Genomic DNA, 115343 nt, shown 5'->3' with positions numbered 1-115343 from the left:
CCCATGGTTACTCCACCTCCCGTGGCATTCCGCGCCTGCGCCGGGCGATCTCGCGCTGGTATCAGGACCGCTATCAGGTCGACATCGATCCGGAAAGCGAAGCCATCGTCACCATCGGTTCCAAGGAAGGCCTGGCGCATCTGATGCTGGCCACCCTGGATCATGGCGATACCGTGCTGGTGCCCAACCCCAGCTACCCGATTCATATCTACGGTGCAGTGATCGCCGGGGCCCAGGTGCGCTCGGTGCCGCTGGTGCCAGGGGTGGACTTCTTCATCGAGCTGGAGCGGGCGATCCGCGAGAGCATCCCCAAGCCGAAGATGATGATTCTGGGCTTCCCCTCCAACCCCACCGCGCAATGCGTGGAGCTGGACTTCTTCGAGCGTGTGGTGGCCCTGGCCAAGCAGTACAACGTACTGGTGATCCACGACCTGGCGTATGCCGACATCGTCTATGACGGCTGGAAAGCCCCATCGATCATGCAGGTACCAGGCGCCAAGGACATCGCCGTGGAGTTCTTCACGCTCTCCAAGAGCTACAACATGGCTGGCTGGCGAATCGGCTTCATGGTCGGCAACCCCGAGCTGGTCAACGCCCTGGGGCGGATCAAGAGCTACCACGACTACGGCACCTTCACACCGCTGCAGGTGGCGGCCATCGCCGCGCTCGAAGGGGACCAGCAGTGCGTGCGTGATATCGCCGAGCAGTATCGCCAGCGCCGCAACGTGCTGGTCAAGGGCCTGCACGAGCTGGGCTGGATGGTCGAGAACCCCAAGGCCTCGATGTACGTGTGGGCGAAGATCCCCGAGGCCTACGCCCAGCTTGGCTCTCTGGAGTTCGCCAAGAAGCTGCTGGCCGAAGCCAAGGTCTGCGTGTCACCGGGCATCGGTTTCGGTGATTACGGCGACGACCACGTGCGCTTCGCACTGATCGAGAATCAGGATCGTATCCGTCAGGCCGTACGTGGCATCAAGTCGATGTTCCGGGCCGATGGGCTGATCGAGGCGCCTGCCGCGAAAACGCCGCGCAAGGCCAGCGAAGCCAGCTGACAGCCATGGCGCGGCACCGCAAGGGTGCCGCGCCGCGTTATGATCGGCGCTCACCCCGCAGACGAGCGCGCCATGCAGGACCTCGGCAACTACCCCCACATTCGCCAGTCGGCCATCCGTTCGCTGTTCGAGATCTTCGAGCAATCCAGCGAAGGCACCATCATCGTCGACCGCGACGCCCGTATCGTCTGGATGAACGAGCGCTACGCACAGCGCTTCGGCCTGCATGGCGCCAGCGAAGCGATCGGCCGGCCCTGCGAAAGCGTGATTCCCGGCAGCCTGCTGCGCGATGTGGTGAAGAGCGGCCGGCCGATCCTGCTGGACATGATGGACACGCCACGGGAACCTCTGGTGGTGATGCGCCTGCCCATCCGTGACGATGCCGGCGAGGTAATCGGCGCCATCGGCTTCGCGCTGTTCGACGAGCTGCAATCGCTGTCACCGTTGCTGGCCCGCTACCAGGCGATGCAGCAGGAACTGGCCTCCACCCGCTCGCAACTCAAGTCCCGCCAGGCCAAGTACAGCTTCGCCCATTTCATCGGTACCAGCGCCCGCAGCCTGGAAGTCAAACGCCTGGCCAGGCGCAGCGCGACCAGCGATTCCGCGGTGTTGCTGCTGGGCGAGACCGGTACCGGCAAGGAACTGCTGGCTCACGCGATTCACAATGCTTCGCCGCGGGCCAGCAAACCCTTCGTCAGCCTGAATACGGCGGCGATTCCGGAAACCCTGCTCGAAGCGGAGTTCTTCGGCACGGCACCCGGCGCCTTCACCGGGGCCGACCGCAAGGGCCGGGCTGGCAAGCTGCAGATCGCCCACGGTGGCACGCTGTTTCTCGACGAAATCGGCGACATGCCGCTGCCGCTGCAGAGCAAGCTGCTGCGGGTGTTGCAGGAGAAGGAGTTCGAGCCTGTGGGTTCCAACGAGGTGCTGCGCAGCGATGTAAGGCTGATCGCCGCCACCTCCATCGACCTGGAGGCGGCGGTGCGCAAAGGCACCTTCCGCGCCGACCTGTACTACCGACTCAACGTGCTGACCATCGCCGTGCCGCCACTGCGCCAACGCCTGGAAGACCTGCCGGCGCTCTGCGAGGCGATCTTCGATGCGCTGCAGGGACGCCACGAGCTGCACCCCGAGGCCATGGCCCTGCTCGCTCGTCATGCGTGGCCCGGCAACGTCCGGGAACTGCACAACGTGCTGGAACGCGCCTGCCTGCTCAGCGATGAGACGCTGCTCGATCGTGCGGCGGTGGCAACGGCGATCGGTACGCTGCAGGCGTTGCCCGAAACGGCCGATGCGCCTGCGGATAACGGTCAGATCGAAGACTTCCATCAGGCCCGGGCGAACTTCGAGCGCGAGCTGATTCGCAAGGCGCTGGTCGCTACCGCGGGTGATGTACCGCAGGCTGCGCAGCGCCTGGGCCTGGGCCGCTCCACCCTGTACCGGAAAATGCTCGAACTGGGCCTTTCGTCCTGATTTCGGGACCAATCCCGGTTTTGGGACAACCGCAGGAAGCAGGCCAGAAAGGCGCAACGTCTGATTTTCATCCCGAAAATGGGACTGACAGCAGGCAGCGCACCTTAGCAAAAAATAAAGTATTTTAAATTCAACAGCTTATAAACCTGGCATAGAACTCGCTATGAGTCAGCCGCGGGCCCACCCGCCGCCGACAACAAAAACAAAAGCGCCCACAGCGCCTGTGCGAGTTACTCGAAGGCTACGGCAGCCTCTCGATTCGCCGTGCTGCAGGGTCAGGAGATAGACGATGAGTGTCATCATCGCCCTCGCTGCACTGGCTCTACTGATGCTGGCTGCCTACCGTGGCTACAGCGTCATCCTCTTCGCCCCCATCGCCGCGCTCGGTGCCGTGCTGCTCACCGACCCCAGCGCCGTGGCGCCCGCCTTCACCGGGGTGTTCATGGAGAAGATGGTTGGCTTCATCAAACTCTATTTTCCGGTATTCCTGCTCGGCGCCGTATTCGGCAAGCTGATCGAGCTGTCCGGGTTCTCGCGCTCCATCGTGGCGGCCGCCATCCGCCTGTTCGGCACCGGCCAGGCGATGCTGGTGATCGTACTGGTCTGTGCCCTGCTGACCTACGGTGGCGTGTCGTTGTTCGTGGTGGTGTTCGCGGTTTACCCCTTCGCGGCGGAGATGTTCCGCCAGAGCAACATTCCCAAGCGGCTGATTCCCGCCACCATCGCCCTAGGCGCATTCAGCTTCACCATGGACGCCCTGCCCGGCACCCCGCAGATCCAGAACATCATTCCCACCACCTTCTTCAATACCACCGCCTGGGCCGCACCCTGGCTGGGGCTGATCGGCAGCCTGTTCGTACTCGGTGTCGGCATGCTCTATCTGCGCCGTCAGTTGGGCAAGGCCTTGCGGGCTGGCGAGGGCTACGGCACAGAGCTGCGCAACGAGCCGGAAACCCCGGACGACATCAAGCTGCCCAGCCCATGGTTGGCCATCGCGCCGCTGATTCTGGTGGGCGTGGCCAACCTGCTGTTCACCCACTGGATTCCGGAGTTCTATGGCAAGACCCACAGCCTGCAACTGGCCGGCATGGCGGCTCCGCTGCAGACCGATGTCAGCAAGCTGACCGCCATCTGGGCGGTGCAGGCGGCGCTGCTACTGGGCATCGTGCTGGTGCTGGTCAGCGCCTTCGGGGTGATTCGCGAGAAGCTCGCCGAAGGCACCAAGAGCGCGGTGGGTGGCTCGCTGCTGGCGGCGATGAACACTGCCTCGGAGTATGGCTTCGGCGCGGTGATCGCATCGCTGCCGGGTTTCCTGATCCTCGCCAACGCGCTCAAGGGCATCCCTGATCCACTGGTCAACGAAGCGGTCACGGTGACCCTGCTGGCGGGCATCACCGGCTCGGCGTCAGGGGGCATGAGTATCGCCCTGGCGGCCATGTCCGACAGCTTCATCGCCGCCGCCAACGCCGCCAACATCCCGCTGGAAGTCATGCACCGCGTCGCCTCCATGGCCAGCGGCGGCATGGATACGCTGCCCCACAACGGCGCGGTGATCACCCTGCTGGCGGTCACCGGGCTGACCCACCGCGAAGCCTACAAGGACATTTTCGGCATAACGATCATCAAGACCCTGGCAGTGTTTTTCGTCATTGGCGTCTTCTACAGCACCGGCATCGTCTAATTTTCATGAGGCGCGCGGTGCTGACAAGGAACCGCGCGCATGAGGAGTTCGTATGAATCTGCAAGGCAAGACCGCACTGGTCACCGGCTCCACCAGCGGCATCGGTCTGGGCATCGCGCTGGTGCTGGCCGAAGCCGGTGCCGATCTGGTACTCAACGGTTTCGGCGACGCCCAGGCGGCCATCGATGCCGTGGCGGCGTTCGGCGGCAAGGTCGGCCACCACCCGGCGGATGTCTCGGATCCACAGCAGATCGAGGCGCTGATCGCCTACACCGAGCAGGAGTTCGGCGCCGTCGACATCCTGGTCAACAACGCTGGCATCCAGCACGTCTCGCCCGTGGAGACCTTCGCCCCGGAACGCTGGGACGCGATCATCGCGATCAATCTCTCCTCGGCCTTCCACACCACCCGCTTGACCCTGCCCGGTATGCGCAAACGCAACTGGGGTCGCATCATCAATATCGCGTCGGCCCACGGCCTGGCGGCCTCGCCCGGCAAGAGCGCTTACGTCGCGGCCAAGCACGGGCTGATCGGCCTGAGCAAATCCGTGGCCCTGGAAACCGCCACCACCGGCATCACCTGCAACGCCATCTGCCCTGGCTGGGTACTGACGCCCCTGGTGCAAGCACAGATCGATGCCCGCGCGGCAGAGAGCGGCGACAGCGAAGGCGAGCGGCGCAATCTGCTGGCCGAAAAGCAGCCGTCACTGGAGTTCGTGACGCCCAAGCAGCTCGGCGAGCTGGCACTGTTTCTATGCAGCGATGCAGCCGCCCAGGTACGCGGTGCGGCCTGGAACATGGATGGCGGCTGGCTGGCACAATAGATGGAAACCGGCAGGGCCGAACGCCCCTGCCCACGAATAAAAAAGTAGTGAGGTAACCCAATGCAGCAACCGCTCTGGACGCCCACGGCCAAACGCATCAGCGCCACACGCATGGACGCCTTCCGCCGCTTCGTCAACAGCCGCCACGGCCTCGCCCTGGCCGACTACACGGCGCTGCACGCCTGGAGCGTGAGCGAGCGCGAAGCGTTCTGGCAGGCCATCGTCGATGTCTTCGACATTCGCTTCAGCCAGCAACCGCAGGCAGTAGTCGAAGAAGGTCCGGCCATGCCCAGCGCTCACTGGTTCCCGGGCGCCACGCTGAACTTCGCCGAGCATCTGCTGCGCCGCCGCGACGAGCACCCGGCCATCGTCGCCATCGGCGAAGACGGCAGCCGAGAGCAACTCACCTACGCGCAACTCGCCGCCCATGTCGCTGGCTTGCAGCGCAGCTTGCAAGAAGCCGGCGTGGGCATTGGTGATCGGGTCGCGGCCTTTATGCCCAACACCTGGCAAACTCTGGTCGGCATGCTCGCCACCGCCAGCCTGGGCGCCACCTGGTCGAGCTGCTCGCCGGACTTCGGCACCCAGGGGGTGATCGACCGCTTCGGCCAGATCGAGCCCAAGGTACTGATCGCCTGCGCGGGTTATCGCTACGCCGGCAAGAACCTCGACCTGACCGACAAGCTCAACGAAATCCTTTCACAGCTCCCCAGCCTGCAGCAGTTGGTGATAGTGCCCTACGACAACCCGGACACCCAGCCGGGCGACTTCCAGACCCAGGCCAATGTCCAGCGCTGGGAGGACTGCTATCGCGCCGAGGGCGAACCGCAGTTCACCCCCGTGCCCTTCGAGCACCCGCTGTACATCCTCTACTCCAGCGGCACCACCGGGGTACCCAAGTGCATCGTCCATGGTGCCGGGGGCACTCTGCTGCAGCACGTCAAGGAGCTGGGTCTGCACAGCGACCTGACGGCGGACGACACGCTGTTCTACTACACCACCTGCGGCTGGATGATGTGGAACTGGCTGGTCTCCGGGCTGGCGCTGGGCGCCACGCTGGTGCTGTATGACGGCTCGCCGTTTCACCCGGATGCCAACCGCCTGATCGACCTGATCGATGCCGAGGACATCAGTATTTTCGGTACCAGCGCCAAGTTCATCGCGGCGCTGGAAAAAGCCGGCGCCAACCCGCGCGAAAGCCACCGCCTGCAGCGCCTGAAGGCAATACTCTCCACAGGCTCACCGCTGGCCCACGAGAGCTTCGATTACGTGTATCGCGACATCAAGGCCGATGTCTGCCTGTCATCCATCTCCGGCGGCACGGATATCGTCTCCTGCTTCGCCTTGGGCAATCCGGTTTCGCCGGTGTACCGCGGCGAGATCCAGTGCAAGGGGCTGGGCATGGACGTGCAGGTGTGGGATGACGCCGGCAAGGCGGTGATCGGCGAGAAAGGCGAGCTGGTCTGCGCCAAGCACTTCACCTCCATACCGGTGGGCTTCTGGAACGACGCCGACGGCGAGAAGTTTCGCAGCGCCTATTTCGAGACCTTCCCGGGCGTTTGGGCCCATGGCGATTACGCAGAGGAAACGCCCCATGGCGGCCTGATAATCCATGGCCGCTCGGACGCGGTGCTCAACCCTGGCGGCGTACGCATCGGTACCGCCGAGATCTATCGCCAGGTGGAGAAGATCGAGCAGGTACTGGAGTCCATCGCCATCGGCCAGCAATGGGACGGCGACGTGCGCGTGGTGCTGTTCGTGCGCCTGCGCGACGGCGTGACGCTCGACGATGCGCTGCAGAAACGGATCTGCCAGGTGATCCGCGCCAACACCACGCCGCGCCATGTACCCGCACGCATCGTCGCGGTGGCGGACATTCCGCGCACCATCAGCGGCAAGATCGTCGAACTGGCGGTACGCAACGTGGTGCACGGTCAGCCCGTGAAGAATACCGACGCCCTGGCCAACCCTCAGGCGCTGGAGCTCTACCGCAACCTGCCGCAACTGCAAGACTGAATGAGCCCGACTCCCGACCCTGAGGGTCGGGAGACTTCCCGACGACCGTCGTGGGCGCGCAGCGACCGAGTCGACCCGTGCAGTGCCGAACAATGGGTCGAACGCCGCGTGAACACCTGAAATGTTTCACGGATATCCACTCGGACAGCTTCTATACTCGCGACATACCGCCCAGGAATGTCCGTGTTGCGCCTGATCGCCTGCCTGCTGTCCTTGCTGCTGCCTTGCTCGCTAGCTGCCGAGCTGCGCGATATCCAGCTCTACATGCCGGACGCGCCACCATTGGCTCTGCAGGGCGACAACGGTAATGGCATCACCGGTGACATCGCCATCATGGCGCTGCAGCGCGCTGGCTATAACCCGCTGGTCGAGAATGCCCCATGGCTGCGCGCTCAAAAGCGCACGCAGGAATCGCGCGACGTGATGATCGTCCCCCTTTCGCGCACTCCCGAGCGGGAAGAACACTTCACCTGGGTGGCCAATATCCAGCCCCTGTATCGCGCCTTCTTCACCCTCGACAACCCGGTCGCCAGCCTCGAGGAAGCCCGCCAGCGTTACCGAATGATTGCCGTCGGCCTCGGCTCCGCGCAAGAGGAACTGCTCAGAAGCAACGGCTTCACCGACGACCAGCTCTATGTCCTCAAGCTCGGTGACAGGCCGATCCAGCTGGTCAGACGAGGACGGGTCGACGCCTGGTTCACCACCGTACTGGAAGGCCGCCACCAGTGGGACAGCGGCCCCGAGCTGGCGATGAGCGCGCCGCTGGCACCGCTGGACATGTACATCGCCTGCTCGCTGCAATGCGACCCGCAACTGGTCAGATCCGTCCATGATGCCTTGGAGAGCATGCGCAGCGACGGCATCCTGCAACGCATCACCGAGCGCTACGTGCCGAAGCGCTAGGGTGATCATCGATTGCCGCCTGGTGAATTTTCTGCTGGACTGCCCTGCCACCCTGCACGAGAACTCAGCATGACTTCCTACCAGGCGCTGTTCGCCATCGGCGAACGTTTCGATGCTTTCGTCAGCCACGGATTGCCCGCCGAGATCGCTGCCGTGCAACGCGCACAAGAGCAGCTCAATGGCGACGGTGCCCTGAGCGCTGACACCCGCCAGCGGCTGGAGGCCGTGGCAGGTCGCTATCACCTGCTGGCCGCTGGCGAGATGTGGTGCCCGGACTGCCAGCTCAACCTCACGGCCATGGACTACCTGCAGCGTTTGCAGCCCCGCGTGGCACTGGCGATCGTCTCCAAGGGCCGTGCCGAGCACGCGTTGAAGGAGCGCCTGAATCTGGAGCGCATGCCGATTCCGCTGGTGGTGGTCCTGGACGAAGGCTTCGAGCCGATCGGCCGCTTCGTCGAACAGCCGCAGGCGGTCATATCCGGCAGGGAAGCGAGCACCCCTGACTACCGCGCCGGGCGGCACCTGGAAAGCACGCTGGATGACCTGCTGACGATCATCGAAAGCCACGAGAAGCGCAGCTGCCGCTGAGCGGTCGGCAGGCGACTCATTCAGCACAGGCCAACGCAAGCACCAGGCTCAGATGCCGTGGCGGCCGGGATCCTCGGGCGGCGTATCCACCTCGATGTCTTCCAGCTTCAGTTCCAGCCCCCAGTCGGCAGGTTCGGCAGTTTTCGGCGGGCTTGCCTCAGCCGGTGGCGCGGCCTGAGCCAGCGGTACTGGAGCGGCCGGGGTCTCACGATAGAGCTTGAGCTTGAGGCGAACGTTGTTCGCCGAGTCGGCGTTCTTGACCGCCTCTTCTTCGTCGATGGCCCCTTCGTTCACCAGTTCGATCAACGCCTGATCGAAGGTCTGCATGCCGAGATTCCTGGATTTCTCCATGATTTCCTTGATCTCGGCAAACTCGTTGCGCTTGATCAGATCACGAATGGTCGGCGTGCCGAGCAGCACTTCGACGGCCGCCCGGCGCTTGCCGTCGGTGGTCTTGACCAGACGCTGGGAGACGAAGGCTTTGAGGTTGTTGCCCAGATCGTTGAGCAACTGCGGCCGACGATCTTCGGGGAAGAAATTGATGATCCGGTCCAGCGCCTGGTTGGCGTTGTTGGCATGCAGGGTGGAAATCGCCAGGTGCCCGGTGTCGGCGAATGCGAGCGCGTGCTCCATGGTTTCGCGGTCACGGATTTCGCCGATCAGAATCACGTCCGGCGCCTGGCGCAGGGTGTTCTTCAGCGCCGCATGGAAGCTGCGGGTATCCACACCGACCTCGCGCTGGTTGATGATCGACTTCTTGTGCCGGTGCACGTATTCCACCGGATCCTCGATGGTGATGATATGCCCGCCGCTGTTGCGATTGCGGTAATCGATCAGGGCCGCCAGCGAAGTCGACTTGCCCGAGCCGGTGCCACCGACGAACAGCACCAGGCCGCGCTTTTCCATTACGGTCTTGAGCAGCACCTCGGGCAGTTTCAGGTCCTCGAAGCGAGGGATGTCGAGCTTGATGTTGCGGGCGACGATGGACACTTCATTGCGCTGTTTGAAGATGTTGATGCGGAAGCGTCCGACGCCGTTGAGGGAGATCGCCAGGTTCATTTCCAGCTCGCGCTCGAACTCTTCCTTCTGCGCACCATCCATGATGGCATCGGCGATGTCGGCCACTGCCCCGGCCTTCAGCGGCTCGCCGCTCAATGCCTTGAGCACGCCATTGAACTTGGCGCATGGCGGCGCCCCGGTCGACAGATACAGATCGGACCCGTCCTGGCTGGAGAGGATTTTCAGCATTGCTTGGAGGTCCATGGGGCAGTATTCCTGTCGGCTAACTGGAGTCTTTTGACCTTAGGCCAAGATGGGTCGATGTACCGCTCAGGAGAAGCCGGAAAATCGACGTCACGCTGATGACGCGGCAAATACTGGCACAATACGCGCCCGGTAAAATGAGGAACCTGTCATGGCAAAGGCAATGGCCCGCCACATTCTGGTCAAGACCGAAGCGGAAGCTGCCGGCCTGAAAAAACGCATCGCAGCAGGCGAGGCATTCGATGTGCTGGCGCGCAAGCATTCCACCTGCCCATCGGGAAAGAAAGGCGGCGATCTGGGCGAAGTACGACCCGGTCAGATGGTGCGAGCCATCGATCAGGTGATCTTCAAGAAACCGCTGCGCGAAGTTCACGGCCCGATCAAGAGCCAGTTCGGCTATCACCTGGTACAGGTGTTCTACCGCGACTGACGTGCCTATCTATGTATAGGTGAAAACGGTCTAGAGGAAATCCATCGCGGCTGGGTGCCACCTGCCGGCCAAGCTGGCAGGATGCAGGGGCAACCACCCAAGAAAAGGAGATGGAAGGATGAGTTTTGGTCCCCTGGTCAGCAGCGAATGGCTCGCCCGCGAGGGCGATGCTGAAGACGTGGTGCTCTTCGATGCCAGCACCTACCTGCCCAATGAACCGAAGAACGGCCACGAGGAGTACCTCAAGGCGCATATACCCGGCGCGCGCTTCTTCGATATCGACGCCTTTTCCGACCCCGACACACCACTGCCCCATACCGTGCCATCCCAGGGCCGCTTCGCCCGCCTGATCGGCGCGCAGGGCGTAGACAACAGCAGTCGCGTGGTGGTTTACGATCAGAAAGGGCTGTTCTCCGCCGCCCGTGCCTGGTGGCTGTTTCGCTACTTCGGTCACGAGCGGGTCGCCGTGCTCGATGGCGGGCTGCCCAAATGGCTGGCCGAAGGCCGCCCCAGCGAAACAGGCGAACCGGCCACCGCCACTCAGCGAGTCTTCGAGACCAACGTGCATACTCGCAGGCTAAAGGGCCTGGGCGACGTACTCGAAGCCATCGATCATCAGGACACCCTGATTCTCGACGCTCGCGCTGCCAACCGTTTCGATGGCAGTACCGCAGAAGCCCGCCCGGGGGTTGCCTCTGGCCATATCCCGGGCAGCCACAACCTGCCCTACAGCCGGCTGTTGCGCAGTGACCACACCCTGCTGCCAGCCGACGCGCTGCGTGCACTGTTCGCCGAGGCCGGCGTCGATGGCAAAAAACCGGTGATCACCAGTTGCGGTAGCGGCGTAACGGCCGCGGTATTGCTGCTAGGTCTGGAAATTGCCGGCCTGCCGGAAGCCGCACTGTATGACGGCTCCTGGACAGAATGGGGCAGCCGCCAGGACACGCCCAAAGCGACTGGCGTGGTCTGAAGAAGCCTGGCGCGCGTGTATCCCCGAGGAAGATGCGCGCCAGCGCTGACCTGAACCCGTGCCGATCTGATCGTCTCCCATTCCCGTTTGAATGTGCTTGGCCAATGGAAGACATCGGCCATCACGCGCCGATTGATCGGCACGGCAGGGTTGAGGAACGTCACGCCCAAGAACATCAGGGCAGTACGTTGAAAAGGGTGGACTGCGCACATCCATGTGCAGATAACCCCCATCGAACATTCCCTCGAACAGTCCAGGCACTGACACGCCGGTGACTCAGTCCCGGCTAAACCACCAGACGCATCGCATTGCGTGCCTGGGGAAATCTTCTCCAAGGGACGAGCCCGACGCAAATGAACTAGTGTCAAATCGCGTGATAATTAATTTAAAAAAACCTCTTATGTAATTGATAAAAATGGATTTATCTACGATTTTTCGGTGATTCGAGAGCCTGTAAATCACCTGAGAACTGAAGAACATCCCCTTTGTTGCGATGCATTGGGCGGGCGACACTGTTGCAGGACAGACACTGCCGGCACGAAAAGCATCTAAAAGATGCGATATGTTGGAAAAATCGATTGAAAACCATTCTTTAGACACTGATCACGAGCCGCTTTCCCAACAGGACGTTCGGCCGCTCAGTCACCCGAAAAGAAGCATGATAAAACTAGAAAATACTTCATATAAAACACTCAAATATATGATTTATATAGATTTAAAATCGCAAACAAAAAAGCAAGATCAGCGGAAATAAATCAAAACAGCTATAACGATATCCATTCAAATTCTTTTGAAGAATAAGCCTTTGCTCGTATAACCCTGGTGAACAGGACGCGAAACGAGCACGCCATGCCCTGCACCATCCGATCTCTTCCTGCATCTGCGCTGTACGCCCAACAACTGTTGGCTCAGCAACAGTTGCACAACACTAGGTTGTGCAGAGAAACACCTGCCACTCTCACCAGCTGCCTCAAGGCTCCGCAATCCGTGGTCAATGCTGCTGGTACAGCTCTTGCTGTCTGCATGTGCCGCCCTCTTCACGGGGCCCTGTCACAGGACGCGTACATGATTGCTCGCCGCACCACCCCCAGGACCCAACGCAGGCCGTCAGCGGTCTCGCCCCACGCCTCCCGGCACCAGCACCGATGCCCGACCCGCCATGAGCAGGAGGCTGCCGGATGAATGTCTTCTGGTTTCTGCCGACCCATGGCGATGGTCACTTTCTCGGTACCAGTCAGGGCGCACGCCCGGTAAGCCTCAACTACCTCAAGCAGATCGCCCAGGCAGCCGACGGCCTGGGCTATTACGGCGTGCTGATTCCAACCGGTCGTTCCTGCGAAGACTCATGGGTGGTCGCCTCGGCCCTGGCACCCATGACGGAGCGCCTGCGCTATCTGGTCGCGATCCGCCCCGGGATCATTTCGCCCACTGTCTCGGCGCGCATGACCGCGACCCTCGATCGTCTATCGGGCGGGCGCCTGCTGATCAACGTCGTCACTGGCGGAGACCCGGATGAGAATCGCGGCGACGGCATTCACCTGAGCCATGCCGAGCGCTACGAAGTCACCGACGAATTCCTGCGTATCTGGCGTCGCGTGCTGCAAGGGGAAGCCGTGGATTTCGACGGCAAGCACCTCAAGGTCGATAACGCCAAAGCCCTCTATCCACCGCTGCAACGCCCTTACCCACCGCTGTACTTCGGCGGCTCGTCGGAGGCCGCCCACGAACTGGCCGCCGAGCAGCTCGACGTCTACCTGACATGGGGCGAACCACCGGCCGCGGTGGCCGAGAAAATCGCCGACGTGCGGGCCCGCGCCGCCAAGCATGGCCGCACCCTGAAATTCGGTATTCGCCTGCACGTGATCGTGCGGGAAACGGCGGAAGAAGCCTGGGCGGCTGCAGATCGCCTGATCGAACACATCTCGGACGAAACCATCGAGGCCGCGCAGAAGTCTTTCGCGCGTTTCGATTCCGAAGGCCAGCGGCGCATGGCCGCCTTGCATGGCGGGCGCCGCGACAGCCTGGAGATCGCCCCCAATCTCTGGGCGGGCGTCGGCCTGGTGCGTGGCGGCGCCGGCACTGCGCTGGTCGGTGATCCGCAGCAGGTGGCGGCTCGCATCAAGGAGTACGCCGATCTCGGCATCGACAGCTTCATTTTCTCGGGCTACCCCCACCTCGAGGAAGCCTACCGCTTCGCCGAGCTGGTCTTTCCCCTTCTACCAGAGCCCTATGCCAGCCTCGCCGGCCGTGGCATCACCAATCTCACTGGCCCATTCGGCGAAATGATCGCCAACGACGTGCTGCCCAGTACCCAGACCGCGAGGACCAACGCGTGAGCGCCCATCATAAAACTGCAGTTATCAGCCCACTGCAAACCGCGCGAAAGCTGGCGGCCGACTTTGCCGAAACCGCTGTCGAGCGCGACGAAGCCGGTGGTACGCCAAAAGCCGAACGCGACGCCATCCGCCAGAGCGGCCTGCTCGCGCTCAGCATCCCCACTCAGTTCGGCGGCCTGGGTGCCAGCTGGACCGAGACCCTGGGGGTGGTGCGTGAATTCGCCAAGGTCGACAGCTCCATCGCCCATGTCTTCGGCTTCCAGCACCTGATGCTGGCGACCGTGCGCCTGTTCTCCCGCCCGGAACAATGGCAACCCTGGTACGAGCAGACCGCGCGCAAGAACTGGTTCTGGGGCAACGCCCTGAACCCGCTGGACACCCGAACCATCGTCAAGAAGTTCGACGGCTGGCGCGAGTTCTCCGGCAAGAAGAGCTTCTGCTCGGGAGCCACCGACTCGGAAATGCTGATCGCTTCGGCCGTCGACGAGAGTGCCGGGGGCAAACTGCTGATCGCAGCTATCCCCAGTGGCCGTACCGGCATCACCCTGCATGACGACTGGAACAACATGGGCCAGCGGCAGACCGACAGCGGCAGCGCGACCTTCGAGCGGGTGCGCGTCGAAGAAGAGGAGCTGCTGCTCGATCCGGGCCCGCTGAGTACACCGTTCGCCTGTCTCCGGCCACTGATCGCGCAATTGCACTTCTCGCACATCTTTCTCGGCATCGCCGAAGGTGCTCTGGAGGACGCACGCCATTACACCCTCAAGGAGGGTCGCCCGTGGTTCAGATCCAAGGCTCAGCACACCAGCGAGGACCCGTACATCCTGCGCCACTACGGTGAATTCTGGGTTGGCCTGGAAGGCGTACGCCTGCTGGTCGAACGGGCCGCCGCGCAGCTCGACGAGGCCTGGAGCAAGGAGCATGCGCTGAGCGCCGAAGAACGCGCCCGACTGGCCATTTCCATATCCACTGCCAAGGTGGCGGCCAGCCGTACCGGCCTGGATATCTGCAACCGCCTGTTCGAAGTCACCGGCGCTCGCGCCACCCATGCCTCGCTGCGCCTCGATAGACACTGGCGCAACCTGCGCACGCAAACCCTGCACGACCCCGTGGACTACAAGATCCAGGAACTGGGCGACTGGGCTCTCAACCAGACACGCCCCACGCCAACCTTCTACTCATAGGGATAACCATGCAGCTGCTGACGCTTCCTCCCTCCCCCGCACTGGCTACCTCGATTCGGGCAACCGCTCAGGTTTTCGAAGACCCAAAATCGCAGGCGCTGCTCGCCCACTTGCAACAGGTCGCACCCAGCGAGGCAAGCGTCCTGATAATCGGCGAAACCGGTACCGGGAAGGAACTGGTCGCGCGGCACATCCACAACCTCAGCGGCCGGCGCAACGGGCCGTTCATGGCGGTCAACTGCGGCGCCTTCTCCGAGTCGCTGGTCGAGGCCGAATTGTTCGGCCACGAAAAGGGGGCCTTCACCGGCGCCCTGGCCGCCAAGGCCGGCTGGTTCGAGGAGGCCAACGGCGGCACCCTGTTCCTCGACGAGATCGGTGACTTGCCGATGCCCATCCAGGTGAAGCTGCTGCGCGTTCTGCAGGAGCGCGAGGTGGTACGCCTGGGCTCACGCAAAAGCATTCCAATCAACGTCAGGGTGCTGGCGGCCACCAACGTGCAGTTGGAAAAGGCCATCAACGCCGGGCATTTCCGCGAGGATCTGTACTACCGCCTGAATGTCGTCAGCCTGCAACTGCACCCGCTGCGCGAGCGCCCTGGTGACATCCTGCCGCTGACCCGGCACTTCATCACGGCCTACAGCAATCGCCTCGGCTATGGCGAGGTGCGTCTGACCCACGAGGCTCAAACCAAGCTGGTCAATTACAGCTGGCCCGGCAACATCCGTGAGCTGGAGAACGTCATCCACCATACGCTGCTGATCTGCCGCGCCGGGGTGATCGAGCACGACGACCTGCGCCTGTCGAACATGCGTATCGAGCGCCAGGACGGCGCACCACCGGTCGACGAGTCCGCCGATGCCCTGCTGCAGCGCGCGTTCCAGCGGCTGTTCGAGGAGCAGAGCGGCGCCCTGCACGAGAAGGTCGAAGACAGCCTGCTAAGGGCCGCCTACCGTTTCAGCCATTACAACCAGGTACACACCGCCAGCCTGCTTGGGCTGACGCGCAACGTCACCCGGGCCAGGCTGATCGCGATTGGCGAGCTGGTGGTCAACAAACGAAAACCTGCGCAAAGTTCGCAGGGCAACCGGGTCATCAACCTGTCGATCTGACGAACGATGACCATGCCGAGCATGCGATAGAAGAAGGCTGAATCGCCTTCCCCCACGATCGCGTAAAGGATGCATTTCATGAGCCTGGACATATTCTGGTTTCTTCCCACCTCCGGTGACACCCGCTATCTGGGCCACTCCGGGAGCGGCCGCCCCGCCACCAACGCCTACATGAGGCAGATCGCCGTGGCCGCCGATCAGCTTGGCTACGATGGCCTGCTGATCCCAACCGGCGCCAGCTGTCTCGATCCCTGGGTCACGGCGGCAAGTCTGGTGCCGGTGACCCAGCGCATCAAACTGCTGGTGGCGCTGCGTACCTCCTTGGGCAACCCCACCGCCTCGGCCCGCCAGGCGGCCAGCCTCGATCAGGCCAGCGGCGGTCGGCTGCTGCTCAACGTGGTGCCAGGCGGCGACGCCACCGAGCTGGAAGCGGACGGTGTGTTTCTCGATCATGACCAGCGCTACGAGGCTTCAGACGAGTTTCTCGGCATCTGGCGCCAACTGCTGCAAGGCGAGACCGTCGACTTCGACGGCAAGCATCTCAAGGTACGCGGTGCGCAGAACTTCTTCGCGCCGGTACAGACGCCCTACCCGCCCCTGTACTTCGGCGGCTCGTCACCGGCAGCCCACGACCTGGCAGCCAAGCATGTCGACGCCTACCTGACCTGGGGCGAGCCGCCAGCGGCAGTGGCCGAGAAGATTGCCGACGTGCGTGCCCGTGCAGCGGCCTACGGCCGCACCGTGCGCGTCGGCGTACGCCTGCACGTGATCGTGCGCGAGACCGACGCCGCGGCCTGGGCGGCCGCCGACGAGCTGATCAGCCATCTGGACGATGAAACCATCGCCGCCGCGCAGACCAACTACGCCAAGATGGATTCCGAAGGTCAGCGGCGCATGGCGGCCCTGCACGGCGGCCAGCGCGACAAGCTGGAGGTGGCGCCCAACCTGTGGGCTGGCGTTGGACTGGTACGCGGCGGTGCCGGCACTGCGCTGGTCGGCGACCCGCAAACGGTAGCGGCGCGTCTTCAGGAATATGCAGACCTCGGCGTCGACAGCTTCGTGCTCTCCGGCTACCCGCATCTGGAAGAGGCCTACCGCTTCGCCGAACTGGTGTTCCCACTGCTGCCAGGCAAGGGCAAGGTCACCGTCGAGGGTGCTTTCACCGGCGGCGCCTTCGACATTCGTGCTGGCCAAAAGAACGACAACGCAGCCTGATCCGCCCCACATTCGAATAGCCGTGGGCAGCCGCGGCGAGCCGCGGCCGTCGCGCCCACACGGCCCAAACCCGCACTCCGCTTGCCGGGGCGAGCATCAGGCCGCCCCACTGCTCACAGCTGAAAATGCCTCAGTTTGACGCTCAGGCCCGTAGCCAGTTCGGCAAGCGCACGGCTGGCACTGCCCGTTTGATCGGCGCGAACCGCGGACTGAGCAGAGAGGTCACGGATACGTACCAGGTTGCTGTCGACCTCCCGGGCGACTTGAGACTGCTCCTCGCATGCGCTGGCGATCACCGTATTGCGATCATCGATCACCGTTACGGAGCTGGCGATCAGGCTCAATGCATCCTTGGCTGACTGAGCCTGGCCCTTGGTTCGCTGAGCCTGTTCGCTGCTCACTTCCAGGGCCGATACGGTACTCCGAGTGCCCTGCTGAATGTGGCCGATCATGGTTTCGATTTCACGGGTCGACTCACTGGTACGGTGGGCCAGCGCGCGCACCTCATCGGCAACCACCGCAAAGCCGCGGCCAGCATCACCGGCACGGGCGGCCTCGATCGCGGCGTTCAGCGCCAGCAGGTTGGTTTGCTCGGAAACCGAGCGAATGACCTCCAGCACCTTGGTAATTTCCAGTGTTCGAGAAGCCAGAAGCTGAGCCTGCTCGGAGGCGCTGGAGACGTTTTCGGTCAGCTCGATGATGGACCGAACCGTCCGCTCGAGCTCCTCCTCACCGAGCTTCGCCGTACGGGACGAGGCCCTGGATTCCTCTGAAGTCGATACCGCATTGCGCGTGACCTCGTCGACCGCCTGACTCATTTCGGTCACGGCGGTCGCGGCCATCTCGATCTCGCTATTCTGGGTCACCAGGTCAGTGTTGTTGCTCAGCATCAACGCGCTCATTTCCTCGGTGGCCGAGGACAACTGGCTCGCCGCATCGCCGACATGCGTCAGTGTCGAGCGCAGATTGCCACGCATGCGCTCCATGGATTGCAACAGCAGGGCCGCTTCGTCGATGCCCGAGATGTCAGCGCATGTCGGCCGCAGGTCGCCTGCCGCCACGGTCTCGGATACCGCCAGCGCTTGCCCGATGGGTCCGGAAAGGCTCTTGGTCAGACGCCACGCCAGCACCACCGTTACCACCACTGCGATAAGCATCGTGATGAGGGTGATCAGCTTGGCCTTGTCGTACTCGGCAGTGGCATTGGCACTCGATGCCTCCTCGGACGCATCGTTGATCTGTTCGAGCTTGCCCAGCTCATCGACCATGGTTTTCGCAACACTGGCCATCTGCGTCCACGCCAGCTCTCGTCCTGCCTCGCCCTGCCCGGATCTGACCAGCTGATGCACCTGTTCTGCCTGGCCGCCATAGCCCTGGAAGATACGGTCTATGTTGTCGAGCAGCGCGCGCTCATCCGCAGAGGTTATCAAGGGCCGATAAGCTGCCATGGCCTCAGCGAACTCCGCCTTGCGCTGCTTCAGTTCTTCGTAGGCCTCGGTGAGTTGGGCGGCATCGCGCGTGGAGAGCATCTTCATGACATCGAAACGCGTATTGGCAAACGCAAGGGCTATGTCATCGCCAATGGCTATCCCCGGAAGGGCATCGTTTTCGATCTCCAGCCCTTCGCCCCTGATGCTCGCCAACTGCAGCAAGCTGAAACCGCCGAGCCCCAATACCAGCACGACCATGAGCGCGAAGCACAGGAGCGTTCGCTTGGCAATTTTCAACCGTCTCAACATCGCATGCACCCCATAGAGCTAGAAATAAAGCATCGCGTATGCCTTTCCATCTCTATCGGCAGCGGGGTGTAAAGATGAAGCATTTAGCCATTACGACGAACATCGCTGTCGCGTGGTCTGCCACCATTCAGATCGCATGAGCCAGGTGCAGCTCGGTCAGCGCCTCGGCTTTCAGCCGCGACAGCTCACCATTACGGCGGTCACGAGGACGTGGCAGGTTGACGATCAGCTCTTGCCGAATACCGCTGGGGCGATTGCCCATCACCAGTACCCGGTCACTGAGATACAGCGCCTCATCCACGTCGTGGGTCACCACCAGGAGGGCGATGGCATGGTGTTCGGCAAGCTCGAGCAGCAGATCCTGCAGTTTCATTCGGGTGAAGGCATCCACTGCACTGAAGGGTTCGTCGAGCAGCAATACCCGTGGCCGCGAATAGAGCCCGCGAGCCAGGGCGACGCGCTGCGCCATGCCGCCGGAGAGCGCTTTGGGCAGCGCGCTGGCGAAACCCTCCAGGCCCACTTCGGCGATCAGTTGTGCCACTCGCCCACGGTCGTAGTCGCGGTCGTCGGCAAAGCCGATGTTCTGCTCCACCGTGAGCCAGGGCATCAACCGCGGCTCCTGAAACACGAAAGAGACGGCGCCACCCTGCTCGCCGAGCAGCACGCGGCCGGTGTACTCACGCTCCAGGCCTGCGACGATGCGCAGCAAGGTGCTCTTGCCGCAGCCACTGGGGCCCAGCAGGCTGACGATCTCCCGCTCGCGCAGGGATAAAGCGACGTTCTGCAGCACGGTCACGCCAGCGAAGCTCTTGCGCTCCACACGGATATCCAGCAATGACGCAGCCATCTCAAACCTCCTTGCCCGTGAATGCGTCACGCCAACCCAGCAAACGCTGCTCCAGCTTGGCCAGCAGGCCGTCGCTGAGCTTGCCGAGCAAGGCCAGGACGATGATCGAGGCCAGGACGATGTCCGGCCGCGAGGTTTCCCGGCCATCGGTGAGCAGGTAACCGAGCCCCTTGGTGGCGGCGATCAGTTCGGCGGCGACCAGAAACATCCAGGCCAGGCTGAGCCCGCTGCGCAAGCCGGTCATCAGCCCGGGCAACGCAGCCGGCAGAAGAATGCGCGAGACCAGGCGACGCGAGCTGAAGCCATACATCTGGCCCACCTCGACCAGCTTGCGATCAATGTTGCGGATGGCCGCGACGCCGTTGACGTAAACCGGAAAGAACGCGCCGATGGCGATCAGAACGACCTTGGAGGTCTCGTCGATGCCCAGCCAGAGCAACAGCAGCGGTACCCAGGCCAGGCTGGGAATCGCCCGCAGCCCCGCGAAGGTGGGCTCCAGATAGGCTTCCGCCTCACGGCTCAGGCCCACCCAGGCGGCCACCAGCAGGGCCAGCCCGGCGCCGATGGCGAAACCGGCGAATACCCGCGCCAGGCTGGCGCCGATATGCCCCCACAGCGGCCCTTCGGCCAGCTCGTGCAGAGTCAGCACGATCTCGCTGGGGGCCGGCATCTGATAGGACGGAATCCAGCCGATGCGCACCACGATTTCCAGAAACACGATCAGCAGCAGCGGGATGACCAATCCCTTGGCGCGCCGACGCCAGGCACTGGCATCGAACCCCGGTTTCCATGGGGAACTGCGCAAAGCCGGCAGCGACTTGCTCTTGATTGTCATGAAAGACTCCGGTGTCGAAGCGAGATGAACGCAGCGCGGGCCACAGCTAACAGAGGCCCGCGCTGCAACCACGCCTATTTGGCGGCGATGGCCTGCTTGCCGAACGATGGCTCGATGAGTGCGTCCACCACGGCGTTCACGTCGGTACCACGGCGTACCAGTTGCTCTTCGAGCAGGATGGGTGCGGCAGCCTTGAGCGCTGCGATATGCTCAGGGCCGGGCTGGGCGTTGCTGAAGTCGGTGCGCTGCAATTGCAGCTTGGCCACTTCCAGCGGCAGCTTGGCTTCTTCGGAGAGAATCTTGGCGAGTTCCTCGGGGTTGGCGCGGGCCCATTCACGGGCCTTTTCATAGGCGGCCAGCACTTTGTCGATGGCCTGCGGATGCTCCTTGGCGAAGGTCTCGGTGACGCTCACCACGCCGTAGCTGTTGAAGTCGAGGTTGCTATAGAGAATGCGCGAGCCAGCCTGCAGCTGGCTGGCAGCGAGCAGCGGGTCGAGACCGGCCCAGGCATCGACGTCACCCTTTTCCAGGGCAGTGCGGCCGTCCGGGTGCTGCAGATGCACCAGCTCCACGTCGTTCTTGTCGAGGCCGACGGTGGCCAGGCTGCGCAAGGTGAACAGGAACGGATCGGTGCCTTTGGTGGCCGCGATCTTCTTGCCTTTCAAATCCTCCAGGGTCTTGATGGGCGAGTCCTTGCCGACCACCAGTGCGGTCCACTCCGGGCGGCTGGCGACGTAAACGGTCTTGATCGGGCTGCCATTGGCACGGCTCAGCACTGCGGCCAATCCTGCGGTGGAGCCGAAATCCACACCGCCGCTGTTCAGGTACTCGAGAGAGCGGTTGCTGCCCTGGCTGAACACCCAGCTCACCTTGGTATCGGGGCCTACGCTCTCCTCCAGCCAGCCAAAGCGCTTGAGCACCAGGCTGGTCGGTGAGTAGTAAGCGTAGTCGAGCTTCAGCTCCTTGGGCAGGTCTGCCGCCTGCAACGGCGCGGACAGCGTGAAAGCGGTAGCGGCTAAGGCCAGCAGCCGTACGAACGAATTGGCGACACGGGATTGGCGCATGGAATGCTCCTGACAGGGACAGAAGCGGAACGACAGCCGACGCCGCCGAGAAAGCGCCGCTCGGATCCTTTCCGCGATTGAGCAGGACATTGCAGCACTCGTGCCAGCGCCCAGGGCCCAATTTCCGGGGCTTTCAGCGCGCCCTTCTGCCACGCCACGGGCAATGTGTTAATTCGCTGTTGCTCAGCGAACAGTTGCGGCCGGAAACGCCCCCGTCACTCAGGGCCGACCGCTTCAGGCGAAGCGGCGGTGGCACCCGGCAACAGTCGAAATGCTGGACTAGAGTCAGGAGACGTCACGGAGGAAGCAACGCAATGGCCAACAAGAACGACCTGATAAGAGCGCTGAAGATCTACCGAGAAAGAACCGATGACGCCATCGCCGAGCGATACAGGCAGATCAGCCTGGTCAAGGAGCAGTTGAGCGAGCTGATCAGGATGATCAATGTCGATATTTCGGGAGTTGGCGGCCTCGATCTGATCCGCAGCGAAGAACCGCACGCCTTCGATGGCGCGATCGTCGAGCTCGAGTCGCTGAAGATCGTCCTGGCCGGCAACACCGTTGATATCAAACCCGCCATCGTCGACTCGTCTCTGCAGGTGACCGTCAGCAACCTGTCTCCCGAGCATCCATCGCTGATCCTTCGCAAGGAACATGGGCAATGGATCGTCTTTTTGTCGGCCGAGACCTTTCTGTCACAGTTCAGCAATGACTTTCTGCTGAACCATCTCGTTGACCTCGTGAATCGCTCCTAGGGTCGCCAGCACGGGCATCGCTGTCTCGGCATGCCCTCGCACACGCTGCCCGAACTGGTGATAGCGCCTGATCATGAACGTCTGGATAGCCACGCTCAGCGCCAGTCATCGTCCTGCGACAACCCACAGAGTGCCCGGGCAGCACCCCGTACGGCCCGTCAGAACCCCACCGCCTGGCCATCCCGGCGACCGTCGCTGGCAGCCACGTAGCCGTGGTTCGGGTCATCCGAAAGCCGCCAGATGAACTGCCCGGAACCGAAGTCCATGTAGGGGTCCTCCACGGACTTCAGCGTGTTGCCAAGGGCGTGTAGACCGCGCACGGCGTCGGCGTTCATGCTCGCTTCCAGGTCCACCGAGAAGTCCCGGTTGACCTTCCAGCGCGGTGCATCGCAGGCAGCTTGGGGTTGCTGGCCATAGTCGAGCATGCGCACCAGGGTCTGTACGTGGCCCTGGGGCTGCATGTCGCCGCCCATCACCCCGAAGCTCATCTGCGCCACGCCGTCGCAGGTCAGGAACGCCGGAATGATGGTGTGGAACGGTCGTTTGCCAGGTGCCACCACGTTGGCCGAGGCCGGGTCGCTGGAGAAACCGGCACCGCGGTTCTGCAGGCTGACGCCATAGCCCGGCACCACCACGCCCGAGCCGAAGCCCATGTAGTTGGACTGGATGAAGGACACCATCATGCCGTTCTCGTCGGCGACGCTGAGGTAGACGGTACCGCCCGACCTGGGCAGACCGAAACCGGGATTGCTCGCCTTGCCCGGATCGATGGCCTTGGCGCGTTGCGCGAGGTACGCGGGATCGAGCATCTGCTCTGGCGTGACCTCCATGCTGCGCGGGTCGGCCACGTAGCGATAGACGTCGGCGAAGGCCAGCTTCATGGCTTCGATCTGCAGGTGCTGCGAAGCAGCCGAGTCGACCGCCAGAGCCGCCAGGTCGAAATGCTCGAGAATGCCCAGAGCGATGAGGGCGGCGATGCCCTGCCCGTTGGGCGGTATCTCGTGCACGTCGTAACCGCGATAACGCTGGGAAATGGGAGTCACCCATTCCGGTCGATAGTCGCGCAGGTCCGCTGCGCTCAGGTTGCCACCGGTGGCGCGTGCATGGGCGATGATGGCCTCGCCGATCTCACCCTCGTAGAACGCCCGTGCGCCCTGCTCGCCCAGTAGCCGCAAGGTGCGCGCAGCGTCGGCGAAGACGAATTTCTCGCCGGTTCGCGGTGCCCGGCCGCCAGGCATGAAGGCCTCGGCGAAGCCGGGCTGATCACGCAGATCGGGCACCGCGGCCGCCCATTTGTGGGCAACGATCGGGGCGATGGTAATGCCCCGCTCGGCCACCTCGGCAGCCGGCGCCAGCACGTCGGCGAACGGCCGCTTGCCGAAGCGCTCGTGCAGCGCGGCCCAACCGGCCACCGCGCCAGGTACCGTTATCGAATCCCAGCCGCGCACCGGGCGCTTCGCGTGGCCCTTGCCATCCTCACCGTGGCGCTGGCGGAAATACTCGGGTGTCCAGGCGGCAGGTGCCGTGCCCGAGGCGTTCAGACCCTGCAGCGACTGGCCGTCCCAGACCAAGGCGAAGGCGTCGCTACCCAGGCCACAGGACACCGGCTCGACCACGGTGAGCATCGCCGCCGCGGCGATTGCCGCGTCCACCGCGTTGCCACCGGCGAGCAGCAGGCGCAGACCTGCCTGAGCCGCGAGGGGGTGGGAAGTCGACACCACGTTGCGGGCGAACAACGGAATGCGGATCGACGGATAAGGGTTGTGCCAGTCAAAGGACATCGGGTTCTCCATCAGTGTTTAGGGGATCGGACAGCGCCCGGCTCCCAGAAGATCACACGGCGTTGCAGCCAGCGCACGGTCTGCGCACCGCACAGACCGATCAGCGCCAGCAGGATGACACCGGCGAACATGGTCGACAGGCTCATGCTCACCGAGCTGGACGCGATCAGATAACCCAGGCCACGCTGGGCGGAAAGGAACTCGCCGACCACCGCACCGATCAACGCCAGCGACACGCCGATCTGCAAACCGGCGAACACCTCGCCCGCCGCCGCAGGAAACTTCACGTGGATCAGCAGGTAGAGCCGCGAGGCGGAAAACGAACGGCAGGCGTCGAGCAATTCGGGGTCGGTTCGCCGAATGCCGTTCACCGTATTGACGAACAGCGGGAAGAAGCAGACCAGCGCCACCAGCACGATCTTCGAGGCCATGCCGAAGCCGAACCAGACCAGAATGATCGGCCCCAGTGCGACCTTGGGTGTCGCCTGCAGGCCGATCAGCAAGGGATACACGAAGCGCTCGAAGGTTTCCGACTCGGCCAGCAAGGCGCCCAGGACGATCGCCAGCAGGCAGCCGATCACGTAACCGCTGAGGGTTTCACCCAGGGTGACGCCGATGTGCGGCCACAGGCTGCCATCGGCAAAACCGCCCGCCAGCGCCTGATAGACCGTCAGCGGCGCAGGCAGCAGATAGTCGGGAATTTCGAGCAGGCGCACGGACAGATCCCAGATCAGGATCAGCACCGCCAGGCTGGTCAGTGGATAGAGCACGGGAAGCAATCTACGCATGGGTGAAGTGCCTTCGCAGTTGTTGGCAGAGCGCGATGAACGCCGGGTCGGCCAGGGTTTCCAGGGTGCGCGGGCGCGGTAGCGTGATCGCCACCTCGTCGATGATGCGCCCGGGGCGCGGCGACATGACCAGCACCCGGTCCGCCAGAAACACCGCCTCCTGAATGCTGTGGGTGATGAACAGCACCGATTTGCGCTGCTGGCTCCAGATGTGTTGCAGCTCTAGGGTCAGTGCCTCCCGTGACAAGGCATCGAGGGCGGCGAACGGCTCGTCCATCAGCAGCAGTTGCGGATCGTGCAACAGCATGCGGGCGATCCCGACACGCTGCTGCATGCCCCCGGAGAGTTCGAACGGGTAGTCGTTGGCGAACGGGCCGAGGCCGACCAGCTCGAGCAGCGCCGTCGCCCGCTGGCGAGCCTCGTCGATGGGCAGGCCAAGCGTGCGTGCCGGTAGCAGCACGTTGTTCAGCACGGTTTTCCAGGGCAGCAGATTGGGTTTCTGGAACACCACGCCGGTATGCCGGCTAGGGCCTTCTATCGCCTGCCCGGCGACCACCACTCGCCCTTGGCTGGCGTCGAGCAAGCCTGCCGCCAGTTTGAGGACGGTGGACTTGCCACAGCCGGAGGGCCCGAGCACCGCGACGAACTCCCCGTCGGCGATGCTCATGCTCACGTCGGCCAGGGCCTGAATCTCTCCGCGACGGGTCTGGTAGGTCAGCCCCACCTCCTGCAGGGTCAAGGCCGCGCTCATGGCTGCGTCTCCCGTGCACGCAGCGCATCGGCCAGGAACTTCAGCACGGCCTGCCAGCTCTCGCGGTTGGCACGGGCATTGGCTGCCGGGGTGCCGCCACCACTGATCAGCACACCGGCGACCGGATGAACCTTGGCGATCTGCGTGGTGGGCACGCAGGGAAAGCCGATGGCGTGACCTGCCCCTTCATTGCGCGCATGGCTGACCGGCCAGGCATGCCCTGCCGCCTGCAGTTCGGCCTGAATACGCTCGCTGTAAGCGCTGGACGGCCAGAAACCATCGTCGGTCCCCGAGATGAGCAGGATCGGCCCATCGATGCGCTCAACGGCAATGCGTGCCGCCGCGACGCTGGCTGCATGGGCTTCCACTGCCACGAAGGCCGGTGCCTGGCGAATCGCCGCCCCGGGTTCGGGGGGCTGGTCGAAGGCCCGCCAGTCCGCCGCGGGGTTGTCCCTCCAGACATTGCGCAGCGGCTGGCCACGCCATGTCCATGCGTCGGCGTCACGTGGCTGCTCCGGACGCCCTGCCCGCAAGGTGCCGTGGATCACCGCGCTCGGCACGTAGCCGATCACCGCGGATACCAACTCGGGAAAGGTCGCCCCCAGCAGCAATGCCAGCTCACCGCCGCGAGACAAGCCGGCGACGGCGATGAAGCCATGCCGCGGCTGCAGCTCGCGCCGCGCCCAGAGCAGTGCCTGCTCGAAGTACTCCAGCGGCGTGTCGGAAATATGCTCGGGCCGCCCCGGCGCCTTGAAAAAGGCCAAAGCCAGTGCCGCATAGCCATGGGCGGCATACAGCGCCGCACGTTGCTCCGGCGTACCGCCCCCCGAACCATTGAGCACGATCACCAGCGGGTGTGGGCCATCGCCGGCGGGGCTGAACACGGTTGCGGAAAGCCCCTCATCGCGGATTTCACGGCGGCTCACCCCGGGGGCGAGAAAGCGCTGGGTGAGCGTGGCCGAGGCGCTACCGCCAGCGGCATTGCCTATCTGCAAGCGAATCGACAGGGGGTCCAGCCCCTCGCTGGCTTGCGGCCTGCGAGGCGGGCTCAGCTGGCGCAACGCCCACACCGGCGCCAGCGCCTCCAGCTCGCTCCAGTCGCCAGCAAGGGGCACTTGTGCATCGATATCCAGCACGCCGTCGGCAGCGACTTCGAAGCTGGCCTCGCTCTGCCACAGGCTGCCATCGGGATGTTCCAGGGTCGCCGTCAGATGCGCCACACCCGGGCTCAGCCCCAGCACCCGAACGCGCCGGGGCTGGTCGATCAGCCCATCGGCAATGTCGATTTCGAACGCGGGGGTCATTGCGCCGCCTCCGCACGCTTGCGCAGCGCGTCACGGTCGAAATCGTTGAAGGCGGGTACGAACTCGTTGGAGAACACCTGCTCCACCGGCACCTCGGCACTGGGAAACTCGCCCGCCTCGGCCATGGCCTGTACCGCAGCGCGAATCGCCTGCAGGTCATATTGCCCCGGTACGCGCGGGCTGCCATCCGGGAAATACAAGGTGCGCTGCAAACGGCGAGCGAGCAGCGTCTTGGCGTCTTCGAGGCCCTTGCCCTGGGCATCGGCAGGCTTGCTTTCAGGGTGCTGACGCCAGAATGCCTGGACGCAGAACGCCGGGTTCACCTCGCACACGAACTGTGCCTCGGTATAGGCGCGGCCGAAACGGCGGATCAGATCGGGGTTGTCCTTGAAGGTGTCCTGGTGAGCGATGAAGCCGTTGCCGGGGTTGTTCTGAAACACCTCGGGATACTGGATGCGCCGGGTTTGCGTGCCGGACAGTTCCAGCATGTCACCCCAACTGTTATTGAAGTTGAGCGCATCCACCTGACCGCTGCGCAGCGCCTGAAAACCCGCGCCGAGCGCGCCGACGGCGACGAATTCGACGTTCTTGCCAGGCTCCAGGCCGGCGACGCGCAGGGCTGCGCGGCTGTTCGGCAAGGTGCCCCAGGTCAAGGCACCGACCCCGATCTTCTTGCCCTCGAGATCGGCCAGGGTCTTGATCGGCGAATCGGCGAGTACCTGGTATTCCAGAGTCTGGCTGGGAACGCCGTTGTAAAAGTAGCGCAGCGGCAACGGGTTCTTGTTGAAGTGGCTGGAAAGCACCGGCTCGGCGACCGGGAAGCCGAATGTCACCCGTTTGCTGGCAACCTGTGGCAACAAGGCGCCAGCCCCCTGGAAGACCACGGTCTCGACGCTCAGCCCCTGTTCCGTGAACAGCCCCAGTTCCTGGGCTGCGGCATATGGCGCGCCGTCGTGAACGGCGGCGGGAATGGCAAGGGCGACGGTGACCTCGTCGAGGGCATGGGCGTGGCTGGCAACTGCCAGCGTGAGGGGCAGCAATGAGCGAATGGCGAAGCGCATGGAGGCAGATCCTGGGTTGTGTTGAAAGTCAGATGGGTTGGCGCTCCAACGCTCCGGTGGTCCGGCCACTGTTCTGGAGGTTTTGCCGAGCCTTGTCGAGCAAGGCCTTGCGGTCGATCTTGTGGGTGGAAGCAAGCGGCAAGGTGTCGACGAACCATACCCGGCGCGGGTGCTGATAGGCCGGCGCATGCTCCAGGGTGAAGGCCTTGATCTCGGCCTCGCTGACCTGGCTGCCTTGGCGCCGCACGACGAAAGCCATGGGTTTGAACCCTTTGATCTCGTCCTCGACTGGCACCACGCAGGCCTGCTGCACCGCGGGGTGACGTTCGAGCAGCTTTTCCACCTCGCCGGGATAGATGTTCTCGCCACCGCTGACGAACATGTCGTCACGACGGCCCACGAAGGTATGGAAACCATCGGCATCGCGGCGGAACACGTCGCCCGTCACGTAGAAGCCATCGGCCGTGAACGGCGCGGCCAGGTCAGGCCGGTTGTAGTAGCCGGACATCAGCCCGGGGCTCTTCAACTCGAGCACGCCCTCATCCGCCAGCAGCCCTGCCTCATCGCGCAGGCGCAGTTGCACGTCCGGGTGGGCGTGCCCCACCGATAGCGCCGGGCTGGCCAGCCCCTGTGGGTGGGCGCCGAAGACCACCGGACCACCTTCGGTGGTGCCATAGGCATTGATGATCCGTGCATTCGGCAGCAGGCGGTGGATCTGCTCGAGCAGGCTCGCACTCACCGGCGCCGAGCCCATGCGCACCACCCGCACGGATGACAGGTCGGCGCGCTCCAGCAGCGCCTGCTCGCGCAGCATCATGGCGATCATCGGCGGCACGGCGGTCAGCCAGGTACAGCGGTAACGCTGGATCGCCTCGATATAGGTGACGGCACTGAACTGCGGCAGCAGTATCGCGGTGGCACCGCTGGCCAGGACGAGAAGCGCCAGCGCCAGTGCATTCATGTGGTACAGCGGCGCCGCGATCAACGCACGCTCGTCGGCCAGCGGGGTGGCCTGCAAACGGGTGCGCACGATCCACAGGTGAGCGCGGTGGCTGAGCACCACGCCCTTGGGCTTGCCAGTGGAACCGGAGGTGTAAAGCATCATCGCCGGCTCGTCACCGAGCGCCTGGAAGGCTTGCAAAGGCCCCCGCTGAGCGAAAGCCGCCAGCTCATCCGCCTCCAGCGATACGCGCGGCATGTCGGGGGCTGCATCTCGATGAGGCGCGTCACAGAACAGCAGACGCGCGCCACTGTCGGCGATCACATAATCGATCAGCGCCCTGGGGAATCGGTGATTGACCGGCACGGCGACCAGCCCGGCGCGCATGATGCCGAGCACGGCCGCGATGCAAGCCACCGAGTTGAAGGTCAGCAAGGCAATGCGCTCCCCCTGGACGAAGCCCCGGGCCAGCAGCGCACAGGCAATGCCATTGGCCAGCTCGTCCAGTTCACGGTAGGTGCAGCGCGACTCGTTCAACTGGCTGTCGAGGCCGATGAACGCCAGCCGTTCACCCGGACTGTCGCGGCCGATCACACTGCCCAGATTGGCGATCTGCGCATTCATGCCAGGCACTCCAGCACGGTGGCGAAGCCCCGGATGACGATGGTGACCCGATCGGCCTCCTGCCGATGGGGCAAACCGAGACTCGTGGCGCGGCGCGCCAGGTCTGCCGGATCGCCACCACGCAGGCCGATGGAAACGAAGCGCTCGGCACGCTCGTGCTCTTGCCCTCCAGCCTGCACATCTCTGGTACGCCACGCCGCCCTATCGATGACCTCGACGCTGAATCGTCCGTCGAAACGCCCCAGGCGCTCGAACGCCTGACGTGTCTGCTCGGGTTGCTCGCTGACCACCGTCAGCCGCTCGATGCGGTGAATGCCATTGGCGTGGCCCAGCCACTCGGGCCGCCAAACCAGTTCCGGTGTTTGGTGATGGCAGAAGTACACCCGGCCAGCGGCGAACTGCCCAGGCACCAGCCGGACGGTACCGAAGCGAGCGTCAAGAGAGGCCCCATCGACCTCAACCGGCCTGGAGAAATGCTGCACCGGCTGGACCAGAAAGCCGGCCTGCACCAGCGCTGCATGGGTGGCACGGGGGTCGTCACTGGCCAGTACCAGGCCGTCGATACCAGGTGGGCTGTCGAGGATTTCCTGGCGCAGACGCTCGCCGCCGGCGGGCAGCCCGATCAGCTCCAGGTAGCCCTCGTCGAACATGATCAGGTTGTTGATCGAGCCGAGAGAGTGATGCCCGCGGGGCGTGAGCGTGAAGCCCAGGCCCGCGAAGATGGCTGCAGCCGCATCGAGATCGAAGCGCGTGTTGATGACCAGGTGGTCCAGTGCCGCACTCATGGGATCACACCTTCGGGGCGGGCGTGGAATAGACGCCGCGGCCGCTGGCAACCAGATGGCCTTCGCTATCGAAGACCTGCGCCTCGGCCACCGAGAACTGCTTGCCGAACTTGATCACCGTGCCCGTGGCGCGCAGATCGCCCTTGGCTGGCCGGTGGTAGTCGACACGCAGGTCGATGGTCGGCACGCCGTTCCCGGTTCTGGACACCAGCGCCCAGTCTGCGGTCAGATCGACCAGCGCCGCGAGTATGCCGCCGTGGGTGTAGCCACCCTCGACATTCACCACCCATTCTTCGCGCCATTTCGCGCTGAGCTCGATGCTGCCCTCGCCCACGGCCAGAACCTGCAGGCCCAGCCATTGGTGATAAGGGCCCTTGAGCAGTTTGGCCTGAATGTCGGCAGCGCTCGGAAGTGTCGTTTCGGTCATGAGATCAATCCTGTTGAGTTGTTTCGAAGGTGCTGCAATCGCCCGCAAACGGACGATTGCACGGTGCTGATCGATGCAAGCCGGTCAGGGCGTGACGACCACCTTGCCCAGCACTTCGCGATCACGGATCAGCGCCAGGCCTTCGGCGGCCTGTTCGAGGGGCAGTACGCGGTCGATGATCGGGTCGATCCGGCCTTCGGCGATCAGGTCGAGGAGCCCGACCAGGTTGTCTTCGTAGAAGCTGTTCGAGCCTTTGATGTTGAGTTCGAAGCTCCAGACGTAGCGCAGGTCTTCCTTGGGGTCGTGGCCGGCGGTAGCGCCGCACACCAGCAGCGTGCCGCCGCGCTTGATGCACTTGAGCGATGGCAGCCAGGTGTCGCCACCGGTGAAGTTGATCACCACGTCCACGCCGCCTTCGTAGTTGCGGCGCTGCGGCTTGCCGTACTGGCCGATGGCCCACTTGGAGAAGTCGGTATCGCGGTAGTTGATGACGTGGTCGGCACCCAGGGCGTTGAGGCGCTCGCCCTTCTCGTCGCTGCCCGCACAGGCGATCACCTCGGCGCCCAGCAGTTTGGCGAGAATCACGCAGGCGGTGCCCACACCACCGCTGGCACCGAGGATCAGCACGCGGTCCCCTGCCTTCACGGTGTTGTGGGTGATCAGCATGCGGTGGGCGGTGCCATAGGCCACCGGCAAGGCCGCCGCCTGTTCGAAACTCACGGCATCGGGCAGACGGATCAGCTGCCGCGCATCGACCAGGGCGTACTCGGCCATGCCGCCGTCGACCATCTCGCCCATCAGACCGACGTCGGGTTTCAGCGGGTTGATCAGCACGCGGTCACCGACCTTCCAGCCCTCGACACCTTCACCCAGCTCGCTGATGGTGCCGGCCAGATCCAGGCCGATGACTACCGGCAGCGGCACCTTGATGCCGGGCATGCCCTTCACCGTGAATACATCGTGGTAATTGAAGGACGATGCGCCAACGCGAATTACCACGTGTCCGCTGCCCACTGCCGGTATCGGCTTGTCGGTGACGACGCGCAACTGGTCGAGGTCGCCGTGTTCGTCGAGTACCAGGGCTTTCATGGTCTTGCTCACAGTCGTTGTCTCCGTGATTACTTGATGTGTTTGGCTTGGGTGTAGGGTTCGGTGGCGAACAGGTCGTCCTTGAGTTCGCCCTTGATCAGGCCGCCGTCGACGAACACCTGGTGCTGACGACGCAGGGTCTCGATGTCCGCCGGCTCGAAGGCGATGCGGTTCATGGCATCCCACTGGCCGACGTACACGCGGGCATCCTGCTCGGGCAGGTTGGCGCTCTTCTGCAGAATGCGGACGACTTCATCCGGGTGTGCCTTGCCCCAGGCGAGCGTATCGCGCAGGCCGGCGATGACCCGGGCGACGACCTCCGGCTTGTCGTCGACCAGCTTGGCGGCCACCGTGCCGACGCCGATGTACGGCACTGCCTCGGCGTGCGTGAGGGTCTTCCATTCCTCGGCGAAGCTGCCCAGGCGCTTGACCTTCAGCTCGTCTTCGAGCTGGGCGATGGTGACCGAACGCAGGGCCGCGCCATCCACCTGTTTCTGCGCCAGGAACTGCGCCAGACGCGACTCGTTACCGCCGACCAGGGAGAAGTCGTTGGTCTGGATGCCATGGTTGCCGGCCAGCACGGCGCCAGCGATCACCGCCACCGAAGAGCCGGCCGGCGACATGCCGATTTTCTTGCCCTTGAGCTCGGCCAGCGAGGTGATCGGCGAATCGGCCGGCACCACGAACTGCACATCGGCTGGCTGGGTCGCCGCGAAGATCCGGATCGGCACGCCTTCGGCCGCCGTCGAGAACACCCCGGCAAGCGGTGCGCCGAACGCCAGGTCGATGGAGCCGGCGGCCAGTGCGCGGATCGGCGCATTGACGTCGGGGAAGTGCACGAATTCGGCGTCGATGCCGCGTTCGGCGAGGAAATCCTTGGATTCGAGCACCGAGCCGTAGCCCAGGCTCACACCGCTGGTCCAGTAACCGATACGGACCTTGTCCGCCGAATGGGCAGCAAAAGGCAGCACCGCGGTCGCGGCCAGGGCAGCGACGGCAATCAACTTACGCATGGATTGATCCTTGATAGAGGGAGGAGCTAGGGGGTTTTCCAACGAAACAGCCGGCGTTCGAGGGGCTTGAGCACCCCCGCTTCGAGCGCCAACATCAGGGCGACCAGCAGCACGGTCCAGGCGAATACCTGGTCGCTCTGCACCAGGTCCGCGGCCTGGCGCAGGCGATAGCCGATGCCATCGGAAGCGCCGAGCGTCTCGGCCACCAGCGATACCCGCCAGCCGAAGCCGAACGCCAGGCGGGCACCGGAAAAGAAGTACGGCAGGATGCTCGGCAGCGAGATCTTCAGCAGGATCTGCAGCCGCGACAGGCGAAACGAGCGCGCCAGCTCCACGTATTGCCGCTCCACCGTCTTCGCGCCCTGCCAGACGTTGGTGAGGATCAGCGGCATGGCGGTCATGAACACCACGAACACCGTGGTGGCGTCGGAGATGCCGAACCAGATGATGGCGAAGATCGCCCAGATCGCCGACGACACGGTGTTGAACACCGACAGCACCGGCTCGAAGAAGCGCGCCAGTGCGGGGCTGCTGCCGAGCGCCAGGCCCAGCGGCGTGCCGACCAGCGTGGCCAGTGCGAAGCCGCTGAGCACCCGACCGAGGGTGGCGCTCAGGTCATGCAGGAAGGTGTCGCTCTGCAGCAGGTTGCCCAGTGCGGTGAGAACCTTTTCCGGCCCGGGCAGCACGAACGATGGCAGGCGACCTGCGGCGTACCACCAGAGCAGGCCGACCACGGCGATCAGCGCGAAGCGTTGCAGGGCGAGACTGGAAAAGCGCTTGGCGGTATCCATGTCAGACCTCCAGACGCAGGCGACGAACCTGTTCGTTGACGGCAGGCTCGGTGGGCACCCGTGGGCGCGGCAAGGCCATTGGATGGATGGCGCGAATGCGGCCTGGGCGCGGCTCCAGCACTACTACCCGATCAGCGAGCACCACCGCCTCTTCCACGTCATGGGTGACGAACAGCACCGTCATGCCGGTGAGCGCCTGCAGACGCAGCAGCTCGTCGTGCATCTGACTGCGGGTGTGCGGGTCGAGCTTGGAAAACGGCTCGTCCATCAGCAGCACCTGGGGTTTCACCACCAGGCTGCGCGCCAGAGCGACCCGGCTGCGCATGCCGCCGGACAACTGATGCGGCCAGGATTTCGCGAAGGCCTCGAGGCCCACCAGGCGCAGTGCCTCGGCAACCCGCCGGGCACGCTCGGCCTTGCCGACGCCACTGCCCTCCAGCCCGAAGGCGACGTTGGCCTGCACGCTGCGCCAGGGCAGCAGGCGGTCCTCCTGAAACAGGTAGGCGATGCGCCGCCAGTCGCTGAAAGCTGCCGAAGCCTGGCCGAACAAACGCAGTTGGCCCTGATCCTGGGCGAGCAACCCGGAAACGATATTGAGCAAGGTGCTCTTGCCACACCCCGAAGTGCCCAGCAGCGCGACCACTTCGCCCTGCCCCACCTCGAAGGAGATATCGCGCAGCACCTCGAGGGCGTCGAAGCGCTTGCCGATACCCTGCAAGGTGATCGCCGACACCGCGAGATCCTGCTGCAGTGCGGCATTCATCGGGCGAACCTCGCCGCCAGCAGCGGCAGCGATGCGCCGGCTTCGCTGAGGCTGGCATAGACTTTCTCCAAGGTCATGGCCTGGAAGGTTTCGATATGCCGGCGAGCGATCAGCTCGGCGCGCTTGCCGTCGCCTTCCTCGAACGCGGCGATCATGGCGTTGTGGTCGTGCTTGATTTCGGGCTTGGTGCCCTGAACGTTGAACCCCAGCGCCACGAGTCGCGTCATCTCGTCCATCAGGCCGGACAAGGTACGCAACAACCGTTCGTTGCCGGTGGCCCGGGCGATCTCCAGGTGGAACGCCTTGTTGGCGTCCATGAATACATCGATCTGATCAGGCAGAGAAACGGGGTGGCGAACCCGGCAGGCGGCCTCCAGCTCCCGCAGGCGCTCGATGTCGACGCGACCGACCGCCAGCCGAGCCGCCAACGGCTCGAGCTGCACACGCAGGGTGAAGACCTCCTCGACGTCCTTCACGGTGATCGGCGCGACCTGATAGCCCTTGCGCGGCAGAGACCTGACGAAGCCCTCGTGGGACAGACGCGTCAGCGCGATCCGGCAGCTGCTCTTGCCAATCTCGTACAGCTCCATCAGCCCAGGCTCGGTAATCAGCGCGCCTGGCGTCAGGCGGCAGGACAGGATGTCGCGGCGGATCCGAGCGTAGGCGGAGTCACCCTGGTTGGCGCAGTCGAGTGGGTGGTCGGCGGAGGCGATGGTGAGTGACATTCGGCAGCCTTTACGGAAACGGTGAGCAGCTCACAGGGCTTGCCTGTGATGCCTACTGATGGCCGCTAAGCTAGAACAGAAAATCGCGATTTCGAACGAATTAATTCCGCTAAACATATACGTCGAAAGAATAGACTGAGCTGCTCAAGAAAACTTTAATGCATAACCACCGAGGCGCTGTGCACCGCCCGCCGGGCCTTTGAGCGCTATCCGACACGCATATTTCCCGACACCGAAAGCTGCCAGCGTTGCCGCATCAGGCGATCAGAAACCTCGAAAGGGAATGCAATTTTCTGCCGACCGGAGCGACGGCGACAGGCACACCTTCGCGATGCCGATTGCAAAACGTGCTGTACCGCTCAGTCCCAGCCACGCACATCGCATTTATCTCATCGGCCACGGTCATTACCTGAGTGGCCTCAACTGGCCATTACTGGCCTGTTCAGCATGATGCGGCTTGCCTTGACGAAGAAATGGCTGGTTTTTTACTGTGATTTTTAAAGGTATGCCGAGTGCTGACTCAGCATGGATACCAATGCACAAGGAGTGGATAGCGTGAGTCCAACCAGAACAATCTGCCTGGCAATGGCAGTAATTGCAGCGAGCGCTTGCTCGACGACAAACAAGAGCAGCAACGAAGTGCAGGAGGCTGCCAAATTGCTGATAGGCCAGCCTGCCAGCAACGCCTTCGCCGTATTCGGCAAGCCCGATCAGGGCATGGGACCATCGTCATACGGTTCGGGCGGCGGCCTCTACACCTGGAATCGCTTGCAGACACACCTGAGCCCCGAGAAAGAGTTCATCAAAACGGGCGAAGAATACGTTGGTGAGCAACAAACCTGGGTCACCATCGGAGGCCGAGGCATGACAGGTATCATGCCGGCTTACAGCCAACCGATTTACCGCGATGTGGGCTACTACGACAATGTCCCCATCATCGACTACTTCTGCAGCATCACCCTCTTCACGGACAACAAGGACATCATCACCGACGCGTCGGTAATCAACTGCGAAGACAAGAAGTAGCACTGGCGCCCTCCCGCAACGCAAAGGCCCGAGACCAGAAGGAAACCCCAGGGTGACGGGCCTGATTTTTATCTGCACCGCTCGTTCACGACCTGCGGCTCGCCGGCTGCATAACAGGCCCAGGCGTTCGCCGAGCGCCGCACGGCCGGCACCGGAAAAATCCCGCATACCCTTTTGCTTTCCTCCCGACAACTAAGCCTTGTACGCCCAACAGACGAATGACCGGCATCATCCGTGACGACCGACCCTGAAAGCGCTGGGTATTCGCTACCGTCCTCCGTACAATGCGCCCCTCACTTACGCAACTATGCGTCTGATGGCAGGCATGGCCCCGGCTTTCATCGCCAAGCAATTGGGCCATTCGATACAGATTCTGCTGACCCGCTATGCCCGATGGATCGATGGCGAGGGCGACTGGGCAGCGGTGAACACGCTACGAATTGTCCCAAAACTGCCCCAAGACTGAATCCACACCTCTGAAACATGCGAGTTAGAGCACTTTGATTTCCACAGCTAATATCACGATGCAGTTCGGTGCCAAGCCGCTGTTCGAGAACGTGTCCGTTAAGTTCAACAACGGCAACCGCTACGGCCTGATCGGCGCCAATGGCTGCGGCAAGTCGACGTTCATGAAAATCCTCGGTGGCGACCTCGACCCTTCCGGCGGCCAGGTCATGCTCGAGCCGAACGTGCGTCTCGGCAAGCTGCGCCAGGATCAGTTCGCCTACGAGCAATTCAACGTGATCGACACCGTGATCATGGGCCACGAGGAGCTGTGGAAGGTCAAGGCCGAGCGCGACCGCATCTACTCGCTGCCGGAAATGAGCGAAGAAGACGGCATGAAGGTCGGTGAACTCGAAGGCGAGTTCGCGGAAATGGACGGTTATACCGCCGAATCCCGTGCCGGCGAGCTGCTGCTCGGCCTGGGCATTCCGTTGGAACAGCATTTCGGCCCGATGAGTGAAGTCGCTCCTGGCTGGAAACTGCGCGTGCTGTTGGCTCAGGCACTGTTCTCCGATCCGGACGTGCTGCTGCTCGACGAACCGACCAACCACTTGGACATCAACACCATCCGCTGGCTGGAAACGATTCTGACTGCGCGTAACAGCACCATGATCATCATTTCCCACGACCGTCACTTCCTGAACTCGGTCTGCACCCACATGGCGGATCTGGATTACGGCGAGCTGCGCCTGTTCCCGGGCAACTACGACGAGTACATGACCGCTGCGACCCAGTCGCGCGAGCAGTTGCTGTCGGACAACGCCAAGAAGAAAGCGCAGATCTCCGAGCTGCAGAACTTCGTCAGCCGCTTCTCCGCCAACGCCTCGAAAGCCAAGCAGGCCACCAGCCGTGCCAAGCAGATCGACAAGATCCAGCTGGCCGAGGTCAAGCCGTCGAGCCGGGTCAGCCCGTTCATCCGCTTCGAGCAGACCAAGAAGCTGCATCGCCAGGCCGTGACCATCGAACAGATGTCCAAGGGCTTCGACGGCAAGCCGCTGTTCAAGAACTTCAGCTTCACCGTCGAAGCCGGCGAGCGCGTCGCGATCATCGGCCCCAACGGTATCGGCAAAACCACCCTGCTGCGCACCCTGGTCGGTGAGCTGAGCCCGGACGCCGGTGCCGTGAAGTGGACGGAAAGCGCCGAGGTGGGTTACTACGCCCAGGATCACGCCCACGACTTCGAGGACGACGTGACCCTGTTCGACTGGATGGGCCAGTGGACCCAGGGCGAACAGGTCATCCGCGGCACACTGGGCCGCATGCTGTTCTCCAACGACGAGATCCTCAAATCGGTCAAGGTGATCTCCGGTGGTGAGCAAGGCCGCATGCTGTTCGGCAAGCTGATCCTGCAGAAGCCCAACGTGCTGGTGATGGACGAACCGACCAACCACCTGGACATGGAATCCATCGAAGCGCTCAACCTGGCGCTGGAGAACTACCCGGGCACGCTGATCTTCGTCAGCCATGACCGCGAGTTCGTCGGCTCCCTGGCCACGCGCATCATCGAGCTGTCGGACAACGGCGTCACCGACTTCAGCGGCACCTACGACGACTACCTGCGCAGCCAGGGCATCATCGTCTGATCGTCTGAACCGGCACGACCAGAAGCCCCGTCATCCGATGGATGATGGGGCTTTTTTGTATGGGCTGATTATTAGCTTCGCAGGCCAGGCCATATCGGTTGCAGGCTGCGGCTCCACTGAGGGTAGCCGAGATCAGGTTTCCCCCTGTGGGAGCGGGCGGTGCCCGCGTTTTTTTCGCGCGCATGGCGCGCTCCCACATTCGTAATCTTTCATCAGGATCGCCGCGCGGTCTCATTGATAGATTCGTAGGGTGGATCGGGGCGCGTAGCTGACGCTTTTCATCCACCATTCAGGCAACGAGCGGTGGACGGATAAAGCGACGTCCATCCTGTGGGTCGAGCGTGTCGGGAAGCGGATATCGGCTTCCCCATTTGCGCTCGCCGCAAGGACGTAGCCTGGGTTGAGCATAGCGATACCCAGGGATTTTCCCGAGTGTCGCTGCGCTCGACCCTGGCTACCAAATCGAAAAAACCAGATTGCAGATACAAAAACGCCGCTCGATCGAGCGGCGTTTTGCATAGCGGCTAGCGGGTCAGGCAGAGAGCTCGACCAGCAGCTTGTTCAGGCGCTGCACGTAGGCGGCTGGGTCTTTCAGGCTGTCGCCTGCAGCCAGAGCGGCCTGATCGAAGAGGATGTGCGACAGATCGCCGAAACGGTCTTCGTCCGGCTCGGCATCCAGCTTCTCGATCAGCGGGTGGTTAGGGTTGAATTCGAAGATCGGCTTGGAATCCGGCACCTTCTGGCCGCTGGCCTCGAGAATCTGGCGCATCTGCAGGCCCAGGTCCTGTTCGCCGATGGCCAGGATGGCTGGCGAATCGGTCAGGCGATGGGAGACGCGAACCTCCGCGACCTGCTCGCCCAGCGCGCCCTTCAGACGCTCGACCAGACCTTCCTTGCTCTTGGCGACTTCTTCCTGAGCCTTCTTGTCCTCTTCCGAGTCCAGCGAGCCCAGGTCCAGGTCACCGCGGGCAACGTCGATGAACGACTTGCCATCGAACTCGGTGAGGTAGCTCATCAGCCACTCGTCGATACGGTCGGTGAGCAGCAGCACTTCGATGCCTTTCTTGCGGAAGACTTCCAGGTGCGGGCTGTTCTTGACCTGCGCGTAGGACTCGCCGGTAAGAAAGTAGACCTTGTCCTGGCCTTCCTTGAGGCGGCCGATGTAGTCGCCCAGGGAAACCACCTGCTCGCCCTCGCCTTCGGCAGTAGACGCGAAGCGCAGCAGGCCGGCGATCTTCTCCTTGTTGGCGAAGTCTTCCGCGGGACCTTCCTTGAGGACCTGGCCGAAATTCTTCCAGAACGCCTTGTACTGCTCGGGTTCGTTCTTGGCCAGCTTCTCCAGCATGTCCAGCACACGCTTGGTCAGTGCCGACTTCATGGAGTCGATCACCGGGTCCTTCTGGAGAATTTCACGGGAGACGTTCAGCGACAGGTCGTTGGAGTCGACCACACCCTTGATGAAGCGCAGGTACAGGGGCAGGAACTCGTCCGCCTGGTCCATGATGAACACACGCTGTACATAGAGTTTCAAACCACGCGGTGCTTCACGCTGGTACAGGTCGAACGGCGCACGACCGGGCACGTACAGCAGCGACGTGTATTCCAGCTTGCCTTCGACCTTGTTGTGGCTCCAGCTCAGCGGGTTGTCGTAGTCGTGGGAAACGTGTTTGTAGAATTCCTGATACTGCTCGTCGGTAACCTCGGTACGCGGACGCGTCCACAGCGCGCTGGCGCGGTTGACCACTTCCCACTCCTCGGCTGGCTTGTCCTGCTCTTCGCCATGGCTTTCTTTCGGCAGCTCGATCGGCAGGCCGATATGGTCGGAGTACTTCTTGATGACGTTGCGCAGGCGCCAACCATCGGCGAACTCTTCTTCGCCGCTCTTGAGGTGCAGGACGATGCGGGTACCGCGTTCGGCCTTCTCGACGTTGGCGACCTCGAAGTCACCCTCGCCCTTGGAGGCCCAGTGCACGCCTTCGCCAGCCGACAGACCGGCACGGCGGGTGAATACATCGACCTTGTCGGCAACGATGAACGCCGAGTAGAAGCCGACGCCGAACTGACCGATCAGGCTCGAGTCCTTCTTCTGGTCGCCGGAGAGGTTCTTCAGGAAATCGGCGGTGCCGGATTTGGCGATGGTGCCGAGGTGCGCGATGGCCTCTTCACGGCTCATGCCAATGCCGTTGTCTTCGAGGGTGACGGTCTTGGCGTCCTTGTCGAAGGTCACGCGGATCTTCAGCTCGGCACCGCCCTCGAGCAGCTCGGGCTTGGCCAGCGCCTCGAAACGCAGCTTGTCGACGGCGTCGGAGGCGTTGGAGATCAACTCGCGCAGGAAGATTTCCTTGTTGGAATACAGCGAGTGGATCATGAGGTGCAGCAGTTGCTTCACCTCTGTCTGGAAGCCCAGGGTTTCTTTTTGAGTTTCCACACTCATGGTCATCTAACTCCACATTGATGGCTAAGCCGCGGTACGGCGGATGACCATCAAGTGGGGGCGGCTCGGGAAAACTTCAAGTCACCCTGGACTCACTCGTCGAGTAGTTCGACATGAACGATGTCCGCTTCGGGCATGGCAAAGCGTGCTTCGCCCGAGCCGTTGAGGCGCTGCCTGAGAATGACCTGCCCCTGCTCGAGCCCGGCGAACTGCCCCTGAATCGAGCTGCCCTTTTCGCTGAACACCCGCAACGGCTGGTTGACGTAGCGTTGCGGCTCGCTGAGCAGGCGCACAAGGGAAAAGTCCCTGCGGGGGTCCTGCACAGGTTGTGGCTGCTGCGGCGCAGCGGGCTGAGCCGGAACGGCAGCCGGCGCTGGCGGGGCCGCGGCCGGCAATTCGGCGAAGCGGTCATCGTCGACACGCCAGCCCCGCTCGGCGTGCTTGCTCAGGCTGACCGGCAAACGCTGTTCGCGGCCATCGATACGAGCGCTCACGTCGAGCATCAGGTTGCTGCCGGTCACGCCGGTAGCCGGTAGTGGCGAAAGCTGAACGTCGCGGGTGGAAAAGCGCCGCTGCAGGTGGTCGGTGAGGACGTAGGCCAGGGTGTCGCGAGAATCGACGGTGCGATCCACCCTGCCCTCGTGATAACGCAGGCCGTTGCGAAACACCTCGACCTTGCCGCTCAGGGTGGTCTCGAACTGCGGTGGCAGAACCAGATGGAATTCACCCACCAGGCGGTTGGGTACCTCGGGCTGCAGATCCAGGTGCAGGGTGTAGCCCCCCTTGAGCTGACGTGCCTCGGGCAGATCCTGATCCGGCAGCAGCCAGTTGAACTCGATTTCCGGCAACTGTCCCTGGTCCTCCGGCAGCACATCGAGGCGCAGGCCATCGGCAGACAGCGGCAGACCACGAATGATCAGCTCGCGACGGGCGAAGAAGTCCTGGCCTTCACGCAGGCTGAGCACGCCGTCGATCAGTTCTCCTTCCTGAGGCACGAACGGCTCACCGTTGAGCTGGCCGTGCAGCTGGATATGCAATTCGCCTGGCGCTGGCTTCTCGGGCTTTAGCCACTCGAGCCCGATGATGGCCTCCAGGCGTTGCGGATCCTGACCTGCCATCACCGCCAGACCGACCACCAGCGGGATCATGCCCAGCGCGCAGCAGGCCAGCGCATGCCTGGCACGGCGCCAGTGGCGCACGATGAACAGCAGCGTCAGCGGGGGCAACAAGCATGCCCACCCCCATAGCAGGCTGGTGGCGAAACCACGCATTACCAGCAACACCAGGCCGACGAGTATCAGCAGCAGGCCGCCCAGGATCAACAACGCGTCCATTCAGTTTCCTTAGATCAGTTGCCAGGATCGGCATGGGATGCGATCACTTTCCAGCGCGCACCGCAGGAGTGAGCGTCACGATAATCATCGAAGCGCGCTCATTCCATCGAGAAGTCGAGAATTTTCCGATTTTGTGACAGGCCCTGAATTGGTGCTTTCAAGGGTGCACACCGTGCGTTATCGGGCGTCGAGTAGAAAGGGAATGAACTTATATCCACTTTGACGCCTCGAAAAACCGTAATGGTATTTACCCATAAGGAGAAACACCCCCATGCAAAAGTCAGTCGCTTACGCCTTCATGCTCGCTGCCACGCTGGGCCTTGCGGCCTGTGACAAGCCGTCCGAAAACAAAGCGGAAGACGCTCAAGAAGCGCGTACCGAAGCTCAGGAGTCGATGAACGACGCCGCTGAGGAGAGCAACGAAGCTGCTCAGAAAGAAACTGAGGCCGCTCAGGAGCGCGCCGAAGAGCAACAGGAAGAGGCTCAGACTCCGCCAGCCACTACCGCACCTGCCGAGCCGGCAGCCCCTGCGGACCCAGCTGCACCGGCTGCGCCGACTCAGAAACAGCAATAAGCGGTCATCTTCACGTTACCCGCAGCCTGCTGCGGGTAACGCGCCCCTCCCCCCGGTTCACCGCAACGCTGGCGTGAGCATCAACAGCAGCGTGCAACCCATCCCGATCGCCCATACAAGACTGCGTTGCCAGTGTAGGTCTGCCCAGTAGAAAAGCAGATAAAGCACCCGCGCGACCACGAAGATCACCGCCAGCCAGTCCACCAGCCAGCCGCTACTCTGGGTGACGTGCGCCATCAAGACCCCGACGGCGAACAACGGAAACGCTTCGAAGCTATTCTGATGAGCGGCCAGTGCACGCGCACCGAATCCGCTAAGACGCGCCTGTTGTGCACGGGGATGATGGTTGTCGTAGCGCCCACCCTCCTCCTTCATCGCCTTGGCCAGCGGCGCCTTCGCCACGAAAATCAGCAGGGCGCTGATGAAAATGCACCAGAACGGAATACTCATTCGGTTTTCTCCTTGGCCGGCTCGAACGTCGGCGTTTGTGTATACACCATTACTTCCAGCACATCGGAATGGAATTCGCGTCGGTACAGCACCACCACCACACCGGCGGTGACCATCATGAAGAACCAGGGGTTGATGAACCAGGCCAGCGTCGCCATGCCGAAATAGTAGGCGCGCAGCCCATAGTTGAACTGGTTGGCCGCCATCGAGATGACCCGCGCGGTGCGCTCACCGAACGCCTTGCGCTCCTGCTCGGTGACGTGCCGCTCACCAATCATCGGCGCAGAGCCCACCAGTACCGCGGCGAAGTTGTATTGGCGCATGCACCAACTGAAGGTGAAGAAGGCATAGACGAAGACCACGCCCAGGCACAACAGCTTGGCTTCCGACATGCCACGGCTGGCGACCTGCACGAATGGCAGGTCGGCCAACAGCGATACCGCACGATCCGAGGCGCCGAGCACGGTGAGGATACCGGCAAGAATGATCAGCGTACTGGAGGCGAAGAACGAGGCATTGCGCTCGAGGTTGCCGATCACGTTGGCGTCGGCGATGCGGTTGTCGCGCAACAGCATGCGCCGCATCCAGTCCTCGCGATACAGGTGCAGAACGCTGGCCAGACAGGGTGTGGTGCGACCTTTCGCCTGGGCGTAACGGGTGTAGCCGCCCCAACAGATGACGAACCAGAGAACGGCCAGGACGTGCGGCAGATATTCTTCGCTGATGGGCATGCAAGCTCCTTGTAAGGCTGGAGCGATTATAGCCAGGCGAGATAAGAAAAAGCCGCTCATTGCAGGCTGTGTGAAAACGTAGCGAGCGAAGGTCAGGCAAGGCAAAAACCGGCGAAAAAGCGCAGTTTACGAGTTGTAAATGAGCATTTTTAGCCGGTTTTTAACGCCGCATGAGCGAGCGCAGTAGTTTTCACACAGTTTGCTACGAGCGGCTTTCGATCAACCGGATATGCTCAGGCCAGCACTTCCTGCGGCTTGCCACGCAACCAGTCGTAACCACTGGCGATGGCCAGCATGATGGCCGCCGGCAACAGCCAGGCAAGGCCCTGCTCGGCCAGTGGCAGGCTGACCAGCCATTGCGGCAAACCGCCATCCAGGCCAGCGGTCTTCAGGCCATCGACGATGCCGAACAGCGTTGCCACCAGCATCACCGGTCCGACCACGCGACCAGCCGAATTCCATAGCCCCCAGCAGAAGCTCAGAGCGATCAGGACGATGCATGGCGGGTAGATGGCGGTGAGGACCGGCACGGATATCTGGATCAGTTTGGTCAGACCCAGGTTGGATACCAGCAGCGAGAACGCGGCTAGGATCACCACCAGACTGCGATAGGACAGCGGTACCAGACGGCTGAAGTACTCCGCACAGGCGCAGGTCAGGCCAACCGCCGTGACCAGGCAGGCCAGCGAGATCAGCACGGCCAGGAAGCCGCTGCCCAGTGCCCCGAAAGTGTGCTGAACGTAGGCATGCAACACCGCAGCGCCATTGGTGGCGCCGGCCGCGATGGAATGGCTGCCCGCACCGAGGCGGAACAGGCTGATGTAAACCACGGCCAGGCCGACCCCGGCGATCAGCCCGGCGATGATGGCGTAACGGGTGATCAATTGTGGCGACTCGACCCCACGGGAGCGGATGGCATTGACGATGACGATGCCGAAGACCAGCGCCCCCAGGGTATCCATGGTCAGGTAACCATTGATGAAGCCCTGGGAGAATGGCGCCGCCTCATAGACGGCGGTTGCCGGCCCCACTTCACCGGGTGTCAGTACGAAGGCCGTACCGCCAAGAATCAGCAGCGCGAGGATCTTCATCGGGCCGAGCACGCGCCCGACGGTGTCCAGCAGTCGCCCCGGATACAGGGAGACGCCCAGTACGATCACGAAATACACCAGGCTGTAGATGAACAGCGCCAGCGGGCTATCGCCGGTCAACGGCGCCAGGCCCACTTCGAAGGACACCGTGGCGGTACGCGGGGTGGCGAACAGGGGGCCGACCGCCAGGTAGCAGACCGTACCCAGCAGCACACCGGCGGCTTTGCCGATCGGGCTGCTCAGCGCGTCCATGGCGCCACCGACCTTGGCCAGAGCGACCAGGGTGATCACCGGCAGACCGACCGCTGTGATCAGAAAGCCAAGCGCGGCCAGCCATACATGGGGGCCTGCCTGCATGCCGACGATGGGTGGAAAAATGATGTTGCCGGCCCCGACGAACAGGGCAAAAGTCATGAACCCCAGGGCGAGAACGTCCTGGCTTTTCAGGGAAGTCATTTGAAGAAATACCACATCGCTAAATCGGAGTTGAGAGAGGGAATCCCGATGGATAGTGGGAAACGTCGTTCGCTCTCGTGGCGCGAACCTTGGTTGCAGGCTCGCCTCGGGTAGAGACCAAACCTATTAGTTGCAAGGCTAACGATTTTGCCGCAACCGCCCTACCCGTGCCACCCCACCTGACCATTGGCTGTAAGCGGCTGTCGCCTGAACAACTTTTTCGGGACAAAAAAGAAGGCCACCCGAGGGTGGCCTTCTTTCGATCAGATCAGATGGCTTACGCCTTCTTCACTTCCCAACCGGTCAGCTCGGCCAGGGCCTTGCCGATGTCAGCCAGGGAACGCACGGTTTTCACGCCAGCGTCCTGCAGTGCAGCGAACTTCTCGTCTGCAGTGCCTTTGCCGCCGGAAATGATGGCGCCAGCATGGCCCATACGCTTGCCGGGAGGAGCGGTCACACCAGCGATGTAGGAAACTACAGGCTTGGTGACGTTGGCCTTGATGTAGGCAGCCGCTTCTTCTTCAGCCGAACCGCCGATCTCGCCGATCATGACGATCGCTTCGGTCTTCGGGTCTTCCTGGAACAGCTTCAGGATGTCGATGAAGTTGGAGCCCGGGATCGGGTCACCACCGATGCCCACGCAAGTGGACTGGCCGAAGCCGGCGTCGGTGGTCTGCTTGACGGCTTCATAGGTCAGGGTGCCGGAACGCGACACGATGCCTACTTTGCCTGGCAGGTGGATGTGACCCGGCATGATGCCGATCTTGCACTCGCCCGGAGTGATCACGCCTGGGCAGTTAGGACCGATCAGGGTAACGCCCAGCTCGTCGCAGGTGACCTTGGCATCCAGCATGTCCAGGGTAGGAATGCCTTCGGTGATGCAGACGATCAGCTTGATGCCGCCGAAAGCAGCTTCCAGGATCGAGTCCTTGCAGAAAGGAGCTGGAACGTAGATGACCGAAGCGTCAGCGCCGGTAGCTTCTACAGCTTCTTTCACAGTGTTGAACACTGGCAGGTTCAGGTGGGTAGTACCGCCTTTGCCTGGGGTCACGCCGCCAACCATCTTGGTGCCGTAGGCGATGGCTTGTTCGGAGTGGAAGGTACCTTGCGAACCAGTGAAACCCTGGCAGATAACCTTGGTATCTTTATTGATCAGGACGCTCATTACTTGCCCTCCGCAGCTTTGACGACTTGCTGAGCAGCGTCGGTCAGGCTGGTTGCCGCGATGATGTTCAGGCCGCTTTCGGCCAGGACTTTGGCACCCAGTTCAGCGTTGTTGCCTTCCAGACGGACGACAACCGGAACCTTGACGCCGACTTCCTTCACTGCACCGATGATGCCTTCGGCAATCATGTCGCAACGAACGATACCGCCGAAGATGTTCACCAGAACGGCAGCTACGTTGCTGTCGGACAGGATGATCTTGAAGGCTTCGGTCACGCGCTCTTTGGTTGCGCCGCCACCTACGTCGAGGAAGTTGGCTGGCTTGCCGCCGTGCAGGTTGACGATGTCCATGGTACCCATGGCCAGACCGGCACCGTTGACCATGCAGCCGATGTTGCCTTCGAGCGCAACGTAGTTCAGTTCGAACTTGGCGGCATGAGCTTCACGGGCGTCGTCTTGCGACGGGTCGTGGAAGGTCTTCAGCTTCGGCTGACGGTACATGGCGTTAGCGTCGATGTTGATCTTCGCGTCCAGGCAGTGCAGGTCGCCGTCGGCCTTGATGACCAGCGGGTTCACTTCCAGCAGAGCCAGATCGTGATCCTTGAACAGCTTGGCCAGACCTACGAAGATCTTGGCGAACTGAGCGACTTGCTTGCCTTCCAGGCCCAGCTGGAATGCCAGCTCGCGACCCTGGAACGGCTGAGCGCCGACCAGCGGATCGATAGTGGCCTTGAGGATCTTCTCAGGCGTTTCGTGAGCGATCTTCTCGATGTCCACGCCACCTTCGGTGGAAGCCATGAACACGATGCGACGGCTGGAGCGGTCGACTACAGCGCCCAGGTACAGCTCCTTGGCGATGTCGGTGCAGGACTCGACCAGGATCTTGGTGACAGGCTGACCATTGGCGTCAGTCTGATAGGTCACCAGACGCTTGCCCAGCCAGTTGGCGGCGAAAGCCTTGGCGTCTTCCTTGCTCTTGACCAGTTTCACACCACCCGCTTTACCGCGGCCACCAGCGTGTACCTGAGCCTTGACGACCCACTCGGTACCACCGATTTTTTCGCAGGCTTCTGCTGCTGCTTCCGGGGTGTCTACGGCGAAGCCCTTGGATACGGGCAGGCCGTATTCAGCGAACAGCTGCTTACCCTGATACTCGTGAAGATTCATGCTTGTCTACCGTTTTCGTTTAGGTATTGCGCATCGGTGCTGCACTTGCGTGCCGCACCACCTGTGACCACCTCTAGGCAGTCAGGTGCACATTCCGCGCATGGGCCTGAGCCCTGCGCGGGCAATGCACCTTGGTTCTGCTTCGCGAAAAACCGTCCGTACGGTAGCGACCCTTGAGCCGCTGCCGGACAGACGATTTCTTAGCGTTTCTTGCGGTTGGCGATGTGAATCGCGCCACCGTTTACTGCGAGCGCTGCTTCGTGCAGCGCTTCGGACAGGGTCGGGTGCGAGAAGACCATCATGCCCAGGTCTTCAGCGCTGGTACCGAACTCCATGCCGATAGCGCCTTGCTGCACCAGCTCTGCTGCGCTTGGGCCGATCACGTGTACACCCAGTACGCGGTCGGTATTGGCGTCGGCGATCACCTTGACGAAACCGCCGGTGTCGTTGGCTGCCATGGCACGGCCGCTGGCGGCGAACGGGAAGGTGCCGACGTTGACGGCAACGCCTTCACTCTTCAGTTGCTGCTCGGTTTTACCAACCCACGCAATTTCCGGGTGGGTGTAGATGACCGATGGGATCAGGTCATAGTTCATCTGCGCCTTGTGGCCGGCGATACGCTCGGCAACCATCACGCCCTCTTCCGAGGCCTTGTGAGCCAGCATCATGCCGCGCACCACGTCGCCGATGGCGTAAACGCCCGGAACGCTGGTGGCGCACTGGTCATCGACGAAGATGTAGCCACGCTCGTCAAGGTCCACGCCGCTGTCCGAAGCCAGCAGATCGGTGGTGACCGGACGACGGCCAACGGCAACGATCAGCTTGTCGAAAACGATCTTCTGCTCGCCTTCGGAATCGGTGTAGTTGACGGTGACTTGCTTCTTCTTGACTTCGGAACCGGTCACGCGAGCGCCCAGTTTGATCTGCAGGCCCTGCTTGGTGAGGGTCTTCAGCGCTTCCTTGGCGACCGCTTCGTCAGCAGCAGGCAGGAACTTGTCCAGCGCTTCGAGTACGGTCACTTCGGCGCCCAGACGGGCCCAGACCGAACCCAGCTCCAGACCGATGACACCAGCGCCGATGACGCCCAGTTTCTTCGGTACGGACTGGAATTCCAGTGCGCCGGTGGAGTCGACGATGACGTCCTGGTCGACCGGAGCCGGCGGAATGTCGATCGGGCGCGAGCCGGATGCCAGGATCACGTTCTCGGCTTCGACGACGGAGGTCTTGCCGTCCTTGTCGGTGACTTCCACTTTCTTGCCAGCCAGCAGTTTGCCGTGGCCTTCCAGCAGGGTTACGCCGTTAGCCTTGAACAGGCCGGCAACGCCGCCAGTCAGGTTCTTGATGATGGTGTTCTTGCGACCGACCATGGCCGGCACGTCAATGCTCAGGCCCTTGGTGCTGATGCCGTGAGCGGCGAAGCCGTCATGGGCTTCATGGTACTTCCAGGAGCTGTCCAGCAGCGCCTTGGACGGAATGCAACCGACGTTCAGGCAGGTACCACCGAGGGCGATCTTGCCGTCCTTGTCCTGGTACTTCTCGATGCACGCGGTTTTCAGGCCGAGTTGTGCAGCCTTGATGGCGGCAACATAGCCGCCAGGGCCGGCACCGATGACTACCACGTCGAATTTCTGGCTCATAAAAGATTCCTTTTCAGCGTCAAGCTTCAAGCCTCAAGCTGCAAAACGGAGCGCTCCTACTCGAAGCGTGGCGCTTGCAGCTCGAGGCTGGTGTATTAGATGTCCAGCAGCAGACGAGCTGGGTCTTCCAGCAGGTTCTTGATGGTCACCAGGAAAGTCACGGCTTCTTTACCGTCGATCAGGCGGTGATCGTAAGACAGTGCCAGGTACATCATCGGGCGAATGACCACTTGGCCGTTCACCGCAACCGGGCGCTGGATGATGTTGTGCATGCCCAGAATCGCGGCCTGCGGCGGGTTGACGATCGGCGTCGACATCATCGAACCGAAAGTACCACCGTTGGTGATGGTGAAGGTGCCGCCAGTCATCTCTTCGATGGACAGCTTGCCGTCACGGGCTTTCTTGCCGTAGGCGGCGATGCCCGCTTCGATATCGGCCAGGCCCATCGACTCGGCGTTGCGCAGCACCGGTACGACCAGACCACGGTCGCTGGAAACGGCTACGCCGATATCCTGATAACCATGGTAAACGATGTCGTTGCCATCGATCGAAGCGTTGACCGCCGGCAGACGCTTCAGCGCTTCGGTGGCAGCCTTGACGAAGAAGGACATGAAGCCCAGGCGCGTGCCGTTGTGAGCTTTCTCGAACTGGTCCTTGTAGCGCGAGCGCAGCGCCATGATCTCGGACATGTCGACTTCGTTGAACGTGGTCAGCATGGCCATGTTCGACTGAGCTTCGACCAGACGACGAGCGACGGTGGCACGTACGCGGGTCATCGGCACGCGCTTCTCGGTGCGATCGCCAGCAGCAGCGACAACCGGAGCTGCAGCAGCGGCGGGCTTGGCAGCAGGAGCAGCAGCCGGAGCGTTTTTCTTGGCTTCGACAGCGGCAACCACGTCTTCCTTGGTCACACGGCCACCCTTGCCAGAACCGCTGATGCTGTTCGGATCGATGCCGTTTTCTTCAGCCAGCTTGCGCGCGGCAGGCGACAGGATCTGGTCGTCGCCAGCGGCTGCGGCAGCAGGGGCTGCGGCCTGAGCCGGGGCTGCAGCGGCTTGCGCCGGAGCGGCGGCCGGAGCAGCTGCGCCACCTTCGGTCAGTTTGCCCAGTACTTCGTTGCTCAGTACGGTGTCGCCTTCGTTCTTGACGATTTCAGCGATGACACCATCGGCCTCGGCCAGTACTTCGATCACTACCTTGTCGGTTTCGATGTCGACGATCAGCTCATCGCGCTTGACCGCTTCGCCCGGCTTCTTGTGCCAGGTCGCTACGGTGCCGTCGGCGACCGATTCGGGAAATGTAGGGGCTTTGATCTCGATAGCCATTGTGTTCTGTTCCTTAAATTCGGTTTGTTCGAGGAGGTAGCCCCCAATTGAGCTACCTCCTTCGCGATGGCATTAAACGGTGAAGGCATCCTGCAGCAGTTTTTCCTGCTGCTCGGCGTGCATCGAAGCGTAACCACAAGCAGGCGCAGCCGAGGCATCACGACCAGCATACTCGAGCACCAGCGCCTTCTTGTGCGCCGAAGCAGCACGACGCATATGGTGCTGGCTGCAATACCAGGCGCCCTGATTCATCGGTTCTTCCTGACACCAGACGATGTGCTTGAGGTTCTTGTACGGAGCGAGAACTTCGGCCAGGTCGTCTTCCGGGAACGGATAGAGCTGCTCGAGACGCACGATGGCGATATCTTCGCGGCCTTCGGCACGGCGCTTCTCCAGCAGGTCGTAGTAGACCTTGCCGCTGCACAGCACCAGACGCTCGACCTTTTTCGGATCGATTGCATCGATTTCCGGGATGACGGTCTGGAACGAGCCTTCGGCCAGATCTTCCAGCGTCGACACGGCCAGCTTGTGGCGCAGCAGCGACTTCGGCGTCAGCACCACCAGCGGCTTGCGCAGCGGACGGATGACCTGACGACGCAGCAGATGGTAGATCTGCGCCGGCGTGGTCGGAACGGCAACCTGGATGTTGTGCTCGGCGCACAGCTGCAGGTAACGCTCCAGACGTGCCGAGGAGTGCTCCGGCCCCTGCCCTTCATAACCGTGTGGCAGCAGCATGGTCAGACCGCACAGACGGCCCCACTTGGTTTCGCCACTGGAAATGAACTGGTCGAACACCACCTGAGCACCGTTGGCGAAATCGCCGAACTGAGCTTCCCAGATCACCAGCGCATTCGGCGTGGTGGTGGCGTAGCCGTATTCGAATGCCAGTACCGCTTCTTCCGACAGGAAGGAGTCGTACAGATCGAAACGCGGCTGACCTTCATACAGGTTCTGCAGCGGAAGGTAGGCACTGCCGTCCTTCTGGTTGTGCAGTTGCGCGTGGCGGTGCGAGAACGTGCCACGGCCCACGTCCTGACCGGTGATGCGGATCGGATGACCCTCGACGAGCAGGGTCGCGTAGGCCATGGTTTCCGCATAGCCCCAGTTCAGCGGCAAGCCGCCTGCGCCCATCTTCTGGCGATCTTCATAGATCTTGCCGACCTGACGCTGAACGACGAAGCCGTCCGGGGTTTCCAGCAGTTTGCCGGACAGGTCCTGCAGGGTTTTCAGATCGAAACGGGTGTCGTGACGCGCGGTCCAGGCATGACCCAGGTATGGACGCCAATCGACGAACAATTCCTTGTTCGGCTCCTTGACCAGGCTCTTGACCACGTGCTGACCGTTGTCCAGTGCCGTGCGGTACTCGTCGACCGGCGCTTGCACGGCCTCTGCCGACAGGCGACCTGCATTGGTCAGCGCTTCGGCATACAGCTCGCGGGTGGTGCGCTGCTTGGCGATCTGCTGATACATCAGCGGCTGGGTACCACTTGGCTCGTCGGCCTCGTTGTGACCACGACGGCGGTAGCAGACCAGGTCGATGACCACGTCACGCTTGTACTGCATGCGGTAGTCGACAGCCAATTGGGTGACGAACAACACGGCTTCCGGATCATCGCCATTCACATGGAAGATCGGCGCCTGGATCATCTTGGCAACGTCGGTGGAGTACTCGGTGGAGCGCGCATCGTCAGCACGGTTGGTGGTGAAGCCAACCTGGTTGTTGATCACGATGTGGATGGTGCCGCCCGTCTTGTAAGCACGGGTCTGCGACATCTGGAAGGTTTCCATGACCACGCCCTGACCGGCGAATGCCGCGTCACCGTGGAGGGAAATCGGCAGAACCTTGTCGCCCGCCACATCATTGCGACGATCCTGACGAGCGCGTACCGAACCTTCGACCACCGGGGAAACGATTTCCAGGTGAGACGGGTTGAACGCGAGCGCCAAGTGCACTTCGCCACCCTGCGTCATCACGTTCGAGGAGAAACCCTGGTGATATTTGACGTCACCGGAGCTCAGGCCCTCGACCTTCTTGCCTTCGAACTCGTCGAACAGGTCGCGCGGGTTCTTGCCGAAGGTGTTGACCAGAACGTTCAGACGGCCACGGTGGGCCATGCCGATGACGATTTCCTTGGTGCCATAGGAACCGCTGCGCTGGATGATTTCATCGAGCAACGGGATCAGGCTCTCGCCGCCTTCCAGACCGAAGCGCTTGGTGCCCGGGTATTTGGTACCCAGGTATTTTTCCAGACCTTCAGCGGCAGTCAGGCGCTCGAGCAGGTGGCTTTGTGCCTCTGCGGATATCTGAGGGCGGCCACGCACGCTTTCCAGACGCTGTTGGAACCAGCTGCGTTGCTCGGAATCGGTGATGTGGGTGAACTCGGAGCCGATGGTGCGACAATATGTCTGCTGCAAAGCATCGCGGATTTCCCGCAAAGTAGCTTCTTCTTTGCCGATTGCCAGACCACCCGTGCGGAAGGTGGTGTCCAGATCCGCGTCGGTAAGGCTGTAATGGCTGATCGACAGATCAGCAGGAACAGAACGCTGCCACAGCCCAAGCGGATCGAGCTGAGCCGCCTGGTGGCCACGCATGCGGAATGCCTGAATCAACCGCAACACTTCGACCTGCTTCTTCTCGTGTTCACTGCTCACGGTCCCGGCTGATGCCGGCTGAGCGCGACGCTGGTTTTTGGCCAGCAACACGAAATGATCACGAATCGTCGAGTGCGATACGTCATTGGCGGTACTGCCTTCGGACGGCAACTTATCGAAATAAGTGCGCCATTCTTCCGGCACGGCGTTGGGATCGTGCAGGTAGAGCTCATAGAGCTCTTCCACGTAGGCAGCGTTACCACCGGATAGGTGGGCACTGTCCCACATGCGCTGCATCACGCTTTCTTGCATGCTTGGTCACCCTCGGTAAGGGGACACCACCGGCGAGGACACCGACTGGCTTTCGAAGTCATGTAACAGCGACTTCGACAAAGCCACCAAGAATCCCGCAGATAGTCCGGGCACCAGCCCGGATGCCCCTGCTGGTCGTCATATTTTTCGTGTAAGGACATCGGCGGCTAGGCCGATGCCCTGGCTATACTGCTACACCGACATGAAGTCGGTGCGGCAGGCGTTGCGGGTCAAGCTAAAGAACTGTGAATCAGGTACCGCTCTGCAGCAGCATGTTGCGAACGTGACCGATTGCCTTGGTTGGGTTCAACCCTTTGGGGCATACGTTCACGCAGTTCATGATGCCGCGGCAGCGGAACACACTGAATGGATCATCCAAAGACGCCAATCGTTCCGCGGTCTTGGTATCACGGCTGTCAGCCAGGAAGCGATAGGCTTGCAACAGCGCGGCCGGGCCCAGGAATTTGTCCGGGTTCCACCAGAACGACGGGCAGCTGGTCGAACAGCAAGCGCACAGAATGCACTCGTACAGGCCGTCCAGCTTCTCGCGCTCTTCCGGCGTCTGCAGGCGCTCGATAGCGGGCGCCGGGGTATCGTTCTGCAGGAACGGCTGCACCTTCTCGTACTGCTTGTAGAAGATGCTCATATCGACGACCAGGTCACGAATGACCGGCAGCCCGGGCAGCGGGCGGATCACCAGCTTGTTGCCCTTGACCACGGTGGAGATCGGCGTGACGCAGGCCAGGCCGTTCTTGCCGCTGATGTTCATGCCGTCGGAACCGCAGACGCCTTCACGGCAGGAGCGACGGTAGGAGAAGCCTTCGTCCTGCTCCTTGATCAGGGCCAGCACGTCCAGCACCATCAGGTCCTTGCCGTCGATCTCGACGTCGAATTCCTGCATGAAGGGCGCTTTGTCCGCTTCCGGGTTGTAGCGATAAACGCTGACTTTCAAGCTTTTGCCAAGAGACATGGTAGCCACCCTTAATAAGTACGAACTTTGGGTTCAAACGCCGGGACCGTCTTCGGCGAGAAGTTGACGTCACGCTTGGTCACGCGCTTCTCACCCGGGAAGTACAGGCTGTGGCACAACCAGTTGGTATCGTCACGATCCTCGTAGTCTTCACGGGCGTGGGCGCCGCGGGACTCGGTACGGGTATCGGCTGCGATAGCAGTGGCTTCGGCGACTTCCAGCAGGTTCTGCAGCTCCAGCGCTTCGATGCGCGCCGTGTTGAAAGCCTGGCTCTTGTCGGAGATCTTGACGTTGGCGATGCGCTCGCGCAGATCGGCCAGCTGAGTGATGCCCTTCTTCATGTATTCGCCGGTACGGAATACGCCGAAGTAGTTCTGCATGCACTGTTGCAGCTCTTTGCGCAGCGGTGCGACGTCTTCGCCGGTGCTACGCTCGTTGACGCCGGACAGACGCTTGAGCGACTGCTCGATGTCGGTCTCGCTGGCGCCACGGACTTCCACGCCTTCTTTCAACGCTTTTTCCAGGTGCAGGCCAGCGGCGCGGCCGAATACCACCAGGTCGAGCAGCGAGTTGCCACCCAGACGGTTGGCACCGTGCACCGAGACGCAAGCCACTTCGCCCACGGCGAACAGACCGTCGATGATGCGATCGACGCCATTGGCGTCCTGGGTGATGGCCTGACCATGGATGTTGGTGGCAACGCCGCCCATCATGTAGTGGCAGGTCGGAATGACCGGAACAGGCGCGACGACCGGGTCGACGTGGGCGAATGTCTTCGACAGCTCGCAGATACCGGGCAGACGGCTGTGCAGCACTTCCTCACCGAGGTGATCGAGCTTCAGCAGTACGTGATCCTTGTCAGGGCCACAGCCGTTGCCGGCGATGACTTCCTTGACCATGGAGCGGGCCACTACGTCACGACCTGCAAGGTCCTTGGCGTTGGGCGCATAGCGCTCCATGAAACGCTCGCCGTGGGCGTTGATCAGGTAACCACCTTCACCGCGGCAGCCTTCGGTAACCAGTACACCGGCGCCGGCGATGCCGGTCGGGTGGAACTGCCACATTTCGATGTCCTGCACCGGCACGCCAGCACGCAGCGCCATGCCCACACCGTCACCGGTGTTGATCAGCGCGTTGGTGGTGGACGCGTAGATACGGCCAGCACCGCCAGTGGCCAGAACCACGGCCTTGGAACGGATGTAGACGGTTTCACCGGTTTCGATGCAGATGGCGATGACGCCAACGACGGCGCCGTCCTGGTTCTTGACCAGATCCACTGCGTACCACTCGTTGAGGAACGAGGTACCGGCTTTCAGGTTGGCCTGGTAAAGGGTGTGCAGCAACGCGTGACCGGTACGGTCGGCAGCGGCGCAAGTACGGGCCGCCTGAGTCGGGTTGTCCGGGCCTTTGGACTGGCCGCCGAACGGACGCTGATAGATGCGGCCCTGCTCGGTACGGGAGAACGGCAGGCCCATGTGCTCGAGCTCGAACACGGCTTCCGGACCAACGGAACACATGTATTCGATCGCGTCCTGGTCACCGATGTAGTCGGAGCCCTTGACGGTGTCGTACATATGCCAGCGCCAGTCGTCGTTCGGATCATTCGACGCGATGGCACAGGTGATGCCACCCTGAGCGGATACGGTGTGGGAACGGGTCGGGAAAACCTTGGTTACCACTGCGGTCTTGTGGCCGCCCTGCGCCAGCTGCAGCGCAGCGCGCATACCGGCACCGCCACCACCAACGATGATGGCGTCATAGGAAAGAGTACGGATGCTAGTCATGAATCAGAAACCCCAAAGAATCTGCACGCCCCAGACGAAGAACACGAACATGGCGATGCCACACGTGGCCTGGAACAGAAAACGCACAACGGTGGCCCACTTGCCCAGCGCGGTCTGCGTCAGGTAGTCGGTGGAGATCGTCCACATGCCGACCCAGGCGTGGATGCCCAGCGCGACGAGGGTCAGCAAGCTGAAGATGCGCATTGCGTTATTGGAGAACAGACCATGCCATTCGGCGTAGCCCATGCCTGGATTCAGGACGATGTAGCCCAGCAGAAACAGGACGTAAGCCGCGAGAACGACCGCAGAAACGCGTTGTGCCATCCAGTCATAGAGGCCCGAACGCGAGAAATTCGTGACATTAGTTACCATATCCACACCCCCAGCAGCACGATCAGGATCGCCGATACGACGAGTACGATTTTGGAACCCAGCTTGCCGCCTTCCAGCGTCTCACCGACTCCAGCATCCATGATCAAGTGGCGCACACCGGCCACCAGGTGGTACAGCAGAGCGGACAGAAGTCCCCAGATCACGAACTTGGCCAGCGGGCTGGTCAAGCATTCTTTCACCTGGGCGAAGCCCTCTTCCGATGACAGCGATTTGTCGAGCCCGAACAGCAGCACGGCAATGCCGAGGAAAAGGATCACGCCGGATATACGGTGAAGAATGGACGTGTAAGCAGTGACTGGGAGTTTTATCGTCCGAAGGTCTAAGTTTACAGGTCGTTGGCTATTCACGGCTTTATTATCACACTGAGAGCCCCAGCTATCAGGGCTGAGTTGTCGGGAAGCGCACTGGTCAGGTACCCATCACCCAAGAAGTGACAACTACCAGAATCCGGGCTGTAAGGCCCTTGGCAGTCGGGCGCAGAGTATAGACAGTTAGGTCGCTAATGACAACGCGGACACCTCGACCTTCTACCGATTGCGTCAAGCCCGAAAATGGCGTAAAAGGCCGCGCCCTTTTGTCGCAGGTAGCGCACTCAAACCCTTCTATTGCCTGGGTTTTCGCAAATTGACTTTCAGATTCATAACACTATAGTGATGCGGGCCCTGCGTGGGGGGCCGACTGATGATTCCAAGCATAACTAGGAGGCCAAACATGGCTGACAAAAAAGCGCAGTTGATCATCGAGGGCGCAGCCCCCGTCGAGCTGCCCGTTTTATCCGGCACCGTTGGCCCTGATGTGATCGACGTGCGAAGCCTGACCGCCACGGGCAATTTCACTTTCGACCCCGGTTTCATGTCGACCGCTTCCTGCGAGTCGAAGATCACCTACATTGATGGTGACAAGGGCATCCTGCTGCACCGCGGCTACCCGATCGAGCAACTTGCCGAGAAAGCCGACTACCTGGATACCTGCTACCTGCTGCTCAATGGTGAACTGCCAGACGAAGAGCAGAAAGCCGCCTTCGTCAGCACCATCAAGAACCACACCATGGTTCACGAACAGCTGAAGACCTTCTTCAACGGTTTCCGCCGTGACGCCCACCCGATGGCCGTCATGTGTGGCGTGGTTGGCGCCCTCTCCGCCTTCTATCACGACTCCCTGGACATCAAGAACCCGCAGCACCGCGATATTTCCGCGATGCGCCTGGTCGCCAAGATGCCGACCATCGCCGCCATGGTGTACAAGTACTCCAAGGGCGAACCGATGATGTACCCGCGCAACGACCTGAGCTACGCGGAAAACTTCCTGCACATGATGTTCAACACGCCGTGCGAGACCAAGCCGATCAGCCCGGTGCTGGCCAAGGCGATGGACCGGATCTTCATCCTCCACGCCGACCACGAGCAGAACGCCTCCACCTCCACCGTTCGCCTTGCCGGCTCCTCGGGTGCCAACCCGTTCGCCTGTATCGCGGCCGGTATCGCTGCGCTCTGGGGCCCGGCCCACGGTGGCGCCAACGAAGCGGTTCTGGCGATGCTGGACGAAATCGGTGACGTATCGAACATCGACAAGTTCATCGCCAAGGCCAAGGACAAGGACGATCCGTTCAAGCTCATGGGCTTCGGGCACCGCGTCTACAAGAACTTCGACCCACGCGCCCAGGTCATGAAGCAGACCTGCGATGAAGTACTGGCCGAGCTGGGCATCAATGACCCGCAGCTGGAACTGGCGATGAAGCTCGACGAAATCGCCCGTAACGATCCTTACTTCAAGGAACGTAACCTGTACCCGAACGTCGACTTCTACTCGGGCATCATCCTCAAGGCCATCGGCATTCCGACCAGCATGTTCACCGTGATCTTCGCTCTGGCGCGCACCGTCGGCTGGATCTCGCACTGGAAAGAAATGCTCTCCAGCCCGTACAAGATTGGCCGTCCACGCCAGCTGTACACCGGCCCGACCAAGCGCGATATCAAGTAATCCGCTCGAGCCGAGCAGGCTGTGACAAGAAAGCCCATATCTGCGGATATGGGCTTTTTCATTTCTGTTCCCAAGCACTCAGGCCTTATCATGGCGCCCTGTTTCCGCAACCGGGCCGCTCATGAAATTCGCCATTGCCCTGTTTTCGCCACCTACGGCTCCCTCCTCCCGCCGCGCCCTGCGTTTCGCCGAAGCGGCACTGCAAGGCGGCCACGAGATCGTGCGCCTGTTCTTCTACGCCGAGGGCGTGCACAGCGCCTCGGGTAACGTCGTCAGTCCTCAGGATGAAATCGATGTCGCTCGCCAGTGGCGTGCGTTCATCGCCGAGCGGCAACTCGACGGCGTGGTGTGCATCGCCGCCGCCCTGCGCCGTGGCGTGCTCGACGAGCAGGAGGCGCGCCGCTACGAACGCCAGGCCGCCAATCTGCCAGCGCCTTGGGTGCTCTCCGGCCTTGGCCAGCTGCATGAGGCAGCGCAACAGGCCGACCGACTGATCTGCTTCGGAGGCGACTGACATGAACCGCTCATTGCTGATCATCAGCCGCAAGGCGCCCTGGCAGGGCCCCGGCGCCCGTGAAGCGCTGGATATCGCCCTGGCTGGTGGTGCCTTCGATCTGCCCATCGGCCTGCTGTTTCTCGATGATGGCGTGCTGCAGCTGGCTCACCGGCAGCAGTCCCAGGCCCTGCAGCAGAAGGACCTGACCGCCAACCTGCAGGCCCTGCCGATGTTCGGTGTCGAAGCGCTGTACGCTTGCAGTCACAGCCTGCAACAACGTGGCCTGCGTGAAACCTCGCTGGAGGTCGAACGCCTGGACAGCGCCGGACTGCGTGACCTCATCGACCGATACGACCAAGTGATCACCCTCTGATGACGACCCTGCACGTACTATCCAGTTCTCCCTACAGCGATGACCGCCTGGGCAGTTGCCTGCGCCTGCTGGGCAACGGCGACGGCCTGCTGCTCTGTGGCGATGCCACCTATGCCAGCCAGCCCGGCACGCTGCACGCGCAGTCGCTGAGCGCCCTGGGCGCGGGGATTGCCCTGTTCGCCCTGCAAGAAGACATCCAGGCCCGCGGCCTGCAGCCTGCCGATGACCTGCAGCAAATCGACTATCCAGGCTTCGTTGCCCTCGCCGCGCGCTTCGACAAGGTCAATAGCTGGCTATGAGCGCCCTGATCGTCAATGACCGCGCCATCGAACTGGACAAGGATGGCTATCTGCTCGATCTTCAGGACTGGTCCAGCGACGTGGCCGCCGCCCTGGCCGAGCGTGAAGCCCTGCCACTGAGCGACGAGCACTGGGAAATTCTCGTGCTGCTGCGCGCCTTCCACGCTGAATTCCAGCTGTCGCCGGCCAATCGCCCGCTGATCAAGTACGTTGCCCTCAAACTGGGCCCGGACAAAGGCAACAGCCTGCACCTCAATCGCCTGTTCAATGGCACTCCTGCCAAACTCGCCGCCAAGCTGGCGGGCCTGCCCAAGCCCACGAATTGCCTATGAACCTGATTACCCCAGCCGAACACCCTTTCGCCCTCTTCGTGCGCATTCTCGGCAAGGGCAAGCGCGGCGCGCGCAACCTGACCCGCGAAGAAGCCCGCGAGGCCATGGGCATGATTCTCGACGACCAGGTCGAAGACACCCAGCTTGGCGCCTTTCTCATGCTTCTGCGCCACAAGGAGGAAAGTGCCGAGGAGATGGCCGGTTTCACCGAAGCGGTACGTGCGCGCCTGCCTGCACCGGCTATCGCCGTCGACTTCGACTGGCCCACCTACGCGGGCAAGAAACGCCACCTGCCCTGGTTCCTGCTGGCCGCCAAGGCCCTGGCCAACAGCGGCCTGCGCATCTTCATGCACGGCGGCGGCGCGCACACCGCCGGGCGCCTGTACAGCGAGCAACTGCTCGGCGAGCTGGCCATACCGCTGTGCAAGGACTGGAACCAGGTCGCGCGAAGTCTGGACGAGCAGAACCTGGCGTTCATGCCTCTCGGCAATTGGATGCCGGCACTGCAGCGCATGATCGACCTGCGCAACGTGCTCGGCCTGCGCTCGCCTATCCACTCCCTGGCTCGCATTCTCAATCCACTGGCGGCACGCTGCGGTCTGCAGAGCATCTTCCATCCGGGCTATCAGGCGGTGCACCGTGAGGCCAGCCAATTGCTGGGTGATCGCGCCATCGTGGTCAAGGGCGATGGCGGCGAAATCGAGCTCAACCCGGACGCCATCTGCCACCTGTACGGCACCGAGGGCGGGGTCAACTGGGACGAGGACTGGCCGATGCTTTCCGAGCGCCGGCATGTCAAACCCGAGCGCCTGGACCCGGCCCATCTGCAAGCAGTCTGGCGCGGCGACGCTGAAGACGCCTACGGCCAACTGGCGATCATCGCCACCATGGCCCTGGCCCTACGTGGGCTGGGCCTGCAGCGCGAGGCGGCCTTCGCGGAGGCGGAAGAACGCTGGCAAGCGCGCCACCTATCGAGCCAGCCGATTCGTTGAACCCGGTTTTTACGGCCTGTGTCCATAGCTGACTGGGTAGACTCCAGGCATCGAACGACACGGGAGTAAACGACATGGGCTTGCTGATCGAAGGCCAATGGCACGACCAATGGTACGACACCGGTGCCGGTGGCCGCTTCAAGCGCGAGAACGCTCAGCGGCGCAACTGGATCACCGCCGACGGCGCGCCCGGCCCCACGGGCGAAGGTGGCTTCGCGGCAGAAGCCGGCCGCTACCACCTGTATGTGTCGCTGGCCTGCCCATGGGCCCATCGCACCCTGATTCTGCGTACCCTCAAGGGCCTCGACGCGCTGATCGAGGTGTCGGTGGTGAGCTGGCTGATGCGCGAGAATGGCTGGACCTTCGACCCCGAGCACGGCTCCAGCGGTGACGCTCTGGATGATTTCGCCTTTCTGCATCAACGCTATACCCGGGACGACCCCGAGTACACCGGGCGGGTCACCGTGCCGCTGTTGTGGGACAAACAGCAGCGACGCATCGTCAGCAACGAGTCGGCGGAGATCATCCGCATGTTCAACTCGGCATTCGATGGGCTGACCGGCAACCATCTGGACTTCTACCCGCAAGCCTTGCGCGCCGATATAGACGCGCTCAATGCGCGCATCTACCCGAGCGTCAACAACGGCGTTTACCTTGCCGGTTTCGCCACCACCCAGGCGGCATACGAAGAAGCCTTCGACGAGCTGTTCCGCGAGTTGTCGGTGCTGGAGACCCGTCTTGGGCAGTCCCGCTACCTGACGGGCGAGCACCTGACCGAGGCCGACTGGCGGCTGTTCACCACCCTGGTGCGTTTCGATGCCGTGTACCACGGCCACTTCAAGTGCAACCTGCGGCGTATCGTCGACTACCCGAACCTCAGCAACTGGCTGCGCGAGCTGTACCAGTGGCCAGGCGTGGCGGCGACCGTGGACATGCGGCACATCCAGCACCATTACTACGCGAGCCACCAGACCATCAACCCCACCGGTGTCGTACCCAAGGGGCCGGCGCTGGACTTCGACGCGCCGCACGATCGAGCGCGCCTGCCGGGCAAGGGCGTATATCGCCACAGGTAATGGTCCAGTAGCCCGGGTCGAGCGCAGCGACAACCGGGATCGACTCACCTGGGGTTCCGGGTTACGCCTGCGGCCAACCCGGGCTACGGATCACGCTTACTCGCCGTCTTCTTCGCGCAACTGCTGATCCCAGCCACCGCCCAGCGCATCGATCAGCTGAACGCTGGCGGTCAGGCGGCTGCCGAGCAGCGTCAGGCTGTTGCGCTCGTTGCTCAGCGCCGTGGCCTGCACGTTGACCACGCTGTTGTAGTCCACGGTGCCGGCGCGATACTGGTTTTCGATCAGGCGCAGGGATTCGCGTGCGGCATCCAGCGCTTGCGACTGCACCTCGGCCTCGCGGCCCAGTACACGCTGCTGCACCAGGTAATCCTCGACCTCGCGGAAGCTGTCGAGCACTGCTTGGCGATATTGCGCGACGGTCTGGTCGTAAGCGGCCTCGACCCGCTCACTCTCGGCGCTGCGCCGGCCGCCGTCGAACAGCGTCAGGGCCAGCTGCGGCCCCACCGACCAGAAACGATTGGGCAGGTTGACCCAGTCGGCAAAGCTGCTGCCACGGTAACCACCGCTTGCGGACAGCGTGAGGTCCGGGAACCAGGCGGCCTTGGCCACGCCAATCTCGGCATTCGCGGCGATCACCCGTCGTTCGGCGGCGGCCACGTCAGGCCGACGCTCGAGCATCTGCGACGGCACGCTCGCCGGCACCTGCGGCAAGGTGGGCAGGCTTTCGCGACGGGCGATGCTCACCTCACTGGGCGGCACGCCGATCAGCACGGCAATGGCATGCTCGAGCTGCGCGCGCTGCCATTGCAGGTCGATGGCCTGGGCCTCGGTGCTGCGCAGTTGGGTCAGCGCCTGGGCGACGTCGGAGCGCGGCACGATGCCGGCGCGGTACTGGTTTTCGGTGAGACGCAGCGAACGCTGGTAGGCCGCCACCGTGGCGTCCAGCAAGCGTTGCTGCTCATCCAGTACACGCAATTGCAGGTAGCTCTGCACCAGCTCGGATTGCAGGCTCAGGCGCATCGCAGCGAGGTCCGCGGCGCTGGCTTCGAACGCCGCACGATTGGATTCCAGGCCCCGACGCAGTTTGCCCCACACATCCAGCTCCCAGCTGGCATTGAGGCTCAGGTCGTAGTTTTTCGAGATGCTCGCCGAGTTGGAGCCGCCGATGGCAATGCCGTCGGAGGTACGCAGCGTACTGTCGCCACCGCCCTGCCCGGCACGGGTCATGCCGGCACTGGTCGACAGGGTCGGGAAGAATGCCGCGCGGCCGCTGCGCAGCAACGCGCGGGCCTGGCGATACTGGGCTTCGGAAGCGGCCAGGTTCTGGTTGGAGACGTTCAGGCGCCCGACCAGTGCGTTGAGTTCGCCATCACCATACAGTTCCCACCAGGTGCCGCGCTCCAGCGCGTCGGCGGGCACCGCGGCCTTCCAGCCTTCGGCCTGCTTGAACTGCGCCGGCGTGTTGATTTCCGGGCGCTGATAATCCGGGCCGATAGCGCAGCCGGCCAGGGCGACGCTAAGCGCCAACAGGCTTAGGGTACGGCGGGTTGCATGAGTCATAGAGGCGTTTCCAAAGCGGCATCGGTACGCACGCCACGCCAGCGGTTGACCCGGTGGCGCAGGCGATCGAGATAGAGATAGACCACCGGAGTGGTGTAAAGCGTGAGGATCTGGCTGAGGATCAGGCCACCGACGATGGTGATGCCCAGCGGCTGGCGCATTTCCGAGCCCTCGGCGCTGCCGAGCATCAGCGGCAAGGCGCCGAGCAACGCCGCCAGGGTGGTCATCATGATCGGTCGGAAACGCAGCAGGCACGCACGGCGGATCGAGTCGGCCGGGCTCAGGTGCTCGTTACGCTCAAGCTGCAGCGCCAGGTCGACCATCAGAATGGCGTTCTTCTTCACCACGCCGATCAGCAGGAACAGCCCCAGCAGCGAAATCAGGCTGAATTCGGTATTGAGCAGTTGCAGAGCGAGCAAGGCACCCACGCCCGCCGACGGCAACGTCGAGAGGATGGTCAGCGGGTGCACGTAACTCTCGTAGAGGATACCGAGCACGATGTACACCACGACCAGTGACATCAGGATCATCCAGGGCTGATTCTTCTGCGTCTGCTGGAAAGCGCCACCGGTGCCGCCCAGCACACCCTGCACCTCGCTGGGCAGGCTGATGAGTGCCACGGCACGATCGATGGCGGTGGTTGCCTGGTCGAGGCTGACCCCCTCCGCCAGGGAGAAGCCGATGTTTTCCACCGCGAACTGGCCCTGATGGCTGACGCGGTCGTCTTCGAGGCTGCGTTCCCAGTGCGCGATGGCCGACAGTGGCACTCGCGCGCCGTCCGCGGTGATCAGCTGGATCTGCGCCAGGGCCTCGGGGCTCTGGGCATAGCGTGGGTTGATCTCCATGACCACGCTGTACTGGTTGAGGCTGTCGTAGATGGTGGAGATCTGCCGCTGGCTGAACGCGTTGTTGAGCACGCCGGTCACCAGACTCATGTCGATGCCCAGGCGTTTGGCCTCGTCACGGTCGACCACCAGACGGATCTGCGGCGCCCCCCCGTCTTCGCTGGCATCGATGTCGGTCAGTTCCGGCAGGGCTCGCAGTGCCTCGCGCACCTTCGGCAACCACTCGCGCAGCGCATCGAGATCGCCGGACATCAGCATGTACTCGTTCTCGGAACTACGCCCCTGGCGCCCGCCGACCTGCAAATCCTGGTCGGGCATGAGGAACATGCGCCCACCCGGAATCTTCGGCGCATTCTTGCGCAAACGATCGATCACCTGCTGGGCGGACAGGTCGCGTTCGTTCATGGGTTTGAGGCGCACGATCATGATCGCGTTGTTGATACCACTGCTGCCGCCGATGAAACCCGCCACGCTCTCAACGGCCGGGTCCGCCAGGATCGAGCGACGATAGGCTTCCATCTTCGGCTGCATGACCTGGAACGACAGGCCGTTGTCGCCCCGAATGAAGCCCATCAACTGGCCGGTATCCTGTTGCGGCATGAAGGTCTTGGGAACGATGACGAACAGGAAGACATTCAGCGCGATGGTCGCGAACAGGCTGATCAGCATCAGCAGGGAATGACGCAACGCCCAGTCCAGGCTGCGCTCGTAGCCGCGCATTATGCGCGCCCCCAAGGCCTGCAGGCGCCCTGCCCGGTGCCCCTGCCGCTCGGGCTCTGGCTTCAGCCAGCGCGCGCAGAGCATCGGCGTGAGGGTCAGCGACACCAGCAGGGAAATGACGATGGCCACCGCCAGGGTAATGGAGAACTCGCGAAACAGCCGCTCGACCAGCCCGCCCATGAACAGGATCGACAGGAATACCGCCACCAGCGAGACGTTCATCGACAACAGCGTGAAACCCACCTCGCGAGATCCCTTGAAGGCCGCGGCCATGGGGGTTTCACCCGCTTCGATGTGCCGGGAAATGTTCTCCAGCACGACGATGGCATCGTCCACCACCAGGCCGGTGGCGATGATCAGCGCCATCAGCGACAGGTTGTTCAGCGAGAACCCCAGCAGGTACATCGCCGCGAACGAGCCGACCAGCGAGACCGGCACTGCCAGCGCGGGAATCAGCGCCGACCGCCAGCGCCCGAGAAAGGCGAAGACCACCAGAATGACCAGCGCCACAGCGATCAGCAGGGTGTGTTCGGCTTCCTTGAGGGTGGCACGGATCACCGGCGAGCGATCCATCGCCACTTCCAGGTTGGCGCTGGCTGGAATCACCCCCCGCAATTCAGGCAGCAGGGCACGGATACCGGCGACCGTTTCGATGATGTTCGCCCCGCTCTGCCGGTTCACCACCACCAGAACGGCCTGTTTATCGTTGTAGAAGCCGCTGTTGTAACGGTCCTGTACGCCATCGGTGACCTGGGCGACATCACCCAGACGGATCGCCGCACCGTCTTGGTAGCGGATGATCATCGGCTCGTAGTCGGCGGCGCGCTCCAATTGGTCATTGGCCTGCACCTGCCAGTGGCGCAGCTCGTCCTCCACGGCACCCTTGGGTCGCTTGGCATTGCCGGCAGCGATGGTGGCACGCACGTCGTCCAGCGCCACACCGTACTGATCCAGCAGGCGTGGCTCCAGCGCCACCCGCACGGCAGGCAGCGAGCTGCCGCCGATCTGCACCTCACCGACACCGCTGATCTGCGACAGCTTCTGGCCGACGATGGTCGAGGCGACGTCGTACAGCTGGCCCTTGTCGAGCACCGTGGAGGTCAGCGACAACACCATGATCGGTGCCTGGGAGGGATTGATCTTGCGGTAGGTGGGCATGCTGCGCATGCCGCTGGGCAGCAGCTCCCGTGAGGCATTGATGGCGGCCTGCACTTCCCGCGCCGCGGCGTTGATATCGCGATCCAGATCGAACTCGATCATGATTCGCGTACTGCCCTGGCTGCTGTTGCTGTTCATCTGGCTGACGCCGGCGATGGCGCCCAGCGAGCGCTCCAGTGGTGTGGCCACCGTGGCCGCCATCACCTGGGGGCTGGCACCGGGCAGGCTGGCCTGCACGGTGATCACCGGAAAGTCCATGTTCGGCAGCGGCGCCACCGGCAGCAGGCCGAAGCTGACACCGCCCAGCAGCATGATGGCCAGGCTCAGCAGCAGGGTCGCTACCGGCCGCCGAATGAAGGGTGCGGACAGATTCATAGCGGCCAGCCACTTGCTTCAAGCGGCCAGTGAGCAGCAAAAGCCAGGCAATGACCCGCCTTCAACCTGTGGCCTGTCGCTTGCAGCTTGCCGCTCATACGGCCACGCCCGCGGCACTGCGGCCACTGACACGCCGTGCCAGGCGGTCGAAGTACAGGTAGATCACCGGCGTGGTGAACAGGGTGAGCACCTGGCTGAGCAGCAGGCCGCCGACCATCACCAGGCCCAGCGGCTGACGCAGCTCGGCGCCCGAGCCCGACGCCAGCATCAACGGGATGGCACCGAACAGCGCCGCCAGGGTGGTCATCAGAATCGGCCGGAAACGCAGCAGCGCCGCCTGATAGATCGCATCGTGAGGGGTCATGCCCTGATGCCGCTCCGCCTCGAGGGCGAAGTCGATCATCATGATGGCGTTCTTCTTGACGATGCCGATCAGCAGGATGATGCCGATGATCGCGATCAGCCCCAGATCGTTACCGGTCAACAGCAGCGCCAGCAAGGCACCGACGCCTGCCGACGGCAGCGTGGAAAGGATGGTGATCGGGTGGATATAGCTCTCGTAGAGCACGCCGAGCACGATGTACATGGTGACGATCGCCGCCAGGATCAGCAGCAGTGTGGACGACAGCGAGGCGCGGAAGGCCTCGGCGGCGCCCTGGAAGTTCACCTGTACGCTGACCGGCATCTGGATATCCTGCTGCACCCGCTCGATCACCGCCACCGCATCGCCCAGGGCGACGCCGGGGCTGAGGTTGAACGACAGCGTGGCCGCCGGGAACTGGCCGATATGGTTGATCAGCAGGCTCGCCGCCCGCTCCTCGACCTGGGCCAGGGATGACAGCGGTACCTGACCACCTTCGGCGGTCGCGACGTGGATCTGGCGCAAGGCCGCCGGCCCGATGCTGCCGCCATCGGCGCTTTCCAGCACCACCCTGTACTGGCTGGCCTGGGTGTAGATGGTGGAAATCTGCCGCTGGCCGAAGGCGTCGTAGAGCGCATCGTCGATTGCCGCGACGCTGACGCCAAGACGCCCGGCCAGATCGCGGTCGATCTTCAGATACGCCTGCAGGCCACGGCTCTGCAGGTCGCTGGTGACGTCACTGAGCTCGGGTTGCTGACGCAGCGCCTCGACCAGCTTGTTCGACCAGGTTTCCAGCATCTCGGGGTCCGGGGACTCCACGCTGAACTGGAACTGGGTGCGGCTGACCCGATCCTCGATGCTCAGATCCTGCACCGGCTGCAGGAACAGCTCGATGCCGCTCAGTTTGGCCAGTTCCGGACGCAACCGCTCGATCACCTGAGCGGCGCTGAGGTCACGTTCGGCGTGGGGCTTGAGGTTGATCAGCATGCGCCCGCTGTTCAGGGTCGGATTGTCACCGTCCACACCGATGTAGGAAGACAGGCTGGTAACCGCTGGATCCTTGAGAATCACGTCGGCCAGGCGTTGCTGGCGCTCGCTCATGGCCGAGAAGGAAATCGACTGAGGTGCCTCGGAAATGCCCTGGATCACCCCGGTGTCCTGCACCGGGAAAAACCCCTTGGGCACGGCCAGGTAGAGCACCACCGTGAGCGCCATGGTTCCAATGGCCACCAGCAGGGTCAGCGGCTGATGGCGCAGCACCCAGCGCAGGCCAACCGAGTAGCGTTCGATCATGCGATCGATGACCGCGCCGCTGGCCTTGTAGAACCGCCCCTGCTCCGCCTCCGGTTCGTGCCTGAGCAGACGCGCGCACATCATGGGCGTCAGGGTCAAGGAAATCACCAGAGAGATGAGGATGGCCACCGCCAGGGTGATGGCGAATTCGCGGAACAGCCGCCCCACGACATCGGCCATGAACAGCAGCGGGATCAGCACGGCAATCAGCGACAGGGTCAGCGAGACCAGGGTGAAACCGATCTGCCTGGCGCCCTTGAGGGCGGCGTTTAGCGGGGTTTCGCCATCCTCGAGATGGCGCGCGATGTTCTCCAGCATGACGATGGCATCGTCGACCACGAAGCCGGTGGCGATGGTCAGCGCCATCAGCGTCAGGTTGTTGACCGTGAAACCGGCCAGGTACATCACGCCGAAGGTACCGATCAGCGACAGCGGCACCACCACCGAAGGAATCAGCGTCGCCGACACCTTGCGCAGGAACAGGAAGGTGACCATCACCACCAGGGCGATGGCCAGCATCAGTTCGTGCTGCACATCGCGCACCGCGGCACGGATGGTCTGGGTGCGGTCGGTGAGCACCGTCACCTCGACACTGGCCGGCAGGCCCTGGGTCAGGTGAGGCAGCATGGTCTGAATGCGATCCACCACGTCGATGACGTTGGCGCCGGGCTGGCGCTGCACATTGACCAACACCGCCGCATTGCGATTGGCCCAGGCCGCAAGGCGCTGGTTTTCCGCGCCGTCGACGATCGACGCGACATCACGCAGGCGCAGCGCGCCTCCGTTGGCATAGGCGAGAATCAGGTCGCGGTATTCGTCGGCCGAGCGCAGCTGATCGTTGGCATCGAGCTGGGTGACCCGGGTCGGGCCGTCGAAATTGCCCTTGGGCTGATTGACGTTGCTGGCGGTGATCAGCGTGCGCACGTCGGACAGATTGAGGCCATAGGCAGCCAGCGCCTCGGGATTGACGCGAATGCGCACGGCCGGACGCTGGCCACCGGCCAGGGAGACCAGGCCGACACCGGTGGTCTGTGCCAGTTTTTGCGCCAGCCGGGTGTCAACCAGATCGTTGACCTGGGGCAGCGGCAACTCTTTGGAGGTCACCGCCAGGGTCAGCACCGGGGTGTCGGCCGGGTTGACCTTGTTGTACACCGGCGGCGCCGGCAAGTCGTTGGGCAGCAGGTTGGTGGCGCCGTTGATCGCCGCCTGCACTTCCTGCTCGGCCACATCCAGCTGCACTTCCAGGTTGAAGCGCAGGGTGATCACCGAAGCGCCACCGGAACTGGTCGACGACATCTGCTGCAACCCGGCCATCTGGCCGAACTGACGCTCCAGGGGCGCCGTCACCGCGCTGGTCATCACATCCGGGCTGGCGCCCGGATACAGGGTCATCACGCGAATGGTCGGGTAGTCGACCTCGGGTAGCGCGGAAACGGGCAGCAGCCGGTAGGCGATCACCCCACTGAGGAAGATCGCCAGCATGATCAGGGTGGTGGCGACCGGTCGCAGGATGAACAGGCGGGAGACGTTCATGAAGCGGTACGCACCCGCGGTGCATTTTCTTCGGTGGCAGAAGGCTCGCGCGTGCCCTCACCGATCACCTCGACCTTGTTGCCGTCACGCAGGCGATCGGTACCTTCGACCACCACTCGCTCGTCGGCGGCCACGCCGTCTTCGATCACCGAGAACTCGCCGTCGCTCGGGCCGACCTTGACCTGGCGAACCTGCACCTTGTCTTCGCCGTCGATGGCGTAGACGAAGGTGCCATTGGCGCCGAATTGCAGCGCTGCGACCGGCACCAGCAGAGCGTTCTGGCGCACGGAAACCTGCAAGCGGGTATTCACGAACTGGTTGGGGAACAGCATTTCCTCGGCGTTCTCGAAGCGCGCCTTGAGCTTGACCGTGCCGGTGGTGGTGTCGATCTGGTTGTCCAGGCTCTCCAGCACGCCGTCGGCCAGCTTGTTGTTATCGCCGCGATCCCAGGCCTGTACCACCAGTTCGCGGTCCTTGCGCACCTGGGCGAGTACGGCCGGCAGTTCGGCCTCGGGCAGCGTGAAGGTGACGGAAATCGGCAGCGTCTGGGTGATCACCACGATGGGATTGGTATCGCCGGAGTTCACCAGATTGCCCTGATCGACCTGACGGATACCCAGGCGACCATCGATGGGCGCGCGTACCTTGGTGAAGTCCAGGTTGAGCTTGGCCTCGGCCACCGAACCCTGATTGTTCTGCAGCGTGCCGCGGTACTGGTTGACCAGCGCCTCCTGGGTGTCCAGGGTCTGCCGGGCAATGGAATCTTCGGCGAACAGGCCGCGATACAGGGCCAGATCCTTCTCGGCATTGCGCAGTTGTGCCTGGTTCTCCGCCAGCGTGCCCTGAGCCTGCTGCAGCGCGATCTCGAACGGCCGCGGGTCGATCTGCGCCAGCACGTCGCCGGCCTTGACCGGCTGCCCGTCCTTGAACAGCACCTTGACCAACTGGCCATCCACCCGGCTGCGCACATTGGCGGTGTTGTAGGCGGTAACCGTACCCAGGGCTTTCAGGACGATGGGAAAGTCCCGCGACTCGACATGAGCGATGCGCACCGGCACGTTATTGAAGCCCCAGCCCATGTCGTCTTCCGGTGCCGGTTCGGCCGGCCAGAACCACCAGATCAATACGATGACAGCCGTCAGCAGGAGCAGACCGATGAACCACTGACGTGTCGAGGATGGAGCATTTCGCGGTGTATTTACTTCGGACATGGGCCAATCGCTTCCTTGGGGAGCGTGAACGATAAGCACTGTAAGGCCCGAAGCAAAGCCTCTTTACGGGCTATTTACCTCCAGAAGTGGGTTTAGAGGAAGAAATGCACTGGAAATTGCGCGCGGCAGCAGCCGGACGAGCGTGATGCGCGCTGTTCTGGATGTATTGCCTGGTATTACCTGGCGCGACGGACGCCAGGCTCTGTCGACCTTCCGGCAAGCCCCTGGGACGGACACTGGAGCGTCACAGGCCCTACAGGATGACCCGGTGCTCGATCTGCCCCTGAGCCGCGACATCGGCGGCGAACAGTCTGCCCGCCTGGGGCTCGGCAGCCAGTTCGTCGTCGAGGCCATCGCGCGCCGACGTCGCGAACAGCGTCGACAGCTCAGGCCCGCCGAACGCCGGGCAGGATATCTGCGAAGCCGGGAAGGCTACCGCCTGCAGAAAGCGGCCTTCGGGGTCATAGCAGGCCACCCGCGAAGCCCCCCATTGCGCGTTCCACAAGCGCCCCTGGCTGTCGACCACCGCACCGTCCGGGTTGACCCCAGCCACCCGGCCATCGATGAACGGCTGTGCATCGCCCTGTGGCCAGCCATGCCGCTCGTCCAGCGGCTGTCGCCAGATCTGCTGGCGGGCGGTGTCGGCGAAGTAGGCATGGCGCCGATCCGGGGAAAAGCAGATGGCATTGCTGATGCTGATGTCCGCGAACAGACGGCGTAGCTCACCGCGGTAGTACCGGTAGATGGCACCGGCCTGCTTCTCGCCATCGAGGCCCATGGTGCCGATCCAGAAGCCGCCCCAGGGATCGGCGCGGCCATCGTTGGAACGGGTCAGCGGGTTGTCCGCCTCTAGAGCGCAGACCCTCTGCCGCGCGCCACTGGCCAGGTCGAAGGTCAGCAGCGCCGTCTCGCTGGCGATCAGCAGAACATTTTCATCGACCCAGCCGGCTGCGGATATCCGCTCGTCGAACAGCCACTCCAGCGGCTGGTCGTTGCGCTGGCTGAGCAGGCGTCGACCGAGAATGTCGAACCAGAACAATTGCCCGCGCTGCGGGTGCCACAGCAAGCCCTCCCCCAGGGTGCAGCGGCGTGCGTCGGCGATACGTGCCTCGGTCCTGCCATTCGGGGTAGTGGCCATGCCTAGATTCCTCGTTGAATGTGCTCATGGGCGGCGTACAGCCCGGCCAGGGTGACTCGCTCGGCGCTCACGGTCAGCGCCGTCACCCCCAGCGTGTCGAGCGCATGGCGGTAGCGCTCGGCCGATTCGCCGTCACCGATTACACAGACCTGCTGGCCCCGCCAGCGTTCATCCAGCGCAGCCAGCTCCTCGCCGATCAGCAGCCCGGACAACCGGGAACGTGCGGCGACCGGCCCCAGCCCTGCCAGCAACCCTTCGGCACGCAGGCCGAACAAGGCGCCGACCAGACGCTGCGCCTGCCCTGCCCCTGCCTGCAACCCGCTATCGAACGCCTGCTGGTCCAGGTGCCCCGCGTCACCCTGCATGCCATGGCGCAATACCGATTGCTGACTCAGCAAGGCGAACAACTCGCCGGTCATGAACGTCTGGAAGGCCGTTACCCGGCCATCGCGCACCTTGACCCACTTGCTGTGGGTGCCTGGCAGGCAGACCACGCCGCTGTAATCGGCATGCTCGGCGAGCAGGCCGGCGACCTGGGTTTCCTCGCCACGCAATACATCGGCAGGCGCACGCTGGCACAGCCCCGGAATGATCGAGACGCGCAAGCGCGCATCCCTCACCTCGGGTCTGATCATCCGTTCTACCGCCTGGGGTGCACAGGGCACTTCGGTATACGGCGCTTCGCGCCAGCCCTGACGGGCACCGACCATGCCACAGGCGACCACGTCGATGGTCCGCTCGTGATCCAGCCAGGGCTCGATCAGTTCCAGCAGCGCCCCTTCGAACTGATCGGGCGTCAGGGTGCTCATGCCGCGTGCCGAAGACGCGCGCTGGAGGATCTCCCCGCTACCCGACAGCGCCCACGCGCGCACCTGGGTCGTGCCCCAGTCGACGGCTATCCAGCCCACCGCAGCTCGGCTGTTCTCTGTCATCGCTGATTTCCTCGCAGGTCTCAGTGGCTGTCCTTGGGAATGCCGGCACCGCGACAGCCCTTGAGAAAATCGAAGTCCGCTCCGCTATCGGCGCCCTCGACGTGGTCGTGGAACAGCTTGATGTAGCCGCTGGTAGGCGGCTCGACGGTCGGCTGCCACTCGGCCAGGCGCTGGCGCAACTCGGCCTCGGGAATGTCCAGGTGAATGCGCCTGGCTTCCACATCGAGCTCGATCATGTCGCCATCGCGCACCACCGCCAAAGGCCCTCCGGCGGCGGCCTCCGGCGTGGTGTGCAAGACCACGGTGCCGTAGGCGGTGCCGGACATCCGTGCGTCGGAGATGCGCACCATGTCGGTGATGCCCTTGCGCAGCACCTTCGGCGGCAGGCCCATGTTGCCCACCTCGGCCATGCCCGGATAACCGCGCGGCCCGCAGTTCTTCAGTACCATCACGCAGTGTTCGTCGATATCCAGGCTTTCGTCGTTGATCTTCGCCTTGTAGTCGTCGATGTCCTCGAACACCACGGCGCGGCCACGGTGCTGCATCAGGTGCGGCGACGCTGCCGAGGGTTTGAGCACGGCGCCGCGAGGCGCCAGGTTGCCCCGCAGCACGGCAATCCCGCCTTTGGCGGTAAGCGCCTTGTCCACCGGACGGATGACATCCTCGTTCCAGTTGCGAACGCCCTTGACCTCTTCCCAGATGGTTTCGCCGGACACGGTCAGTGCGCTCTTGTGCAGCTTGCCGCCCTCGCCGAGCATGCGGATCACCACCGGCAAGCCACCGGCGTAGAAGAACTCTTCCATCAGGTATTTGCCCGAGGGCATCAGGTTGACGATGGTGGGAATGTCCTGACCGAGATGGTCCCAGTCATCCAGCGTCAGGTCGACGCCGACGCGGCCGGCGATGGCCAGCAGGTGGATCACCGCATTGGTCGAACCGCCGATGCTGCCGTTGACCCGGATGGCGTTTTCGAAGGCGTGGCGGGTCATGATGTCGGACGGTTTCAGGTCGTCCTTGACCATCTGCACGATGCGCCGCCCGGTCAGGTGCGCGACCACCCGGCGACGGCTGTCCACGGCCGGAATCGCCGCGTTGCCGGACAGCGCCATGCCCAGCGCTTCGGCCATGCTGGCCATGGTGCTGGCGGTACCCATGGTGTTGCAGGAGCCCGGTGAACGGGACATCGACTGCTCGGCTTCGAGAAAATCCTCGCGGCTCATCTTGCCGGCCTTGATGTCTTCCGACATCTGCCACAGCGCGGTGCCCGAGCCGACTCGCTCGCCACGAAACCAGCCGTTGAGCATCGGCCCGCCGGACACCACGATGGCCGGAATGTCGACGCTCGCCGCGCCCATCAGCAGCGCCGGGGTGGTCTTGTCGCAACCGGCCAGCAGCACCACCCCGTCCAGCGGGTTGGCGCGCAGCGCTTCTTCCACATCCATCGCCGCCATGTTGCGGTACATCATCGCGGTCGGACGCAGCGAGCTTTCCCCGGCGGAGAACACCGGAAACTCCAGCGGCAGACCACCGGCTTCGTAGATGCCGTGCTTGACCCGTTCGGCAAGGTCGCGCAGGTGCGCGTTGCAGGGCGTCAGCTGCGACCAGGTGTTGCAGATGCCGATCACCGGGCGGCCGTCGAACAGGTCGGCCGGCAGCCCCTGATTCTTCATCCAGCTGCGGTGGTAGATGTGATCCCGCGAGTTGCCGCCGAACCATTCGGTGGAGCGCAGCTTGCGTGGCCATACCGCCGGTTTGAAGGTGCTCATACCCAGCCTCCGTCGACAATGAAATTCTGCGCCGTGCACATCGCCGCGGCGTCCGAAGCCAGGAACAACGCCATGTCGGCGATATGTTCGGGCAGCAGTTGGCCCGGCATGCACTGGTTCTGGCGGATCTGCTCCTTGGCCGACTCGTCGACCCACATGGCCAGTTGCTTCTCGGTCATCACCCAGCCGGGCACCAGGGTGTTGACGCGAATCCGGTCCTTGCCCAGATCCCGCGCCAGGCCTCGGGTCAGGCCGTGAGTGGCGGCCTTGCTCGCCGCGTAAACGGGGTAGCCGGCCGATGCCATCATCCAGCCCACCGAGCCGAAGTTGATGATCGAGCCGCCGCCAGCCTGGCGCATCATCGGCACCACCGCCTGGGTGGCGAAGGTGGCGTGGCGCAGGTTGACCGCGATCAGGTCGTCGAAGCGCTCGGCACTGATCGAATCCAGCGCGTGGCGCACGTCGTTGGCGGCGTTGTTGAGCAAGGCGGTGATCGGCCCGAACTGTTCGGCAATCTTGTGGATGGCCGCCTGGTACGCCTTGATGTCGGTGATGTCGCAGCGCAGGAAGCGCACCTGGTGCCCCGCCTCGCTCAACTGGCTGGCCAGGGCCTGGCCGTGCTTGTCGTCGATATCGACGAACGCGGTACGTGCACCCTGACGGGCGAAGGCTTGCACCAATGCCCGGCCAATGCCGGTGGCGCCACCGGAAATCAGCACGGTGCGCTCGGCCAGGTCGGCGTACACGGCCTTGCCTGGGGTCAGATTCTGGCTATTCATGGCCTGTTACCTCGTGTTCGTCCCGTGACGCGCAGGCAGCGCCTGGCGCGACGGGAGCGGATGGCTCCGCCTCAGCGGGATTTGTTCTTGTTGACCACGTCGAAGATCACCGCAGCCAGCAGCACCAGGCCCTTGATCACCTGCTGCCACTCGATGCCGATCCCGAGGATCGACATGCCGTTGTTCATCACGCCCATGATCAGGGCGCCGATCACTGCACCGATGATCTTGCCCACGCCACCGGACATCGATGCGCCACCGATGAACACCGCGGCGATAACGTCGAGTTCGAAGGACACCCCGGCCTTGGGCGTGGCGGTGTTCAGGCGCGCGGCGAAGATCAGCCCGGCCAGAGCGGCGAGCATGCCCATGTTGACGAAGGCGAAGAAGGTCAGCCGTTCGGTGTTGATGCCCGACAGTTTGGCGGCCTTGACGTTGCCACCGATGGCGTAGATGCGCCGGCCCAGGGTGGTGCGGTTGGTCAGGAAGGTGTAGGCACTGATCAGCATGGCCATAATGATCAGTACATTCGGCAGCCCCCGGTAGGTGGCCAGCAGGTAGGCGATGTAGACGATGGCCCCGGCGATCAGGCCGTTCTTGATGACGAAGAACAGCGCCGGCTCGTCGACGATGCCGTAGCGCTTGGCACGCCGCCGGGCACGCACGGCCAGGTAGATGATCAGCACGGCCGCCAGCGCGCCGAGCACGATGGCGGTGATGTTCGGCCGCGTATCGCTGAAGATGTCCGGGATGAAGCCGTTGCTCATCAACTGGAAGCTGCTCGAGAACGGGCCGATCGACTGACCATCGAGCACGGCCAGGGTCAGGCCACGGAACACCAGCATGCCGGCCAGGGTGACGATGAACGAGGGAATCTGCCAATAGGCGATCCAGTAGCCCTGGGCAGCGCCGATCAGACAGCCCATCAGCAGGCACACCGGCACCACCACTGAGGTCGACCAGCCCCATTGCACCATCATTACCGCGGCTGCGGCGCCGACGAAGCCGACGACCGAGCCCACCGACAGGTCGATGTGCCCGGAGACGATCACCAGCAGCATGCCCAGGGCCATGATGATGATGTAGCTGTTCTGCAGGAACAGGTTGGTCAGGTTCACCGGGCGCATCAGGGTACCGTCGGTGAGCACCTCGAAGAGCGCCATGATGACCACCAGGGTCATCAGCATGCCGTAGTCGCGCACGTGGTTCTTCAGGTGGGCCAGCAACGAGGGCCGGGTCGGTTGGGTTTTCGTATCCATTGCGTTCACCTCGCTCACGCCTTGACGATCATCGACATGATCTTTTCCTGGCTCGCGTCTGCGCGCGCCAGTTCGCCCAGGAAGGCGCCTTCGTTCATTACGTAGATGCGGTCGCACATGCCGAGCAGTTCGGGCATTTCCGAAGAAATGATGATCACCCCCTTGCCGTCGGCGGCGAGCTGGTTGATCAGGCTGTAGATCTCGAACTTGGCGCCGACGTCGATGCCCCGGGTCGGCTCATCGAGAATCAGCACCTCGGGTTTGGCGAACAGCCATTTGCTCAGCACCACCTTCTGCTGGTTGCCACCGGACAGGTTGAGGACCTTCTGGAACACCCCGGGCGTGCGGATGTGCAACGCTTCGCGGTACTGCTCGGCGACGCGTCGCTCCTCGTGCTCGTCGATCACGCCGTGGCTCGATACGCCCGGCAGATTGGCCAGGGTGGTGTTGCAGAGGATGCTCTCGTCGAGCACCAGGCCCAGGGACTTGCGGTCCTCGGTGACGTAGGCGATGCCGTTGTCGACGGCGCGGCGCACCGTGGAGACGTCGATCTCCCTGCCGCGCAGGTGCACGGAGCCGGAGATGTTGCGCCCGTAGCTCCTGCCGAACACGCTCATGGCCAGCTCGGTGCGCCCTGCCCCCATCAGCCCGGCGATGCCCACTACTTCACCGGCAGCCACGCTGAGGTTGACGTTGCGGATCATCTGCCGGGATGCCGACTCCGGGTGCCAGACGTTCCAGTCGCGGATCTCCAGCAGGGTTTCGCCGATCTCGGGAATGCGCTCCGGGTAGCGGTTTTCCATATCGCGGCCAACCATGCCGCGAATGATGGTTTCTTCGCTGACCGCCTCGGTATGGCAATCCATGCTGCTGACCGATGCGCCGTCGCGCAGCACCGTGATGCTGTCGGCGACGCGGCTGACTTCATTGAGCTTGTGGGAAATCAGAATCGAGGAAATCCCCTGGGCGCGAAACTCCAGCAACAGATCGAGCAGCTTCTGGCTGTCGTTCTCCTGCAGGGCCGCTGTGGGCTCATCGAGGATCAGCAGCTTGACGTCCTTGGCCAGCGCCTTGGCGATCTCCACCAGTTGCTGCTTGCCGACACCGAGCTTCTCGACCGGCGTGGTGGCGATTTCGTCGAGGCCGACCTTTTTCAGCAACACCTCGGTACGCTGATAGACCTCTGGCCAGTCGATCACGCCGTTGCTGGCGATCTCGTTACCGAGAAACAGGTTCTCGGCGATGGACAGCAGCGGCACCAGTGCGAGCTCCTGGTGAATGATGATGATCCCTTCCCGCTCGCTGTCGCGGATGCCGCCGAAAGCCAGTGGTTTGCCTTCGTAGACGATCTCGCCCTCGTAGCTGCCGTGGGGATAGACGCCGCTGAGCACCTTCATCAGGGTCGACTTGCCAGCGCCGTTCTCACCGCACAGGGCATGGATCTCGCCGCGGCGCACCTTGAGATTGACGTCGTTCAGGGCTTTTACCCCCGGGAACGTCTTGGTGATGCCGCGCATTTCCAGAATGATGTCTTGCTGCATGGTTTTATCCGTCCGCAAGGCACACGCCTACCGCAGCGGGCGCGCCATGCTCAGGTAAACGAAAAGGTGGATGGCCGGCAGCGCCTGGCTGCCGGCGCAGTCGCGCTACTGGACCTGGTTCTTGGTGTAGTAACCGCTGTCGATCAACACCTTTTCCCAATTGCTCTTGTCGACCGTGACCGGCTGCAGCAGGTAGGCCGGCACGACTTTCTTGCCGTTGTTGTAGGTCTTGGTGTCGTTGATCTGCGGCTCGCCGCCTTCGAGCAGGGCCTTGACCATGCCGACGGTCACTTCGGCGAGCTGGCGGGTATCCTTGAAGATCGAGGAATACTGCTCGTCGGCGAGGATGGACTTCACCGACGGCACCTCCGAGTCCTGGCCAGTGACGATTGGCATCGGCATGTCGCCCGAGCCATAACCAACGCCTTTCAAGGACGAGAGAACGCCGATGGAGATGCCGTCATAGGGCGACAGCACACCGTCGAGGTGCTCCTTGGTGTAGTTGGCGGACAGCAGGTTGTCCATGCGCGACTGGGCAGTGGCGCCATCCCAGCGCAGGGTGCCGACCTTGCCCATGCCGGTCTGCCCGGAGAGGATCTTGATCTCGCCCTTGTCGATCAGTGGCTGCAGCACCGACATGGCGCCGTCGTAGAAGAAGTAGGCGTTGTTGTCGTCTGGCGAACCGCCGAACAGCTCGACGTTGTATGGGCCTGGGCCCCGCGCCTGCATGCCCTTGACCAGCGACTCGGCCTGCAGCACGCCGACCTTGGTGTTGTCGAAGGTGGCGTAGTAGTCCACGTACTCGCTGTCGCGGATCAGGCGGTCATAGGCGATGACCTTGATATCCGCAGCATTGGCGTTTTCCAGCGTATTGGTGAGGGTGGTGCCATCGATCGCCGCGATGACCAGGACATTGACGCCCTTGACCATCATGTTTTCGATTTGCGAGACCTGGGTGGGGATGTCGTCTTCGGCGTACTGCAGGTCGGCCTTGTAGCCGGCCTTTTCCAGTTGCTTGACCATGTTGTTGCCATCGTCGATCCAGCGGGCGGACGACTTGGTGGGCATCGCGATACCCACGTAACCCTTTTCGGCGGCCCCTGCGGACGCGGCACTCAACAGGCTGGCGCCCATGGCCACGGCAGCCACGAGTTTACGGACAGTGTTCATCAGCTTCTCCTGGGCGAAGCCTGCAGTGGGCCTGAGCACACGGGGCATCGCAGTTATTGTTGTTCGGTCAGCGAAGAGCTTTCAAAGCAGGCATGACGATAGAACCAGCCCCCATATCAATCAAATTCATATTCCGCTCACTGCCATACCAATACTGGTATGTAGCAGTCGACAAGCACCCTGCCCCGTCGCAGAATCCGTTCAGTGCCTCCGATAACGACAATAAAGTGAGAGCTGCCATGGACATCGGGATCGCCCGACACCTGAAGATTCCCCAGTTGCGCCTGATCGCCGCGATCGCCGAGCACGGCCAGCTCGGCCTGGCGGCGGACGATTTGACCATCACTCAACCAGCCGCCTCGCGCATGCTCGCGGAGATCGAACATACCCTCGGCGCACGGCTGTTCGAGCGCAATGCCAAAGGCATGCTGCCGACCCTGATCGGCCGAGCGCTGGCGCAGCGTTCGCACAACATGCTGGTGGAACTGCGTGACCTGGCGCAGGACGTCGAGGAGCTCAAGCGCGGCGAAGGCGGTATCACCACGGTGGGCGCGGTGACCGGAGCGGCGGTGGGTTTCGTGATTCCGGCCATTCGCCAGCTCAAGGCGATCTCGCCACGGGCCGACGTGCACGTCAACGTGGCGGCCAGCGACGTGCTGGTGCATGACTTGGCGGCCGGCAAGAACGACTTCGTGCTCGCCCGCCTGCCCCGCGGCGTCAACCCGGCGGACTTCGAGATCTTCCCGGCGCGTACCGAAACCCTGAAGCTGATGGTGCGCCAGGATCATCCGCTGGCCAACGTCGATCAGGTGACGTTGCGCGACCTGTCTCCTTACGAATGGGTGATGCAAAGCCACCGGGCACCGATCCGCGAAGCGATGGAGACGGCCTTTCTCAGCGCTGGCGCGCCGCTGCCGAACAACATCACCAACACCACTTCATTGCTGGCGATGATCGCCATTCTGGTCTCGTCATCGGCCATCGCCCCGCTGGCCAGCGAGGTTCCTGACTTGCTGCTGGGCGATCAGGTCGGCGCCAGGCTGAAGGTGCTGCCGCTCAACGTGAGCATCGAGATGTCGCCGTACTACCTGCTGCTGGTCAAAGGCAGGCAGCTGTCGCCGGTCGCCAACCGCCTGCGCCGGCTGGTGGCTGCGGGCTTGAACAAGCAATGAGCCACTGAAACGAAAACGGCCTGCAAAGCAGGCCGTTTTCGCGTGACGAGAAACTTACTTCAAGACGGCCAGAGCGGCCTCGTAGTCCGGCTCGCTGCCGATCTCGGCAACCAGCTCGCTGTGCAGCACCTTGTCGTTTTCATCCAGCACCACCACGGCGCGGGCAGCCACGCCGGCCAGCGGGCCGGAACTCAGGGCCACACCGTAGTCCTTGAGGAACTCGGCACCGCGCATGGTCGACAGGTTGATCACGTTTTCCAGGCCTTCGGCGCCGCAGAAACGTGCCTGGGCGAACGGCAGGTCGGCGGACACGCACAGCACGGCGGTGTTGGCCAACTGGCTGGCTTCGCTGTTGAACTTGCGTACCGAGGTGGCGCAGGTCGGAGTGTCGACGCTCGGGAAAATGTTCAGCACTTTGCGCTTGCCCGCCAGGCTGCTCAGGCTGACATCGGCCAGGCCAGCGCCGACCAGATTGAAGGCCGGCGCCTGCTGACCGACTTGCGGCAGTTGGCCTTCGACCTGAACCGGGTTACCGCGCAGGGTTACTTGTGCCATGAAAATGATCCTTTTCTATGTGGGTAAAACACGCTTGGGCGGCCATCCTACGTCAGGACGACGCCAGCTAGAAGTCACGTTTGTAGAACAGGTCCAGAGAACTCGCCAGACCGCTCGCAGCCTCAAGATACAGGCGCCGGCTGAGCGCGTAACGCAGTGCCACGGTGTTCACCGGTTCGAATACGCCAACGCCGTAGCGCAGGCTCAGACGCTCCGAAAGGTTACCGCTGGCGACCACGCTGGTGCTGTTGCCGCTGCCTTCGGTATCCAGCTGGAAGTCCTGAATGCCCAGGCTCTGCGCGACCGAGCCGGTAACCCCGGAACTGCCCGCCACGCCAAGTGCCAATGCCGCCTGTGCCAGCATGTTGCTGTCTTCGCTGCCCGTCGATAGGGGTCGCCCCAGCACCAGATAGGACAACGCCTGCTCCTGGCTCATCGCCGGCTCGGAAAACACCTCGGTACGCGGCTGATCGGCGCTGCCGGTCAAACGCAGGCCAGCGACCACCTCGTCGACCTTGCGGATCGCCTCGATATCGAGGAACGGCTGGTCGATGGGCCCGGCGAACAGCAGGCGCGCGCGGCGGATGGTCAGGCGCTGGCCGTAGCCGCGGAAATTGCCCTTGTTGAGGTTCAGCTCACCGCGGGTGTCCATGTCGTCACCGATGTGCACTCGTCCGGCCAACTCGGCGTTGAGGCCGAAGCCGCTGAAGGTCAACTTGTCGCTACCGACCTCGACGTCGATGTCCATGCTGATGGCCACCGCCTGCTGCTCCCGTGCCTCGGCGCCGACGATGACCGCATCATCGGAGACCTTGACCGTCGACGGCGGCAATTCGCGCACCACGATCTTGCCGCTGGGAATGGACACCTTGCCGCTGACTGAGAGTTGATCATTGGCCAGACGCACCTGCATGTCCGGCTCCACTTCCAGATTCGCATAGGGCTCGACGACCACCGGCAGGCGGCTGCCCTGCACGCTCAGGCTGCCGCTCAGTTGCTCGCCCCAGGCCAGCTCACCATTGAGCGAGCCCTGCCCACGTTCGCCACTGCGCCAGTTGCCGTTGAGCTGCAGGCTCTCACCGGCGATCAGTGCACGGATCTGCAGATCCTCGAAGCTGGTCGGCAATTCGCCACCGGAAATTTCCCCATTACTGAGCGCCAACTGACCGTTGACCAGCGGCTTGAGCAGATCACCGGACAGATTGCCGCTGCCGTCCAGACGCCCCGAAAGGCTCTCCACCATCGGCACGAACGGCCGCGCGATGGCCAGGTCGAGGCCGCTCAGGCGGAATTGCCCGGACAGCGGTTTGTTCTGCGGGCGCGGATCGAGCTGCGCCTGCACCATGAGCTCGCCGATCTTCGGCCCGCGCAGGTTCAGCTCGGTGTCGATACGCTGAGGCTTCAGCTCGCTGCTCAGGCGAAGGCTGTCGTAGGTGAAGTCCACCCACTGCCCGTCATCGCGGGCGCGCCAAGTGCCGCTGCCGGCATCCACCACCACCCGCCCGCTGGGACCGGCCGCTGGCAGATCGAGATGCACATCGGCGTTGAGCTTGCCTTCCCAGGCGAAGTCCTTTGGAAACCAGGGTGACAGGCTGTCGAGAGGGAAATCGGCAAGCCGATAACGGATTTTCGGCTCCGGTTGCAGGCGCTGGTTCTCGCCGCACAGACTGGCCCCGCCGGAGCGCAGGCAATGTGCGCCCAGGTCGATCTCACCGCTGGCCAGCCGCACCAGGGAGGCAGGCTGCTGCAGACGCCAATCCTGCCCACCGGCCTGCACCTCGACACGGCTCAGACGACCGCGCCAGTTGCCCTGATCGAGGGTGCCGTCCAGCGCCAGATGGGTCTGCAGTTGGGGGCCCTGCAGGCTCAGATCCATTTGCTGCTGACGTTGGCTGCCATTGCCGTTGATGGTCAGGTCGCCCACCTGGGTATCACCACTGGCGATCCCCTGGCCACGCACTTGCACCTTGGCTTGCCCATTGCCATCCAGGGTGGCGTCCAGCCCCAGTTGACGCAGACGCATGTCCTCGAATGCCAAGCCCTGGCCGTTCAAGTCGAACGTGCCCTGCGGAGCCTGCAGGCTGCCGGCCAGATCGAGGCGCCCGGTGGCCTGCCCCTGCAACCCTGGCCATAGCTGGCCGAGGCGGTTCAGAGCGATGCGCAGCTCGCCCTGCAGGCGCTGATCGAGCTGGCCACGGCCGTCGATACGGTTGTCGCCCAGGCGCACGCTGAGCGCGCTCAACTCCCAGCGCTCTCCAGCGCCGGCTACCGTGGTCTGCAGCTGTGCAGGTTGACCACGCAAGCGCCCCTGCAGGTCAAGATCACCGGTCAGTTCCAGGCGACCATCGCGTAACTGTCCCTTGCTGCGCACCGGCCCGGCGATACGCCCGGGCAGCTCGGCGACCCAGTAGGCGGGATCGAAATCACTGACCTGCAGTTGCGCATCCCAGCTCACCGCATCGGCGAAACCGACCGTCACCTGGCCATCGATCTTGCCCTGCCCGGCGCGGACCTGCAGTTGCGGCAAATGCACCTGCTGCAGGTCACCACTGAGCGGCGTCTGCACGCTGAAGGCGCCGGCTGGGCCATCCAGTGCCGCGGACAGATTGCCAAGGTAGTTGCCGTTCTCATAAGAGAGGTCGCCGGTGAGCTTTTTCAGGGTGACCGGTGGCGCCTCCTCCAGCGGATACAGGCGCAGCCAGGGAAAGTCCTGCCAATCGACATGGCTGTCGGCGCTGAAGCCTTGCTGCCAGTCCAGGCGTCCGTTGACAGCCAGGTACTGGTTCTCCGCTGCCGCCAGGCGCAGGGTGGCGATATCCGCCCCCTTGGCGTCGATGCGTCCGCGCAGCGCCAGGGCGACCGGACCACCTTCGGCTGGCAGGGTGGCGACGCCATCGATACCGTAACCGTCCTGCAGATTGCCCGCGGCCCGCAAGGTCAAACCGTTCAGGCGAAGGGTATCGGGCAGCGATGCTTCGGCCTTGAAGCCGTCGGCGGTGAACGTCAGTGTCGCCGGAAGGTGCTCGACCAGCGGCTGAACCTCACCGCTCAGACGCCCTGCCAGGTAGCCGCTGCTGTCGACCGTCAGCGCCAGACTCTGACGCAGATCACCCTCGACCCGCAGCGCCAGGTCCCACTCTTTGCCATCCGGCGACGGCAGCGCAGCGCTGCCCTGCAAGCTCAGCGGCCATTCGCCGCTCGGCAGCAGCCTGCCCTGCAGGTCGACGACCAGATCATCACGCTGTACATGCAGCCTGCTGATATTCAGACCGTCGCTCGCCCAGTTGGCCGCCAGTTCCAGCCCCTGCAGTTGGTCATCACCGTTGAACTGCAGGCTGCCGATCCACACCTCACCCACCTGCACGGCCAGCGGCAGATCGATCTGCGGCAGGCTGAAAGGCTCCTCGCTCGGCGGTGTGTCGCTGGCGGCGAAGTTCAGCTCGATGCGTTCGCTGCGTAGCGTATCGATGCACAGGGTCAGGCGCAGCAGGCAGGCCGGCGACCAGTCGAGCAACGGCTGGCGAACCAGCACCTGGTCGTCACCCTGGCGCCAGAGCACCTGGTCGGCCGTCCAGCGGCCGCCCAGGCGTCCCTCGAATCCATCCACCTGCAGCCCGGGCACCAGGCTCAGGGTCCAGCGGCTGCCGGCAGAGGTCGCCAGCATCCACACCAGCAGCACGATCAGCAGTGCCAGCAGGCTCGCCAGGCTGAGCCCGGCATACTTGAGCGCCCGCTTCACAGTTCGGGCCCCATGGAGAAATGCAGCCGCACGCCACCCTCGTCGTCCAGGGGATGAGCCAGGTCCAGGCGCAGCGGCCCAACCGGCGACACCCAGCGCATACCGATACCGACCGCACTCTTGAGCGTCGGCATATCCAGCGAGTTGAACGCGTTACCGGTGTCGTAGAACGTCGCCACCCGCCATTTGTCAGCCACGCTGTACTGGTACTCGGCGCTGGCGGCGAACATGTAACGTGCACCGATCTTGTCGCCCTGATTGTTCTCCGGCGACAGGCTCTGGTAGTCATAACCGCGCACGCTCTGGTCACCACCGGCGAAGAAGCGCAGCGAGGGCGGCACGGACGAGTTGAACCCCTTGGACTCGGTGCCGCCAAACTGTGCCCGACCGAGGAAACGGTGGTTCTGCCACAGGGTGGTCAGGCCTTTGGCAAGCACGTTGCCGTGGATCACATCGGAGTCGGCCAGCAACCCCTCCTTGGCGACCGAAGCATCGAACTGCAGGCGGTAACCGTGGTTGGGGTCGATGCGATTGTCGCTTTGCAGGTAGGAGTAGCTGATACCGGGCATCAACAGGGTGCTGAGCCCCGAATCGTCACCGAGACGGTATTCCTCGCGCTGCCATTTCAGGGAAATCACCCGCTGCCAACCGCTATCGAGCCTGCTGTGCCATTCCGGCCCGACGGTCAGCAGGCGGCTGAGGCTGTCGGTGTTGGCGATCTCTTCGTACTGGTAACCGCCAGCCATGCGCAGCTTGTCGGTCAGCGGCGGATCCAGCGGCACGTCATACCACAGACCAACGTTCTGCCGAGGTGCCGAGAGTTCCATTTCCGCGCCGTAGCTGTGCCCTCGGGAATTGGCCCAGTGGCGCTCCCAGTTGGCGCGACCACGGGGACCGACGTCGGTGGAGAAGCCAAGCCCGAGCCCCATGGTGCGCGGCAAGCGGGTCTGCAGGTGAACCTTGACCGGAATCACTTGTTGTTCCGCCACGGTGGGGCTGGCATCGACACGCACCGATTCGAAATAGCCACTGGAACGCAGCGCCTGATAGAGCTCGGCGATGCGTTCGGAATCGTAAGGTGTGTCGGCGGGAAACGGCACCATGCGCTGCAGCAGATCATCGTCGAACGGCATGTCGCCTTCGAAGGCCACGCTGCCGAGGATGTAGCGCGGGCCACTGTCGTAGATCAATTCGATGTCGGCCAGGCCAGCCTGGGGATCGATGCTCAGGCGCTGCTGGGTGAAGCGTCCGCGGAAGAACCCGTAGCGCGAGGCCTGGTTCTGGATGTGCCGCTTGGCGGCCTCGTAACGACCGTGATTGAGCCGAGCGCCCTGAGTGAGCTGTGCATCCTTGGGGATCTGGAAGGCGCGCATCTGAGCGGCCGGCCCATCGACCCGAACGGTCACGCTGCCGATGCGCACCGGCTCACCGGGCACGATGCGCACGTTCAGCCGCGGCGGCGTCTGCTCGACCACTTCGGTGGTGATCTGCGCCTGGTAATAGCCCAGCGCCTGCGCGGCTTTTTCCGCCTGGCCCTCGACCACTCGACGCAAGCGCTGCAGCGCCTCGGCATCACGCTCACCGAGGCTGCCGATGTAACCCTCGACATTGCTCTTCAAGGCATTGTTGGCAGGCTGCACACTGACCACCAGACGAGCGTCTTCGGCGAGCAGCGTCGAACTGAACAACAACAGCGCGCATCCCGCGCCTAGTGTAGAAATAACTCTCATGCCCGCGATGCTATCACGCCAAGCGCCCCATTCCAGTGCTGGCACGCTCCCAAAGCATTACCAGGTCTTGCCCGGCCGCTGGCCGGGCGCTGGCCGGGCGCCGCCCTGATCGGCTAGCATCGCCGCCTCAACGCCACAGAATCACCAGGATCGCCGATATGAAACTCGTTTCCTTCAACATCAACGGCTTGCGGGCACGTCCGCACCAACTCGCAGCGCTGATCGAGAAGCACCAGCCGGATGTGATCGGCCTGCAGGAAACCAAGGTCAGCGACGATCAGTTTCCCGAAGCGGACATTCGCGCGCTCGGTTACCACGTTCACTACCACGGCCAGAAGGGCCATTATGGTGTCGCCCTGTTATCGCGCCAGGCGCCACTGGAGCTGGTCAAGGGATTTCCGAACGACAGCGAGGAGGCCCAGCGACGCTTCATCTACGGCACCTACGCCGACGCCAACGGCAACCCGGTCACCGTGATGAACGGTTACTTCCCCCAGGGCGAGAGCCGCGACCACCCCACCAAGTTTCCTGCCAAACAGCGCTTCTATGCCGACCTTCAGGAACTGCTGACCGGCCGTTTCGCCCACGACCAGCCGCTGATCGTCATGGGTGATATCAATATTTCCCCGGAGGATTGCGACATCGGTATCGGCGAGGTCAACCGCAAGCGCTGGCTGAAGACCGGGAAATGCAGCTTCCTGCCAGAGGAACGCGAGTGGCTCGCCACGCTGAAAGGCTGGGGGCTGGTCGACAGTTTCCGGTCGCTGCATCCGCAGGTCGACGACCGTTTCAGCTGGTTCGACTATCGCAGTCGCGGCTTCGAGGACGAACCCAAACGCGGCCTGCGCATCGACGTGATCCTCGCCTCCCAGGTGTTGCAGGAACGCCTCAAGGACGCCGGTATCGACTATGACCTGCGGGGCATGGAGAAGCCTTCGGATCACGCGCCGATCTGGCTGGAACTGAGCTGACGCGCAGCGTCATCTTCCAGTCATTTTTCTGTCTTATCGTCGCAGCACTTCAGCCACCCCCTGCAAGGTGTTTGCCGCATGCTGCGCGCCCCCGTCTGTGACCGCGAAACCTGGAGCCGAACCGCAACGTTTCTGTTGCTCGGCTTCGTCTGCTACCTGAGCCCCTGGACGGCATTCGCCGCCCTGCCACTGCCCGCCGGAGACGCTCCGGCGCTGCGCATTCAGGGCTCCAACACCATTGGTGCCAGCCTGGGCCCGGCGCTGGTCAAGGGCCTGATGCAGCAACAGGGCCTGAGCAATATCCGCACGGCCACGAGCCGGGAAAACGAACAGGTGGTTTCCTCCCTCAATGCGGCCGGCCGTACGGTGAGCGTGGAAATTGCCGCTCACGGCTCAGGCACCGGGTTCAGTGCCATAGGCCAGGGCAACGCTGAACTGGCGGCCTCGTCACGACCGATCAAGGACAGCGAAGTGGCGACCCTGTCATCGCTGGGCAACATGAAAAGCCGGGACGCCGAGCAGGTCATCGCCATCGATGGGCTGGCCATCGTGCTGCATCCTGACAACCCCGTCAGCACCCTCAGTACCGAGCAACTGGCGCAGATATTCTCCGGTGAAGTGAGCGACTGGGCACAGCTGGGCGGTCGCCCTGGCAGCATCGACCTGTACGCCCGGGACGACAACTCCGGCACCTTCGATACGTTCAAGGAGCTGGTACTGACCGCCAACGGCAAGCAGTTGTCAGCCAAGGCCAAACGCTTCGAGTCCAGCGAGCAGTTGTCCGATTCGGTCGCCGCCGATGCAAACGGCATCGGCTTCATCGGCCTGCCCTACGTGCGCAAGGCGAAAGCGGTGGCCATCGCCGCCGGCGAGTCGCAGCCGATGCTGCCCAGCGTGACGCTGATCGCCACCGAGGACTACCCACTGTCGCGGCGCCTGTTCCTTTACGGGCCACCGAAGAACACCAACCCATGGGCCGAAGCCCTGCTGCAGTTCGCGCAGAGCCCGCAGGGTCAGGAAATCGTCGCTCAGAACGGCTTCATCGCGCAGACCGTGCAGGCGGTCAGCATCGAAGCCACCGCCGATATGCCTGCCGCCTATCAGACCCTGACCCGGGAGGCCAAACGACTGTCGGTGAACTTCCGCTTCCAGGAAGGCAGCGCCAGCCTCGACAACAAGGCGCAGCAGGATCTGCGCCGGGTGCTCGACTACCTGAGGCAGCACGACAAGCTGCAGCGCAAGGTGGTGCTGGTCGGTTTCGGCGACCCGAAAGCGGTTTCGGCACGCGCCGAGCTGTTGTCCAAGCTGCGGGCCATGGCGGTACGCCGAGAGCTGGTGCGCGAAGGTGTGGTATTGCGTGAAGTCGCCGGCCTTGGCGATGAATTGCCGGTCGCCGACAACGAAGGCGACAGCGGCAGGTTCAAGAATCGCCGCGTGGAAGTCTGGGTGTATTGAGTTTTTCGAGGCGCGCCAAGCACTTGCTCAACCGCGCGATTCATCCTAGCCTTATGGAGATGTGACGCCGGGCCCCTCTGGCGATGAGTTCATCTCATCGTGATGTCGGAGTCACTAAGTTGAATCTCAACTTAGGCATTAACAGGGAGGGCCCATGACAGCTCTACATGCCTTTATGTCCACGCCGTTTCTCGGCACCCCGTACTATTTCTGGTTGGCGTTCATCGTCATCGTCTTCGCGCTGCTGATCTTCGATCTCGGCGTTCTGCATCGCGACCAGCATGAAATCGAAATGCGCGAAAGCCTGCTGCTCTACGCTGGCTACTTCAGCGTAGGCGTCGCATTTGGCGGCTGGGTCTGGTGGGAGCTTGGCGCCACCAAGGCGCTGGAGTTCTACACCGGCTTCCTGGTCGAACAGTCGCTATCGATGGACAACGTGTTCGTCATGGCGATGATCCTCGGCTTCTTCGGCATTCCCCGCAAATATCAGCATCGCGTGCTGTTCTGGGGAATCATCGGCGTGGTCGTGCTGCGGGCGATCATGATCGGCCTGGGAACGGCCCTGGTTCAGGAATTCGACTGGATCCTCTACGTGTTCGGCGCATTCCTGCTGTTCACCGGCATCAAGATGCTGTTCAGCAAGGATCACGACGAGCATCCGGATCTGTCGCAAAACAAGTTCCTGATCTTTCTGCGCAAGCACATCCGGGTAACCGATGACCTGCACGGCGGCAAATTCCTGGTCCGTCAGCAGGATCCGGCCAGCGGCAAGATGCTGCTATTCGCGACTCCGCTACTGCTGGCCCTGGTGCTGATCGAACTGGCGGATCTGGTGTTCGCCGTGGACAGCGTGCCGGCGGTGTTCGCCATCACCCAGGATCCGTTCATCGTCTACACCTCGAACATCTTCGCGATTCTCGGCCTGCGGGCGCTGTACTTCGCACTGGCGGCCCTCATGCACCGCTTCGTGTACCTCAAGTATGCGCTGGCCATCGTGCTGATGTTCATCGGCTGCAAGATCTTCCTGCATGGCTTCATCAAGGTTCCCGCTTTGCTCTCGCTCGGCGTTACCATGGGCGTACTGGCCGGCGGCGTCATCCTGTCGCTGCTGAAAACCCGCGACAAGAAGCCTGCAGAGACGACGTGACCCAGCAAGACGTGCAGATCGAATGCGTAGACAAAGGCGACGGCGTACGCTGGTGCGTACGCCTGGGCAAGCGCACGCTGATGTTCGAGGATGAGCTCGCTGCACGCACCTTCGCCGCGCAACTGCACATGCGCGTCAACGCGACGAAGCTGACTCTGGTGCCAGGGCTCGACGAGCCACCTGGCACCTGAGCCGGCCTCATTTCATGTACTTGCCCAGCTCGTATTTGCCGATTGCCGCACGATGCACCTCGTCCGGACCATCGGCCAGGCGCAAGGTGCGCTGCATCGCATACCAGTAAGCCAGCGGAAAATCCGCACTGACCCCTGCCCCACCGTGCATCTGGATGGCACGATCGATCACCTTCAATGCCACGTTGGGTGCCACTACCTTGATCTGCGCGATCTCGCTGGCGGCCACCTTGTTGCCGACCGTATCCATCATGTAGGCCGCATTCAGCGTCAGCAGGCGCGCCATGTTGATTTCCATGCGTGACTCGGCGATCAGGTCGATGTTGCCGCCGAGGCGCGCCAGCGGCTTGCCGAACGCACTTCGCTCCAGCGCTCGCTCGCACATCAGCTTGAGCGCCCGCTCGGCCATGCCGATGGAGCGCATGCAATGGTGGATACGCCCGGGACCGAGGCGCCCCTGAGCGATCTCGAAGCCGCGCCCCTCGCCTAGCAGGACGTTGTCGTATGGAACCCGAACATCCTCGAACAGCACTTCCGCGTGACCGTGAGGCGCGTCGTCATAGCCGAACACCGGCAAGGGCCGGACCACCTTGACGCCTGGCGTATCCATCGGCACCAGAATCATCGAGTGCTGCTGGTGGCGATGCCCCTCGGGATTGGTGAGCCCCATGAAGATCATGATCTTGCAGCGTGGGTCACAGGCGCCAGAGGTCCACCACTTGCGCCCGTTGATCACCCAGTGATCACCATCGCGCACGGCACTGGCCTGCATGTTGGTCGCATCGGACGAGGCGACCTCCGGTTCGGTCATGGCGAAGGCCGAACGAATCTCGCCACTGAGCAGCGGGTCGAGCCACTGACGTTTCTGCTCCTCACTGGCATAGCGCACCAGTACCTCCATGTTGCCGGTATCAGGCGCCGCACAATTGAACGGTTCGGGGCCGATCAGCGAGCTCCCCATGATCTCCGCCAGAGGCGCGTATTCGGTGTTGCTCAGCCCTGCCCCTCGCTCGGAGTCAGGCAGAAACAGGTTCCACAGGCCTTCGCCTTTCGCCTTGTCCTTGAGCTGTTCCATGATCGCCGTCGGCTGCCAGCGATCACCTTCGCCCACCTGGCGCTCGAACACCGCCTCGGCCGGATAGACATGGGCCTCCATGAAAGCACTGACGCGCTCACGCAACTGCTGAACCCGGGGGGAATAGGCGAAATCCATGGCACACCTTCGGCTGCTTTTTCGTGTGCAAAGGATGCTAGTGGAGGCCGCATGATTTATCTAAGCTATTTTCGGCGTGTATAAACATTCATCACCGATATAAGATCACCCGACAAGAACAACATTGCGGAGTCGCTCAGGCATGAACCTGAACAAGGTGGATCTCAATCTCTTCGTGGTCTTCGATGCCATCTACACCGAAGCCAATCTAACGCGTGCCGGACAGATCGTCGGGATCACCCAGCCAGCGGTATCCAATGCCCTGGCACGCCTGCGGGAGACCTTCAACGACCCGCTGTTCGTACGCACCGCCCAGGGCATGGTACCGACGCCAATGGCGCAGAACATCATCACCCCGGTGCGCACCGCGCTGCAGCAGCTGCGTATCTCGGTGCAGGAAAGCCGTACCTTCAACCCGGCCCAGGCGAACAAGACCTTCCGCATCAGCATGACCGACCTGACCGAAGCCGTGGTGTTGCCACCGGTGTTCCAGCGCCTGCGTCGTCAGGCGCCGAGCGTGACCATCGAAAGCATGCTGGTACGTCGCCGGGAAACCACCAAGGAGCTGGCTGCAGGACGCCTGGACTTCGCCGTGGATGCGCCGTTGAACATCGACCCGCAGGTGCGCCACGTCAAACTGATGGAAGACCGATACGTCTGCGCGATGCGCCATGGCCATCCGCTGGGCAATGAAAAGCTGAGTCTGGAGAAATACCTGTCACTGACCCATATCCACATTTCCAGCCGCCGCAGCGGCCTGGGTTATGTCGACCTGGCCTTGGGCAAGATGGGCATTCAGAGGCGCATCGCCCTGCGCTCTCAGCATTACCTGATGGCCTGCCGTGTGATGCGAGACACCGACATGGCGATCACCGTGCCGGAGCGCTTCGCCCGGGATAACGACCTGCATTTCAGCGAGCTGCCGGTTGCCAGCATCCCGCTATTGGAAACCCATCTCTACTGGCATGAGAGCACTGACCAGGACCCAGCCAATCGCTGGATGCGTGAGCAGATCATCGAGATCTGCCAACGCATCACCGCCGAAGAGCGCAAGGCGTCCATCGCAGCGGCCGCCTGCTAGTTTGCGGGTGTCAGCTGGAGTAATCGAGAACCGTCCAGACTCGCGTCAGGCCTTCGCCGATCACGCAGCCCGAACCACCCAACTGATTGTTGTCATGCAGGGTCATGCGGGTGGTCACCCCGTCCGCGGCGTCCTGACGTTCGACCAGCCACTGCACCTTGCCGCAGTTAGGCGTATCGATCACGTAACTGGCAGCTATCGGTGCATCGCTGCCGGCCAGCTTGATCGCATCGACCACCACACCAGGCTCTTCCACGCGCTTGCCATCTGAAACCAGTACGGCCCAGGCCTGGCTGTCTTCGATGATCAGGTAATTGGCATTGACCCTGGGTTGCTCGACGTGCGGCTGCACGCAGCCCGTAAGCGTCACCAACAGCACAATTGTCATGAGTATCTGTTGCATTGTTCTGAGCCCTCGGCATCGGCCACGGGCGCTCTGCAGCGCTCGCGGATATGGGAGTCATGAAGCGTCGAAGCTCACTATTACCGAATACTGTTTATTTGTACAGTACTTTTGATTTACCCTAGCGTCATCACTGATCGAAAACCGGGATTGCCCCGGCTGGGGTCAAGGCGTAAAGCGGGAGCCTACTATGCTGGACGTAATGCAACTCAAGCACTCGATCAACCGGATGCAGCTGGACAAGGTTCGGCCCATCGTCGAGGAACTGCATCTGGAGGGAATCGTTACCGAAGGTAAAACCCCCTTCAACCGCCTGCACTTCAACACCTGCTTCGCCGAGATCGAGGCCTTGTTGCAGCGTGCGGGTTATCACCGGCAGCTCGATGTGGTGGGTTACCAGGGTCTGGCCTATGCCATGTTCGACCCCAATCGCTGGGAGGCCGTGGATGTGCTGCGCTGGCTGCGAGACTATGTGGAAGAGGCTCAGGCCTGCCCTGCCTCATAACGATCCATTCGCAACCGGCCACGCCCAGCAATGGCCCATGATCCGCGATGGGTTGTGCCCGCAAGCAATGGATTTGCACTTGTACGACCACGTGGCGCGATACTTGCTGTATCATTCAGACATCAAATCGGCGGTCATTCGTTGGGAAGCCGAGTAACGAACACGGCGTCTGCCAGGTCTCCTTCCCCCATCGGGTGGCCTGGTAGATGCCGTTTTTATTTGCGCCTTTAGCACTTTTCTACAGGCAAAGAAAAACCCGGCCGAAGCCGGGTTTTCCTGAAACCTGAGCCTATTACTGGGCTTGGGCTTCTACTTCGGCTTCTACGCGACGGTTGATCGCGCGGCCTTCTTCGGTAGCGTTGTCAGCAACCGGACGGGACTCACCGTAGCCAGCGGAGTTGACGCGGTTAGCGCCTACGCCGTACTGGTTGACCAGTACGTCACGAACGGCGTTGGCACGACGCTCGGACAGCTTCTGGTTGTAAGCGTCAGTACCGACGGAGTCGGTGTGACCTTCAACGGTGGTGCTGGTTTGCGGGTACTGGTTCATGAAGTCAGCCAGGCTCTTGATGTCGCCATAGCTTTCTTCTTTGACAGCGGCCTTGTCGAAGTCGAACTTGACGTCCAGCTCAACACGAACCACTTGCGGGGCTTCTTCAACGACCGGAGCCGGAGCTGGAACTGGCTCTGGAGCCGGCTCAGTCACCTGGGCAACCTGACGGGTGCTACCGCCGAAGTTCAGACCGACACCGACGCCGGTTTGCCATTCGGTGTCACCTTTGTCGATGTTGTACAGCGCTTCAACGCCAGCACGTGCGTACAGAACTTCGGTGAAGTAGTACTTGGCACCAGCGCCAGCGATGGCCAGAGTGGAGGTATCGCGACCGCCTTTGTTGGCGTCGCCGATGCTCTGGTGGCCGAAACCGCCGGAAACGTACGGACGCAGGCCAACACCCGGCTGACCGAAGTGGTAGAGGGCTTTCAGATCAGTCAGGTTGCCCTTGATGTTCTTGCTGCCAGCAGCGCCTTCGCCACGCAGGTCGTGGTACTCGCCGTAGGACAGAGCCAGTTCAACGTCGTCGGTCAGGTAGTAACCAACGCTGGCGCCGAACAGGTTGCCTTCGTCATGAGCGAAATCACGCTGAGTGTCGGTGAAGTAGCGATTGGCAAAGCCTTCCACCTCGACAGCGCCTTGGCCTTGAGCCAGCACGCCCATCGAGGTTGCGGCTACCAAGGAGCCAATGACAACGCCTAAGGTGTTTTTCAGTTTCATCCGTTAAATCCCCATCTATAGATTGATTGATTCACATGCAGATAGACATGCGAGTCGTCGGTAAGTTTAACAAAACTCACCTATGCTAGTGAAAGTTCGCCCCGAACTAACTTTCGGTAATTCCTGCAAACTTCTCCCGCAATCTGTCTAGCGCGCGCTTGTAGCGCATTTTCGTGGCGCTCAGGCCCATGTGCATGATGTCGGCGATCTCCTGAAACTCCAGCTCCGCAACGAAGCGCAACACCAGAATCTCACGGTCAATCGGGTTCACATGCACGAGCCAGCGATCCAAACCACCTCGATCCTCTACCTTCGGCGCCTTTTCTTCGGACGCTTCTTCTAGTGGATCCAAACTCAGCGCATCCATCAAACGACGTTTGCGACGCTCCTTGCGATACTGGGTAATACACTCGTTGTAAGTAATGCTGTAGAGCCAGGTCTTGAACTTCGATTTACCCTCGAAGTTCTTCAGTCCGTATAGAACTTTCAGCATCACTTCCTGACAGACATCGTCCGCATCTCGATCGTTCCCTAAATATCGTGCACACACGTTGAACAGGGTACGCTGGTAACGCCGCATCAGCTCCTCGTAGGCACGCGTGATGTGGAACAGCTCGTCATGGGCACGCGCCACCAGCTCCTCGTCGGAGAGCTCGCGTGGGTCATAGCGCAGTGACGGTGATTGGGGTGCGTTCAAAGCAGATCGGGCCAACGGTCAGGACGAAAACAGCCAGCACCTGTCCGTACAGGCCGCTGGCTGGGCGCATAGGGTAGCAGAAATGCACCCTCAGCGGCTGCTTACCCGCTGCTCGAGCAGCACCCGATTGGAGAGCGATATCAGCTCGCCAGAGTCCGTCAACACCGTGGTCTTCACCGTACCGATTTCTTCGATCTGGCCTTCGACCCCCCCCACCTCGATTTCCTGCCCCACCTGATACAGCTCACGCACGTAGATACCGGCGAGAATCTGGCTGGCCAGCTCCTTGCTGCCGAGGCCCAGCGCCAGTGCGACTGCCAGGCCAACGGAAATCAGCACGATGGCAATGACGTTGTTGAGCAGGTCGGTCTTGACTTCCAACTGGCCGATCGCCACGGAGATGCTGATGATGATCACCAGCCCCTGGGCCAGCCGCGCCAGGCCATGGGCGTAGTCCAGGCCGACGCCTTCCGCAGCCCCGCGCACCAGGCCGCTGAGCAGATGAGCCAGCAGCACACCGGCCAGCAGGATCAGCGCGGCGCCGAACACCTTCGGCAGGTACAGGGCGAGCACGTCCAGCGTTGCGGAAACACGCTCCAGCCCCAGCGACTCGGCAGCGGAAACCAGGAATATCAGCAGTACGAACCAGTAGACGATCTTGCCGATGAGGGTCGAAACCGGAACCTGAAAGCCCGCCCGGCCCAATATCTTGGTCAGGCCGGTACCGGCCATCAGGCGGTCGAGGCCCAGTTTGCCGAGCAGCTTGGAAAGCAGCGTATCGAGCAGCTTGGCGACCACGAAGCCGAGCAGCACCAGCACCAGGGCCACGAACAGGTTGGGAATGAAGCTGGCGACTTTCGTCCACAACGCCGTCATCGCGGCGACCAGGCTATGAGTCCAAGGGTCGAGTTCCATTTCATTCAGCCTTATCAGAAGAGCGAGCAGCAGCACGGCGACGCGACACCGGTGCTACATGGGAAGAGCCATTGTTGAGGGCAATCATCAGGGCGCCGGCCCAGTGCCCCATCAAGCCGAACAGGTCGCCCGCGCCGACCTGGCGGTTGGCGGTCTTCAGGACGCGGTTCAGACAAGCGTCGTCATCGCGCGATGGCGAAGACGAGGCTTTCAACAGATCACGCAGGGATTCTTCGAATGGATCGTGCATGGCAGACCTCATAGAACGTCTTCGCTAGACGAAGCGCCTGAGACGCAAGTCACATCAGACCCAGCGCAAGCGCCGGAACAGCAGCCACTGCCCAAAGCCGATGGACAGCATCAACAGGCAGGCGACGAGAAAGCCGTACGGGCTGTCAGCTCCCGGGATACCGCCGACGTTGATGCCCAGCAGCCCGGTGACGAAGCTCATTGGCAGGAAGACGCAGGTGATGATGCCGAAACGGAACATGATGTGGTTCATGCGCACGTCCATGCGCCGATTTTCCGTTTCCAGCAGCAGCCCGATGCGCTCGCGAGTCAGTTCCAGCTCCTCGAGGTAGCGCAGCAGGCGGTTGTTCAATTCGTTCCAGTAGATGCCGTCTTCGTGGGTCAGCCAGGGCAGTTGGCTGCGCGTCAGCTGTACATAGATGTCACGCTGTGGCGACAGAAAGCGTCGCAGGTTCGCTGCGCGCCGACGGATTTGCAGCAGCAGGCCGTGATCGGGCAAGGCCCGCTCGTCGCCATCGACCTTCTCTTCCTGGCCGTCGACCAGTTCGGAGAGCTCGGCCACCAGATCCTCGACCTTGTCCGTCAGGTAATCGCTGAGCTGCAGCACCAGTTCGGAGGCGGTCTTCGGCCCCTTGCCGACCTGCAGCCGCTCGATCAGATCCTCGGTGGCTCGCAACGGGCGCAGACGCAGCGAGATGATGCGGCGCGCTTCGGCGAAAATCCGCACCGATACCATGTCCTCGGGCTCGGCACCCGGGTTGAGGTTGACGCCACGCAGAAACACCAGCAGCTCATCGTTGGGTAGCGGCAATGCCCGTGGCCGGGTATTTTCCTCGAGCAACAGATCGCAGGCGAACTCGCTCAAACCACTGTCGCGGCGCAGCCAGCTCTGGGTCTGCGGGTGACTGCGATCCCAGTGCAGCCAGAGGCTCTGCCCCTGCGCCAGCTGTAATTCATCGAGTTGCTCGCGCGCGACCGCGCAGGCGCCACCTTTACCATCGAGCACGAAGCCGTGCACCAGGCCCCACTGCGCGTTGTCTTCCTCGTACATCCATACCCCTGGTGATTGGTCACTGCAGCCGGGTGGCTGCGACAAGCTGATTTACTCGACCTGCAAGGCCTGCGGCGAAACGATGATGCCGTTGTTGTCGGCATACAGGTACTCACCCGGGCGGAAGGTCACGCCACCGAAGGTGACCACTACGTTGAGATCACCCAAGCCACGCTTCTCGGTCTTCATCGGGTGGCTGCCCAGAGCCTGAACGCCGAGATGGGTCTGCGCCAGCACATCGACGTCACGCACGCAGCCATAGATCACCATGCCTTCCCAGCCATTCTTCGCGGCCTTCTCGGCGATCATGTCGCCCAGCAGCGCACAACGCAGCGAGGCCCCGCCGTCGACCACCAGCACCTTGCCAGCACCGGGCTCATCGGCCTGGGACTTGACCAGGGAATTGTCCTCGAAGCATTTGACGGTGACGATCTGCCCACCGAAAGAATCGCGGCCTCCGAAATTGCTGAACATCGGCTCCACGACGCTGACCAGTTCCGGGTTGGCGTCACACAGATCGGGCGTGATGTATTGCATGGCGAAGCTCCTGAGTAGGTGATCGAGGCCTGCAGCATAGTCTTCTCGGCGGCGCTACGGACATGGTGAAGACGTCGCAGCGATTGACGAGGCCATCTTAGCCGGATCACGGAGTGGCAGGAATGGCCGCGGCGCTTTCCTCCGGCGCGGTGGCGAGCGGCGCCTGCCGCTCCCCCTCGAGCCAACGGCGAACCAGCGGCCAGACTTCGTCCTGCGCCGGCTTGCTGACCAGCATCTGCACGTGGTCGTAATCCTGTTGAAAGCCCTGAGCACGGCTCAGATGGATGAACTGCCGATCCCGCGAGGCGAATTGCTCGAAAAGCGCCCGGCACGCCGCAGGTGGACACTTGAGGTCACCCTCGCCCGCCACTGCCAGCAACGGCACCTGCACCTCATGCAAACCGGCCCACCAATCGCGCTCGGCATCACCGAATCGGCCGAACAAGCGATGCCAGCGGAGGATCTCCAGTGCGATGCCGATGGGCTCGTCTTCGGGCCCGCGCTTGAGCCGCGAGCCCGACAGCAGCGCAAAACGCTTGAGCAGCAAACGCGCCAGCCATCCGAGCGGCGGCACCTTCAGCGGCCAATAGCGGCGGCTGATCTCGGTACCGAACAGGCCGACGCTGGCGATCCCGCCCTGTTGCAGATAGCCGCCGCCCAACGCTGCGGCGAGGGTCAGGCCGCCCTGCGAATGGCCGAGCCAGTGCGCAGGACGCGGATTCTTTTCAGCAACGAAGGCGGCTATTGCCGGCAGGTCGTAACGCGCATAGTCGGCCACGCAGTTGTAGCGATAGGCGAGGTTGCGCGGTGAAAGGCCATGGCCACGCATTTCCGCGATCCACACATCGAACCCGGCGCGAGCCAGATACGGTGCCAGGCCGATGCATTTGGGTGAATACCAGAAGCGCCGATTGGAAAAGCTGCCGTGCAGCAGGATCACCGGCTCGCCACGCCCCCCCTCCTGCCCTGCCACGGCCAGTCGGGTCAACACCAGTTCAACGCTGAAATCCGGGCTGTTACCTGGCTTGAGGCGGTAGACATCTTCACTCAGGTCGCCACGCAGATCGGCACTGATCAGCGCAACGGGAAACAACTCACTACTGCTCTGCATCTTCTTCGCTCTGGTACAGCCACGCTGCCGATGGCGAGAAATCGCCCGCCGGCAGGCCACAAATGTCGGTAAACAGCTGGCGCCTTAGAAAAGCCGGCCAGCGGGAATGCGGGTCACAAAAAAGGGCAGGTAGAACCTGCCCTCGGGTCACCGTTGAGTGCGTGTCGGTCAGCCAGGCTGGCCTTCAGCGAGGAAGAACCAGGTTTCCAGCACCGAATCCGGGTTCAGGGAAACGCTCTCGATGCCCTGCTCCATCAGCCACTTGGCCAGATCCGGATGGTCCGAAGGCCCCTGGCCGCAGATACCGATGTACTTGCCCGCCTTGTTGCACGCGGCGATGGCATTGGCCAGCAGCTTCTTGACCGCCGGGTTACGCTCGTCGAACAGGTGAGCGACGATACCGGAATCGCGATCCAGGCCCAGGGTCAGCTGCGTCAGGTCGTTGGAGCCGATGGAGAAGCCGTCGAAGTACTCGAGGAACTCTTCAGCCAGAATGGCGTTGGACGGCAGCTCGCACATCATGATGACCTTGAGGCCATCCTGACCACGTGCCAGACCATTTTCGGCCAGCAGATCGACCACCTGCTTGGCTTCGCCCAGGGTACGCACGAAAGGCACCATGATCTCGACGTTGGTCAGGCCCATCTCGTTGCGAACCTTCTTCAACGCCCGGCATTCCAGCTCGAAGCAGTCGCGGAACGACTCGCTGATGTAGCGCGAGGCACCGCGGAAACCGAGCATCGGGTTCTCTTCTTCCGGTTCGTACAGCTTGCCGCCGATCAGGTTGGCGTATTCGTTGGACTTGAAGTCGGACAGGCGCACGATGACTTTCTTCGGCCAGAACGCAGCGGCCAGGGTGCTGATGCCCTCGACCAGTTTCTCGACGTAGAAATTCACCGGGTCGTCATAGCCAGCGATGCGCTTTTCGACGCTTTCCCTGATTTCCGGCGGCAGGCCATCCATGTTCAGCAGCGCCTTGGGGTGCACGCCGATCATGCGGTTGATGATGAACTCCAGACGCGCCAGGCCGATGCCCGCGTTGGGCAACTGGGCGAAGTCGAAGGCGCGATCCGGGTTGCCGACGTTCATCATGATCTTGAACGGCAGTTCGGGCATGGCGTCGACGGAGTTCTTGCGAATGTCGAAGCCCAGCTCGCCTTCGAAGATAAAACCGGTATCACCCTCGGCACAGGAAACGGTCACGCCCTGGCCATCACGCAGCACATGGGTGGCGTTGCCGCAACCGACCACGGCCGGAATGCCCAGCTCACGGGCGATGATCGCCGCATGGCAGGTGCGTCCGCCACGGTTGGTGACGATGGCGCTGGCGCGCTTCATCACCGGCTCCCAGTCCGGATCGGTCATGTCGGAAACCAGCACGTCGCCAGGCTGAACCTTGTCCATTTCCGACACGTCGTTGATGACCCGCACCTTGCCGGCACCGATCTTCTGGCCGATGGCGCGACCCTCGACCAGCACGGTGCCGGTCTCCTTGAGCAGGTAGCGTTCCATCACGGTGACGTTGGCGCGGCTCTTCACGGTCTCGGGGCGCGCCTGGACGATGTACAGCTTGCCGTCGTCACCGTCCTTGGCCCACTCGATGTCCATCGGGCGGCCGTAGTGTTTCTCGATGATCACCGCCTGCTTGGCCAACTCGGTGACCTCGGCATCGCTCAGGCAGAAGCGTGCGCGTTCGGCGCGGTCGACGTCGACGACCTTGACCGACTTGCCGGCCTTGGCCTCGTCGCCGTAGATCATCTTGATCGCCTTGCTGCCCAGGTTGCGGCGCAGAATCGCCGGGCGACCCGCTTCGAGGGTGTGCTTGTGCACGTAGAACTCGTCGGGGTTGACCGCGCCCTGCACGACGGTCTCACCGAGGCCGTATGCACCGGTGATGAAGACCACGTCGCGAAAGCCCGATTCGGTGTCGAGGGTGAACATCACCCCGGCGGTACCGGTTTCCGAGCGCACCATGCGTTGCACGCCGGCAGACAGTGCGACCAGCTTGTGATCGAAGCCCTGATGCACGCGGTAGGCGATTGCGCGGTCGTTGAACAGCGAAGCGAAGACTTCCTTGGCAGCACGGATGACGTTTTCCACGCCGCGAATATTCAGGAAGGTTTCCTGCTGGCCGGCAAAGGACGCATCGGGCAGGTCTTCGGCGGTCGCCGAAGAGCGCACGGCGACGGCCATGTTGTCATTGCCACCCGCCATGGCGGCGAAGGCGGTGCGGATCTGCTCGTTGAGCTCGCAGGGGAACTCGGCGTCCATCACCCACTGACGGATCTGCGCACCGGTCTTGGCCAGGGCGTTGACGTCCTCGACGTCCAGAGCGTCCAGCGCTTCGTGAATCTGCGCGTTGAGTCCACTCTGCTCGAGGAAGTCGCGATAGGCCTGTGCCGTAGTGGCGAAACCACCGGGAACCGAGACGCCGGCCCCCGCCAGGTTGCTGATCATCTCGCCGAGGGAGGCGTTCTTGCCCCCTACGTGCTCGACATCATGATTGCCGAGCTTATCGAGGGAAACTACGTACTCTGCCAAGGTGATCTCTCCACTTCAGTGTTGGAAAAGCTCATGGGGCTGGAAAAGCCGCCGGCTCGCGCCGTGTGGACAATGGCCTGGCCCTGGAAAATAAGTAACAATGCAAGCCCATCGGGGGCCGCAAAACTGGCCCATCATAGCCAAGATTCGCTCTCAGCTTAAGGCCATTGTCGCAATGAATCGAACCGCGTACTTCATCTCCGACGGCACCGGTATCACCGCAGAAGCGCTGGGGCAGAGCCTGCTGGCCCAGTTCGAGACCATCGGCTTCACCAAGCTCACACGGCCGTACGTCGACAGCGTGGAAAAAGCGCGTGCGATGGTACAACAAATCAATAACGCCGCCGACAAGGACGGCGCCAACCCGATCATCTTCGCCACCATCGTCAATCAGCAGATCCACGACATTCTGGCCGAGTCGCGCGGCTTCATGATCGATATCTTCTCGACCTTCCTGTCACCCCTGGAGCAGGAGCTGAACTCGCACTCCTCCTACTCGGTGGGCAAGTCGCACTCGATCATTCACAACGCCAACTACATGGAGCGCATCGAGGCGGTCAACTTCGCCCTCGACAACGATGATGGCGCGCGCACGCACTACTATGACAAGGCAGATCTGATTCTGGTCGGCGTATCGCGCTGCGGAAAGACCCCGACCTGCCTGTACATGGCCATGCAGTATGGCATCCGTGCCGCCAACTACCCGCTGACCGAAGACGACATGGAACGCCTGCAGTTACCGGCTTCGCTGAAGAAGTACCGTGAAAAGCTGTTCGGTCTGACCATCGATGCCGATCGCCTGGCCGCCATTCGTAACGAACGCAAGCCCAACAGCCGTTACTCCAGCTATGCTCAGTGCGAGTTCGAGGTGCGCGAGGTGGAAAGCCTGTTCCGTCGCGAATCGATCAACTTCATCGACTCCACGCACTTCTCGGTGGAAGAAATCTCCGCCAAGATCCTGGTGGAAAAAGGCGTCGAACGGCGCTTCAAGTAACCCGCACCCTCCCTGGACGTGCCCCATGACCCTGCTCGATGCCGTGCTCTTCGCCCCTGTCGCCATGCTGATCGCACTGACGCCAGGGCCGAACAACTTTTGCGCGATGAACAACGGCATTCGCCACGGCATCGGTACGGCCGTGCTGGCCACCACCGGCCGCGTGGTGGCCTTCGCCATCTTCCTGAGCATTTCCGCCATCGGTCTGGGGGCCATGCTGCTGGCCTCGGAAACCGCGTTCACGGCGATCAAATGGGTGGGCGCGCTGTACCTGCTCTACCTGGGCATAAGCGCCTGGCGCAGCCGAGAGTTCAATGGCCTGGAGCTGGACGGCGCGGTGCCTGCCGTGCAGCCGCAGCGGCGAATTGGCCGTTTGATGCTGCAGGAGTTCCTGATCGGTATCAGCAACCCCAAGGCCATCCTGCTGTTCGCTGCGGTGTTCCCGCAGTTCATCAAGCCGGGCCAGCCCGCCATCGAGCAGTTCGTCTACCTGGGCGCAACCTACCTGCTTGCCGAGTATGCCGCGTCGCTGGTCTACGCCCTGTTCGGCCGGCAAATTCGTCGTTTCATCCGCACCAGCCGGGGCGCGCAGCGCCTCAACCGCACTACCGGTGCGTTCTTCATGGGTGCAGGCGGGCTGCTGATCGGCACGACACAACACTGAGCCGGCCCACTAGAAAGCGTCGCCTGGTACGCGCACCCAGCCCTCCATCAATACCCGCGCGCTGCGGCTCATGATGGCCTTGGTCACCTGCCAATGCTCGCCATCTTGGCGGGCCTCGGCGCCAACCCGCAGCGTGCCGGACGGATGACCGAAACGCACCGCACTGCGCTCGCCACCACCCGCCGCCAGATTCACCAATGTGCCGGGAATGGCTGCCGCCGTGCCGATGGCGACCGCAGCCGTGCCCATCATCGCATGGTGCAGTTTGCCCATGGACAGCGCTCGCACGAGCAGGTCCACCTCCGCGGCGTCGACCGTCCTGCCACTCGATGACGTGTACGATTTCGGTGGGCTGACGAAAGCGATTTTCGGCGTGTGCTGCCGGGTCGCCGCCTCTTCAGCGGTCTTGATCAGGCCCATGCGCAGGGCGCCTGCCACGCGGATCTTCTCGAAGCGCGCGAGCTGCGCCGGGTCGCCATTGATGGCTTCGCGCAACTCGGTGCCCAGGTAGCCGATGTCCTCGGCGTTGACGAATACCGTGGGAATGCCGGCACTGATCATGGTGGCCTTGAAGGTGCCGACACCGGGCACTTCAAGGTCATCGACCAGATTGCCGGTCGGGAACATCGAGCCCCCCTCCTCGCCGTCGTCTGACGGCTCGAGAAACTCGAGCACGATCTCCGCGGCCGGAAAGGTCACCCCGTCGAGCTCGAAGTCGCCGGTTTCCTGAACCTGGCCGTCGCTGACTGGAACGTGGGCAATGATGGTCTTGTGGATATTGGCCTGCCAGATGCGCACCTCGCAGGTGCCGTTTTGCGGAATGCGCACCGGGTCGATGAGCCCGGCATGCAAGGCGAATGCGCCCGCAGCGGTGGAGAGGTTGCCGCAGTTGCCACTCCAGTCGACGAAGGCCTTGTCGATGGACACCTGACCGTAGAGGTAATCCACGTCGTGGTCAGGCCGGCTGCTCTTGGCCAGAATCACGCATTTGCTGGTACTGGAGGTGGCACCGCCCATCCCATCGATATGCGCGCAATACGGATCGGGGCTGCCGATGACGCGCATGAACAGCTTGTCGCGAGCCTGACCCGGCACCTGGCAGCGCTCGGGAAGATCGTCCAGACGGAAGAACACGCCCTTGCTGGTGCCGCCACGCATGTAAGTAGCGGGGATTTTGATTTGCTGTTGATAAGCCATGATTCGTCCTGGCTGAACAATGAAAGAACGTCGGGCGGATACCCCTTCGAAGATCGACTCTGGAAGCCTGAAGCAGGATGGAAAGGCGCCAGCCAAGCGCCCGCTCCACCCAGGGGATCAAGCCACGGCGCCTTCGAGGAAATCCTTGGCAAAACGCTGCAACACGCCCCCGGCGTTGTAGACCTTCACCTCGGCGGCCGTGTCCAGGCGACAGGTCACCGGAACCCTGACCACGCCAGCCTCGCCGCGACGGATGATCAGTGTCAGATCGCAGCCTGGCGAGGGCTCGCCTTCGATGTCATAGGTTTCGGTGCCATCCAGGTCGAGGGTCAGGCGCGTGGTGCCCGGCTTGAACTCCACTGGCAGCACGCCCATGCCCACCAGGTTTGTACGGTGGATGCGCTCGAAACCTTCGGCGACGATCACTTCCACGCCCGCCAGGCGCACGCCCTTGGCCGCCCAGTCTCGGGAAGAGCCCTGGCCATAGTCGGCGCCGGCAACGATGATCAGGTTCTGCTTGCGGTTCATGTAGGTTTCGATCGCTTCCCACATGCGCATTACCGTACCTTGCGGCTCGACGCGAGCCAGCGAGCCCTTTTTCACCTGGCCATCGACAACGGCCATCTCGTTGACCAGTTGCGGATTGGCGAAGGTCGCACGCTGCGCGGTCAGATGGTCGCCGCGGTGGGTGGCATAGGAATTGAAGTCCTCCTCTGGCAAGCCCATTTTCGTCAGGTACTCGCCAGCGGCCGAATCGGCCAGGATGGCATTCGAGGGCGACAGATGATCGGTGGTGATGTTGTCCGGCAGGATCGCCAGCGGACGCATGCCCTTGAGGGTACGTTCCCCCGCCAGAGCGCCTTCCCAGTAGGGTGGCCGACGGATGTAGGTGGACGTCGGGCGCCATTCGTAAAGCGGACTTTCGGCTTCCTGCACGGTGCCCAGATCGAACATCGGAATGTAGACCTGCTTGAACTGCTCCGGCTTCACCGCAGTGGCGACGATGGCGTCGATTTCTTCGTCGCTCGGCCACAGATCCTTGAGCGTGATCGGGCTGCCAACCTGATCGTAGCCCAGCACATCCTGCTCGATATCGAAGCGCACGGTGCCGGCGATGGCGTATGCCACCACCAGCGGCGGCGAAGCCAGAAAAGCCTGCTTGGCGTAGGGGTGGATACGCCCATCGAAGTTACGGTTGCCCGACAGCACGGCCGTGGCATACAGATCACGCGCGATGATTTCCTGCTGGATGTTCGGCTCCAGCGCGCCAGACATACCGTTACAGGTGGTGCAGGCGTAAGCGACGATGCCAAAACCGAGCTGCTCCAGCTCGGTCAGCAACCCCGCCTCTTCCAGGTACAGCCGGGCGACCTTGGAGCCAGGCGCGAATGACGTCTTCACCCATGGCTTGCGAACCAGGCCCAGAGCATTGGCCTTTTTCGCCACAAGGCCAGCGGCGATCACGTTTCGTGGGTTCGAGGTATTGGTGCAACTGGTGATGGCAGCGATGATCACCGCACCATCGGGCAATTGCCCGCCGGCTTCCTCGGCTCTGGCTGACGCCAGCTTGGCACCGTCAGCGATACCCCGCTCCTGCAATGCCGAGGTTGGCAAGCGTTTGTGCGGGTTGCTCGGGCCGGCCATGTTGCGCACCACGCTACTCAGGTCGAATGTCAGCACGCGCTCGTACTCGGCGGTTTTCAGCGCGCTGCTCCAGAGCCCAAGGGTCTTCGCGTAATGCTCCACCAACGCCACCTGCTCGGGCTCGCGACCGGTGAGCGTGAGGTACTCGATGGTCTGTTGATCGATGTAGAACATCGCTGCCGTGGCGCCATATTCCGGGCACATGTTGGAGATGGTCGCCCGGTCGCCGATGGACAGGCTATCCGCCCCGTCGCCAAAGAACTCCACCCAGGCGCCCACCACGCGTTCCTTGCGCAGGAACTCGGTAATGGCCAGGACGATGTCCGTGGCGGTGATGCCAGGTCGACGCTTGCCCGTGAGCTCGACACCGACGATATCGGGCAGGCGCATCATCGACGGATGACCGAGCATCACGGTCTCCGCTTCCAGGCCGCCGACACCGATGGCGATCACGCCCAGTGCGTCGACGTGCGGGGTATGCGAGTCGGTGCCGACACAGGTGTCAGGGAACGCCAATCCACCACGCGCCTGGATCACCGGGCTCATTTTCTCCAGGTTGATCTGATGCATGATGCCGTTGCCAGCCGGGATCACATCGACGTTCTTGAACGCCGTCTTGGTCCACTCGATGAAATGGAAGCGATCCTTGTTGCGACGATCCTCGATGGCGCGGTTCTTCTCGAAGGCATCGGGGTCGAAGCCTGCCGCCTCGACGGCCAGGGAATGGTCGACGATCAGCTGGGTCGGCACCACCGGGTTGACCTTGGCGGGGTCACCGCCCCTTTGCGCGATGGCATCGCGCAAGCCGGCCAGGTCGACCAGTGCGGTCTGGCCGAGAATGTCATGGCAGACCACGCGCGCCGGGTACCACGGAAAATCCAGATCGCGCTTGCGCTCGATCAGCTGCTTGAGTGCGTCGGTGAGCAGGCCCGGCTCGCAGCGGCGCACCAGCTGTTCTGCCAGCACGCGGGAGGTATAGGGCAGCTTGGCGTAGGCACCAGGCCGGATCGCATCGATCGCCTCGCGGGCATCGAAGTAATCCAGCGCAGTGCCCGCCAGTGCCTTGCGATACTGGGTATTCACGGTCGTGGTCATGTTATTGGCGATCCTTGAGCGGCACGAACGTCAGGTCTTCGGGGCCTGTGTAGTTGGCGCTCGGGCGGATGATCTTGCCGTCGATGCGTTGCTCGATGACATGACTGGCCCAGCCCGACGTGCGGGCAATGACGAACAGCGGCGTGAACATGGCAGTGGGCACGCCCATGGTGTGGTAGCTGACGGCACTGAACCAGTCGAGGTTGGGGAACATCTTCTTGATGTCCCACATGATGGTTTCCAGACGCTCGGCAATATCGAACATCTTGCTGTTGCCCTGCTCGGCCGACAGCTCGCGGGCGACCTCCTTGATCACCTTGTTGCGCGGGTCACTCACGGTGTAGACCGGGTGGCCGAAGCCGATCACCACTTCCTTTTTCTCGACCCGCGCACGGATATCGGCCTCGGCTTCGTCCGGCGTGTCATAGCGTTTCTGGATCTCGAAGGCCACCTCGTTGGCGCCGCCGTGTTTCGGCCCACGCAAGGCGCCAATACCGCCCGCGATGGCGGAGAACATGTCCGAGCCGGTACCGGCGATCACCCGGGAGGTGAAGGTCGAGGCGTTGAATTCGTGCTCGGCATACAGGATCAGCGAGGTGTGCATGGCGCGCACCCAGGACTCGCCGGGCGCCTCACCGTGCAACAGATGGAGGAAGTGGCCACCGATGGAATCGTCGTCGGTCTCGACCTCGATACGCTTGCCGTTGTGGCTGAAGTGGTACCAATAGAGCAGCATCGAGCCGAGCGAAGCCATCAGCTTGTCGGCAATGTCGCGGGCACCAGGGTGATTATGGTCGTCCTTCTCCGGCATCAGGCAGCCCAGGACCGATACGCCCGTGCGCATCACATCCATCGGATGGGCAGAAGGCGGCAACTGCTCCAGCGCAGTTTTCAGCGCGGCTGGCAGACCACGCAACGCCTTGAGTTTCGCCTTGTAGCCAGCCAACTCGGCAGCCGTCGGCAGCTTGCCGTGCACCAGCAAATGGGCGATTTCCTCGAACTCGCAGGTGGTGGCGACATCGAGGATGTCATAGCCACGGTAGTGCAGGTCATTGCCGGTACGGCCGACGGTGCACAGCGCGGTATTGCCGGCAGCCGTACCGCTGAGGGCAACGGACTTCTTCGGTTTGAAGCCGGGGACGGCATTATCGGTAGCAGTCATCGGTATCTCCTCTCAGCCACTGGGGACTATTTATTGTTATGAGCGGGGCGCCGTGCGGCCCTGCCGGATAATCACTTCTTTGCAGCGAATAACGCATCCAGCTTCTGCTCGAAGGCGTGGTAGCCAATGCGCTCGTACAGTTCAGCACGGGTTTGCATCAGCTCGATGACAGCCTGCTGATGGCCATCCTGGCGAATGGCGGAATAAACCGTTTCAGCGGCCTTGTTGGCTGCGCGGAAGGCAGACAGCGGATAGAGCTGGATGGCCACGCCTGCCGAAGCGAGCTCGTCCCGGGTGAACAATGGCGTGGCACCGAACTCGGTGATGTTGGCCAGTACCGGCACCTTCAGGGCATCGACAAAGCGCTGGTATGTCGGCAGGTCATAAGCCGCTTCGGCGAAGATGCCGTCGGCGCCCGCTTCGACGTAACGCTGGCAGCGCTCTATGGCGGCCTCCACCCCTTCGGCCTGAATGGCGTCGGTACGGGCGATCAGAAAGAAATTCGGGTCGGTTTTGGCATCTGCGGCGGCCTTCACGCGGTCGACCATTTCCTCGAGCGAGACGATTTCCTTGCCGGGGCGATGGCCACAACGCTTGGCACCCACCTGATCCTCGATGTGCGCAGCGGCAGCACCGGCCTTGATCAGGCTCTTGATGGTGCGCTCGATGTTGAAAGCTGACGGGCCGAAGCCCGTGTCGATATCGACCAGCAGCGGCAAATCGCACACGTCGGTGATACGACGCACATCGATCAATACGTCGTCCAGGGTGTTGATACCCAGATCCGGCAGCCCCAGCGACCCGGCCGCGACCCCACCACCGGAAAGATAGATGGCCTTGAAACCGGCGCGCTTGGCCAGCAGTGCATGGTTGGCATTGATGGCACCGACGACTTGCAGCGGCTGTTCACTAGCGATCGCATCGCGAAAGCGCCGGCCTGGCGTGCTCTGACTCATGACGTTCCTCGGGATTTCACGGTGGAAGGATGGGCGCCTTGATAGTGACGCTCGATATTGCGTCTGGATGCACCGATGTGACGACGCATCAGCAGCTCTGCCAGTTCGCCGTCACGATCGGCGATGGCATCGAGAATACGGTGGTGTTCGGCGAACGCCTGGGGTGGGCGGTTGGGCGTGGCGGAAAACTGGATGCGGTACATGCGCACCAGTTGATAGAGCTCGCCGCAGAGCATCTTCACCAGGGTACGGTTGCCGCTGCCGTGGATGATCCGATAATGGAAGTCGAAATCCCCTTCCTGCTGGTAGTAGCCCACGCCAGCCTGGAAGGCCTCATCGCGCTCGTGGGTATCCAGCACGCGGCGCAGATCGTCGATCTCGGCTTCGCTCATGCGCTCGGCAGCTAGGCGACAGGCCATGCCCTCGAGCGATTCACGGATTTCGTAGAGCTCGATCAGCTCGTCACGGTCGAGCGATACCACTCGCGCGCCAACGTGAGGAATACGCACCAGCAGGCGCTGCCCCTCAAGGCGATGAATCGCCTCGCGCAGCGGGCCCCGACTGATCCCGTAGGTGCGCGCCAGTTCGGGTTCGGAGATTTTGCTGCCGGGGGCGATCTCGCCTTTCACGATGGCCGCCTGGATACGGCGAAATACCTGTTCGGAGCGAGTCTCCGCATCCTGCTCGGCGGTCAGGGCAAACACACTTGACTCCTGCATATTGTCGACACATCGATAGAATTTCGTTCAGCAACGATAGATAAAAAGCCATGAACACACAAACCAAAAATAGCATTGTCGACAATAGGCCCAGCACTGCCATAAGCGCGACCAATAACAGGCAGACATAGAAAGGCGGAAAACCGTCTGTCACCACGGAAAAACCCCATGTTAGAATGCGCGCCATCCATGCCTGGACGGGGTGTCTCAGGGCGCCTGCTAGACTCCAAGCCAGCGAACGGCGGCCCTGCCCGAGATTCGCTCTACCGATCGCGATCCACCCGACAGGATTTATGAGACTCAAGCCCCTTCCCCTGCTTTTCTGCCTATTGCTCCTGCCCGGCTTCGCCGTGGCAGCGGACAAGACCATCTACGGCCTGAACGAATACGTCAGCCTCGACATCGACGTGGAGGTGGCCGCCAAGCTCGATACCGGCGCCCAGACCGCTTCGCTCAGCGCTCGTGACATCGAACGCTTCAAGCGTGACGGCGAGCGCTGGGTGCGGTTCTATCTGGCCATCGACGATGCCCATGCGCACCCGATCGAACGTCCATTGGCGCGCATCAGCAAGATCAAGCGGCGAGCCGGCGATGTCGATTCGGATGACGAGAAGACCTACACCGCGCGCCCGGTCGTCGAGCTGGACGTCTGCATGGGCGGGGTCAGGCGCCAGATCGAGGTGAACCTTACCGATCGTAGCGCCTTTCAATACCCGCTACTGATCGGCTCCGATGCGCTCAAACGCTTCGACGCCCTGATCGACCCAAGTTTGAAATACGCAGCAGGGAAACCTGCCTGTACCACCGCAAAATCCGGCGAGTAATCCCATGCGCTCTCTCACCCTGCACCTGAAAGTCCTCATCACCATCCTGGTGAGCCTGGGGATCGCGATTACGGCCTATCAGATATTCGTGCTTGGCATTCCGGTCAGCAGCGACGAGACCGATGACCTGTGGAACATCGACACCCGCGTCGAATTCCAGGCCAATGGTCGTGACCCGATCAAGCTGCAGATGTTCGTGCCGCCCCTGAATCAGGATTACGTCAGCCTCAACGAGAGCTTCATCTCCAACAACTATGGCGTGAGCGTCAACCGTGCCGACAGCAACCGCAAGGTGACCTGGTCGGCGCGCCGTGCCAGCGGCAAGCAGACTCTTTATTACCGCCTTGTACTGACCAAGCGCTACAGCGGCGAGCAGGCCAAGGCCAAAGGGCCGATCTTCCGTGACAGCATTCCGGTAGAAGGTCCCGAGAAGATCGCGGCAGAAGCGCTGCTGGCGCCGATTCGCCAGCACTCGGCCGACGTCGAGACCTTCATCAGCGAGACCATCAAGCGCGTCAACAACACCAATGACGACAACGCCAAGCTGCTGCTCGGCGGCGATGCCTCGACGACCAAGAAGGCCCAGGCCGTCGAACTGCTGCTGTCCATCGCCCACGTACCGATGGAGCGCGTACACACCATTCGCCTGGCAGCCGACATTCAGCAGAGCCCGGAGCTTTGGCTGCGCAGCTTCAACGGCGACCGCTGGCTGTACTTCAACCCGGAAACCGGGGAGCAAGGCCTGCCGAGCGATCGCCTGGTCTGGTGGACGGGTGACGAGCCGCTGGTCACCCTCGACGGCGGCCGTCAGGCAACTACCACCTTCACCCTCAACAACAGCGAGATGAACGCCATCCGCCTCGCTCAGCTGACCGACGAGAACACCGACGCCGACTTCCTGGAGTATTCGCTGTACGGCCTGCCGCTGCAGACCCAGCAGACCTTCATGATCATGGTGATGATCCCCATCGGCGTGCTGGTCATCCTGATCCTGCGCAACCTCGGCGGCCTGCAGACCCTGGGTACCTTCACCCCGGTGCTGATCGCCCTGGCCTTCCGTGAGACCCAGCTGGGCTTCGGCATCTTCCTGTTCACGGTAATCACCGCTCTCGGCCTCTCGCTGCGCTCCTATCTGGAGCACCTGAAGCTGCAGATGCTGCCACGCCTGTCGGTGGTATTGACCTTCGTGGTCGTGCTGATCGCCACCATCAGCCTGTTCAGTCACAAGCTCGGCCTGGAACGCGGCCTGTCCGTGGCGCTGTTCCCGATGGTGATCCTGACCATGACCATCGAGCGTCTGTCGATCACCTGGGAGGAACGTGGCGGTGGCCATGCCTTCAAGGTCGCCATCGGCACCCTGTTCGCCGCCACCATCGCGCACCTGCTGATGAGCGTGCCGGAACTGGTCTACTTCGTCTTCACCTTCCCGGCAATTCTGCTGATTCTGGTGGGCTTCATGCTGGCGATGGGTCGCTACCGCGGCTACCGCCTGACCGAACTGTTCCGCTTCAAAGCCTTCCTGAAGGATTGAGCCAATGCTAGGTCTCTGGAAAACCTGGAAGGCCCTTGAAGCCAAAGGCATCATGGGCATCAACCGACGCAATGCTGACTACGTGCTGAAGTACAACAAACGGCACCTGTACCCCATCGTCGACGACAAGATCATCACCAAGGAGCGGGCGATTCAGGCCGGCATTCACGTGCCGGAAATGTACGGGGTGATCTCCACCGAGAAGGAAATCGACAACCTCGACAAGATCATCGGCGAGCGCAGCGATTTCGTCGTCAAGCCGGCCCAGGGTGCCGGCGGAGACGGCATTCTGGTGATCGCCGACCGCTTCGAGGATCGCTTCAAGACGGTGTCGGGCAAGATCGTCAGCCACTCCGAAATCGAGCAGCAGATCTCCAGCATCCTCTCGGGGCTCTACTCCCTCGGCGGACACCGCGATCGTGCCCTGATCGAATACCGGGTGACCCCGGACGCCATCTTCAAGAGCATCAGCTACGAAGGCGTGCCGGATATCCGCATCATCGTGCTGATGGGCTATCCGGTGATGGCCATGCTGCGCCTGCCGACCCGCCAGTCGGGCGGCAAGGCCAACCTCCACCAAGGCGCCATCGGCGTCGGCGTGGATCTGGCAACCGGCGTGACCCTGCGCGGCACCTGGCTGAACAACAAGATCACCAAGCACCCGGACACCACCAACGCGGTGGACGGCGTGCAGTTGCCGAACTGGGATGGCTTCATGAAACTCGCCGCCGGCTGCTACGAGCTGTGCGGCCTGGGCTACATTGGCGTGGACATGGTGCTGGACCAGGACAAGGGCCCGCTGATTCTCGAGCTCAACGCCCGCCCCGGCCTGAACATCCAGATCGCCAACGATTGCGGCCTGACCCATCGCGCCCATGCGGTGGAGGCTCGCCTGGAAGAACTGGCCGCCAAGGGCATCCAGGAAAACGCCGAAGAGCGCACGCGCTTCTCTCAGGAACTGTTCGGCCACGTTCCAGTGGCTGAAATCTGAGCCCTGCCCTGCTGCCGACGCCCGTCGGCAGCAGGCAATCCTGTTACAGACTCAGCTGACGATTGGACGCCTTGAGGAACTCGTTCTTCAGGTCCGCGTATGTGTGCACGGCCGGGAACTGCGGAAATTCACGGATCACGTTTTCCGGCGCATGTAACAGGATGCCGGCATGGGCCTCGCTGAGCATGGTGGTGTCATTGTAGGAGTCGCCGGCTGCGATCACACGGTAGTAGAGGCTCTTGAAGGCCAATACCGATTGACGCTTGGGATCCTTCTGTCGCAGTTGGTAGTCCACGACACGGTCGGTCTCGTCGGTGATCAGGCGATGGCACAGCAGGGTCGGAAAGCCCAATTGACGCATCAGCGGCTGAGAGAACTCATAGAAGGTGTCCGAAAGGATCACCACCTGGAAACGCTCGCGCAGCCAGTCGACGAATTCGACGGCGCCCTCCAGCGGCTCGAGCGTGGCGATCACTTCCTGGATATCCGAGAGTTTCAGACCATGCTCGTCGAGGATACGCAGGCGCTGCTTCATCAAGACATCGTAGTCGGGAATGTCCCGGGTGGTCGCCTTGAGGGATTCGATTCCAGTCTTCTCGGCGAAGGCGATCCAGATCTCGGGGACCAGTACCCCTTCCAGATCGAGGCAAGCGATTTCCACGGCACACTCCTACGTTGGGCTTGAAAGTTGCCGGCAACTTTACAGAAGCCAAGGCACCTTGACGATACGGCCGCCGCCCAGCACGCAGATTTGCTACCATCGCCACTCTCATCCACATGCTCTGGAGCCCGCAATGGATCTCGACCTGGACAGACTCAACGCCGAATTCGCCAATCAGCCGGAAAAGCTGATCGAGTGGGCGATCGGCCTGGGTAAACCAGCGATCTGCACCACCAACTTCCGCCCGTTCGAGGCCGTCATCCTGCACATGGTCAGCCAGGCCAAGGCCGACATCCCGATCGTGTGGATGGACAGCGGCTACAACACCGACGCCACCTACAGGTTCGCTGACGAAGTGACCCGCCAGCTCGGCCTCAACCTGATCACCTACCTGCCCAAGCGCAGCCGCGCTCACCGCGAAGCCATCGACGGCCCGACACCGGCACTGGATGGCCCGCGCCATGCGGCGTTCACCGAAGAGGTCAAGCTGGAGCCCTTCGCCCGTGCGCTGCGCGAAACCGCACCGAGCGT

General features: G+C 62.7%; 98 protein-coding genes and 2 pseudogenes (2 of these 100 cut by a window edge). 37 read left to right on the top strand and 63 right to left on the bottom strand.

Features of this window, described 5'->3' with window-relative positions:
- From alaC to ACT9T4_RS08620, 7 genes are all read left to right on the top strand, one after another.
- Positions 1-1049, top strand: partial view of an alanine transaminase gene (alaC, locus tag ACT9T4_RS08650; RefSeq protein ID WP_042553674.1) — the 3' portion only. Its footprint begins 196 nt before the window's first position; 1049 of the gene's 1245 nt are visible here — the last part of the coding sequence; its start codon lies off the left edge, out of view; it ends in the stop codon at positions 1047-1049.
- A 72-nt stretch (positions 1050-1121) separates the two neighbouring features.
- The gene (locus ACT9T4_RS08645; protein WP_042553826.1) at positions 1122-2522 is read left to right on the top strand and encodes a sigma-54 interaction domain-containing protein; all 1401 of its coding nucleotides are present in this window, start codon (positions 1122-1124) and stop codon (positions 2520-2522) included.
- Between the two features lie 289 nt (positions 2523-2811).
- Complete coding sequence (locus tag ACT9T4_RS08640) at positions 2812-4203, top strand: GntP family permease (protein WP_499116488.1); 1392 nt, start codon at positions 2812-2814, stop codon at positions 4201-4203.
- A gap of 52 nt (positions 4204-4255) precedes the next feature.
- Positions 4256-5026, top strand: a complete 771-nt coding sequence (locus ACT9T4_RS08635) for a 3-hydroxybutyrate dehydrogenase (RefSeq protein ID WP_042553676.1) — start codon at positions 4256-4258, stop codon at positions 5024-5026.
- A 60-nt stretch (positions 5027-5086) separates the two neighbouring features.
- Positions 5087-7042: an acetoacetate--CoA ligase gene (locus ACT9T4_RS08630; RefSeq protein ID WP_499116485.1), complete on the top strand. Its 1956-nt coding sequence runs from the start codon at positions 5087-5089 to the stop codon at positions 7040-7042.
- Between the two features lie 183 nt (positions 7043-7225).
- Positions 7226-7945: a substrate-binding periplasmic protein gene (locus ACT9T4_RS08625; RefSeq protein WP_231570151.1), complete on the top strand. Its 720-nt coding sequence runs from the start codon at positions 7226-7228 to the stop codon at positions 7943-7945.
- Between the two features lie 69 nt (positions 7946-8014).
- Complete coding sequence (locus tag ACT9T4_RS08620) at positions 8015-8533, top strand: thioredoxin family protein (protein WP_499116483.1); 519 nt, start codon at positions 8015-8017, stop codon at positions 8531-8533.
- 48 nt (positions 8534-8581) lie between these two features.
- On the opposite strand, the gene ACT9T4_RS08615 is transcribed toward ACT9T4_RS08620, so the two are convergent.
- Positions 8582-9796, bottom strand: coding sequence for a PilT/PilU family type 4a pilus ATPase (locus tag ACT9T4_RS08615; protein WP_499116481.1), 1215 nt, complete (start codon positions 9794-9796; stop codon positions 8582-8584).
- 151 nt (positions 9797-9947) lie between these two features.
- On the opposite strand from ACT9T4_RS08615, the gene ACT9T4_RS08610 reads away from it, so the two are divergent.
- The 6 genes from ACT9T4_RS08610 (at position 9948) to ssuD (ACT9T4_RS08585) (ending at position 17040) form a co-directional block, all read left to right on the top strand.
- Complete coding sequence (locus tag ACT9T4_RS08610; RefSeq protein WP_042553680.1) at positions 9948-10226, top strand: peptidylprolyl isomerase; 279 nt, start codon at positions 9948-9950, stop codon at positions 10224-10226.
- Positions 10227-10344: 118 nt separating this feature from the next.
- Positions 10345-11196 carry a 3-mercaptopyruvate sulfurtransferase gene (sseA, locus tag ACT9T4_RS08605; RefSeq protein WP_499116479.1) on the top strand — a complete coding sequence of 284 codons (852 nt, stop codon included), beginning with the start codon at positions 10345-10347 and terminating at the stop codon, positions 11194-11196.
- Positions 11197-12374: 1178 nt separating this feature from the next.
- On the top strand, positions 12375-13532 hold the full coding sequence (gene ssuD / locus ACT9T4_RS08600; protein WP_179538079.1) for an FMNH2-dependent alkanesulfonate monooxygenase: 1158 nt from the start codon (positions 12375-12377) through the stop codon (positions 13530-13532).
- Positions 13529-14716, top strand: a complete 1188-nt coding sequence (locus tag ACT9T4_RS08595; RefSeq protein ID WP_042553683.1) for an acyl-CoA dehydrogenase family protein — start codon at positions 13529-13531, stop codon at positions 14714-14716. Before ssuD (ACT9T4_RS08600) ends, ACT9T4_RS08595 begins: the two co-directional genes overlap by 4 nt.
- Before the next feature lie 8 nt (positions 14717-14724).
- Positions 14725-15825, top strand: coding sequence for a sigma-54 interaction domain-containing protein (locus tag ACT9T4_RS08590; protein ID WP_042553684.1), 1101 nt, complete (start codon positions 14725-14727; stop codon positions 15823-15825).
- A 78-nt stretch (positions 15826-15903) separates the two neighbouring features.
- Positions 15904-17040 (top strand): FMNH2-dependent alkanesulfonate monooxygenase, encoded by a 1137-nt coding sequence (gene ssuD, locus ACT9T4_RS08585; protein WP_179538078.1) that lies wholly within the window; start codon positions 15904-15906, stop codon positions 17038-17040.
- 113 nt (positions 17041-17153) lie between these two features.
- On the opposite strand, the pseudogene ACT9T4_RS08580 reads toward ssuD (ACT9T4_RS08585), so the two are convergent.
- The 5 genes and pseudogenes from ACT9T4_RS08580 to ACT9T4_RS08560 form a co-directional block, all read right to left on the bottom strand.
- Positions 17154-17750 (bottom strand): annotated as a pseudogene (locus ACT9T4_RS08580) (methyl-accepting chemotaxis protein); the annotation flags it as partial.
- A gap of 261 nt (positions 17751-18011) precedes the next feature.
- A pseudogene (locus ACT9T4_RS08575) lies at positions 18012-18728 on the bottom strand (MCP four helix bundle domain-containing protein); the annotation flags it as partial.
- 178 nt (positions 18729-18906) lie between these two features.
- On the bottom strand, positions 18907-19626 hold the full coding sequence (locus ACT9T4_RS08570) for an ABC transporter ATP-binding protein (protein ID WP_499116476.1): 720 nt from the start codon (positions 19624-19626) through the stop codon (positions 18907-18909).
- Position 19627: 1 nt separating this feature from the next.
- Entirely contained in the window at positions 19628-20461 is an 834-nt protein-coding gene (locus tag ACT9T4_RS08565) for an ABC transporter permease (protein ID WP_042553688.1), read from the bottom strand.
- 74 nt (positions 20462-20535) lie between these two features.
- Positions 20536-21525: an aliphatic sulfonate ABC transporter substrate-binding protein gene (locus ACT9T4_RS08560; protein ID WP_499116474.1), complete on the bottom strand. Its 990-nt coding sequence runs from the start codon at positions 21523-21525 to the stop codon at positions 20536-20538.
- 314 nt (positions 21526-21839) lie between these two features.
- Between ACT9T4_RS08560 and ACT9T4_RS08555 the strand changes: the two genes are divergently transcribed.
- Complete coding sequence (locus ACT9T4_RS08555) at positions 21840-22280, top strand: hypothetical protein (RefSeq protein WP_499116472.1); 441 nt, start codon at positions 21840-21842, stop codon at positions 22278-22280.
- Between the two features lie 158 nt (positions 22281-22438).
- Here ACT9T4_RS08555 and ACT9T4_RS08550 read toward each other — a convergent pair whose 3' ends face one another.
- The 13 genes from ACT9T4_RS08550 to ACT9T4_RS08490 form a co-directional block, all read right to left on the bottom strand.
- The gene (locus tag ACT9T4_RS08550; RefSeq protein WP_499116470.1) at positions 22439-24061 is read right to left on the bottom strand and encodes a gamma-glutamyltransferase family protein; all 1623 of its coding nucleotides are present in this window, start codon (positions 24059-24061) and stop codon (positions 22439-22441) included.
- 11 nt (positions 24062-24072) lie between these two features.
- On the bottom strand, positions 24073-24849 hold the full coding sequence (locus tag ACT9T4_RS08545; protein WP_499116467.1) for an ABC transporter permease: 777 nt from the start codon (positions 24847-24849) through the stop codon (positions 24073-24075).
- Positions 24842-25600, bottom strand: a complete 759-nt coding sequence (locus ACT9T4_RS08540; RefSeq protein WP_499116465.1) for an ABC transporter ATP-binding protein — start codon at positions 25598-25600, stop codon at positions 24842-24844. Before ACT9T4_RS08540 ends, ACT9T4_RS08545 begins: the two co-directional genes overlap by 8 nt.
- Entirely contained in the window at positions 25597-26904 is a 1308-nt protein-coding gene (locus tag ACT9T4_RS08535) for an acyl-CoA thioesterase/bile acid-CoA:amino acid N-acyltransferase family protein (RefSeq protein ID WP_499116463.1), read from the bottom strand. Before ACT9T4_RS08535 ends, ACT9T4_RS08540 begins: the two co-directional genes overlap by 4 nt.
- Positions 26901-27965: an ABC transporter substrate-binding protein gene (locus ACT9T4_RS08530; RefSeq protein WP_499116461.1), complete on the bottom strand. Its 1065-nt coding sequence runs from the start codon at positions 27963-27965 to the stop codon at positions 26901-26903. Before ACT9T4_RS08530 ends, ACT9T4_RS08535 begins: the two co-directional genes overlap by 4 nt.
- 28 nt (positions 27966-27993) lie before the next feature.
- Positions 27994-29529: a class I adenylate-forming enzyme family protein gene (locus ACT9T4_RS08525; RefSeq protein ID WP_499116459.1), complete on the bottom strand. Its 1536-nt coding sequence runs from the start codon at positions 29527-29529 to the stop codon at positions 27994-27996.
- Positions 29526-30314 carry a VOC family protein gene (locus ACT9T4_RS08520; protein ID WP_499116457.1) on the bottom strand — a complete coding sequence of 263 codons (789 nt, stop codon included), beginning with the start codon at positions 30312-30314 and terminating at the stop codon, positions 29526-29528. The genes ACT9T4_RS08525 and ACT9T4_RS08520 overlap by 4 nt, the downstream gene beginning before the upstream one ends.
- A gap of 4 nt (positions 30315-30318) precedes the next feature.
- Positions 30319-30741: a PaaI family thioesterase gene (locus tag ACT9T4_RS08515; RefSeq protein ID WP_499116455.1), complete on the bottom strand. Its 423-nt coding sequence runs from the start codon at positions 30739-30741 to the stop codon at positions 30319-30321.
- An 84-nt stretch (positions 30742-30825) separates the two neighbouring features.
- Positions 30826-31842, bottom strand: coding sequence for a zinc-binding dehydrogenase (locus tag ACT9T4_RS08510; protein ID WP_499116453.1), 1017 nt, complete (start codon positions 31840-31842; stop codon positions 30826-30828).
- 17 nt (positions 31843-31859) lie between these two features.
- On the bottom strand, positions 31860-32843 hold the full coding sequence (locus ACT9T4_RS08505) for an ABC transporter substrate-binding protein (protein ID WP_179538068.1): 984 nt from the start codon (positions 32841-32843) through the stop codon (positions 31860-31862).
- 26 nt (positions 32844-32869) lie between these two features.
- Positions 32870-33634 carry an ABC transporter permease gene (locus tag ACT9T4_RS08500; protein ID WP_042553701.1) on the bottom strand — a complete coding sequence of 255 codons (765 nt, stop codon included), beginning with the start codon at positions 33632-33634 and terminating at the stop codon, positions 32870-32872.
- Between the two features lies 1 nt (position 33635).
- Positions 33636-34397 (bottom strand): ABC transporter ATP-binding protein, encoded by a 762-nt coding sequence (locus ACT9T4_RS08495; RefSeq protein ID WP_042553702.1) that lies wholly within the window; start codon positions 34395-34397, stop codon positions 33636-33638.
- Entirely contained in the window at positions 34394-35122 is a 729-nt protein-coding gene (locus ACT9T4_RS08490) for a GntR family transcriptional regulator (protein ID WP_499116450.1), read from the bottom strand. Before ACT9T4_RS08490 ends, ACT9T4_RS08495 begins: the two co-directional genes overlap by 4 nt.
- Before the next feature lie 546 nt (positions 35123-35668).
- Between ACT9T4_RS08490 and ACT9T4_RS08485 the strand changes: the two genes are divergently transcribed.
- Both ACT9T4_RS08485 and ACT9T4_RS08480 read left to right on the top strand, forming a co-directional pair.
- Entirely contained in the window at positions 35669-36148 is a 480-nt protein-coding gene (locus tag ACT9T4_RS08485) for a hypothetical protein (RefSeq protein WP_499116512.1), read from the top strand.
- A 500-nt stretch (positions 36149-36648) separates the two neighbouring features.
- Positions 36649-38235 carry an ABC-F family ATPase gene (locus tag ACT9T4_RS08480; protein WP_042553706.1) on the top strand — a complete coding sequence of 529 codons (1587 nt, stop codon included), beginning with the start codon at positions 36649-36651 and terminating at the stop codon, positions 38233-38235.
- A gap of 532 nt (positions 38236-38767) precedes the next feature.
- On the opposite strand, the gene htpG is transcribed toward ACT9T4_RS08480, so the two are convergent.
- Together htpG and ACT9T4_RS08470 are read right to left on the bottom strand one after the other, a co-directional pair.
- Positions 38768-40669, bottom strand: a complete 1902-nt coding sequence (htpG, locus tag ACT9T4_RS08475) for a molecular chaperone HtpG (protein ID WP_499116448.1) — start codon at positions 40667-40669, stop codon at positions 38768-38770.
- A 92-nt stretch (positions 40670-40761) separates the two neighbouring features.
- Positions 40762-42003, bottom strand: coding sequence for an MFS transporter (locus tag ACT9T4_RS08470; RefSeq protein WP_499116446.1), 1242 nt, complete (start codon positions 42001-42003; stop codon positions 40762-40764).
- A gap of 271 nt (positions 42004-42274) precedes the next feature.
- On the opposite strand from ACT9T4_RS08470, the gene ACT9T4_RS08465 reads away from it, so the two are divergent.
- Entirely contained in the window at positions 42275-42577 is a 303-nt protein-coding gene (locus ACT9T4_RS08465; protein WP_042553708.1) for a hypothetical protein, read from the top strand.
- Positions 42578-42634: 57 nt separating this feature from the next.
- Here ACT9T4_RS08465 and ACT9T4_RS08460 read toward each other — a convergent pair whose 3' ends face one another.
- From ACT9T4_RS08460 to sdhC, 12 genes are all read right to left on the bottom strand, one after another.
- Complete coding sequence (locus ACT9T4_RS08460; protein WP_042553709.1) at positions 42635-43027, bottom strand: MAPEG family protein; 393 nt, start codon at positions 43025-43027, stop codon at positions 42635-42637.
- Positions 43024-43758 carry a DUF599 domain-containing protein gene (locus tag ACT9T4_RS08455; RefSeq protein WP_042553710.1) on the bottom strand — a complete coding sequence of 245 codons (735 nt, stop codon included), beginning with the start codon at positions 43756-43758 and terminating at the stop codon, positions 43024-43026. The genes ACT9T4_RS08460 and ACT9T4_RS08455 overlap by 4 nt, the downstream gene beginning before the upstream one ends.
- 233 nt (positions 43759-43991) lie before the next feature.
- Positions 43992-45305, bottom strand: coding sequence for a branched-chain amino acid transport system II carrier protein (gene brnQ / locus ACT9T4_RS08450; RefSeq protein ID WP_042553711.1), 1314 nt, complete (start codon positions 45303-45305; stop codon positions 43992-43994).
- 277 nt (positions 45306-45582) lie between these two features.
- A complete protein-coding gene (gene sucD, locus ACT9T4_RS08445) occupies positions 45583-46470 on the bottom strand; it encodes a succinate--CoA ligase subunit alpha (RefSeq protein ID WP_042553712.1) in 888 nt (295 codons plus the stop codon).
- Entirely contained in the window at positions 46470-47636 is a 1167-nt protein-coding gene (gene sucC, locus ACT9T4_RS08440; protein ID WP_042553713.1) for an ADP-forming succinate--CoA ligase subunit beta, read from the bottom strand. Before sucC ends, sucD begins: the two co-directional genes overlap by 1 nt.
- Before the next feature lie 200 nt (positions 47637-47836).
- Positions 47837-49273, bottom strand: a complete 1437-nt coding sequence (gene lpdA / locus ACT9T4_RS08435; protein WP_042553714.1) for a dihydrolipoyl dehydrogenase — start codon at positions 49271-49273, stop codon at positions 47837-47839.
- A 95-nt stretch (positions 49274-49368) separates the two neighbouring features.
- On the bottom strand, positions 49369-50598 hold the full coding sequence (gene odhB, locus ACT9T4_RS08430; RefSeq protein WP_042553715.1) for a 2-oxoglutarate dehydrogenase complex dihydrolipoyllysine-residue succinyltransferase: 1230 nt from the start codon (positions 50596-50598) through the stop codon (positions 49369-49371).
- A 72-nt stretch (positions 50599-50670) separates the two neighbouring features.
- Complete coding sequence (locus tag ACT9T4_RS08425) at positions 50671-53502, bottom strand: 2-oxoglutarate dehydrogenase E1 component (protein WP_042553716.1); 2832 nt, start codon at positions 53500-53502, stop codon at positions 50671-50673.
- Positions 53503-53752: 250 nt separating this feature from the next.
- Positions 53753-54472: a succinate dehydrogenase iron-sulfur subunit gene (locus ACT9T4_RS08420; protein WP_042553717.1), complete on the bottom strand. Its 720-nt coding sequence runs from the start codon at positions 54470-54472 to the stop codon at positions 53753-53755.
- 11 nt (positions 54473-54483) lie between these two features.
- Positions 54484-56256, bottom strand: coding sequence for a succinate dehydrogenase flavoprotein subunit (gene sdhA / locus ACT9T4_RS08415; RefSeq protein ID WP_042553718.1), 1773 nt, complete (start codon positions 56254-56256; stop codon positions 54484-54486).
- 3 nt (positions 56257-56259) lie between these two features.
- Positions 56260-56628 carry a succinate dehydrogenase, hydrophobic membrane anchor protein gene (gene sdhD, locus ACT9T4_RS08410; RefSeq protein WP_042553719.1) on the bottom strand — a complete coding sequence of 123 codons (369 nt, stop codon included), beginning with the start codon at positions 56626-56628 and terminating at the stop codon, positions 56260-56262.
- The gene (gene sdhC, locus ACT9T4_RS08405) at positions 56622-56996 is read right to left on the bottom strand and encodes a succinate dehydrogenase, cytochrome b556 subunit (RefSeq protein WP_042553720.1); all 375 of its coding nucleotides are present in this window, start codon (positions 56994-56996) and stop codon (positions 56622-56624) included. The genes sdhD and sdhC overlap by 7 nt, the downstream gene beginning before the upstream one ends.
- Before the next feature lie 364 nt (positions 56997-57360).
- Here sdhC and gltA point away from each other — a divergent pair, with 364 nt between their 5' ends.
- From gltA to ACT9T4_RS08370, 7 genes are all read left to right on the top strand, one after another.
- Complete coding sequence (gene gltA / locus ACT9T4_RS08400) at positions 57361-58629, top strand: citrate synthase (RefSeq protein WP_042553721.1); 1269 nt, start codon at positions 57361-57363, stop codon at positions 58627-58629.
- A 121-nt stretch (positions 58630-58750) separates the two neighbouring features.
- On the top strand, positions 58751-59143 hold the full coding sequence (tusD, locus tag ACT9T4_RS08395; RefSeq protein WP_042553722.1) for a sulfurtransferase complex subunit TusD: 393 nt from the start codon (positions 58751-58753) through the stop codon (positions 59141-59143).
- Position 59144: 1 nt separating this feature from the next.
- Positions 59145-59498: a sulfurtransferase complex subunit TusC gene (gene tusC, locus ACT9T4_RS08390; RefSeq protein ID WP_042553723.1), complete on the top strand. Its 354-nt coding sequence runs from the start codon at positions 59145-59147 to the stop codon at positions 59496-59498.
- Positions 59498-59797: a sulfurtransferase complex subunit TusB gene (gene tusB, locus ACT9T4_RS08385; RefSeq protein ID WP_042553724.1), complete on the top strand. Its 300-nt coding sequence runs from the start codon at positions 59498-59500 to the stop codon at positions 59795-59797. The genes tusC and tusB overlap by 1 nt, the downstream gene beginning before the upstream one ends.
- On the top strand, positions 59794-60129 hold the full coding sequence (locus tag ACT9T4_RS08380) for a TusE/DsrC/DsvC family sulfur relay protein (protein ID WP_179538064.1): 336 nt from the start codon (positions 59794-59796) through the stop codon (positions 60127-60129). The genes tusB and ACT9T4_RS08380 overlap by 4 nt, the downstream gene beginning before the upstream one ends.
- Positions 60126-61121, top strand: coding sequence for a glycosyl transferase family protein (locus ACT9T4_RS08375; protein WP_499116438.1), 996 nt, complete (start codon positions 60126-60128; stop codon positions 61119-61121). The genes ACT9T4_RS08380 and ACT9T4_RS08375 overlap by 4 nt, the downstream gene beginning before the upstream one ends.
- A 74-nt stretch (positions 61122-61195) precedes the next feature.
- Positions 61196-62197 carry a glutathione S-transferase family protein gene (locus ACT9T4_RS08370; protein WP_499116436.1) on the top strand — a complete coding sequence of 334 codons (1002 nt, stop codon included), beginning with the start codon at positions 61196-61198 and terminating at the stop codon, positions 62195-62197.
- Between the two features lie 96 nt (positions 62198-62293).
- On the opposite strand, the gene ACT9T4_RS08365 is transcribed toward ACT9T4_RS08370, so the two are convergent.
- The 11 genes from ACT9T4_RS08365 to chvE form a co-directional block, all read right to left on the bottom strand.
- On the bottom strand, positions 62294-63757 hold the full coding sequence (locus ACT9T4_RS08365; protein ID WP_499116434.1) for an efflux transporter outer membrane subunit: 1464 nt from the start codon (positions 63755-63757) through the stop codon (positions 62294-62296).
- Positions 63754-66855 (bottom strand): efflux RND transporter permease subunit, encoded by a 3102-nt coding sequence (locus ACT9T4_RS08360; protein ID WP_499116432.1) that lies wholly within the window; start codon positions 66853-66855, stop codon positions 63754-63756. Before ACT9T4_RS08360 ends, ACT9T4_RS08365 begins: the two co-directional genes overlap by 4 nt.
- Before the next feature lie 94 nt (positions 66856-66949).
- Complete coding sequence (locus tag ACT9T4_RS08355; protein ID WP_499116430.1) at positions 66950-70042, bottom strand: MdtB/MuxB family multidrug efflux RND transporter permease subunit; 3093 nt, start codon at positions 70040-70042, stop codon at positions 66950-66952.
- Complete coding sequence (locus ACT9T4_RS08350; RefSeq protein WP_042553731.1) at positions 70039-71253, bottom strand: MdtA/MuxA family multidrug efflux RND transporter periplasmic adaptor subunit; 1215 nt, start codon at positions 71251-71253, stop codon at positions 70039-70041. Before ACT9T4_RS08350 ends, ACT9T4_RS08355 begins: the two co-directional genes overlap by 4 nt.
- Positions 71254-71506: 253 nt before the next feature.
- The gene (locus ACT9T4_RS08345; protein ID WP_499116428.1) at positions 71507-72391 is read right to left on the bottom strand and encodes an SMP-30/gluconolactonase/LRE family protein; all 885 of its coding nucleotides are present in this window, start codon (positions 72389-72391) and stop codon (positions 71507-71509) included.
- A gap of 2 nt (positions 72392-72393) precedes the next feature.
- Entirely contained in the window at positions 72394-73323 is a 930-nt protein-coding gene (locus ACT9T4_RS08340; protein ID WP_499116426.1) for a 2-dehydro-3-deoxygalactonokinase, read from the bottom strand.
- Between the two features lie 20 nt (positions 73324-73343).
- Positions 73344-75089, bottom strand: a complete 1746-nt coding sequence (gene araD, locus ACT9T4_RS08335) for an L-arabinonate dehydratase (protein WP_179538057.1) — start codon at positions 75087-75089, stop codon at positions 73344-73346.
- Positions 75086-75868 carry an SDR family NAD(P)-dependent oxidoreductase gene (locus ACT9T4_RS08330; protein ID WP_042553735.1) on the bottom strand — a complete coding sequence of 261 codons (783 nt, stop codon included), beginning with the start codon at positions 75866-75868 and terminating at the stop codon, positions 75086-75088. The genes araD and ACT9T4_RS08330 overlap by 4 nt, the downstream gene beginning before the upstream one ends.
- A gap of 71 nt (positions 75869-75939) precedes the next feature.
- Positions 75940-77127: a multiple monosaccharide ABC transporter permease gene (mmsB, locus tag ACT9T4_RS08325; RefSeq protein WP_042553829.1), complete on the bottom strand. Its 1188-nt coding sequence runs from the start codon at positions 77125-77127 to the stop codon at positions 75940-75942.
- A gap of 14 nt (positions 77128-77141) precedes the next feature.
- Positions 77142-78668 (bottom strand): multiple monosaccharide ABC transporter ATP-binding protein, encoded by a 1527-nt coding sequence (gene mmsA, locus ACT9T4_RS08320; protein WP_179538056.1) that lies wholly within the window; start codon positions 78666-78668, stop codon positions 77142-77144.
- A 105-nt stretch (positions 78669-78773) separates the two neighbouring features.
- Positions 78774-79838, bottom strand: coding sequence for a multiple monosaccharide ABC transporter substrate-binding protein (gene chvE / locus ACT9T4_RS08315; protein ID WP_042553737.1), 1065 nt, complete (start codon positions 79836-79838; stop codon positions 78774-78776).
- Positions 79839-80077: 239 nt separating this feature from the next.
- Here chvE and ACT9T4_RS08310 point away from each other — a divergent pair, with 239 nt between their 5' ends.
- Positions 80078-81010 carry a LysR family transcriptional regulator gene (locus tag ACT9T4_RS08310; RefSeq protein ID WP_499116423.1) on the top strand — a complete coding sequence of 311 codons (933 nt, stop codon included), beginning with the start codon at positions 80078-80080 and terminating at the stop codon, positions 81008-81010.
- Between the two features lie 54 nt (positions 81011-81064).
- Here ACT9T4_RS08310 and tpx read toward each other — a convergent pair whose 3' ends face one another.
- From tpx to ACT9T4_RS08295, 3 genes are all read right to left on the bottom strand, one after another.
- Positions 81065-81565 (bottom strand): thiol peroxidase, encoded by a 501-nt coding sequence (tpx, locus tag ACT9T4_RS08305; RefSeq protein ID WP_042553739.1) that lies wholly within the window; start codon positions 81563-81565, stop codon positions 81065-81067.
- A gap of 67 nt (positions 81566-81632) precedes the next feature.
- Complete coding sequence (locus ACT9T4_RS08300; protein WP_499116420.1) at positions 81633-85304, bottom strand: translocation/assembly module TamB domain-containing protein; 3672 nt, start codon at positions 85302-85304, stop codon at positions 81633-81635.
- The gene (locus ACT9T4_RS08295) at positions 85301-87034 is read right to left on the bottom strand and encodes an autotransporter assembly complex protein TamA (RefSeq protein ID WP_042553741.1); all 1734 of its coding nucleotides are present in this window, start codon (positions 87032-87034) and stop codon (positions 85301-85303) included. The genes ACT9T4_RS08300 and ACT9T4_RS08295 overlap by 4 nt, the downstream gene beginning before the upstream one ends.
- 158 nt (positions 87035-87192) lie before the next feature.
- Here ACT9T4_RS08295 and xthA point away from each other — a divergent pair, with 158 nt between their 5' ends.
- From xthA to ACT9T4_RS08275, 4 genes are all read left to right on the top strand, one after another.
- The gene (gene xthA / locus ACT9T4_RS08290) at positions 87193-88005 is read left to right on the top strand and encodes an exodeoxyribonuclease III (RefSeq protein ID WP_042553742.1); all 813 of its coding nucleotides are present in this window, start codon (positions 87193-87195) and stop codon (positions 88003-88005) included.
- A 78-nt stretch (positions 88006-88083) separates the two neighbouring features.
- Positions 88084-89460 (top strand): substrate-binding domain-containing protein, encoded by a 1377-nt coding sequence (locus tag ACT9T4_RS08285; RefSeq protein ID WP_499116417.1) that lies wholly within the window; start codon positions 88084-88086, stop codon positions 89458-89460.
- Between the two features lie 154 nt (positions 89461-89614).
- Positions 89615-90607: a TerC family protein gene (locus ACT9T4_RS08280; protein ID WP_042553744.1), complete on the top strand. Its 993-nt coding sequence runs from the start codon at positions 89615-89617 to the stop codon at positions 90605-90607.
- On the top strand, positions 90604-90798 hold the full coding sequence (locus ACT9T4_RS08275; RefSeq protein WP_042553745.1) for a hypothetical protein: 195 nt from the start codon (positions 90604-90606) through the stop codon (positions 90796-90798). The genes ACT9T4_RS08280 and ACT9T4_RS08275 overlap by 4 nt, the downstream gene beginning before the upstream one ends.
- Before the next feature lie 7 nt (positions 90799-90805).
- Here ACT9T4_RS08275 and ACT9T4_RS08270 read toward each other — a convergent pair whose 3' ends face one another.
- Positions 90806-92011, bottom strand: a complete 1206-nt coding sequence (locus ACT9T4_RS08270; RefSeq protein WP_179538052.1) for an acyl-CoA dehydrogenase — start codon at positions 92009-92011, stop codon at positions 90806-90808.
- A 142-nt stretch (positions 92012-92153) separates the two neighbouring features.
- On the opposite strand from ACT9T4_RS08270, the gene ACT9T4_RS08265 reads away from it, so the two are divergent.
- Positions 92154-93092 (top strand): LysR family transcriptional regulator, encoded by a 939-nt coding sequence (locus tag ACT9T4_RS08265; protein ID WP_042553747.1) that lies wholly within the window; start codon positions 92154-92156, stop codon positions 93090-93092.
- 10 nt (positions 93093-93102) lie between these two features.
- Here the strand turns inward: ACT9T4_RS08265 and ACT9T4_RS08260 are convergent, their stop codons facing one another.
- Positions 93103-93480, bottom strand: coding sequence for a hypothetical protein (locus tag ACT9T4_RS08260; protein ID WP_257026831.1), 378 nt, complete (start codon positions 93478-93480; stop codon positions 93103-93105).
- A 205-nt stretch (positions 93481-93685) separates the two neighbouring features.
- Between ACT9T4_RS08260 and ACT9T4_RS08255 the strand changes: the two genes are divergently transcribed.
- Entirely contained in the window at positions 93686-94000 is a 315-nt protein-coding gene (locus ACT9T4_RS08255; protein ID WP_042553749.1) for a hypothetical protein, read from the top strand.
- Between the two features lie 292 nt (positions 94001-94292).
- On the opposite strand, the gene ACT9T4_RS08250 is transcribed toward ACT9T4_RS08255, so the two are convergent.
- From ACT9T4_RS08250 to ppsA, 8 genes are all read right to left on the bottom strand, one after another.
- Entirely contained in the window at positions 94293-95273 is a 981-nt protein-coding gene (locus ACT9T4_RS08250) for an OmpA family protein (RefSeq protein ID WP_042553750.1), read from the bottom strand.
- Positions 95274-95379: 106 nt separating this feature from the next.
- Positions 95380-95970, bottom strand: coding sequence for an RNA polymerase sigma factor SigX (gene sigX / locus ACT9T4_RS08245; RefSeq protein ID WP_082045778.1), 591 nt, complete (start codon positions 95968-95970; stop codon positions 95380-95382).
- A gap of 90 nt (positions 95971-96060) precedes the next feature.
- Positions 96061-96885, bottom strand: a complete 825-nt coding sequence (locus ACT9T4_RS08240) for a mechanosensitive ion channel family protein (protein WP_042553751.1) — start codon at positions 96883-96885, stop codon at positions 96061-96063.
- Between the two features lies 1 nt (position 96886).
- Positions 96887-97135 (bottom strand): hypothetical protein, encoded by a 249-nt coding sequence (locus tag ACT9T4_RS08235; protein WP_042553752.1) that lies wholly within the window; start codon positions 97133-97135, stop codon positions 96887-96889.
- Positions 97136-97189: 54 nt separating this feature from the next.
- The gene (gene cmaX / locus ACT9T4_RS08230) at positions 97190-98185 is read right to left on the bottom strand and encodes a divalent cation transporter CmaX (protein ID WP_499116411.1); all 996 of its coding nucleotides are present in this window, start codon (positions 98183-98185) and stop codon (positions 97190-97192) included.
- A 51-nt stretch (positions 98186-98236) separates the two neighbouring features.
- Positions 98237-98722, bottom strand: a complete 486-nt coding sequence (rraA, locus tag ACT9T4_RS08225; RefSeq protein ID WP_042553754.1) for a ribonuclease E activity regulator RraA — start codon at positions 98720-98722, stop codon at positions 98237-98239.
- 106 nt (positions 98723-98828) lie between these two features.
- The gene (locus ACT9T4_RS08220; RefSeq protein ID WP_499116410.1) at positions 98829-99833 is read right to left on the bottom strand and encodes an alpha/beta fold hydrolase; all 1005 of its coding nucleotides are present in this window, start codon (positions 99831-99833) and stop codon (positions 98829-98831) included.
- 168 nt (positions 99834-100001) lie between these two features.
- Positions 100002-102374, bottom strand: a complete 2373-nt coding sequence (gene ppsA, locus ACT9T4_RS08215) for a phosphoenolpyruvate synthase (RefSeq protein ID WP_499116409.1) — start codon at positions 102372-102374, stop codon at positions 100002-100004.
- A gap of 175 nt (positions 102375-102549) precedes the next feature.
- Here ppsA and ppsR point away from each other — a divergent pair, with 175 nt between their 5' ends.
- Positions 102550-103368 (top strand): posphoenolpyruvate synthetase regulatory kinase/phosphorylase PpsR, encoded by an 819-nt coding sequence (gene ppsR / locus ACT9T4_RS08210; RefSeq protein ID WP_042553757.1) that lies wholly within the window; start codon positions 102550-102552, stop codon positions 103366-103368.
- A gap of 25 nt (positions 103369-103393) precedes the next feature.
- The gene (locus tag ACT9T4_RS08205; protein WP_179538047.1) at positions 103394-104032 is read left to right on the top strand and encodes a LysE family translocator; all 639 of its coding nucleotides are present in this window, start codon (positions 103394-103396) and stop codon (positions 104030-104032) included.
- Between the two features lie 9 nt (positions 104033-104041).
- Here the strand turns inward: ACT9T4_RS08205 and prpF are convergent, their stop codons facing one another.
- The 5 genes from prpF to ACT9T4_RS08180 form a co-directional block, all read right to left on the bottom strand.
- Entirely contained in the window at positions 104042-105229 is a 1188-nt protein-coding gene (prpF, locus tag ACT9T4_RS08200) for a 2-methylaconitate cis-trans isomerase PrpF (RefSeq protein WP_179538046.1), read from the bottom strand.
- Positions 105230-105346: 117 nt separating this feature from the next.
- Positions 105347-107956: a Fe/S-dependent 2-methylisocitrate dehydratase AcnD gene (acnD, locus tag ACT9T4_RS08195; RefSeq protein WP_499116510.1), complete on the bottom strand. Its 2610-nt coding sequence runs from the start codon at positions 107954-107956 to the stop codon at positions 105347-105349.
- 13 nt (positions 107957-107969) lie between these two features.
- A complete protein-coding gene (gene prpC, locus ACT9T4_RS08190) occupies positions 107970-109130 on the bottom strand; it encodes a bifunctional 2-methylcitrate synthase/citrate synthase (RefSeq protein ID WP_499116406.1) in 1161 nt (386 codons plus the stop codon).
- A 71-nt stretch (positions 109131-109201) separates the two neighbouring features.
- Entirely contained in the window at positions 109202-110086 is an 885-nt protein-coding gene (prpB, locus tag ACT9T4_RS08185) for a methylisocitrate lyase (protein WP_042553761.1), read from the bottom strand.
- Positions 110083-110790 (bottom strand): GntR family transcriptional regulator, encoded by a 708-nt coding sequence (locus ACT9T4_RS08180; protein ID WP_231570154.1) that lies wholly within the window; start codon positions 110788-110790, stop codon positions 110083-110085. The genes prpB and ACT9T4_RS08180 overlap by 4 nt, the downstream gene beginning before the upstream one ends.
- 308 nt (positions 110791-111098) lie before the next feature.
- On the opposite strand from ACT9T4_RS08180, the gene rloA reads away from it, so the two are divergent.
- The 3 genes from rloA to ACT9T4_RS08165 are packed head-to-tail and all read left to right on the top strand — an operon-like array spanning position 111099 to position 114151.
- Positions 111099-111629 (top strand): retropepsin-like aspartic peptidase RloA, encoded by a 531-nt coding sequence (rloA, locus tag ACT9T4_RS08175; protein WP_042553763.1) that lies wholly within the window; start codon positions 111099-111101, stop codon positions 111627-111629.
- Between the two features lie 4 nt (positions 111630-111633).
- Entirely contained in the window at positions 111634-113160 is a 1527-nt protein-coding gene (gene rloB / locus ACT9T4_RS08170) for an osmotic stress tolerance membrane protein RloB (RefSeq protein WP_042553764.1), read from the top strand.
- Between the two features lie 4 nt (positions 113161-113164).
- Positions 113165-114151 (top strand): alpha-L-glutamate ligase-like protein, encoded by a 987-nt coding sequence (locus tag ACT9T4_RS08165; protein ID WP_042553765.1) that lies wholly within the window; start codon positions 113165-113167, stop codon positions 114149-114151.
- A 43-nt stretch (positions 114152-114194) separates the two neighbouring features.
- Here the strand turns inward: ACT9T4_RS08165 and thrH are convergent, their stop codons facing one another.
- Complete coding sequence (gene thrH, locus ACT9T4_RS08160; protein ID WP_499116403.1) at positions 114195-114812, bottom strand: bifunctional phosphoserine phosphatase/homoserine phosphotransferase ThrH; 618 nt, start codon at positions 114810-114812, stop codon at positions 114195-114197.
- 133 nt (positions 114813-114945) lie between these two features.
- On the opposite strand from thrH, the gene ACT9T4_RS08155 reads away from it, so the two are divergent.
- Positions 114946-115343 carry the 5' portion of a phosphoadenosine phosphosulfate reductase domain-containing protein gene (locus ACT9T4_RS08155; RefSeq protein WP_499116401.1) on the top strand. Its footprint extends 223 nt past the window's final position, so 398 of the gene's 621 nt are visible here — the first part of the coding sequence; it begins with the start codon at positions 114946-114948; the stop codon falls past the right edge of the window.

The sequence above is a fragment of the Pseudomonas sp. SZ40 genome (assembly GCF_052958135.1).
The sequence above is the reverse complement of the archived record's forward strand: the minus strand, read 5'-3'. Positions and strand labels throughout refer to the sequence as shown.

Coding starts and splice junctions, on each gene's coding strand:
- ACT9T4_RS08645 (WP_042553826.1), top strand. CDS start 1,122: ATGCAGGACCTCGGCAACTACCCCCACATTCGCCAGTCGGCCATCCGT.
- ACT9T4_RS08640 (WP_499116488.1), top strand. CDS start 2,812: ATGAGTGTCATCATCGCCCTCGCTGCACTGGCTCTACTGATGCTGGCT.
- ACT9T4_RS08635 (WP_042553676.1), top strand. CDS start 4,256: ATGAATCTGCAAGGCAAGACCGCACTGGTCACCGGCTCCACCAGCGGC.
- ACT9T4_RS08630 (WP_499116485.1), top strand. CDS start 5,087: ATGCAGCAACCGCTCTGGACGCCCACGGCCAAACGCATCAGCGCCACA.
- ACT9T4_RS08620 (WP_499116483.1), top strand. CDS start 8,015: ATGACTTCCTACCAGGCGCTGTTCGCCATCGGCGAACGTTTCGATGCT.
- ACT9T4_RS08615 (WP_499116481.1), bottom strand. CDS start 9,796: ATGGACCTCCAAGCAATGCTGAAAATCCTCTCCAGCCAGGACGGGTCC.
- ACT9T4_RS08610 (WP_042553680.1), top strand. CDS start 9,948: ATGGCAAAGGCAATGGCCCGCCACATTCTGGTCAAGACCGAAGCGGAA.
- sseA (WP_499116479.1), top strand. CDS start 10,345: ATGAGTTTTGGTCCCCTGGTCAGCAGCGAATGGCTCGCCCGCGAGGGC.
- ssuD (WP_179538079.1), top strand. CDS start 12,375: ATGAATGTCTTCTGGTTTCTGCCGACCCATGGCGATGGTCACTTTCTC.
- ACT9T4_RS08590 (WP_042553684.1), top strand. CDS start 14,725: ATGCAGCTGCTGACGCTTCCTCCCTCCCCCGCACTGGCTACCTCGATT.
- ssuD (WP_179538078.1), top strand. CDS start 15,904: ATGAGCCTGGACATATTCTGGTTTCTTCCCACCTCCGGTGACACCCGC.
- ACT9T4_RS08570 (WP_499116476.1), bottom strand. CDS start 19,626: ATGGCTGCGTCATTGCTGGATATCCGTGTGGAGCGCAAGAGCTTCGCT.
- ACT9T4_RS08565 (WP_042553688.1), bottom strand. CDS start 20,461: ATGACAATCAAGAGCAAGTCGCTGCCGGCTTTGCGCAGTTCCCCATGG.
- ACT9T4_RS08560 (WP_499116474.1), bottom strand. CDS start 21,525: ATGCGCCAATCCCGTGTCGCCAATTCGTTCGTACGGCTGCTGGCCTTA.
- ACT9T4_RS08555 (WP_499116472.1), top strand. CDS start 21,840: ATGGCCAACAAGAACGACCTGATAAGAGCGCTGAAGATCTACCGAGAA.
- ACT9T4_RS08550 (WP_499116470.1), bottom strand. CDS start 24,061: ATGTCCTTTGACTGGCACAACCCTTATCCGTCGATCCGCATTCCGTTG.
- ACT9T4_RS08545 (WP_499116467.1), bottom strand. CDS start 24,849: ATGCGTAGATTGCTTCCCGTGCTCTATCCACTGACCAGCCTGGCGGTG.
- ACT9T4_RS08540 (WP_499116465.1), bottom strand. CDS start 25,600: ATGAGCGCGGCCTTGACCCTGCAGGAGGTGGGGCTGACCTACCAGACC.
- ACT9T4_RS08535 (WP_499116463.1), bottom strand. CDS start 26,904: ATGACCCCCGCGTTCGAAATCGACATTGCCGATGGGCTGATCGACCAG.
- ACT9T4_RS08530 (WP_499116461.1), bottom strand. CDS start 27,965: ATGCGCTTCGCCATTCGCTCATTGCTGCCCCTCACGCTGGCAGTTGCC.
- ACT9T4_RS08525 (WP_499116459.1), bottom strand. CDS start 29,529: ATGAATGCGCAGATCGCCAATCTGGGCAGTGTGATCGGCCGCGACAGT.
- ACT9T4_RS08520 (WP_499116457.1), bottom strand. CDS start 30,314: ATGAGTGCGGCACTGGACCACCTGGTCATCAACACGCGCTTCGATCTC.
- ACT9T4_RS08515 (WP_499116455.1), bottom strand. CDS start 30,741: ATGACCGAAACGACACTTCCGAGCGCTGCCGACATTCAGGCCAAACTG.
- ACT9T4_RS08505 (WP_179538068.1), bottom strand. CDS start 32,843: ATGCGTAAGTTGATTGCCGTCGCTGCCCTGGCCGCGACCGCGGTGCTG.
- ACT9T4_RS08500 (WP_042553701.1), bottom strand. CDS start 33,634: ATGGATACCGCCAAGCGCTTTTCCAGTCTCGCCCTGCAACGCTTCGCG.
- ACT9T4_RS08495 (WP_042553702.1), bottom strand. CDS start 34,397: ATGAATGCCGCACTGCAGCAGGATCTCGCGGTGTCGGCGATCACCTTG.
- ACT9T4_RS08490 (WP_499116450.1), bottom strand. CDS start 35,122: ATGTCACTCACCATCGCCTCCGCCGACCACCCACTCGACTGCGCCAAC.
- htpG (WP_499116448.1), bottom strand. CDS start 40,669: ATGAGTGTGGAAACTCAAAAAGAAACCCTGGGCTTCCAGACAGAGGTG.
- ACT9T4_RS08470 (WP_499116446.1), bottom strand. CDS start 42,003: ATGGACGCGTTGTTGATCCTGGGCGGCCTGCTGCTGATACTCGTCGGC.
- ACT9T4_RS08465 (WP_042553708.1), top strand. CDS start 42,275: ATGCAAAAGTCAGTCGCTTACGCCTTCATGCTCGCTGCCACGCTGGGC.
- ACT9T4_RS08460 (WP_042553709.1), bottom strand. CDS start 43,027: ATGAGTATTCCGTTCTGGTGCATTTTCATCAGCGCCCTGCTGATTTTC.
- ACT9T4_RS08455 (WP_042553710.1), bottom strand. CDS start 43,758: ATGCCCATCAGCGAAGAATATCTGCCGCACGTCCTGGCCGTTCTCTGG.
- brnQ (WP_042553711.1), bottom strand. CDS start 45,305: ATGACTTCCCTGAAAAGCCAGGACGTTCTCGCCCTGGGGTTCATGACT.
- sucD (WP_042553712.1), bottom strand. CDS start 46,470: ATGAGCGTCCTGATCAATAAAGATACCAAGGTTATCTGCCAGGGTTTC.
- sucC (WP_042553713.1), bottom strand. CDS start 47,636: ATGAATCTTCACGAGTATCAGGGTAAGCAGCTGTTCGCTGAATACGGC.
- lpdA (WP_042553714.1), bottom strand. CDS start 49,273: ATGAGCCAGAAATTCGACGTGGTAGTCATCGGTGCCGGCCCTGGCGGC.
- odhB (WP_042553715.1), bottom strand. CDS start 50,598: ATGGCTATCGAGATCAAAGCCCCTACATTTCCCGAATCGGTCGCCGAC.
- ACT9T4_RS08425 (WP_042553716.1), bottom strand. CDS start 53,502: ATGCAAGAAAGCGTGATGCAGCGCATGTGGGACAGTGCCCACCTATCC.
- ACT9T4_RS08420 (WP_042553717.1), bottom strand. CDS start 54,472: ATGTCTCTTGGCAAAAGCTTGAAAGTCAGCGTTTATCGCTACAACCCG.
- sdhA (WP_042553718.1), bottom strand. CDS start 56,256: ATGACTAGCATCCGTACTCTTTCCTATGACGCCATCATCGTTGGTGGT.
- sdhD (WP_042553719.1), bottom strand. CDS start 56,628: ATGGTAACTAATGTCACGAATTTCTCGCGTTCGGGCCTCTATGACTGG.
- gltA (WP_042553721.1), top strand. CDS start 57,361: ATGGCTGACAAAAAAGCGCAGTTGATCATCGAGGGCGCAGCCCCCGTC.
- tusD (WP_042553722.1), top strand. CDS start 58,751: ATGAAATTCGCCATTGCCCTGTTTTCGCCACCTACGGCTCCCTCCTCC.
- tusC (WP_042553723.1), top strand. CDS start 59,145: ATGAACCGCTCATTGCTGATCATCAGCCGCAAGGCGCCCTGGCAGGGC.
- tusB (WP_042553724.1), top strand. CDS start 59,498: ATGACGACCCTGCACGTACTATCCAGTTCTCCCTACAGCGATGACCGC.
- ACT9T4_RS08380 (WP_179538064.1), top strand. CDS start 59,794: ATGAGCGCCCTGATCGTCAATGACCGCGCCATCGAACTGGACAAGGAT.
- ACT9T4_RS08375 (WP_499116438.1), top strand. CDS start 60,126: ATGAACCTGATTACCCCAGCCGAACACCCTTTCGCCCTCTTCGTGCGC.
- ACT9T4_RS08370 (WP_499116436.1), top strand. CDS start 61,196: ATGGGCTTGCTGATCGAAGGCCAATGGCACGACCAATGGTACGACACC.
- ACT9T4_RS08365 (WP_499116434.1), bottom strand. CDS start 63,757: ATGACTCATGCAACCCGCCGTACCCTAAGCCTGTTGGCGCTTAGCGTC.
- ACT9T4_RS08360 (WP_499116432.1), bottom strand. CDS start 66,855: ATGAATCTGTCCGCACCCTTCATTCGGCGGCCGGTAGCGACCCTGCTG.
- ACT9T4_RS08355 (WP_499116430.1), bottom strand. CDS start 70,042: ATGAACGTCTCCCGCCTGTTCATCCTGCGACCGGTCGCCACCACCCTG.
- ACT9T4_RS08350 (WP_042553731.1), bottom strand. CDS start 71,253: ATGTCCGAAGTAAATACACCGCGAAATGCTCCATCCTCGACACGTCAG.
- ACT9T4_RS08345 (WP_499116428.1), bottom strand. CDS start 72,391: ATGGCCACTACCCCGAATGGCAGGACCGAGGCACGTATCGCCGACGCA.
- ACT9T4_RS08340 (WP_499116426.1), bottom strand. CDS start 73,323: ATGACAGAGAACAGCCGAGCTGCGGTGGGCTGGATAGCCGTCGACTGG.
- araD (WP_179538057.1), bottom strand. CDS start 75,089: ATGAGCACCTTCAAACCGGCGGTATGGCCACGCAAGCTGCGCTCCACC.
- ACT9T4_RS08330 (WP_042553735.1), bottom strand. CDS start 75,868: ATGAATAGCCAGAATCTGACCCCAGGCAAGGCCGTGTACGCCGACCTG.
- mmsB (WP_042553829.1), bottom strand. CDS start 77,127: ATGGATACGAAAACCCAACCGACCCGGCCCTCGTTGCTGGCCCACCTG.
- mmsA (WP_179538056.1), bottom strand. CDS start 78,668: ATGCAGCAAGACATCATTCTGGAAATGCGCGGCATCACCAAGACGTTC.
- chvE (WP_042553737.1), bottom strand. CDS start 79,838: ATGAACACTGTCCGTAAACTCGTGGCTGCCGTGGCCATGGGCGCCAGC.
- ACT9T4_RS08310 (WP_499116423.1), top strand. CDS start 80,078: ATGGACATCGGGATCGCCCGACACCTGAAGATTCCCCAGTTGCGCCTG.
- tpx (WP_042553739.1), bottom strand. CDS start 81,565: ATGGCACAAGTAACCCTGCGCGGTAACCCGGTTCAGGTCGAAGGCCAA.
- ACT9T4_RS08295 (WP_042553741.1), bottom strand. CDS start 87,034: ATGAGAGTTATTTCTACACTAGGCGCGGGATGCGCGCTGTTGTTGTTC.
- xthA (WP_042553742.1), top strand. CDS start 87,193: ATGAAACTCGTTTCCTTCAACATCAACGGCTTGCGGGCACGTCCGCAC.
- ACT9T4_RS08285 (WP_499116417.1), top strand. CDS start 88,084: ATGCTGCGCGCCCCCGTCTGTGACCGCGAAACCTGGAGCCGAACCGCA.
- ACT9T4_RS08280 (WP_042553744.1), top strand. CDS start 89,615: ATGACAGCTCTACATGCCTTTATGTCCACGCCGTTTCTCGGCACCCCG.
- ACT9T4_RS08270 (WP_179538052.1), bottom strand. CDS start 92,011: ATGGATTTCGCCTATTCCCCCCGGGTTCAGCAGTTGCGTGAGCGCGTC.
- ACT9T4_RS08265 (WP_042553747.1), top strand. CDS start 92,154: ATGAACCTGAACAAGGTGGATCTCAATCTCTTCGTGGTCTTCGATGCC.
- ACT9T4_RS08260 (WP_257026831.1), bottom strand. CDS start 93,480: ATGACAATTGTGCTGTTGGTGACGCTTACGGGCTGCGTGCAGCCGCAC.
- ACT9T4_RS08255 (WP_042553749.1), top strand. CDS start 93,686: ATGCTGGACGTAATGCAACTCAAGCACTCGATCAACCGGATGCAGCTG.
- ACT9T4_RS08250 (WP_042553750.1), bottom strand. CDS start 95,273: ATGAAACTGAAAAACACCTTAGGCGTTGTCATTGGCTCCTTGGTAGCC.
- ACT9T4_RS08240 (WP_042553751.1), bottom strand. CDS start 96,885: ATGGAACTCGACCCTTGGACTCATAGCCTGGTCGCCGCGATGACGGCG.
- ACT9T4_RS08235 (WP_042553752.1), bottom strand. CDS start 97,135: ATGCACGATCCATTCGAAGAATCCCTGCGTGATCTGTTGAAAGCCTCG.
- cmaX (WP_499116411.1), bottom strand. CDS start 98,185: ATGTACGAGGAAGACAACGCGCAGTGGGGCCTGGTGCACGGCTTCGTG.
- rraA (WP_042553754.1), bottom strand. CDS start 98,722: ATGCAATACATCACGCCCGATCTGTGTGACGCCAACCCGGAACTGGTC.
- ACT9T4_RS08220 (WP_499116410.1), bottom strand. CDS start 99,833: ATGCAGAGCAGTAGTGAGTTGTTTCCCGTTGCGCTGATCAGTGCCGAT.
- ppsR (WP_042553757.1), top strand. CDS start 102,550: ATGAATCGAACCGCGTACTTCATCTCCGACGGCACCGGTATCACCGCA.
- ACT9T4_RS08205 (WP_179538047.1), top strand. CDS start 103,394: ATGACCCTGCTCGATGCCGTGCTCTTCGCCCCTGTCGCCATGCTGATC.
- prpF (WP_179538046.1), bottom strand. CDS start 105,229: ATGGCTTATCAACAGCAAATCAAAATCCCCGCTACTTACATGCGTGGC.
- prpC (WP_499116406.1), bottom strand. CDS start 109,130: ATGACTGCTACCGATAATGCCGTCCCCGGCTTCAAACCGAAGAAGTCC.
- prpB (WP_042553761.1), bottom strand. CDS start 110,086: ATGAGTCAGAGCACGCCAGGCCGGCGCTTTCGCGATGCGATCGCTAGT.
- rloA (WP_042553763.1), top strand. CDS start 111,099: ATGAGACTCAAGCCCCTTCCCCTGCTTTTCTGCCTATTGCTCCTGCCC.
- rloB (WP_042553764.1), top strand. CDS start 111,634: ATGCGCTCTCTCACCCTGCACCTGAAAGTCCTCATCACCATCCTGGTG.
- ACT9T4_RS08165 (WP_042553765.1), top strand. CDS start 113,165: ATGCTAGGTCTCTGGAAAACCTGGAAGGCCCTTGAAGCCAAAGGCATC.